Consider the following 115,343-nt stretch of genomic DNA (forward strand, 5'->3'; position numbering starts at 1 on the left):
GTTAATAGTTACTTTGAACATTTTATTAACAGTCATGGAGAAATTATTCTAAATAATGAATATTTAGCTAAGTCTTATGAAGAAGAGTTTGGGATAATTCCAGATCATATTCAAAAAGGATTAGAGCGTTCTAAAGACAAAACATTTCTTTTTACTTTAGAAAACCAATATGACTCTTGGAAACTAATTGTTATTAAAAATTTTTCAAAGTCTCAACAAAGACAGTGGGACAGAGAAGAATTTTCGAATGCATCGAAAAATATATAGCATTAATTTAAAGCACTCCTTCCGGGGTGCTTTTTCTTTTGTCTAAAAATGAATGGGGGGAAGTAGAATGACAGAGTTTGAAAAAAGGCAGTTAGAAATTAAGGAACATCTTAAAGCAATTAAGGAAGGTCATAAAAAGATAGAGGAATTGCTGGAAAAGATGGAAGCATTACATAACAAGATTGAAACAAAGGAAACTAAGGTTAATTCTACAACAGAATTCATCGGAAGTAGTGAATGATTAATGCCATCTAAACCAATGAAACCATGTTCCTATCCTCGCTGTCCTAACCTAACAGAAGGAGCATACTGTGAACAACACACTAGAGTTAAGGTAGAAGCTAAGGCTGAATCAGATAAAGAGTATGATAAGAAGAAAAGAGATCTACGTTCAACGGCTTTCTATAAGAGTAAAGCTTGGAAAGAGTTAAGGGAGTATGTATATAGAAAACAATATGGATTGTGTCAGAGGTGTTTAAAAAGGAATGAATTTGTTAGGGGAGATATAGTACATCACATAATTGAAATTAAAGATGACTGGGATAAAAGGTTAGATGAAGATAATTTGGAAGTCCTTTGCCATAAATGTCACAACAGAATACACAATCAAAAGAAAAGAAAAACACATTGAGGCAACCCCCGCCTTCCAATTTCTAGGAAAGGACATCAGAGACCGCGCGGGGCAACTCAGCGTGAACAAAATTCCCTTTATTTTGTAAAAGGGGTAATAAAGGAGGTGAGAGTAATGGGAAGAAAAGCCAAACCGATTGAGTTGATGTTAATACAAGGTAGTAAACATCTGACTAAAAAAGAGATTGAAGAGCGAAAACAAGCAGAAGCAAAATTAAAACCGAACGCAAACAAGGTTAAGCCCCCGGCATGGTTGGACGATGTGGCAAAGAAAGAGTTTAAACGGATTGCAAAGGAGTTACAAGAAATTGATCTTATAACAAATGTAGACGTAAATGCACTTGCTGCTTATTGTGATGCTTATTCTGACTACATCAAGTGTACGCAAATCATTCAAGAAGAGGGCATGATGGTTGAGTACACAAATAAAGCGGCTGAAACTAACAAAGTCCCTCATCCTCTTCTCACCAAGAAAAAGCAGTTACATGAACAAATGAAAAGTCTCGCTACTGAATTCGGTTTAACTCCATCATCCAGAGCAAAGATTGCTTTGCCTAAAAAAGAGGAAAAAGAGCCGACACCGGAAGAAAGATTGTTTGGTGATGTGTAGTGTTAAAACAATGGCTCATTGATTACTCACACGATGTCTTAAACGGTGAAATCATTGCTTGTCAAAAACATAAATGGGCGTGTGAGCGGTTTTTACGTGACATTAAACGAGAGGGAACAGAGGAATTTCCCTACACCTTCAACGAAGAAAAGGCTCTAAAATTCCTCAAATGGATGACACTTTTTAAGCACACAAAAGGTAAACTAGCTGGGCAGAATATTGAACCTGCTCCTATACAGGTATTTGTGTTCGGTAACATTTATGGTTGGGAGCACGAAGAAACAGGGTTAAGGCGTTTTAAAAAGGCATATTGGCAAGTAGCTCGTAAAAACGCAAAGTCTCAATCCCTAGCGTGTGTCGGCTCTTATGAAGCGTTTGCTTTTGGGGAAAACATGAGTGAGGTTTATATTGGAGCGACTAAAACAGAGCAGTCTAAAATTGTTTGGAATGAAATAAAGGCTCAAGTACAAGGATGCGACTTTCTTAAAGGTAAATACAAGATTGCATACGGGAAGATTGAACACGTTAAGAGTGGTTCTTATATTACCGCCCTTTCTAAAGATGCAGGGAAAACAGGTGACGGTTTAAACGTCCAAACGGGCATTATTGATGAATATCACGCTCATAAAACATCAGAAATTTATGATGTGTTAGTGTCCGGTATGGGAGCTAGACCACAACCTTTAATGATGATCATTACAACGGCGGGATTTGAACTTCAAAATCCTTGTTATTCAGTTGAATATGATTATGTATCAAAAATTTTAGACCCTAACAATCCCATTGAGAATGAAGAATACTTTGTCATGGTAAACGAATTAGACAAAGATGATGACATTAAAGATGAACGAAATTGGGAAAAAGCAAATCCTATCCTATGTTCATACGAAGAAGGACGGGCTTATTTACGAGGGGAATTAAAAGCAGCCTTAGACGTTCCTGAAAAAATGCGGAACTTCCTTACAAAGAACATGAATATATGGGTAAACATGCGCGAGGGTGGTTACATGGATATGTCCAAATGGGATGACTGTAAAGCAACTAAAAAAAGACCAATGCCAGACTTGCGAAATAAAGTTTGTTATTTGGGAATTGACTTATCTAAAAAGATCGACTTAACCTCTGTAAGCTTTGTTTTCCCATTAAATGAAGGGTTTGCGATTAAACACCATTCCTTTATGCCGGAAGATACATTTAGAGAAAGAATGAATACAGACAAAGTACCTTATGATTTGTGGGTTAAACAAGGATATATTACTTTAACACCTGGTTCTGTCGTAGATTATAGCTTTATTGAGTCCTATATTCGAAAACAGGAAAAGGAAAATAATTGGACTATTAAAGAAATCGATTATGACCCTTATAATGCAACTCAATTTGCTCAATCTATGGAACAAGAAGGTTATCTTATGGTTGAGATTCGACAGGGAATACGGACACTTGGAGAGCCTACAAAAGACTTCCGAGAAATGGTGTACAAAGGAAAAATTTTTCATGATGGTGATCCAGTGCTAACTTGGGCTGTTGGAAATGTCGTAACAAAAATGGACGCACAGGAAAATATAATGCTGGATAAATCCAAATCTACTGACCGTATTGACCCATTAGCTGCAACAATCAATGCATTTACAAGAGCGAGATTGGATGAATATCTAAATGTTGATTTAAGTAATCACATTTTAAACGATGACTTCTCATTATAGGTGATATTAATGAAAAACTTTTTTTATCTTCTAAAGTTGTTTTTGGAGGATTTTTTTATTGTTTCAGGCTTGTTTTTACTAGTTTATACGACTTACTTGATTAATGTTTTTGCTGGAAACTACTTTTTAGGATTAATTTTAGTAGGTTTGGGAGTGATATTAGCGAAAAGGAGGTGATAGACATTGCTATTTAAGAGCCTGTTAAACAGCGTTCAAACATGGGAGCAACCTTTATTTGACGCTTTTGTTACTCCTACAATGAGCGGTGAGACCATTACAAATGATAATGCTCTGACAATCGGGGCTGTTTATGCTTGTGTCAATATTAAAGCCAATGCTATAGCGAAGTTGCCTTTACAAGTGTTCAAGAAAACAAAATCCGGGAGAGAAAGGGAAAACACACATCAGGTAGCTTATCTTTTGGAAAAAAGACCCAATCCTTATATGACACCTTTCGTATTTAAACACACAATTACCGTTCATCGCAATTTATGGGGAAAGGCATATATTCGTATGGTTATGAAAGGTGGGAATGTCTCTGAGTTAGTTCTGTTAGATCCATCAAAGACAATCGAAGCAGAAGATGATAAAGGAGATAAATGGTTTATTTACCGTGATAAAGGCAAGGAAGAAAAGTTTCATCATACGGAAATTATTTATCTTCCGTATGGTCCCGGCGGTAAATCACCAATTGAGGTAGCAAGGGAAACGGCTGGCACAATGAAAGCGGCGCAAAAGTTTTTAGGAACATTTTATAAAAATGGCACTACCACACGCGGGATTATTAAAGTACTCGGACAATTAAATGGTGAAGCCAAGAAGAAACTACGTGCATCGTGGGCAGAAGTTAACTCTGGTTTAGACAACGCTCATTCTATTGCGGTTTTGGATTCTGGAATGGAATGGATGGATATTTCTATGCCTCTGAAAGATGCTGAATTTATTGCTTCGCAAAAATTTAATATTGCTGAAATAGCACGGATTTTTAATGTGCCGTTGCACATGCTCAATGAGTTAGATCGTTCTACATTCTCAAATATCGAACATCAATCTATGGAGTTCATTCAGAATACTATTCAACCTGAATTGGTTGCTTGGGAAGAAGAAATGAACTACAAATTATTTACCACTAACGAGCAAAAACGTTTCTACGTAAAGTTTAACCTTACCTCTGCATTACGGGGAGATAGTCAAAGCCGAGCTCAATATTACAAGGAAATGCTCTCTTCTGGCGTTTACAATATCAATGAAGTTCGAGCATTGGAAGAAATGGATGCTATAGAAGGCGGCGATAAACATCGAGTAGATCTTAACCATATTTCTATAGATATTGCTGATGAATATCAATTAGCAAAGGCAGGAGCAACCTCGAAAGGAGGTGAGAATGGTGAAGAATAAGTTTCTAGAGATTAAAAACCAAACGGACAATTCAGCTGATCTTTATTTTTATGGTGATATTGTAAGTAGTTGGTTGGGAGCGTGGGATGATACAGATCAATACCCGGAAGCTATTAGGGATTTTCTTAAAGGAGTAGAAGGGAAAAACTTAAACATTTATATAAATAGCGGAGGCGGTAGTGTTTTTGCTGGTATGGCTATATACAACATGCTGAAAAGACATCAAGGCTTCAAAACTGTTTATGTAGATGGTTTAGCTGCTTCTATTTCATCTGTCATTGCTTTAGCAGGTGATAGAGTCATAGTACCTTCTAACGCTTTCTTGATGATTCATAAACCTTGGAGTTGGTCTTCAGGAAACGCAAACGATTTTAGAAAGTTAGCAAATGATCTTGATGCTATTGAGGAAGGAATTATGAATGTTTATGCCGAGAATATAAAAGAAGGTGTAGATATTGAAGTGATTCGCCAAATGGTACAAGAAGAAACTTGGCTAAATGGTTTAGAAGCTGAAAAATACTTTAACATAGAGGTTACAGAACCTAATGAAGCTGTTGCTTGCGTTAGTGATTATTTTAAAAATTATCAGCGCATTCCTGATGTATTTAAGCAACACCCTAAAAATGAACATAAAGCAGATAAAACACAAACCCAAATAAATCAATTATTAATGGAGCTGGAATTAATCTAAGCTCTATTTTATTTTTAAAGGAGGATTTAATTTATGAACAAAAAAATGCGAGATTTATTAGAACAAATTAACAACAAAAAAGCTGCTGCTAAAGAGTTATTAAATGCTAAAAAATTGGATGAAGCCAAAGCTTTAACAGATGAAATTAAAGATCTTCAGAAAGAGTTTGATATTGAAGCTGCTCTTTATGAAGAAGAAAAAGAAAATGTAAAGAATGTTTTAAATGTAAAAGAAGACAAAGCAGATGCAATTAAAGCGTTTTATAAAGCTTTACGAGGAGAAAGGCTTACTGATGTTGAGAATGCCCTTTTAACTGGTGGCACTCAAGGGGAAAACCTTATTATTCCACAAGATATTCAAACACGAATTAATGAATTGCGTAGAGAGTACAAATCTGCTCGTGATTTAGTAAATTACTATCCAACGAATACACTAACTGGTTCTTTTGTATTTGAAGATTCATCAACTATAACTGAATTAACCAACTTTACTGATGGAGCAGATGTTCCAACATCAAATGACCCTAAATTCAACAATGTGCCTTATAGTGTAAAAGATTATGGTGCTTTATTGCCTGTTTCTAATAAACTCTTACAAAATGAAAATGGTGGTTTAGTTGATTATTTAGGACGTTGGTTTAACCGTAAAGCAATTCGCACTGAAAATAGCAAAATTTTTGCAGCTTTAAAATCTAATAAAACTGCAAAAGCATTAGCGGATTGGAAAGCACTTAAAAAGTCTTTGAATAAAGACCTTGACCCTGCTTTGCTCGTTGATGCAGTAATTGTCACCAACCAAGATGGATTTGATTTTATCGACTCTGCACTCGATGATCAAGGTCGCCCAGTATTACAACCAAATCCAACTAATCCAACTCAAAAGTTGTTCATGGGTATTCCAGTGCATGTATTCTCTAATGCTGAACTTCCGACAACTGGAACAACTACAAAGAAAGCACCTATTTTCTATGGCCGCCTTCAAGACGGTGTTACTTTCGTAGACCGCAACCTTTATCAGTTTGATGCTTCAGAACATGCCGGATTCAATAAAAATCAAACAGTGATCCGTGTTATTGAGCAGTTTGATGTCATTCAAGCTGACAAAGATGCTTATGTATACGGTGAATTTGATGTAACTTCTGCATAATAGGGGTGATTCCTCATGCTAGAGGAAGTTAAGCAATATTTACGTATTGACGGGAGTGAGGAAGATAGTTTCCTCACTTCTCTGATTTTAGCAGCAAAAGAGTACATAAAAAATACAACAGGAATTAGAGTTGATGAAACAAACGACTTACACAAATTAGCGGTAAACCTGATGGTTGCTCATTCATACGAGAATCGTTTGCCGATTGGTCAAGGAGATACTCTTGCATTTAGTTTGGAATCCATCTTATTACAAATGAGGTACTGCTATGAATCCGGGACTGTTTAACAAACGAATCTCGATCCAACGGTTTACCGAGGGTGTAAATGAAAATGGTTTCCCAATTCAAGAATGGCAAGATGTGAAATCAGTTTGGGCAATGATTAAAACTCCGAATGATAAAACTTCTTCTCTTGAATTTTATGAAGCGGCAACTACTCACGCGAAAAATACCTTATCTTTCGTTATTAGGTACACAAACACAATAGGTATAGATACGGATATGAGAATTCTTTACAAAGAGAAATCCTTTGAAATTCTATCTATTATTAATGATAATGAACGAAATAAAACCCTTACCATTATTGGAAGGGAGGTAGTTTAATGCAGTTAGAAGGCATGGAGCAATTATTAAGACAAATTGAAAGGTTGGGTCAGAAAGTCGATACTCAAATCGAAGAAAAAGCCTTAAAAGAAGGTGCAGAGTTTTTAAAGGATAAGATTAAAGAAAATGTTCCCGTAAGAACAGGAAATCTCAAAGAAAATATTGTTGTTTCTGATGTGAAAAACGGTTCTATTGATATAGGAGTTGATCAACAAGGAGATGCCTTTTATGGACATTTTCTCGAATTTGGTACGAGCAAAATGTCTGCTAAACCTTTTATGGGTCCTGCTTTTGAATCTAACAAACAAACAGTTCAGGAAAAAATGTCAGAGGTAATTAAGAGGGAGTTAGGGTTATGAGTCTAAATGCTTTAATAATCAATATTTTAAAACCTTTGGCTCCTGTTTCCTTCCAAACCTATACAGGAACTGCATCAACTTATATCACTTTCTTTGAGTTCAATCAAAACTCTGCTTTAAATGCTGATGATGAAGAAATAAATACTCTTCATTCTATTCAAGTTGATATATGGAGTAAAGGAGATTACACAACTCTAGTTCAACAAGTAAAAGACAGTTTAAAAACAGTGGGATTCAGACGAACGTTTGAAACCGATTTATATGAGCCGGACACCAAAATTTATCACAAGGTGCTCCGGTTTAATTTTGTTCAATAATAGGAGGTAAAACAAATGGCTGTACAAGTAGGTTTAAGTGATCTTTATTATGCGATTTTAACGAAAGATGATTCAACTGGTGTTGCTTACCAATCCCCAGTAAAGATTGCAGGTGCGATTAATGCAAAAATTTCACCAAAAGTGGATACACAGACTCTTTATGCGGATGATGGACCATCTGAAACAGTGACTAGTTTAGGAGAAATCGAAGTAGAATTTGAAGCGAAAGATATCCCTCTTTCTGTTCAAGCTTCCTTGTTAGGACACACAATATCAAATGGTATTCTAGTTAAAAGTGTAAGTGATACTGCACCATATGTTGCTTTAGGGTTTAAAAGTAAAAAAAGCAATGGTAAATATCGTTTTGTTTGGATATTTAAAGGAAGATTTGAAACACCAGAGCAAGAATACAAAACATCTGAAGATAAACCAAGTTTCCAAACACCAAAATTGAAGGGAACGTTTGTGAAGCGCGACAATGATGGGCGTTGGCAGATCATCGGTGATGAAGACGAGGCAGGTTTCACAGCCGGAAGTACATGGTTCAATGCCGTCGTGAACGTTTCTTCTGATACAACACCGCCGACACTCTCTAGCACAACACCTGCGAACAATGCAACCAGTGTGGCAGTATCTACAACGGTTCAATTGGTATTTAGTGAGGCTATCTCCCCTGATTCAGTTAATACTTCCAACATCATGGTTATTAAGGACAGTGATGGTTCAGTTGTTTCTGGTACTCTTTCACAAAGTGCTGACAAAACAACGATTACGTTTACACCAAGCGCGAACCTTTCTGCTTCAACTGTCTATCGGATTATTGCAACAACAGGTGTACGCGACCTTGCTGGCAATAGTTTAGCTCAGGCTCAAGTAAGAAAGTTTACAACAGCATAATAAACAGAAATTACATAGTAGCTTAATAATCTTGGGGCGGTCTTATGACTGCCCTTTTTATATGGAGGGGTACTTATGCAAATTAAATTAGTAATTGAAGGAAAAGAAAAATCATTTACAACTCCTTTTATCAAAGGTCGTATGTTAAGAAGGGCTTTAGAAATAAATAAAAAAATGGATTTAAACAACTTAGACGAAGAAGGGTTGGACACATTAATCAGATTTGTGTGTGAGGTCTTCAATAACGAATTTTCTGTTGATGATTTTTACGATGGTATTGAAATTAGTGAAATGATTCCAACTATTAAAAATGTCATAGAGGAAGTCGTTGGAAAGGCAAATGGTGACTCAAACCCAAAAAACCTGTAGAAGACCCATACACAATGATTAAGAAGCTTTATAGAAATCTCTTAAAAGAAGGATGGACACTCAATGAAATTGATGAGATGGACATCCATTTTTATTTTGAACTGATGGAAGAAGAAACCGAAACGAAAGTGGGCTTTATTGATCAGGTGTTATAGGAGGTGAGAATATGACAGAAGTTGGGGCTCTTCGAATAAACCTTTCGTTAAATGCGGCGAATTTTACGCAGGGAATGCAAGAAATAAACCGGAAATTAAAAGGACTTCAATCCGAATTTAGAGCATCAGTAGCCGGTAATAAAGATTTTCAAAGTTCCTTAGAAGGTATGAGAACGAAATCTCAATACTTATCAAATGTATTAAACCTTCAAAGTCAGCGTGTTGAACAATTAAGACGGCAATATGAGCAGATGAAAACTACTAAGGGCGAAGATGCCAAGGAAACAGAGAACCTTCTTATTCGCTATAATCGTGCATTAGCTACAATGCGGGAAACCGAACATGAGTTAAGGGAATTGAATGCACAGCTTGAACGACAATCCAGTATTACTGGAAGAATACAAGCTTCTATGTCGCGACTAGGAAATAGTATGCAGGATGTTGGCGGTCGTATGCAATCGGTTGGTCAAGAAATTGCTATGTCATTCGGCACAGTATCAACAGCAATCGGTGGAGCTCTTGGTTTTGCTGTCAAAAAATCGATGGATTTTGAGGCTCAATTGAGCAGTATAAAGGCAGTTTCTGGAGCAACCGGAGAGCAAATGGAACAATTGAAAAATCTCGCTATTGAGATGGGTTCGAAAACGAAATACAGCGGTTTAGAAGCGGCACAGGGAATTGAAGAACTCATCAAGGCAGGTGTCTCATTAGAAGATATTATTAATGGTGGTCTAGAAGGGGCGTTATCTCTTGCGACTGCAGGGGAATTAGACTTGGCACAAGCGGCTGAAATCGCTTCTACTGCTCTTAATGCATTTAAAGATGACGCTTTAACAATAAATGATGCTGCCAATATTCTTGCAGGTGGGGCTAACGCTTCAGCAACAAGTGTAGGTGAATTACAATTTGGATTGTCTCAAGTTTCAGCCGTAGCGTCAGGAATTGGATTGAGTTTTAAAGATACGGCTACAGCATTATCGTTGTTTGCTAATAACGGTCTTAAAGGCTCGGATGCTGGTACGTCATTAAAAACGATGTTATCAAATTTAATTCCGAAATCTGAAGCCGCAAATGAGACAATGATGGATTTAGGTATTGTCACCAGAGACGGCGCTAATGCATTCTTTGACGCTCAAGGAAATGTTCGTTCAATGGCGGAAATTGCAGGTGTTTTACATGAATCGCTAAAAGGATTAAACGCTGAGCAACGCCAACAAGCGTTATATACAATGTTTGGTTCTGATGCTATTCGCGCAGCAAACATTTTGTACAAAGAAGGCGCTGTCGGAATCAATAAAATGTACTCAGAGATGAGCAAAGTTACTGCGGTTGATGTCGCCAATGAAAAAATGAACAACCTAAAAGGACGAATTGAAGAGTTAAAAGGAGCGTTTGAGACAGCACAGATAACAATCGGAAATGCCCTTGTTCCAGCAGTGGATTTACTTGTTCAAGGGTTACAGAAAGTTATGAATTGGTTCAATAATTTATCTCCTGGAATGCAGTCGTTTATTGCCATTAGTGCAGCAGTTACAGCAGTAATTACAGGGTTAGTTGCGACGTTTGGTGTTGTACTCGCCGTGATTGGTGGGGCGGCAAGTGGAATTGGAGCTCTCACAACTGCATTTAGTGCAGTATCCGGAGCAATTGCATCGGCAGGAGGAATAGCAGGAGTTTTCAGTACCGCAATTGCAGCTATTACAGGACCAATTGGTATTGCTGTTGCTGCCATAGTGGGACTTGGTGTTACGTTTGGAGTGTTGTATTCGAAAAACGAAGCGTTTAGAAATGGTGTCCAACAAGTTTGGCAACATATAAAGAACATTTTTTCAACAACACTATCTGCAATAGGCTCTGTTGTTCGCTCAACCATGTCTACAGTAACTTCCTTCTTCTCTAGCAAACTTCAACAAATTCGTCAATTTTGGCAGCAAAACGGAGCACAAATTCAAAAAGTCATGTCTGTGGTTATGACATTTATTTCCGCGATCGTTCAGACCAAGATGGCTCTTATCCAAGCAGGGTTTACGGCTGCATGGAACGTTATTAAGGGCGTAACATCAGCAGTTTGGAACACGATAAAAGGTGTTATTTCCGGTGGTATCAACATCATTCTCGGTCTGATTAAAACGTTTGTTTCGATTTTGACAGGCGATTGGCGCGGTGCATGGGAAGGTGCGAAACAAACCGTAAAAGGCGCAATTCAAACAATAGGTTCAATGGCTAACGGGATGGTTGATATTGGTCGAAACATTATTTCCGGTCTGACTAGAGGTCTTTCGTCAGCAGCAAAGGGTTTGTATGAAAAAGCACAGGATATCGCTAATACTGTTTCTAAAACGATTAAAAACACTCTTAAAATAAAATCCCCTTCTCGCGTCATGATTGAAATGGGGAAATTTATTGGTCAGGGTTTATCAAAAGGTATGGAATCTTCAATTATTGATATCGAAAGTATTTCGCAGAAAATGGCAAATGCAACGATTCCAGACATCAAATCTTTTACAGTTCCTAATTCTTCACATAATAAAATGACAAAGGATAAACAAATAATACTTAACTTTGAACGTATGTTTGAAGGAGCAAATTTTCACGTGAGAGATGACTATGATATTCATAGAATAGCAGAGGAAATGGGAAATGTGTTTTCAAATAGTATGAGGACAGCGGGGGTGAGGATTTGAGTATATACATAGACACATTAGAAGGTGTTCGTTACGATTTAAATCAATATGGACTAAAACCTCTTAAATTTGAAATCGACTCCCTCTCCTCACGTACAGAATCGGAAGTGATTGATGGTAGAGACGGACACATTGATATAGAAACCACCTTTGAAGGACGTTCCTTGCGAGCGTCTTTTTTATTAGAAGCCAAAAATATTATAGATTTTTCTTTCTTAAGAGATAAAGTATTTAGACTTTTCGATGGAAAAACTTATTTCTATATTCTCGAAAGTCGTCAACCATCAAAAAGATGGAAAGTAAGAACTGTATCCAAATTCACACTGGATAGAATCAATCCTAGAACAGCGACTTTTGAAATCTCGTTCCTCTCGCCGTCTCCATATGCGGAATCCATCGGTAGCACATTGTATCCTTATTATTTAGATGGTTATTTACAAGTATCTACTCATGAAAATGTTCAGTACATCTTCCAAGAAAATGTTTTTTCTGTATGGAATGATGGTGATGTCGCTGTTGATCCAAGAGAATATCCTTTAAGAATCGAATTTAAAGGAGCTTCAAACAATTTAACCATTCGTAATCTAACCACAAACGATGAATGGCAATACAATGGTACAACTAATTCAAATGACATTATTACTTTAGACGGCATCCGTTCTTTTAAGAACGGATTTTCTATTTTCGGAAAAACGAATCGAAAGCTTATCACATTGAATCAGGGTTGGAATGATTTTGAAATTGTTGGAGCTTTAGATCCTTACGAAATTTCATTTGATTTCCGTTTCTACTATATTTAGGAGGTGGTGTTGTTTGGAAACACAAAATAAGCAAACGATAAACATTGATTTAAAACAACCGACTATGATTCCTTTACCGCAGTTCATCCAGCAGGACACGAATGTACTTGAATTTCTTGTGAAAGATAATGGAGCTAATGCTGATTTAAGTAATATTGGGAGAATTGTAGTTAACTATAAACGTCCTGATGATAAGGTTATTTCTCGATTATTAACTGCTGAGGGGAATAAGGTTTTATACGAAATCGGGCAAGAAGAAATGGAAGTGTCCGGCTATGGGGAATTGGAATTGCAGTTCTTTAGTCAGGATAATCTATATAGAATTTCCACCAAACGGTTTAAGGTATATTTATCTGAATCAATCGGAACAGATACAATTTATGAAGATAATGAAAATCTAACTCTTCTTCAAGAATTGTTTATTGAAGTGGAAGAATTGGTGGATGGTACAAACGAAGCGACCAATTTTGCTATGGAACAAGGGAACTACGCTCAAACGCAAGGAGACTATGCTCAAGAAAAAGCAGAACTTGCTGCAACAGAAGCAAGTAATCTTTCACAATTGAAAAGTGATACTATAGACGCCACGCAAGCGGCAAATGAAGCAGCAACAAGTGCTAATAATGCAGCTAATAACGCAAATACTGCAACAACTAACGCTAATAATGCAGCTACAAATGCAAATAACGCTGCTACGAGTGCAAATAATGCCGCAACAGCAGCCAATAATGCAGCCTCAAACGCAACCACACAAGCCACATACGCACAACAACAAGGCGACTACGCTAAAGCACAGGGGGATTACGCAAAACAAGTCGGTAATGAAAACAAGATTAATCGATTAAACCCAGTTAATACATTCGATGATATCGCAACAACATATCCAAATCCGAATTTAGGAGATACAGTACAGACATTAGATAACGGAAAGTTTTATCGGTGGGATGGAACACAGTGGAAGTTTGTAGAACAATGGACATCAAGTGCAATCAGTACATTATCAACTGAATTGTCTAATGCAAAAAATGATACTGTAAATAGTGTAGTTTATCAAACATTACAAGAACGTTTAAATGATACTTCAAATAAAATTGGAATTTTAAACAATGAATTATCCAAGCAGAATAAACAATCCGCCACCATCGGTCAAGGACTCAACATCATCAACGCATCACAAAACAGTCCGTTAGACATCCGAATCGAAGGGCGCACACTCGTCAACGTATCACAAAACGTGCTTGATCCAGCAAAGTATTATGTCCTTTCCGACAAAAAATCAAAAATCAAATTCAGCGATGGTACAACATACGCAGGTGTTGCAAAATTTCAAGGAAAAGCTGAAAAGCCAATTTTGATTCGTGTATCGAATTTTGAAAATAAAGTGTCGGGAAGTACGGTAGAGAATCCGCATTTGTTTCATGGTAGAGCTGGTTCTTCATTAGGTTCACCTAGTGATATAGGGAATACATCGATTTGGTCAGAACGTTCACAATCACAATACAATGACATTTCCAAACAAAATGGAATATCTGCATCAGATTCAAATAATATAAATGGTTATATTCGTCAACACCTTTTCTCCTTCAACCTCATCGAAGCCATCGAGCGCAACGTAGGGAAAATTCCTGCTCCAGATACGGCGGGGAAAGTGGCGTGGTTGAAGAATAACATCAACGCACTCACAATTCGCTGGCACGGATACGGCACTAGCCCGACAGGCAACAAAGCGAGCCTTGCGGTGTATAACAACACGACATCAGCGTGGGTGGATACGGTCAATCACACAAATGGCAGCGTGACACAATTGACATTCACAATTAGTGGTGCATCAATTACTGACCGTATTGGTTCAAACGGTTTCGTCCACTTCTTAGCCTATGCCGACCCATCAGACGGTACAACAGCGTCAACTATCTATACAGATTACGTTGAACTCGAAATCGAACTTGCACAAAATGCGCAACTATGGAATCCACGTTTCCCACTATACGAAGTCGATGCGACAACGGAATATCCGAACATCCTAACAACGTGGGATGAAAACGAAGTAATGCGCCGTTATCCGATGGTTGAGTCGGTTCAACACGTTCAAAATCCGTATGTGATTGCGGAAGGCGAGAACTTGTTACCGCCGTTTACGGAGTGGAATTTACATGCGAATGCGGTTGTAAGAGAGCCGTATAAGTTGGAGTTGAATGCGACAGGGGCATGGCAGTCTAGCTTTGTCGATATAAAGGTCAAACCTTCAACCGCATACTACTTCACTATGAGTCATAATGCGTTATTTGAAATTGATGAATTTGATGCATATGGAAATATAGTTGTAAATCGAAATGTTTCAAGTGCTCAAACATTATCTTTCACAACCAACGCAGCTACTACTCGTTTGAGGGTAATCGCTAATAACAATACATCTGGCACATTTACCTTCACGAACCCGATGCTCACACTCGGATCAACAGCAAAACCATTTACCCCACGCAATCCAAGCTATTTGTTTGCCGAAGTCAAACTCGGTCAAATAGGCGATAAAAAAGATATTTTATTCAGAGAGAATGGTGATTGGAAGGTATTGAAGTGGATTGAGAAAGATGTACAACTTACAGGCTCGTTGTCATGGATGTTTAATGAGGATCGTGTAGGATGTAAAATTATTCAGTATTGGGTAAGTGGAACGTTCAATCCGTTTAGTTGGAATGATAGTTATCCAATCATTGTCACTAAATATAACGGCGCAATAGTTTCTCGATCTGCGATTATTAATCAAGCAGACCAATTTACAGTAGGTTCAAAAGATTCAGGGGATTTATATATTGCCATCTCCGACACCGACAGTGGTTGGGGCGAACACTACAAACCATCTGCCCAAGAAGTTCAAGCGTATTTCAACGGATGGAAAGCAAATGGATATACAACAGGAACAGCCGTTACAAACGAATTGACAGGACAACTTGCTCCAAGTGGAACATACACATTCGCTCAAAGCGGGGCATATCGAAATATAGTCGTTGAAAAATCAACGGACAACTCAACATGGTCGCCATCCGTTGAAAATACCGATTTCAAGATTGGTATTTCGGGAACAAAAGCCGTATTGACGAATTTAAGCACATCACCGTTGTATTTCCGTATCAGTTACAACTATGGTGTCACAGTGAACAGCTGGGCATCGTTAGTTGACGGAAGTGCACCTTCAACGAATACACTTGCGTACGTGTCAGCGAATATGGCTCCGGGATTTACGCCATATAAGTTATCGTATGTGTTAGCGACACCGCAAACGGTTGTTGTAACTGATAAGGTCGAAGGCGATTTGGTCGTGAATGGGGCTACGCAGATTTTAGTTGATAATGCGATTATTAGACGTGAAAAAGTTACATTCAACACATCTACAAAACAAGGAACGACATCTAAAAAATCAGCAAAAATATTAGGAGTATATAAAGAAATGACTCCTGAACCATTTACTACATATTCAAGTAATGGTCAGACGTTGCCTCAATTAATTAATACGGTTGATACAACAAAAGATTATTATGTAACTTATGTTTTATTAGATAAATATAATTTCACAACAAATGTATTAAGTATAATCGCAACTTACAATTCGAGTCTTAAATCAGTCGTTGATGATATGGTTGCAAAAGTATCAGATAATGCAACACAAATTTCCATTAATACAAAATATATTATAGACATTTTAGCTCGCCTTAAGGCTGGTGGTCTATAATGTATAGAATATATAAAATTACAAATTTGGTTAATGGAAAAATGTACATAGGATTGACTAAGCAGTCATTAGAAGAAAGATTTTCTCAGCACTGTTGTAGTAAAAACTATAACAGTGCTATTTATTTAGCTATTAAAAAATATGGAAAAAATAATTTCATTATTGAAGAATTGACAACATGTGTAACTTTTGAAGATGCAAGTATTTTAGAAAGATTAGCTATAAGATATTATAATACATTATCCCCTAACGGATACAATATCCATACAGGTGGATTAGGTGGTAAATTATCAGAAGAAATTAAACAAAAAATATCACAAAAAGCAAAAGAAAGAATGTCTAAAAAAGAAAATAATCCAATGTACGGTAGAAAACATTCAGAAGAAACAATAAGAAAAATTAGTGAAGCAAAAAGAGGAAAGAAACTTACTGAAGAACATAAAAGAAAATTATCAGAGAGTTTAAAAGGTGAGAAAAGTTATTGGTATGGTAAGAAAGGTGAAGAAATGCCTTTTGGTAATAGAGGTGGATGGAATAAGGGTATTCTAATGAAAAAAGAAGCAAAACTAAAAAGAAAAGTGACGAAGTTTCACCAAGCAATTGATGATATCTTTGTAAGCGTCAAATAATCCCCACCTAAAAAATAGATGGGGATTTCGTTATGATTTAGGTATTCTTTTTAAACACTCGACAAACTAAGGGGATGGTTGATGACCAAGGCATTAATTGATCCAAGGCATCTTTATCTTTGGTATCCATGTTTGGTAATTTCTCAAAGAGATAAGTGAGATAGGTAAATGGATTTAAGTTATTCTCTTTAGCTGTCTCAATCAAACTGTATATTGTCGCACTGGCCCTAGCGCCTCGGGTGGTATTGGCAAACAGCCAATTTTTCCGGCCAATGACAAATGGCTTGATCGAACGTTCGCTGCGGTTATTATCGATTTCTAAACGGCCATCTTTTAAAAAGCCCACTAATTTATCCCATTGGTTCAGGCAATATTGGATTGCTTGGCCTAGGGCGCTTTTTGGGAGAACTTTTGGTTGTTGAGTTTTAAGCCATGCTGAAAAAGCCTCCAGCACTGGCTGGCTGCGTTCCAAACGACTTTGATAGCGTTCTTCAGGGGTTGAATCCTTTAAGTCACGCTCTATCGCAAAAAGTCGGTTACAAAAATCGAGCCCTTCCTTGGCAGCTACCGGAGCTGGTTGCTTTGAAGCCGGCAGAGCCTTTAAGGCCTCATCAAACTTGCGCCTTGCATGCGCCCAACAACCGACCAGGGTTACATGAGGAAGCCCTTGATAACCCGAGTAGCCGTCCACATGAAGGTAGCCCTTGAAACCATTCAGAAACTTGCGAGGATGTTCCTTTCCCCGTGTCTGTTGGTAATCATAAAGAGTAATCGGCGGACCTTCTCTTCCTGTGCGATAAAGCCACATATACGAAGTGGATGTGGCCTTTCGGCCCGGTTCATGGAGCACCTGTAAAGTGGTTTCATCCGCATGGAGAATATCCTGTTTGAGTAAATGATCCTTCATCCGATCATAAATTAAACGCAGCCACTGATCTGCGCCATAGATCATCCAGTTCGCCATTGTCTGCCGGGATAAAGTAAACCCAAGTCGTTCAAACTGCTTTTCTTGTCGATAAAGAGGCAGCCCTTCCACATATTTTTGGCACATCACATACGCCATGCTTGAAGGGGAAGCTAAGCTGCCCGGATAGACAGGCTCCGGCATAGACGCTGTCACAATTGGGGTATTGATCTCCTCATGTTCACAACGGCGGCAGGCGTAGACATAACGGACATGCTTTACCACTTTTACTTCAGCCGGAATGACTTTGATTTCTTGACGCACTTCCGTGCTCATTTCATGTAAAGATCCACCGCAACACGAACAAACCTGCTCTTCTGCGGAAAGACGGTATTCAACCGTTTCCGTAGGCAGGTCTTCCAGCATCGATTCACGTTGACCACGTTTTTTACGACGACGGTAGGTAATGGTTTCAGAAGCAGGCTCCTCTAAAACGGAGGCTGCTTCTACCTCTGCTTCATTAAAGAGCGAAAGCTCTAATTGATCGGCATGTGTTTTTTCACTTGAAGAGCCAAATCGTCTTTTTTGGCTGAGGCGAAACTGCTCCTCATACCATTTCAGTTTCGCAGTAAGTTCAGCCACTTGCTTTTCAAGAGATTCACAACGCTTTTGAAAATATTCAGTTGGTTGGGTGAGTGTTTTCGTTGTCTTTTTCATACTTTATCTATTCGACAAATGATGATTCATTCCTTTTAAAAATGAGTGTGCAAATAAAAAATTTTAAAGAATATGTTTTTTAGATAACTGTCCTTGCGGTGACTTCAGGATGAGCCTGGCGCTGTTCAAGCGGAAGCCCATCAAGCAACCAACGAAGCTGGCGGCGGCTTATTTTTAGCGGTGCATCACTTTCTTCCGTTGGCCATTGAAATTTTCCTTGTTCTAAACGTCTATAATAGAGCCAGAAGCCGTTGTGCTCCCAATGAAGGATTTTCAGTTTATCCCGATTGCGATTGCAAAAGACAAAGTAGCTAGGCGAAAAGGGATCTAAATCGAAACCCTCTTTCACCAACGCAGCCAGGCCATCAATGGATTTGCGCAAGTCTGTGCTCCCTCGAGCGAGATAAACATTCGTGATCATGGTTTCGTTTAACATAGCGACCTCAACGTCCTTACGACATCCGCAAGGAAAGATGGGTCGAAGCCTGGTTTCACCTCTATGGATGCTTGCCCTATAGTAATCTGTATGGTGTTTTTTGATTCGCTATATTGTTCATCCATTGTGACTGAAACCCATTTAGATGACGGTGTTGAGATCCGATTCGTGTTTTCAATTTTTCTAAGCCAATATTTTAATTGATGAAGTTTCACATTATTGTCTGCACACCATTTGGATTGGGTCTGTCCACTATTCCTAAAATCGGCGATCCGAAGTTCCCATTCTTTTCGCAATTCTGCTTTTGACATCAAAAAACCTCCTCAAATATTGATTTGAGGAGATTATCTCAAAGTGTCATCTAGGTTAATAGGTGGGAACTATTTTACGGTTACTATTATAGTGGCATTAAAAGTACAGTCTCTTCAACTTTTCCAGCTAGTAAAGATATGACTCTTGAGGAGCATTCCTGTAATGAAGAAATTTGAGGTTTGAAACAAAAAGAGCCCTCTTGGTATAGTACAGGGTGTCAATACATTGACCCCGAATTAATAAGTTGCCAAGGAGGACTCAATAATGAATTATACTCAAAATCGAAAAATCTCGCAAATCACACCATCAACATTAATAATCGGCATTGATATTGCCAAAGACAAACACGTGGCACGGGCACAAGACGATCGAGGAATTGAATTTGGAAAACGCTTGATCTTTGAAAATCGCATACATGGTTTCCAAATGCTTTTAGATTGGGTGAATCGACACCAAAAAGAAAATGATAAGAACCATGTGATTTTTGGGGTTGAACCAACCGGGCCTTACTGGTTAAATCTCGCTTATTTTCTTACCGCAAAGGGCTATGACTTTGTGCTAGTCAATCCGATGCATGTAAAGAAAAGCAAAGAGCTTGATGACAACTCTCCAACAAAAAACGATACAAAAGACGCCAGAGTGATTGCACAGCTGATTAAAGACGGCCGATACTCCGTACCAAATCTCTTAGACGGCATTTACGCGGAACTAAGAGAAGGCGTCAAAATAAGAGATCAGCTCACTCAACAGCTTGCCATCACAGAAGGACGTATTCAAAATTTGATTCAACGTTATTTTCCGGAGTTTTTCGATGTTTTCGGGGATTGGGAAGGAAAAGCAGCTCTTTGCACGCTAAAACTGTTTCCATTTCCTTCTCAAATTAAAGAAATGACACCTGAAGAGATTCTCTCAAAGTGGAAGCCATTTGTACAACGAGGAGTTGGAATGAAGCGAGCAACGAAACTAGTGGAAACGGCCAAAAAGAGCATTGGAATTCAAATCGGGATTCAGTTTGCCAAACGTGAAATGGAATATCTGATTGACCAATATGAGCTTTATCAAACGCAGTTGGAAGAGTTGGATCAGGAGCTAGAAGCTCTTGTAGAAACGATCCCAGGTGCTAAGCAAATGATGAATATTTCTGGGTTAGGTGTTACAACAGTCGCTCTATTCTTCGCTGAAGTGGGTGATCTCACAAAGTACAGTCACCCTCAGCAATTAGTTAATCTGGCAGGCCTTTCATTACGTGAGCATAGTTCTGGAAAATTTAAAGGACAAACCAGAATAACGAAACGGGGACGAAGCAGGCTGCGTAAAGCTCTGTACCTAGCGATTCGGCCACTCGTTGCCCATAATCCAACTTTTAAAGCTTTACATCAATACTATACAAAACGATCTGAAAGGCCTTTAAAAAAGCAACAGTCTCTCATCGCTTTGTGTTGTAAGCTATTACGTGTCTTATTTGTCATTGGTCAAAAACAGTGTGAATTTGATGGTTCAAAATTATTGCAAGGCTTGCCTCAAATTACATTACAAGTTGCTTAAACCGATTTATTAACCAATTTGTTAATCAAATTACTATCGAATACTTCAAGTATTTCTAAAGACAAACACCAATAGTGCCGAGTCGGAGTTTATTTTTACCATACGGGCTTATGACCCAGCTGAGGAGCTTATCCGACCTCCACCTCATGGATACGCAGGACGAAGGAATGTATGGATCCCAATCCGGTGATACATGGGAGGGTTAGCGACCGTGAGATGAGTGGAGATTTTGCGCACGGTCATAACTGTTATTACCAAACAATACCAGTTTGGTTGGTAGAATGGCCCCCCATCTGTAAGAAATTTAAATAAATTCAATTTATAACCATGATTTTCGGTGGATCAACTATTAGGTGTTAATGAAATTTAGAGAAAACGTGAGTATTCGGGAGAATTTTAAAGTATATAGAGGGAGGCAAAAAATAGGGTTGTTGAGTTAATGGCGAAAGCATTTAGAGAATTGTATTATGAATTAAAAATGGAGGAACAAAAAGAATCAGAATGACGTATTATCAATATTTCAATAATTGTCTTCTTTTAGGTAAAAGTATGATGTAATGTAAGAACATTTTGTTCCCTTACAGTTATTTCATCAACTGTTTTCTGTTCTCCTGTTGATGAAATGGTAAACGACTTATTTATAAATTCCTCTCTATCAACTTCAGGCGGCAATGATAGCATTTCGAATAATATTGATGTCTGGACGATAGCATTTTTCCATAAAAAATAACGCCGACCATGCGACATTGTTTTTTCGATTACCTTCGACTATAATAAAACCGTAAAGGACAAACGGAATCCATTACGGAGATTGAGCGAAATCTGATTGACTGTATTGATTTGACGCTGATTGAACGGATTGATTGAGCGAAATTTTAGCCCACGGTCTTCAAAACCGCTTGAGAGGCGCGTGTCGTCTCTGGTGGGTTCGATTCCCACGCAGTCCCGCCAAACTACTGATAAAATAACATGATTTTTCCGCACAGTGATTATTTCACTCGTGCGGTTTTTTCGTTTATTTTTGTTTATGAAAATTAATCAGTTTGTCCATTACAAATAATCCCCCTAAGCATAACTTATTAATACGACTTTCCTACCTTTATGTAGAAAGGAGGTGATGGCTTTGGCATTACAACTTATGAAACTTCAAGTGACGGCTTCGACTACAACTAATGTTGATCCTGAATCTTCAAAATTTTTTCATGTAACAGGAGCTGAAACAGCTGCTGGAACTACATTAACAATTGATGCCGCTAGTTTTTTCTTGGATGATGGTACACCAGCTACTTCTCTTCCTCCATTAGCAACGGATAACAGTTACTTCACTGTGACCATAAACGGTGTTTTACAAATGGATGGACTTTCAACGTATACACCTGGAGCTACTACTGTTGGATCACTTGCTATCGCTGTACCAGCAGGTGGAGACTCAATACTAGCGGGTACACCTATTGTATTAGAAGTAGTCAGCTTCACTCCGAGCGCTTCTACAACTGTCGAAACATAGTTTTTCAAAAAAGCAGGAAAGGTTTTAATAAACCTCCCTGCTTTTCCTGACCCATAAATAGGTTTAATGGATTAATAAAGGATTCATTGTAACTAGGATTGAAAAATGGTGACAAATTGAAGAATAACTGGCACACCTTTCTTTGGAACATCCTCTGATTTTAGAACAAGGAGGCCTTCTTGTACATGGTAAAGGATAGGAGGTTGTAGCATAGCATTAATAAATAAGTTTATATAAGATACATCGTTAGGATTAAGAATCTCTACGTTTCCATATTCTGTTAACCCATCGCGATTGGTATAAATCCTTTTGCTACCATCAGAGATCGCAACGTACTGCAAAGTGTCTGTCTTTAAAATTTGCGGTCTCGTTGGATTTTCCTTGCTTGGAAAAATGTCCGAACACCCTCTTGGTGGGCTTGGAGGAGAACAAACCCTATGAAAATTGACGAATTTCTTTCTCATAATTAATTTTTCCTCCCTCCTTTTTATCAGATAACGACACAAAATCTTTTATACTTTATACATACTTCTTTTACAGACGTGTAAAAATTGATTAGAAAATAAGAACGAAATATTATCACTTAACACTTATCCTCATTATGAAAGCATTCAATTTAACTAAATGCTTTTAGAATAATTGCTGTATTATTAGTAAATTCAAATCTATAAGATTTGTACTGCTAAATAATTTAGTTTTTAGCACATTTTACTCCCATTTTTTTGAAATTTATTAGGCGTGACCATGCCCTTTTGCCTTCTTTCTTTATATATAACAAGTGGAAAGAAGTTGGGGCAGCAAAACAAGTGTTGATTAACAATCTAATAAATTTTTAAAAGTATGCCCCAAAAAAGAAAGGGGCATTTTTTATGCGGTCGGGGAGAATTGAAGATTTCAAAGATCTATCGCAGTTTCGTGATTTGAAGGATTTCAACAATCATTTTGAACAGTGGATGACAGATTTGAAGGATCAGTTTACGAAAAGTGAAACGATCGCACTAAAGAGGCTTGTCCGTTTTTCTGCAAAGATTCCCGGGGTTTGCAACGCGAAGATTCAAACGATCGTATCTGCTACCCATCAACATTCTGAAATGGGCGGCATTAGCCGTTCCACTTTTGAACGGATGTTAAGAAAAGCGAAAAAGTTTGGCCTAATTCATATTATTCATACTCATTCTCAAAATGGCAGACAAGGTCACAGTGTTTATGTCTTTCAAAAATACCCGACAAAGCAAGAAACAGAATCTATTTTTAATGAAGCAGCAGAAGCAGAATCAATTGAAGTACCAAATAAGAAACCATCAAAGAATAAAACTATCAATCTAAAAAATAAACGTACAATGGCGTTAAACTCTTCATTTGTCAGCAATAAAATCCCATCTGCATTTACGAACCTTGTGAAATGCTTCTACGATGATGCTAAGACGATCGAGGAATTTTACAAAGTGGTTCATGTAAGCACTCGATGCCTTTCTTATTACACAAAAGAAGACAAGCTTAAATTGGCAGTAAGAGCGTTCAAGCAGCTCGTTCGGAACATGAAACTTAAAAAGACAAGGATCAAAAACGTCTTCGGTTATTATTGGGGGATTTGCAACAAAATGTTGGATGAGGAGTATTTTCAAATTCTAAAAGAGGGCTTCAATCGCTATGGATCACGTTCAGGGGAAGTTTATGAGCCATTATTCTGAAAAATGAGCCTTTATCTGAATATATGAGTCGTCGTTTCGATATATGAGCTCTCATTCCGATATATGAGCCGTCATTTCGAAAAATAAGGTTTAAATACTATGAAAATTTTTTCTCTAAATTTAAAAAAATCGAAAATATTTTAGTGATATTTCAAATTTAATCAACTAATTTATCTTTTTTTTTATCGCTTTAAAATTGACATAAATAAAACAATGTAAAATAATAACATATAAAGGGGTGTTTATGATGAAAGGTTCATTTGAAAATTGGTTTCAAAAAGATACAATTGGCCAAGCAACGCCATTAGCGATCGAACATATAGGCGGAAAACGCGAATCTGGCAATCAAAAGGATGTCCTTTTGTTAGGGATAGACTATCAAAATGATTTTTTAGAAAATGGCAGCCTTCCCGTTCCGAATTCCTTTTCAGATGTAACGAATTTTGCACGGTTCATTTACGAAAACGCTGATGCGATTGATGATATTTATATGAGCTTAGATACACATGCCACGAATCAAATTTTCCATCCGACATGGTGGGTTAATTCCGAAGGAGAACATCCGAAACCTTATACAATCATCACAAGTAAAGATGTGGAAGATGGCATTTGGAAACCAGTTTTTTATGAAAAAGAAAGCATTCAGTATTTGAAGGATTTAGAATTATCTGGTAAAAAACAATTAATGATCTGGCCGTTTCATTGTCTGCAAGGTTCATTTGGAGCATCAATAGAACCCCAGCTATCAAATGTGTTATTGGCTTATTCTTTATACAAAGGACGGAACGTCCGATATGTAACAAAAGGTCTTAATCCAATCAGTGAAATGTATGGTATTATCAAACCGGAATGCTCCAGAGAAGATTCAACGAATGAACAGTTCATTCAAGATTTATCCGAATATAAACGGATTATTATTGGTGGAGAAGCTAAATCCCATTGCGTGTTGGAGTCGGTTAAACAAATTGTTGAAAGTTTTGAATCGATCAATCATAAAGATTATACTTTATACTTATTAGAAGACTGCACTACTTCTATCCCTGGGTTTGAAGAAGAGACCGATAAAGAATTTCGGCAATTAGCTGAAAAGTACCCGATTGTTTTGACGGATTCTTCCTTAAGACTTTAAACTAAAAAATTGTCCTCATCAAAACCATACTTGACATTTATAAAAAATAATGGTAAATTTAAGTCAGCCTTTGCAATGTCTAGATTTTTGCAATAAGCTTATTCAATGTTTTAAACGATTGGATGAGTAATGTAAGTAAAGCTATACGTTGTAAACAGGTTAATATTAACACATGGCTTTTTCGAAAGCCAATAGGAGGATTTTTTTTAATGAAAAACGGTAAAGTAAAATGGTTTAACTCTGAAAAAGGTTTCGGATTCATCGAAGCAGAAGATGGAAACGACGTATTCGTACATTACTCTGCAATCCAATCTGAAGGTTTTAAAACATTAGAAGAAGGCCAAGAAGTTACATTCGAAGTAGTTGAAGGTGCTCGCGGGCCTCAAGCTTCAAACGTAGTAAAAAGATAATGAATACGGACTTTAACAGCTCAGCCATTATTGGCTGGGCTGTTTTAATTTTTGTTAAGGAAATTATAAATTTCATCTTTGTGAATAACTTTGAAATGAGTTTGTCGTAATCTGGCTCCACAAGGAACGCTTCGGAAGCGATTCTTCGCACGAAGAAAAGCGTTAGCTTTTCGAGGAGCGCCCAGCCCCTCGAGGTCACAAGCCAAATCACTCCAGAGTCTATCGACTCTTGTGTGATTCGTCTTGTGCTTGTCGGGGCTAAACGGGGCGCTTGCGCCTTTTGTTCTTTGCAGCCAAATGTTCGTCAAAAGGCCGGTTTGAGGTAGATGTTTCCATTTTTGTTTGCTATAATAAAGGGAACAAATGTTCTTTTTGCTGATTTTGCTAACGTTTTTTGTTCCTTCGTTTTGCTATAATAATAACATTGAGATTGAGAGGTGGAAGTTGTGAAATTTATACATACAGCAGACTGGCATTTAGGAAAGTTAGTGCATGGGATATATATGACAGAAGACCAGCGGGAGGTGCTCCGCCAGTTTGTGGAGCTTGTTGAAGAGGAAAAACCGGATGCAGTTGTGATTGCAGGAGATCTTTATGACCGCTCTGTTCCTCCCACAAGCGCAGTAGAGCTATTAGATGAAATATTGTTCAAAATAAATGTTGAATTAAAAACACCGATTGTGGCTGTTGCGGGCAATCATGACAGTGCTGAAAGGCTGTCTTTTGGAAGCTCCTGGTACAGGCAAAGCCAATTTTACTTGACAGGCAAACTAACGAATGATTTTCAGCCGGTACATATTAACGGCGTTAATTTCTATCTTGCTCCTTATGCTGAGCCCGGTATTGTACGCCAGCTCTTTGAAGATGATACGATTCATTCCCACCATGATGCCATGAGAGCATTGATCGGCAAAATGGAAGAGACGCTTAATCCAAATGAACCAAATGTTTTTGTGGGACATGCTTTTGTGTTGGGAGGAAAAACGTCTGATTCGGAACGAGCATTATCGGTAGGGGGTTCAGGCTGTGTCGGGGCTGAACTGTTTGAACCTTTTTCATATACGGCTCTCGGCCATCTTCATAGTCCGGATGCGCTTCAACACGAGAAAATAAAATATTCCGGGTCGCTTCTTAAATATTCTTTTTCCGAAGCCAACCAAAAAAAATCTGTATCCATCATTGAAATGAAGGAAAACGGATCCTTTACAATCCGGTACAAATCACTCAAACCAAAGAAAGATTTGAGGGAAATCGAAGGCTATATGGAAGAGCTGCTTGACCCGGCTTTCTACGAAAAACAATCGTGCGATGATTATTTAAAAGTCACCTTGCTTGATGAAGGGCCTATCATCGATCCAATCAATAAACTGCGCCAGGTCTATCCGAACGTTCTGCACCTTGAAAAAAAACTGGAGTTAACAGACGCGAAAATAAAAAAATCGTTTAATTCAATCAGAGAAGAGAAAAAATCAGAACTTGATTTGTTTGAACAATTTTATCACGAGATGACCACCTCAGAGTTTACGCCGGACAAAAAAGAAATTATGGCAGACGTCATCGAAAAAGTTCTGAAAGAGGAGGGTGTGCGATGAGGCCTTTAAAGCTGACAATGCAAGCGTTCGGCCCTTATGCCGGAAGGGAAATGATTGATTTTACATTATTAGGAAACAGGACGATGTTTGTTATTTCAGGTAAAACCGGTTCGGGAAAAACGACCATCTTTGATGGAATCAGTTATGCCATATACGGGAAAGCGAGCGGTGAAGATCGGAACGGCCCTGAACTCAGGAGCCAGTTTGCCAAAGATGATGTGTTAACAGAAGTTTCGCTCGAATTTTCCTTAAGGCAAAAGACATACCACATTATACGTTCACCCCAGCAGGAAAAACGTAAGGAACGGGGTGATGGGTATACTACTATTGGAGCAAAAGCCGAATTATACGTTTACAATGAAAAAGGGGAAAAACATCTGATTGCTTCAAATATCCGTGAAGTTGATGAAAAAATAAAAGAGATCATGCAGATAGACTCAAACCAGTTCCGGCAAATTGTCATGATCCCTCAAGGAGAATTCCGGAAGCTGCTCACATCTGACAGCAAAGAAAAAGAAGTGATTCTTCAACGATTGTTCCATACGGAAATTTATAAAAGAATTGAAGAAAAATTGAAAGAAGAAGCACTTGAGCTGAAAAACAAAGCGGAAGACCATATCTTGCAGCGAGAACGCGTTCTTCGATCGATTCATGCAGTTAACAGTCAGGAGTTAAAAGAGTATGTCGAAGCTGACAGTGTGAATGACAAACTCATAATCCCATTATTGACTGATGAGATTAAAATGATGGATAAAAGCCTTGAGCGTTTGTCAAAAGAAGGAAACGAAAAACAAGCCGAACGTGACAAGCTTCAGCAGAAATTGTATGAGGCTCAAACGATTGCGAAACAGCTTCAATCGTTAGAGGATTTAAAGGCACGAATGAACGAATTGGAGTCTCAAAGAGAGCTGTTTGAAAAAAAAGAGCAGGAAATAACGCTTGCCTTGAAAGCAGCTTTGCTTTCCCAACAGGAGCAGCTTTGCCACAGATTAAAAAACGATTTGGATCAACTCGTACAAGAAATGGAGAAGATCCATTTGAATGTGCAATCAACCGAGAAAGAGCTAACAGATAAAGAAGCAGAGCTTCAAACGGAAAAAGAACGTGAACAAGATCGTCAAGAAGCTGCCGCTCTCGTAAATCGCCTGCAAAATATTGAAAAAGATGTCCGCTCGTTCTCCGTCATTGAGAAGGAAGCAAATAAATTGCATTTTCTTTTAGATCAGGCAAAAAAGGATAAGCAGACAGCAGAAAACCTTCTATTAAAGATAGAAGAACAGATTAAAAATCTGAATCTACAAAAACAAGAATATGAAAAAAATCAGCTTTTTTATATCGAAAATGAAAGAATGCTTGAAAAGCTGGAGGCCACTTGGAACCGGCTGAATAAGTATGAACAGCTGGCAAAACGTTATAAAAAATCAGTTGCATTATTGAAGGAAAAAAATGCGGCGTATGAACATGCAAATGCCCGGTATCAAGATGCAAAAGCCTTGACAGAGTATTTAGAGGAAAAATGGCTTCAGGGACAGGCGGCAGTGCTCGCCGGACAACTTGCGCCCGGGAAAGCTTGTCCGGTTTGCGGATCGGAACACCATCCGAACCCGGCAATATTCTCTCAAGACGAGATACCTGAAGAAAAAGATTTAAAGGCAGCAAAACAGCAGGTTCTTCTGCTTGAAAAAGAAAGATCAACAGCTGAGTCAGCCTTGTTTGAAATAAAATCACAAGTTCAATCATTAGAACACTCTGTTCAAGAACAACTTTCGGAAATTATACTTGAAATCCCGGACTTTCAAAGTGAAGAGCTGGAAGCAGTAAAAGTTTCATTCGAATCGGAAAGAAAAAAGCTGACTGAAAGCCAGCTGCGTCTAAAAGAGCAACAGCATAAGCTTGTACTAATCATCGCTGAATTGGAGCAATGTGAAGAAAAAAAGGCAAAGATTCAAACGGAGATTCAACGGCTTTCATCAAAGGTTCATGAGCTGACCATTCAATTCACTGAAAAGAAAACGAATCTCGCAAGACTGTTGGAAAGCATTCCTGAACATCTTCGATCAGAAGAGAAATTTGAAACAGAGCTAAAGCGTGCATTGAACCGGAGAGACGAACTGCAAAAAAGGCTGGACCAAGTACAACAGCAATTCCAAAATGCGAAGGAAAAGTATGCAACCGAAAACGCCCGTTTTGAAACAGTGAAAAAGCAAGTGGCTGAAACAGAGAAAAAATTGGCGGCTGAAAGAGAGTCTTTTAAAAACAGCATGATTGGACAAGGGTTTGCTACTTATAAGGAGTATAGCGAGGCGAAAAAAGCAGAAACCGAAATTAAGAAACTGGAGCTTGAAGTTCGAAAATACTGGGAAGAGTACCGGTCTGTCAACGATCGCTACCTTGAACAGTCAGAAATGTTAAAGGACGTAAAAGAACCGGACTTAGACGGTTTATCGAACGAATTGAATCTATTAAACGACCAAATAAAAGAATTACAGGAACGATATACGAATCTCTTAATGAAAAAGCGGGATAACGAAGAAATATTGAAAAAAGTTTTACATATCAATGAGGAAATAAAGGCTCTTGAAGAACGGTATAAAATCATTGGACACTTATATGATATTTCACGGGGACAAAATACGTACCGGATTACATTTGAAAGGTATGTATTGGCGGCCTTCTTAGACGATATTTTAAGAGAAGCAAATATTCGCCTGGCCAAAATGACAAGCGGCCGCTATCAGCTACTAAGGAAATCGGATCGTTCAAAAGGAAATGTTCAAAGCGGACTTGAACTTCTTGTCTTTGACCAATATACAGGCCGAGAACGACATGTAAAAACACTTTCCGGCGGAGAGAGTTTTAAGGCAGCCCTTTCGCTTGCACTTGGTCTCGCTGATGTTGTTCAAAATTATGCCGGCGGAGTTTCAATAGAAACAATGTTTATTGATGAAGGATTTGGAACGCTTGACCCTGAATCTTTAGATCAGGCAATAGAAGCCTTGATCGATATCCAGAACAGCGGCCGGCTTGTTGGAATCATTTCTCACGTACCCGAGCTGAAAGAACGGATCGATGCGAGACTGGAAGTCATTGCAACCCAAAGCGGAAGCACAACCGAATTTCAGTTTGTCAATTAAGTTAGGATACAAGGGCACGCAAATATTACAGATCAAGCGTGCTCTGTTTTTCTATTCCGAATTTTGATGTTGAATATAGGAGTGATAAAATGTGTAAAAACATTGCTCTTTCCTGGAGCGGCGGAAAAGATGGATGTATGGCGTTAGACAAGCTTGTTAAGCAAGGCTATAAAATTTCTTGTTTTGTTACGACGGTTCCGAAAGAAATGGGGAGGACGTTTGGTCACGGGGAAAAAAGGGAATTGATTACGCTCCAAGGGGAAGCATTGGATGTCCCTGTTCATTTTATCGAATGCACCTTTGAAAGTTATACCGAAAGATTCATAGAATCTTTAAAAATGCTTAAAACGAAGTACAATTTAGAAGGCATTGCATTTGGTGATCTTTATTTGGATGAACACCGCGAGTGGGGAGAAAAGACAGCACACTCAAGCGGTTTAGAAGCGATCTATCCGTTGTGGATGAAACAATCGGAAGCTCTAGCTGCATTAGAAGCATTTGTACAATCAGGCTATAAAGCAAAAGTGATAAGAGTGCGGAAAGATATGCTGGAAGATTCATGGCTCGGAAGAGAGGTAAATGGCCGGTTTCTTCATGACATCGTGAAGAAGAATGTTTGCCCGATGGGGGAAGCGGGTGAATATCATACGTTTGTTTATGATGGTCCATTATTTAAGAAAATAATCAAAGTAAACGATGGAGAAGTCATTTCTTACGACCATTCGAGCAGGCTTGAATTAGAAGATGGAGTCTTAATAAATAAAAATTGAATATAAGCATAGTCTTTTATTAAGCGGGGTCTGTATTATGAGCGGACTTTGTGTAAAAAGGGGAGAAATCGTAAATGAAATGGCTGTTTTCATTTCTTGCATTGCTTGGGGGAATCGCAATCGGTTTACAGGCTGTTATTAATGGCGGACTCGGGAAAAAAGTCGGTGCAGTTGAAGGGGCTTTTATTTCGTTTGCAATCGGAACCCTCGCATTATTTTTTGTCGTGATTTTTTTCGGAAAAGGTAATATCTCTGCCGTCTCCAATGTTCCAAAATGGCAGCTGGTTGGCGGTTTACTCGGGGCTTTATATGTGTTTATCATGGTTCTTGTTGTTCCAAAAATAGGCGTGACGAAAGCTTCAATTACTGTCATAGCAGGACAGCTGCTGATTGGTGCGGTTATTGACCATTTCGGTTTGTTAGGCGGAATTCAAGTGCCGCTAGATTTTAGAAAGATACTCGCTATTTCCATGCTTTTCGGATCTTTATTGTTATTTCATTATAAATAATATTTACTTATAATGTAAGGGAATTTACCATCTAGGGGGACAAGAATGAATATAAAAAAAGTTGGGATTGATGCCGGCGGTTCTTTAGTGAAAATCACTTATGAAGAAAGCGGTGTCTTTCATTACAAAAAATATCCGATTAGCGAGCTTGCATCTGCTCTTGAATGGCTGAAAATAGTTGCACCAAATGCAAAAGTGGCTTTGACAGGGGGAAAAGCCTCAATTATGAAAGATCAATTTTTTTCTGAAGGTAAGATTGTTCCCGAATTCGAATCTACTTGTGCGGGAGCCATGTTTTTATTAAATGAGGCTGGAATCGATACTGATAATAAAATAATTATTGTAAATATCGGAACGGGAACTTCATGGTTTGTCGCAGATAAAAATAATTACACTCGCATTTTTGGGAGTGGAATCGGCGGCGGAACGTTGATGGGACTTGGTGCTTTGCTCACAGGCGAAACGGATTTTTCCAAATTGGTTGAATTAGCATCTAATGGAAATAAAGGAAATGTTGATATGTTAGTTAAAGACATCTATTATCCGCAGGAACCCCCAATTGACGGGAACTTGACTGCCAGTAATTTTGCCAAGGGTGTAGTCAATCAAAATAGTTCAAAAGAAGACAAGGCAGCTGCTGTCATTAACATGATTGGGGAAACCCTTGTTTTATTGAGCATGCAGGCAGTATCAGCCCATGGTGCGGATCGTCTTGTTTATATCGGCAGCACGCTTGCAGGGAATGAACCACTAAAACAATGTCTTTCTTCTTATAAAAAGATGGTGGGAATTGAACATGTGTTTTTAGATCATGGAGAATATGCCGGTGCGCTCGGTGCGCTCTTGCTTTTGTAAATATTTTTGTTCGAGCGGCGAAGTGAATGCTATAATAGTGTGTAATGAACATGATGAAATTCTTAAAATGGCGATCTTTTCGAGATCGTCTTATTTTTTCAGAAAACGTTCATGAGTTTTAAACTCCCAACCCTAACATGGACATAGCTTTCATTTTAAGACAAAACCAACAAAATAAGGCGGTGGAGCGAAGCCAAGCTCTAAATATTACAAAGCGAAACAAGTATCTTGCTAAAGATAAGTACCCATTTCTATCTTTGTTAGCGTAGCTCCGCCCCTTTTCCACAGCAAAAAATAAAGAAGGTGGCGCCATTGAACAAAAGGTTTTTTACAATTGGAATGGCAGGGCATATCGACCATGGCAAAACTTCACTCACGAAAGCTCTTACAAATGTTGACACAGACCGTCTGAAAGAGGAAAAAGAGCGGCAAATCTCTATTGAACTTGGTTTTGCACCTTTATACGATGATGGAGAAATTCAAATATCCGTTATCGATGTTCCCGGACACGAGCGGTTCATCCGCCAAATGATCGCCGGAGTTGCCGGAATTGATCTAGTTGTTCTTGTTGTGGCAGCTGATGAAGGAGTCATGCCGCAAACGCGGGAGCATTTGGATATACTTGGTTTTCTCGGAATCAAGAGCGGGATTGTTGCGATCACAAAAATTGACCGGGTTGAGGAAGAGTTTATTGACCTTGTCAAAGATGATATTTTAGAGGAGTTAAAAGGGACGGTTTTTGAAAACTCTCCGTTCGTATTGGTTGACAGCCTGTCGAAAAAAGGGATTGATGAGCTGAAAGGTTTGATTATACATACGTTAAAAGAGCAGGAAACAAGGGATGCAAAAGGACCTTTCCGCCTTCCTATTGACCAGGTTTTTACCGTAAAAGGCCAGGGAACGGTTGTAAGGGGTACGGTTTATGAAGGCACTGTTGAAGAAGGACAGCCTTTAATGATTCTGCCAAAAAGAATTGAAGTTCGCGCCCGCCAGATTCAAGTGCATCACCAGCCTGCTGAAAGAGCATTTGCAGGGCAGCGTGCGGCCATTAACCTTTCCGGGGTCTCAAAGGAAGATTTAGAACGGGGAGATGTTCTTGTATCATCTGAGCATTTCACCGTGACAAAAACGATCGATGTGGCGATTCGAATTGTTGAAAATCTTGAATATGAAGTGAAGCAAAGAATGCCGATCAAATGCCATATCGGTACGGCCGAAGTGATGGGACGAATCGTTTTCTTTGACCGGAACGAACTAAAGGAGGAAAACGGCGAAATTCTTTGTCAACTCCGGCTTGATGAAGAGATTGTTGCGAAACGGGGCGACCGATTTATTTTAAGGCGGCCGAGCCCGCAGGAAACAATCGGCGGAGGCTGGGTCATTGATCCAAACGGGAAAAAATATCGGTTTGGACTGAAAACAATTGAAGAGCTTGAAAAGAAGAAGGAAGGAACTCCTAAAGAACGAGTAATAAGAGCTTTAACCGATGCAACAAGTGCCGTGTTCCAGGAGCTTGCGAAGAAGACTTCCCTTGATGAAGAAACGCTAATACATGTACTGGAAGATGAAGCATTTGTTCTTTATAACGGAAAAGAATATACGTTAGCGTCAATTGTGAATGCAATTGAAGAAGAAGTTTACGGCCGTTTGAAAGAATTTCACGCGGCGTCTCCGATGAAGCAAGGGATAAATAAAGCTGAATTGCTGCAAATGCTGCAAAAAACTTTCCCTCGTACATTAATTGAGCATGTGCTGGAAAGGGGAGTTGAGAAAGGTATGTTTGGCCGCCGCGAGCAATTTGTATTTCTTGGAGAGTTCGTTCCGCATATACCTGAAAACTGGCAAAAGCGGGTAGAGAATATGCTTGAGGAATTGAAAACAGATGGCTTTAAGGTCCGTTATTTAACGGATTATATTGCGGGCGCCGGCATTCCGGACAGCCTAATTGACGACTTGAAAAAGCATTTAGAAAAACAGGGATTTATCGTACCGCTAAATGATCAGTATTATTGGCATAGCGATCATTTCAATGAAGCAGTAAAAAGGCTTAAAGAACACACCGGAACAGAATTTGAAATAGGCGATGCGAAAGAAGTATTAAACTTATCGCGCAAATATATGATCCCATTCCTTGAGCGCCTCGACGCATTCGGACACACAAAACGAGTCGAGAACAAACGAATTTGGCAATAAAAAAGGGGTCTGGCCCTCAATCGTTTAACGCGTTAAAGCGATGCGGGCCAGACCCTCAATGCGTTAAAGCAGTAAAGCGGCGTGGGACTGACCCTTTGATGCACTTTCCTTGACTTTCATTTTCTGTTGAAACTATAATGGTTACATCGAGAAGGGAAATGAGTGGTAATTAGTTGCTTTTATTTTTTTCAAATGGTTGTAACTGATTATGTTACATCTAAACCCTCTTGAGAAAATTGTTTGAAAGGAAGGATCGTATATGTCAATTGTTGTGACTGGAACTACAGGCATTTTAGGAGGTCTTGTTATTGAACACCTTCTTAAAAAAGTGCCTGCAAAAGAAATTATTGCAAGCGTTCGAAATGTGGAGAAAGCTGCAAATCTTGCCGATCTTGGCGTGGAAGTTCGTCATGGGGATTATATGGATATGGAGTCTATGAAGAAATCGTTTGAAGGAGCTTCAAAGGTGCTCTTTATCTCAAGCCCGGATACTGATAATACTCTTCGTGTCCGCCAGCATGCGAATGTCGTTCAAGCTGCAAGAGATGCGGGGGTAAAACATATTGCCTATACGGGTTATGCGTTTGGTGAACAATCTCAAGTGCCTCTTGCATTCGTCCATATGGCTACGGAATATGCAATTCGTACAACGAATATTCCTTATACTTTCCTTCGTAATTCTCTTTATATGGAAGTCTTTGTAAATCCTGGACTCAATGCAGCAATAGAAAGTGGAGAATTAGTTACAAATGCAGGAAATGGAAAACTTAATGCTGTGACTCGCAATGATCTTGCTTTGGCTGCTGCAACAGTTCTTACTGAGGAAGGTCATGAAAACAAAAGCTACAATCTTGTAAACCCGCAGCCTTGGAGCTTCGATGAGCTTGCACAAATCATCACTGAAGTAACAGGTAAGAATGTTGTGCATCGATCTGTTTCATATAATGAAATGAAGGAATACCTTGTAAAGGCCGGACTCCCGGAACCTGTCGCTGAGCTTTCTGCAGGTATTTATCAAGGAGTAGCAGAAGGTGAGACAGCAAAAACATCCGATGATCTAACAAATCTAATTGGAACCCCGACTTCGCTTAAAGAAGTTGTAAAACAAACGTTACAAGGATAAAATAACAATATTGTGTAAGAGAGGCTGACTTAAATGTAAAGGGCCAACCCCCTTCAATCGAGTCAGCCCCTTTTATGAGAGGAACTTCAGCACTAAAATTTATGTAAAGTTCGTTATCATTCAGAAAGAAGGAATTATGCTATGAAATTAAGTATTCTAGATCAATCCCCAATTTCTTCCGGAACAACAGCCGCAAAAGCATTGCAAGAATCAATGAAACTAGCGCAGATTGGAGAAAAATTAGGATATACTCGTTATTGGATTGCGGAGCACCATGATCTCCCCGGACTTGCCTGTTCTGCCCCTGAAGTCATGTTAGGATACATTGGGGCCAACACAGAAAAAATTCGTATTGGAGCTGGAGCTGTTTTACTTCCGCATTATAAACCTTATAAAATTGCCGAAACTTTTAATATGCTTGCAACCTTATTTCCGGATCGCATTGATTTAGGGATTGGAAGAGCTCCGGGAGGAACTGCTGAAGCAACGATGGCTCTTTCAGATTACTTTTTGGAACAAGTTCGGAACATGCCTGAATCTTTCAATGATCTCCTCCATTTTTTACAAAACGATTTTCCTTCCGATCATGTGTTCTCAAAAATTTCTGCTTCCCCGGTACCCGAGATCTCGCCTGAACCTTGGATTCTCGGAACGAGTGAAAAAAGTGCGATTCTTGCAGCGGAAACCGGAACTGCATATGCATTCGGACACTTTATGAGTGATAAAGAAGGACCGAGCATTATGAAAAACTATCTGAAAAATTTTAAAACCAATGGCAGGTTGCAACAGCCTAAATCAATTGTCGCTGTATCCGCGATTTGTTCCGAAACAACAGAAAGAGCAGAGGAACTTGCCTTAAGTAATCTTTTGTGGGAAATACAACTTGAAAAAGGAACAGGAAAAAAAGGGGTACCTTCAGTGGAAGAAGCAAAACAGTATTCATATAATAGCGATGAAAAAAAGAAGATCAAAAATATGAGAAACAAAATGGTGATTGGAAATCCGCGCGAAGTGAAGCAACAGCTTATTGAATTACAAACGTTATATGAAGCAGACGAAATTATGATTATTACCATTACACATAGTTATGAAGATCGTATTCAATCTTATAAACTGATTGCAAATGAAGTTTTATCTGAACAAGTTTAATGTAAGTTGGTGATGATCGGAAGAGCTCTGCTGATCACTCAACATCCACAAGAAATTCATATTGTTTACCAGTTTAAGCTGGTTAATGAGTAGTTATTGTTTGGATATGAGCCTTTATTCAGTGAAATGAGCCTTTAATATGAAATATGAAATATGAGCCTTTGTTCTAATTATGAGCCCTTATTCGAATAAATAAGCCTTCATCCCGATAGATATATGAGTCTTCAGAAAAAATTCCACATATTTTTATGTGAGCATTTTGCATATTTTTTGGCCCTAGAGCTATAAGGATTTCAAGGCAATAAAAAAGGACTTCACCCCTAAAATGAAGAATTTTTTGAAGTGACTAAACCACAAAAATTCAAAAGGGTGAAGTCATTTTGTTACGCCCTTATGCCAAACAGTATTAAACACTTAATTTCCTCTCATGATACTTCCGCTATCAACTTAGTTATCCCCAATCATATATAGCATTTCGCTATGTTTTTGTATTAATTAAATGCAAAAATCCACTAATGCCTTAGACAACTGTAACCGTCAAGTAGTTTTGAACACTTTTTGCTCGTTAATTTTGAACACTTTGTTTCTCAAAAATGGTAGTTCGATGCTTCATTCTGTAACTGTCATTTTCATTTAGCTGAATGACCTCTACTCGATGAAGCAAACGATCCAAAATAGCCATCATGATCCCTTGGTCTCCCATCAATTCACTCCATTCTTCTGGTCCTTTGTTAGAGGTTAGAATAATGGAGCTACGTTCGTATAGATGGTTTACTAGATGAAAGAACAAATTTGCTTCCCTTTGATCGATAGCCATGTACATTAAATCATCAATAATGACTAAATCTGATTCTCTTATTCTTTTAAGCTGGATTTGCGACTTCCTTATATACTCTTCCGTTTTTAATTGGTGTACAAGCTCTCCCATAGTTGAAAAAGCAACCTTATAACCCTTATGAATGGCTTCTATCCCTAATCCAATTCCAATATGAGTTTTACCCGCCCCTTGAGGGCCTAATAGAATCAGATTGTATTGTTGCTCTAGCCAATTGAGTTCTCTTAATTGGTTTAATTGACGCTTACTAAGAGATTTCTGCTCTTCGATATAAAATTCATCTAATGTCTTTTGATAAGGGAACTGTGCCCATTTCAATCTCTTTTCCACATTCTTTTCTTCTCTTCGTTTTAACTCATACATTAGGAGCTCCTGTAGAAACTCTTGATAGGTCCACGACATTTTTTCTGCATTACGAAGTAACGCGGGCAGTTCATTAGCCGTTTCCGTCATCCGAAGATGGCGGAAATACTCTTGAAGGATCTGTACTGTTTTCGTCATGATGAAGCACCCCCTAATATCTTGATATAATCATCCATTTCCCTAGTTGCTGCTGTGGCTTTTATTGCCGGGTTGATATTTTTAGGTTCTTGAATTGAATTTGGTTTCGAAGTTTTTGTTTCTTTTAATCGAGTAAAATGTTGGGCAATATCCCGAAGATCATTGGCACTCCATAACTGATCTTTGATACAAACAGCTAGGGCCTCATCTATATCTTGTCGATATTGGGTGATGGCACATTGAATGACTTGTAGTTGGTCCCGAATGTATCTTGGATAACGGATTCCAACCTCATGGATAAACTGCTCTGCTTTTTCTTGATCCTTAAACTGCCGAATTACGGTTTCTTTGTATGCATGAATTCCTTTTGAGCGATCTCTTGTATGTTGACGGTTCTTTATCAATTCTCCTTTTCCGTGGCATAGTGGGTGTCTGGCTAAGACTTCTCCATGTGGTTCTCTTCTTATGATGAGCTCTTCCTCTTGGGTTTCTACATACACCGTATTGTCTCCCCTTGGGCGATAAGTCCCTAATGGAAGAGAATAACGATTGGATTTATATTTTATAACGTTGTCCTTATGAACTGTTCTTGGTATACTTGATACAAGAGTGTTCTCAAAAGAGAGCAGGGAAGAGACTGGTTTTAAGTGTTGCTTTTCGAGGGCGTGCACTTCTACCGGTCTTTTTTTCGTTGTATGATGTACATTGAAATTGGAAAAACACACTTAGCCACCGCTATTGGTATTGCAGCAGCCAAAAAGCGAACTAGTACTTATTTTATCAAGTGCAATGAATTGATCTTACAATTGAAGAAAGCAAAAATGGAAAATAGATTAGAAAACCGATTGAAGCACTATGGCAAATACAAGTTATTAATCATTGACGAAATCGGTTATCTTCCAATCGACAAAGAAGATGCTAAGTTGTTCTTTCAGTTGATCGTTTTACGGTATGAGAAAAAGAGTACCATCCTCACAACAAACGCCAATTTTAAAGTATGGGATGAGGTATTCCAAGATTCCAAATTAGCAAATGCCATATTAGATCGTGTATTGCATCACGCAACGGTCGTCAATATAATTGGCGATTCCTATCGAATTAAAAATCATTTAGAAAAAGAAAATGAGTAAAAATGTACATCCTTAAACAGTCAAAAGTGTACATGTTTAAGTTGACATTTACACTCTGAATATACTATTAATGCATGAAATATAAAAAATAAATGGAGGGAACAAAATGAGTTCATATCGATATGATGAGTATGATGAGTATGATGAGAATGTAAATGTAAATAAAATTAAAAATAAGAATGATAATGATAATGAAAATGATACTGAGTTGAAGAATAAGAACTATGCTAGTATCAATCACAGTGGAAACATCAAAAATCATATTAATCTTTCTCAAAAAGTTAAACAAGATGCAGAAAATGAAGCTGAAAACGAAGCAAAAGCAAAAAATGACTTAGAAATAGAAGATGATTATTAAAATATGAAAACTGCTACTAAAATGTGATAGTACTTATCTCAATTTAGTAGCAGTCTATTCTTAAAGTGGGGATATATGATGGAAAAATTAAACAATAGTCGCCCTTCTGAAAATCTAAGAAATTTGTCTTCACCGGATAAAATTTCTTCAGTTGAGATTCAGTCGAATCAATCACAAGTCGCTCATAGTGGTAATTCGGATGTTAATGTCCACGTAAATATTCAAGTTGATGTAACTCCGATTGCATTTGCCGTTCTATATTCATTATTAGCCACAAAACAACTATCAAATGAGGAATTTGAATTAGCTCTTAAGAAATTAGAAAAGTTTAAATCCTGATAAGAAATCTTATCCTATAAAAGTAATGAAAATATCATGATTGGGACATACCTGAAAAATACAGAGAAATGATCTTAGTCGACACTATATAAACATCATGTAATGTAAAAAAACAAGGAAAGACCGCAGAGCATCGCGGTCTTTCCTTTTCTTAATTCCATGCCTACTCGAGATTGGCATGTCTTCCATACATTGTTTTTGTATCCAAGCCCTTTTTCTCCATGAACCTTAAAATGACTGCATCATAGAACAGTAATAAGGTTTGCTCGAAAAGGGAACCCATTGGTTGAATTGTTTCTCTGGCTTCTGATTTATCTTTAGGCGAACCTGGCATTTTAATAACGATATCTGCTAATTGCCCAATAGTTGATTCTGGGTTAATCGTTACAGCCGCGATGGTACCGCCAATGCTTTTTGCTTTTTGCGCCATGGAAACAAGGCTTTTTGTTTCTCCTGAGCCGGATCCAATAATTAAAATGTCCTCTTTTTCATAGTTAGGAGTTACGGTTTCGCCAACGACATAGGCATCAATTCCCATGTGCATCATACGCATTGCAAAGGATTTTGCCATAAAACCGGATCTTCCCGCACCGGCAACGAATACTTTCTTTGATTGAAGAATTCCGTTTACCAGTGCTTCGGCTTGTTCATCGGCGATTTGGTTAACCGAACTGTTTAATTCTTTTACGATCTCGGCTAAAAATTCAGTTGTCAGCATGCTGATTACAACCCTTGTTTTACTAATTTATTGATTTTTTCAGCTGCTGCTTTTTTATCTGGTTGGTTAGCAATACCGCCGCCGACAATAACAAGATCCGGTTCTGCTTTGATAACTTCAGGTAATGTTTCTAATTTGATTCCGCCAGCAATAGCAGTTTTTGCATTTTTCACGACAGCTTTAATTCTCTTAAGATCATCTAAAGGATTTTTACCTACTGCTTGAAGATCGTATCCAGCGTGTACGCAGATGTAGTCTACGCCCATTTCATCCACTTGTTTTGCACGCTCTTCTAAATTTTTAACAGCGATCATGTCAACAAGGATTTTTTTGCCAAGTTTTTTCGCTTCTTCTACAGCACCTTTAATAGATACATCTTCAGCTGCTGCAAGAATTGTTACGATATCAGCGCCATGCTCAGCTGCTTTAGCAACTTCATATGCTGCAGCATCCATAGTTTTCATGTCAGCTAAAACTTGTAAATGAGGGAATGCGTCTTTAACTGCTTTTACAGCTTGAAGACCCCAAATTTTAATAACCGGAGTTCCGATTTCTACGATATCGACATACTCCTGTACCTCACTTACTACTTGCTTTGCTTCTTCGATGTTTACTAAATCAAGAGCTAATTGTAGTTCCATACATTATGCACTCCTTTTCAAAATTTTTAGTTTTATTTTGTTACACTTATGTAACTTAATTTGTACAGGCGGCTGTATTTTATTCCTTCTTTTGCCTGTACACTGTTAATATACTATCTATCAGTTTTTTTTAAAAGTACGCACTTTATTAACACATAGTATAAAAAGTATACTATTAAGAAAAATTACTATGGAAAATGTAAACAAAACATGCAAAAATAGAAATGATCATCCATCTCTTTCCATAGACATTTTAAGGTATATTATTTATACTATATATAAAATTGTAACTATAAGATTAATAAGTGCGTACTTACATATAAAAAATATACATATTATACTAATATTTGCCGCAACAAATGTTAATGTGGAGGTATGAAAAGTGGATTCGATGACCTTTGTCTTGTTTGGCGCGACAGGGGATTTAGCTAAAAGGAAAATCTATCCTGCTTTGTATAATTTATTTCTGGATCAAAAAATGCCTCAATCATTTTCCGTCATTGGCCTAGGGCGAAGAGATTGGTCGAATGATGAATTTCAGAAGCGCATAGAGCAATCAATAAGGACATTTTCCAGACGCAGCATCATTGATTCATCCAAAATGGAAAAGTTTTTGAGTGCATTTCGTTTCTTCCGATTAGATGTAAATAATTCTGACGGGTTTAAAGATTTGTTAGAGCTCGTTAAACAACGTGAGGAAGAATTGAATATCCCGGAAAATCGAATGTTTTACCTTTCTGTTGCTCCAGAATTTATCGGTGTGATTGCCTCGAACATCAAAAAAAGTGGATTAGGCGCCACAAAAGGGTGGAAGCGTCTAGTTATCGAAAAACCGTTCGGTAATGATTTAAAATCTGCCCAAGAATTAAACGAAACATTAAGAAAAGTTTTTGAAGAAGATGAAATTTATCGGATTGACCATTATCTCGGTAAACCGATGGTGCAAAACTTGGAAGCCTTGGAATTTGCCAATCCTGTGCTTCAAGCAATATGGAACAACCAATACATTGCCAATGTACAAATTACGGCTAGTGAGACGGTCGGAGTTGAAGAAAGAGCGGGTTATTATGACCATGCAGGTGCAATTCGCGATATGTTTCAAAATCATATGCTGCAATTATTGATGATGACAGCCATGAAAATGCCTGAACAAATCAGCTCAAGAGACATTCGTAATGAAAAGATAAGAGTCATGGAATTTCTTCGGCCATTGCTGAAAGAAGATGTCGCGAAACATATCGTTCGCGGTCAATACGGCCCTGGGGAAATCAATGGTGAACCAGTTGTTGGATACAGAGAAGAGCCTGGAGTTGATGCTTTTTCAACGACCGATACTTTTGTAGCTGCCCGATTATGGATTGATGTTCCTTTTTGGAGCGGGGTGCCATTCTATATCCGTACGGGAAAAAGAATGAGGGAAAAGTGTACAAAAATTGTGATTGAATTTAAAAATCCAATGAAGGATTTATATATTAATGATAATATGAAAACGGTTCCAAATCTTTTGGTTATCGAGATCAATCCGAACGAAAAAGTTTCTTTCCAATTAAATAGTAAGAATCCTTTAGATGGAAAGATCGAGCCTGTTCAGGTCGACTTCTCGGCCAGAAGGAAAGATGCCCCCGAAGCCTATGAGATTTTACTATACGATGCTTTGCGCGGCGACTCAACATACTTTGCCCACTGGAAAGAAGTTGAATTATCTTGGAAGTGGGTTCAGCCAATTTTAGAAGCATTCGAAGAAAATATCGTTCCTCTCCATCACTATCCATCAGGTTCGATGGGACCGGAGGCTTCTCATAAATTATTGGAAGAGGACGGATTTATTTGGTGGTAGAAAAAATTCATTAATAAATGATCCTCGTTTTTTGATCGAGGATCATTTTTATTAAAAATAATAATATTATGTAAACTAAAGGGAAGTGGGTCATGAAACGAATTTGATACTGAGTAAATAAAGTTTAGTTGAGCATAAATGTTTATATTCAGTCTTTGCTAGAAAAGGAAAAATAATTTTGCGAATTTTAAAAAAACAAAAAGCGGATTATATGCACTGAACTGCTTTTTTCCGTTATAATTTAAATAAAACATGATGATGTCCGCTATTAGTGCCTGATCAATATTGGATAATTTTTTCAATCAAAAATAATTCTCTTTGTAAGTAACTTTTGTTGACAATATTAACTGTAAACAATAAAATTACAATTACTTTCTAAAAGTGACACAGATTTTTTTTACATTTTCATAGTTTGCTATTTTGGTTTGATGTACGGTGCTATGAACTTTCTGCGATGTCATAAAATAATATATAGTAAGGGACGGTGAAAAGTAATGTTGATGATGCCTGGCAACAATCGATTGGAAAGCGGAGATTGGGTCAAGGGGAAAACGAGAAACGGTGAACTGATTCGCGGTTATATTGAAAGTGTAGATTATTTACAAGGGATAGTAAAAGTACATGTGATTGAATCTGATAATAAAAAAACAATTGGAAAAACGGTCGGTGTGTTAATCAATTGGGTTGAAAAGCTTCCAGTTTCAACTGAAATAAATGAGGAACAAATTTTACAATTAATTGACCTGGCGTTATTAACAAAAGACGAGCAGTGGTTTCATGATTTATCCACAAAATTAAACTCACATGGAAAAGTTTCCAAGGAGAACGCAAAAAAAAATAATGATTACCCAATCAGTAATACCAGAATTGGGAAATTTGACGCAAAAGGCTGCTAAACGAATAGCAGCCTTTTGCAGTATTTTTTAGAAACTTTCAAACCGAGGCTTTTAAAACTTTTCTTATAGCTTTACAATGATTCTTCCTCGTGCTTGTCCTTTTAAGATCGTAGGTAAGTTTTCAGGCAATTCTTCGAGCGTAATTTCTTTTTGAATGTGATCTTCTAGAGCAGCCGGTTTTAAGTCGGAAGACAACCGATTCCAAAGCTCTTTTCGGATATCCATCGGGCAATATACAGAATCAATTCCGAGCAAATTGACGCCGCGAAGAATAAATGGAAACACAGTCGTCGGTACGTCTGATCCGCCTGTTAATCCACTTACAGCAACAGATCCGCCGTACTGTATTTTACTTAAAACAGAAGCAAGCTGTTCTCCTCCTACAGGATCAATCGCAGCAGCCCATAGCTGTTTATCTAAAGGTCTAATTTTTCCGCTATACACGTCTTCCCGGGAGAGAATTTCTTTAGCACCGAGCTTATGTAAAAAATCATGCTCTGAAGCTTTTCCGGTGCTTGCAACGACATCGTATCCTCGATTTGCAAGCATGGATACAGCTAAACTTCCGACTCCACCGGTAGCTCCTGTGACAAGAACCTTACCTTTATCAGGTGTTAATCCATTATCTTCGAGTCTCTGAATGGAAAGGGCTGCTGTAAATCCAGCCGTTCCAAATACCATTGCTTCTTTCAATGTCAAGCCTTTTGGTAAAGGTACAATCCAATCTCCTGGAATGCGGGCATATTCACTGTAGCCCCCAAAATGGGACACACCGATTTCATAACTTGTTGCAATGACTTCATCGCCTTCCTTGAAACGAGGATCTTTTGAAGACACTACGACCCCTGCTAAATCAATACCGGGTACAAAAGGATAAGACTTTACAATTTTTCCATTCGGAATACTTGCTAAACCATCTTTGTAGTTGATGCCTGAATATGAAACTTTGATTAAAACATCGGCATCCGGCAAGTCATTTAAAGAAATCGTTTTGATGCCAACCGAAAAATCATCTTCTGTTTTATTTACCATCAGTGCTTTAAATGATTCGGTCATGTAAATAACTCCTTTTCTTTTTTAGCAGAATTGGAAAGCATGTACTTTGAAAACGGAATATGTAATCCGCTTTCAGTTACATTTTACTACATTTTCAAAAATACTGCTTATGAATAGTAGTTTTATTTTCTGGAGGCAGACTATTTGTGATTGTGAATTAATCGTGATATGATTCACATGATCAATAACCATTAAGGGAGATGTTCATATGGTAAATGAGGTCATTTTGAATGATTTTACATTCAAAGTAACTGACTATAAAGAAGAAATTGAGAAAAATAAAAATACTGGTAACGATTTAAGAAAAGTTAGCTTTGATTTTAAAGTCAAAGGTGGAAATGAATACCACGAAGTTACTAAGTTTTTATATGAGAATACATTCGATGTAAAAATTCCTGAAAAAAAATTAGAATTTAGAGGAACCATCAACAAATATTTTACCTCCCGCGGAGATTTTTCTGATGAAAATTCTGTTGCCGACTTTAAATTAGAATTAATTGAGGTTGACTCAGAAAAGTAGAAGGCTAATTTAAAAAAAGTCACTCGCCAAATAGGGGTGACTTTTTTTATAAATTCCAAACTGCTTAAACGAATCGATTTTCACGAACTTGCCTTTGGAAATACGGAAGTTGTCAGAATCCTAAAAGGCTTGAATTCCTTAAGAGTGAGCGAATTCTTTCACTGCTTCCTCAGGAATAAATCCGGTCGAACGATTTGTTTCTTTCCCGTTTTTTATTAAAACCAGAGTCGGGATGCTTAGTATTCCAAACCTGCTTGCAAGTTCCGGAGCTTGATCCACATCCACATAATAGAAATCTACATCAGTTTCCTGTTCAGCAACCATAGAGACCACCGGCCTCAATCTACGGCAAGCTGGTCACCAATCCGCCCCAAATTCAAGAATGACAGGCTTCGATGCATTTTGAACTAATTCATCATAATCGGCGACGCTAATCGCTTTCACCACATGAATCACCTCTTTTTGTTTTCATTTGGAAGAAACGATGGAACCTTTGAGAAATATTGTTTCCTTTCGGGAAACTTGTTGAGATTCCAAAGGATCTTCCTTTTTATTTTTGATCAAGTTGTCAGCTACCCATACAATCATTTCGCCAAATGGCGACAAAATTCATCGCATAGAAGCAAGATTTTTTATTTTTTTTAAAATCATGGAATAATAATGAAGAAACTATTTGAATAGGAGAAGTATGTCATGAAGTGTAAAATTAATCGAAACGCAGCAAAAGTTTTAAAACAGATGTTGAGCAGCGAAGAAGCGGAAGGGAAAATGATTCGTGTATACGTAACAGTAAACCACGGGGATCACGCTCATTACGATATAAAACTTGATACCCCTACTGAACACGATGAAATCGTGAAAACAGACAAAGACATTGATATTCTGTTAGATAAACGGGAAGATTTTCTAGATGGCGTTTGGATTCAATATTTTTATGTGCCTGAAGAAGGATTTGTCATCACCAATCCATCAAAAGAAAGACACGTCCACAGCCACTAAGGATATCTTTATTTGGAATGTAAGACAAAAAACATGCTTACGTGAAATAGAGCGAAATCCTTTTCTATCAAGGGTTTCGCTCTTTTCCTTTTCATAAATTTGTAAAAATCTTTGCTTAAGAATATGAAAATATTGTGAATTGGATTGTCATGATCGAAAAATGGGAGTATATTTTTTGTATAGAAAGATAGTGAAAAACTTCACAAAGTTTGATATCTTTCTTTCATACATGGGCGACTTGATTTCGCTAAAAATTTTTATTGTAATTTGTGAAATGTTTCACAAATAAATTGGGAGGGGAAAGCTACTATGATGGAAAAACTATTTGAACCTATAAAGATTGGGGAGTTGGAAGTAAAAAATAGGCTGGTAGTGCCTGCAATGGTTATGAACTATTGTAATACAGACGGAACAGCTACAGAAAGGTATATAGCGTACCATGAAGCAAGAGCTAAAGGCGGCTGGGGATTAATTATTACTGAAGCTACTGCAATCGATGAGCATGGTAAAGGATTTCACAACATGGCAGGACTGTGGTCTGACGATCAAATCGAAAGTCATTCAAAGTTGACAGAAAGAATCCATCAACATGGAGGGAAAATCGCTGTTCAACTATATCATGCCGGCAGACAAACCGGGAGCCATATAACAGGTGTGCAGCCAATAGCGCCTTCTCCAATAAAAGATCCTACAATCGATGAAATTCCGCATGAGTTGACGAAAGCAGAAATTAAGGAATTTATTGAAAAGTATGGCGATGCAGCGTTAAGAGCGAAAAAAGCAGGTTATGATGCGGTAGAAATCCATGGAGGCCACGGTTATTTAATCAATCAGTTTTTATCGCCGTTTTCCAATAAAAGAACAGATGAATACGGCGGAACAATCCTAAATAGAACGCGTTTTGCAGTAGAAATTGTTGAAAATGTACGAAAAAAGGTAGGAAAAGATTTTCCGATCTTATTTAGAATATCGATTGAAGAATTTGTTGAGGGCGGTCTTACAATCGAAGATACAAAAGTGATTGCAAGAATACTCGAACAAGATGGAGTTGATGCCATACATTGTTCCGCCGGTGTATATAAGACCATGCAGTATGTGATTCAGCCGGCGGCAGTTCCACATGCATTTTTGGTCGACTCTGCAGCAGAAATCAAGAAGGTCGTCTCTATTCCGGTTATAGCAGTTGGAAGAATTAATGATCCATTTATTGCTGAATCGGTACTTTTATCAGAAAAAGCAGATTTAATAGCCATGGGTAGAGCATCTTTAGCCGATCCTGAATTTCCGAATAAAGTAAAAGAAGGAAAGCTTGATGATATCATACAATGCATAGGCTGTGTGCAAGGCTGTATCGGCAGAATTATCAAAGGATTGGATGTAAGATGTTTAGTCAATCCTTTAACAGGAAAAGAACATGAATTTGCGGTAGAACCGGCGAAAGAAAAGAAAAAGGTATTTGTGGCAGGAGGCGGCATCGCCGGAATGCAATCTGCAATCATCGCTGCTAGACGCGGCCACGAGGTACACTTATATGAAAAAGATGACAAATTAGGCGGACAGTGGTTATTAGCAGCCGTTCCTCCAAGCAAAGCGGAGTTAAATACATTTACTATCTGGCAAAAAAATCAGCTTGATAAATGGGGAGTACATGTCCATCTGAATTCAGAATTAAATGAAAACATTGTAGAAAATGAACGACCAGATGCTGTCATTCTTGCTACAGGCGCGAAACCGTTTATACCAAATATCCCTGGAGTGAACTTACCAGAAGTGGTGATTGCTCAGGATGTACTGGCAGGCAAAAAGAATGTAGGGAAATCAGTCGTTGTTGTAGGAGGCGGATTGGTAGGTGCAGAGACAGCAGCGCACCTGGCAAATCACGGAAAGAAAGTTGTTATTATTGAAATGCAAAAAGAAATCGTAAAAGACGGTGAACCGGCAGTTAAACATTTCCTTCTTAAAGATTTAAAAGAACACAATGTGGAAATTATTACATCTGCCACAGTAAAAGAAATCAAGCAAGGATCCATCATCATTGAAAAAAATAATTCCATGAGAGAAATTTGTGAAATTAACAACGTTGTAATTGCTGTAGGTTCAAAATCCGAAAATGCACTGAAAGATAAACTCGAAGGTAAGGTAGATAACATCATTACCGTAGGCGACGCAATTAAAGTTAGAAAAGCACTCGAAGCTGTGGAAGAGGGTTACGAAGCTGGACTGGCAGTATAAAGAATTCATAAAATAACTTCTCTTTTATTAAGAAGTATCATTTTCACACCTTCTCTTAAAAAATAAATACAATAAAACTGACAGCGGGGAACTCAGTGTTCACTCCCCAAGTTCCATATTAGAAGGGTCAGACTCCCTCCCATCAATGACAATATATAGAATGATTCTATTAAAATTTTTCTATATGTTGTATTAGGGGGGATCTGACTGTTTTTTTATTTTCCAGTCAAATGGATCATGATGATTACACATCACTTTCTCCCCACTGAACATAAGAGGACAGTGCTTCAAGAATCCGTTCACATTTCCCATCATCAAACTTTGCTATTCGTTCATTCGAATTCCGACACAGATGACATTATGTTAGAGAATATTCTTAACGAAGCGATATAGCGAAAAAGTTCACAAACTCAAAATCGTTTTTCTATCGTTGGCTGACTTCTTTAAGGCAAAAATATTTTTCATTTTTTTGAACTATCTTAAAATAATAAAAACAGAGATAATTATAGAAAATAGTGGGAACTTGGGAAGAAGCAATATATAATATTAATTGTGATTATAATTAAAAATCTTTTCATTATGAAAAATATGAAAAGTATTTTTTTATTAAACTTGTTATTTTATAAAAATATTAATTTCAAAGGGTGGGAGAATGAACATGAAAGCAGCTTTATGGCATAATGCAAAAGATATTCGTGTCGAAAATATCGAGGAACCTGCAGTTGGAAAAGACGAAGTGAAAATTAAAGTCTCTTTTTGCGGAATTTGCGGTTCGGATTTACATGAATATTTAGCAGGACCGATTTTTATTCCGGTTAACGAACCTCATCCGCTATCTAAAGATAAAGCTCCTATTGTAATGGGTCACGAATTTGCCGGTGAGGTTGTAGAAGTGGGTGAAGCTGTCACCGATGTGAAAGTAGGGGATCGTGTAACTGTGGAACCTATTTATAGCTGCGGTAAATGTGCGTCTTGTCAAAAAGGTCATTACAACGTATGTGAACATTTAGGGTTTGTTGGATTATCTGGAGGTTACGGCGGATTTGCTGAATACAGCGTTGTACCATCTAAAATGGTCCATAAAATCCCGGATCATATGACATTTGAACAAGCAGCTTTGGTGGAACCAACCGCTGTTGCGGTTCATGCTGTGCGTCAAAGCGGATTACAAATTGGAGATTCTGTAGCTGTATTTGGAACAGGTCCTATCGGATTATTGGTGATTCAAGCAGCTAAAGCTGCAGGGGCAAGTAAAATCTTTGCTGTTGAAGTTTCTCCGGAACGTCAAGAAATTGCAAAACGTGTCGGTGCAAACATTGTGGTCAATCCAATGGAAGTCGATGCTGTTCAAACGATTAAAGAACATACAAATGGCCTTGGCGTTGATGTGGCATTTGAGGTAGCCGGAATTGAACCTACCATTAATGCGGCTGTTCAAGCTACTCGTTCAGAAGGTAACGTGGTCAACGTAAGTATTTGGGAAAAACCAGCTAACATTCATTTGAATAACTTTATTTTAACTGAACGCAGGATGACTAGCATCATTGGTTATCGAAATATTTTCCCACAAGTTATTCAACTTATCGCAAACGGTCAAATCCAAGCATCAGAATTAGTTGCAAAGCGAATAGCATTAGATGATATCGTTTCAGAGGGATTTGAAGCTTTAACACAAAGCAAGAGCCAAATTAAAATATTGGTAAATCCGTCTCTTTAAAAACTTTTTATGAAGATCACTTTTTTAGTAAAATATCATAGCATAACAGAAGCTGTACTGCAATAAGTGATATTAATAGAAATGATTAGTTTCTGTCACCGCCGAATTTTTGTCGAATCGGGGGAGACAGAAACTTTTTTTTGCTTATGTATTAAGAGGATAATAAAGATAATAATATGAATGGTCTAGAACCAAAGGAAATGTTTACATTAAGAGTCCGTTTTTTAGTCATGAAAACAGACAAAAAACCACAAAAATTTTAAAAAAGTAAAAATTACAAGTCGATGAAACATGAAGTCATTTTCTGTAAAAAAGGCAGAAAAGACTAAAAATTTGTTTGAGGAGCATTCCTGTAATGAAGAAATTTGAGGTTTGAAACAAAAAGAGCCCTCTTGGTATAGTACAGGGTGTCAATGCATTGACCCCGAATTAATAAGTTACCAAGGAGGACTCAATAATGAATTATACTCAAAATCGAAAAATCTCGCAAATCACACCATCAACATTAATAATCGGCATTGATATTGCCAAAGACAAACACGTGGCACGGGCACAAGACGATCGAGGAATTGAATTTGGAAAACGCTTGATCTTTGAAAATCGCATACATGGTTTCCAAATGCTTTTAGATTGGGTGAATCGACACCAAAAAGAAAATGATAAGAACCATGTGATTTTTGGGGTTGAACCAACCGGGCCCTACTGGTTAAATCTCGCTTATTTCCTTACCGCAAAGGGCTATGACTTTGTGCTAGTCAATCCGATGCATGTAAAGAAAAGCAAAGAGCTTGATGACAACTCTCCAACAAAAAACGATACAAAAGACGCCAGAGTGATTGCACAGCTGATTAAAGACGGCCGATACTCCGTACCAAATCTCTTAGACGGCATTTACGCGGAACTAAGAGAAGGCGTCAAAATAAGAGATCAGCTCACTCAACAGCTTGCCATCACAGAAGGACGTATTCAAAATTTGATTCAACGTTATTTTCCGGAGTTTTTCGATGTTTTCGGGGATTGGGAAGGAAAAGCAGCTCTTTGCACGCTAAAACTGTTTCCATTTCCTTCTCAAATTAAAGAAATGACACCTGAAGAGATTCTCTCAAAGTGGAAGCCATTTGTACAACGAGGAGTTGGAATGAAGCGAGCAACGAAACTAGTGGAAACGGCCAAAAAGAGCATTGGAATTCAAATCGGGATTCAGTTTGCCAAACGTGAAATGGAATATCTGATTGACCAATATGAGCTTTATCAAACGCAGTTGGAAGAGTTGGATCAGGAGCTAGAAGCTCTTGTAGAAACGATCCCAGGTGCTAAGCAAATGATGAATATTTCTGGGTTAGGTGTTACAACAGTCGCTCTATTCTTCGCTGAAGTGGGTGATCTCACAAAGTACAGTCACCCTCAGCAATTAGTTAATCTGGCAGGCCTTTCATTACGTGAGCATAGTTCTGGAAAATTTAAAGGACAAACCAGAATAACGAAACGGGGACGAAGCAGGCTGCGTAAAGCTCTGTACCTAGCGATTCGGCCACTCGTTGCCCATAATCCAACTTTTAAAGCTTTACATCAATACTATACAAAACGATCTGAAAGGCCTTTAAAAAAGCAACAGTCTCTCATCGCTTTGTGTTGTAAGCTATTACGTGTCTTATTTGTCATTGGTCAAAAACAGTGTGAATTTGATGGTTCAAAATTATTGCAAGGCTTGCCTCAAATTACATTACAAGTTGCTTAAACCGATTTATTAACCAATTTGTTAATCAAATTACTATCGAATACTTCAAGTATTTCTAAAGACAAACACCAATAGTGCCGAGTCGGAGTTTATTTTTACCATACGGGCTTATGACCCAGCTGAGGAGCTTATCCGACCTCCACCTCATGGATACGCAGGACGAAGGAATGTATGGATCCCAATCCGGTGATACATGGGAGGGTTAGCGACCGTGAGATGAGTGGAGATTTTGCGCACGGTCATAACTGTTATTACCAAACAATACCAGTTTGGTTGGTAGGATGGCCCCCCATCTGTAAGAAATTTAAATAAATTCAATTTATAACCATGATTTTCGGTGGATCAACTATTAGGTGTTAATGAAATTTAGAGAAAACGTGAGTATTCGGGAGAATTTTAAAGTATATAGAGGGAGGTACCAAAATGAAGGCTGTTACATTTCTAGGACCAAAAAAATAGAAGTAATGGAAAAACCAAAACCGAAAATTGAAAATGAGACGGATGTAATTGTAAGAGTTACAAAAACAACTATTTGCGGTACGGATTTGCATATTCTTGCTGGACATGTTCCTACTGTAGAAGAAGGTCGTATTTTAGGCCATGAAGGTGTAGGGGTTGTTGAAGAAGTTGGTTCAGGTGTAAAAAATTTCAAGAAAGGTGACAATGTACTGATTTCTTGTATTACCTCCTGCGGAAAATGCGAAAATTGCAAACAAGGGTTGTATGCTCATTGTGAAGATGGGGGTTGGATATTAGGACACTTAATTGATGGAACCCAAACAGAATATGTAAGAATTCCATACGCAGACAACAGTCTTTTCCATATTCCGGAAGGCGCAGATGAAGAGGCTCTCGTTATGCTTAGTGATATTCTTCCAACAGGTTTTGAAATTGGCGTATTAAACGGAAAGGTTCAGCCAGGGCAAACAGTTGCAATTATAGGTGGGTCCCGTAGGCATGGCAGCACTATTAACCGCTCAATTTTATTCACCTGCGGAGTTAATAATGGTTGATTTAGACAATAACCGGTTAGAAGTTGCGGAAAAATTTGGTGCAACGAAAGTGGTTAACAGTGGCGACGGCAATCCTGTTGAAAAAATTATGGAATTAACCGGCGGAAAAGGTGTAGACGTCGCGATAGAAGCGGTCGGACTTCCTGTAACTTTCGATATTTGCCAAGAAATTTTAAAACCGGGTGGCCGTATAGCCAATGTTGGTGTCCATGGGCAAAGTGTCGATCTTCATATAGAAAAATTATGGACATTAAACATTCCATTGACAACCGGTCTTGTTAGCACGACCTCTACACCAATGTTATTAAAAACTGTTCAGTCAAAAAAATTGCAGCCGGAACAATTAATTACTCATCGCTTTCCTTTTTCAGATATAATGAAGGCTTATGATGTTTTTAGAAATGCAGCAAAAGAAAAAGCCATAAAAGTCATTATTTCCAACGACTAAGTTTATTTATTTTAAAAAATCGATCTGTTCTTAACCTATAGAACCTGTTTCATTATTCATAATAATGATTCGGGTTCTTTTTCTTTTTAAAATTTGCTTCATAAAATAGAGAAATGAAAAATAACTTGTTAGTTTTATCATGAATTTAGACTCTTAACCATAATAATGTAGTAAAAATGATTGGTCCATTTTCCAATCCTATTTTAACTATAAAGACCGTCCACAAAAAATGATTACATCGTGTCTTGATTTCAAAATCAAGGGGGGCATTTACATGGTGAAAAAAAACCATTCACTACAATCTTTGAAAGATCCGGATGAAAGATTTATCTGGCATTCCATGAAGCCTTATAATCCTGATGCCACCATTGTAGTCACAAAGGCAGAAGGATCTTGGATCACGACAATCGACGGGAAGCGGTATTTAGATGCAATGGCAGGACTTTGGTGCGTGAATGTCGGCTACGGGCGAAAAGAACTTGCAGATGCAGCATATGAGCAATTAAAAGAAATGGCATATTATCCCCTCACCCAAAGCCATGTCCCGGCAATTCAGCTCGCGGAAAAACTGAACGAACTTTTAGAAGACGAATATGTCATATTCTTTTCCAACAGCGGCTCTGAAGCAAATGAAACAGCATTTAAAATAGCCCGCCAATACCATCAGCAAAAGGGAGATCATAATCGCTATAAAATTGTTTCGAGGTACCGTGCCTATCATGGCAATTCAATGGGAGCTCTCGCTGCAACCGGGCAGGCCCAGCGAAAATATAAGTATGAGCCGCTGGCATTTGGATTTGTCCATGTAGCTCCGCCTGACAGTTACCGGGATGAGATAAATGTCAGCGATCCAAGCCAGCTGTCATCTGTCAAGGAAATTGACAGAGTGATGACATGGGAACTGAGTGAAACGATTGCTGCGATGATCATGGAACCAATTATAACGGGAGGAGGAATTCTTGTACCGCCGGAAGGCTATATGAAAGCTGCAAAAGAGGTTTGTGAGAAACATGGAGCTCTGTTGATTGTTGACGAAGTGATTTGTGGTTTCGGCCGTACAGGAAAGCCGTTCGGTTTTATGAATTATGGTGTAAAACCTGATATCATCACAATGGCGAAAGGAATCACAAGCGCCTATTTGCCGCTTTCGGCAACAGCTGTGAAAAAAGAAATTTACGATGCCTTCAAGGGTGACGACGAATACGAATTCTTCCGCCATGTGAACACGTTTGGGGGCAGCCCCGCTGCATGCGCTCTTGCCATCAAAAACATTCAAATATTGGAAGAGGAAAAGTTGTTTGATCGATCCGGGGATTTGGGTGAAAAGGTTCTAACTGAACTTCAAAATCTGCTCCGGGATCATCCTCACGTCGGTGACGTACGCGGAAAAGGACTATTAATCGGGATCGAACTTGTAAAAGATAAACAAACGAAAGAACCGCTGAATACGAGCAAAGTAAATGAAGTAATTGATCTTTGTAAACAGGAAGGCCTGTTAATTGGCAAAAATGGAATGACTGTTGCCGGATATAATAATGTCCTGACGCTTTCCCCGCCATTAAATATTCCGGAAGCTGACTTAGATTTTCTTATAAAAGTCTTGGTTGCTTCGCTTGAAAAAATAAAATAAGTTGATCTTCCCGCAGTTGCTCTTGCATAACGCGGGTTTTTTGAGTTTGTTAAAACAGTATAGATTTGTTCATATTGGTGATTCCGTGAAAATTAGAATGAATTCCGTCAAATTTTTTCATAATTCCACGTAAAAACTAACTAATTCCGGTCGTTCATTGTTTTATTGTAGCAATCTTTTTTGGAAAATGTACTTTCCCTACATAAATGAATTTTTATCTTCGAATAATAGTAGCGTATTCAAAAATTTTATTTTCAATACATGATCCAAAATAACCGATTTTGGAAGGGGTGTCTCTTGTGCTCACCAATAAGCAGCTATCTGGCTTCCGACAAATGCTGCAGGAACAGAAGCAAGATTTAAAGCGGTACCGGGAAAATGATCATTTTGGTTTAACTAGAGGGCATGATCATGAATCAATGGGAGAGCTGTCAAGTTACGATAATCATCCAGCAGACGATGGTACGGAATTATTTGAAAGAGAAAAAGACATAGCCTTAAATGAACATTATCAACTTGAATTAAAAAACATCGAAAAGGCGTTACATGCAATTGAAAAAGGAACATATGGAAAATGTGAAGTTTGCGGAAAAGACATTCCGGTTGAGCGGCTGGAAGCTTTGCCGACAACAACTTATTGTAAAGAACACAGTCCGGATCAGGTTGTATCGCGTCAAAGACCGATTGAAGAAGGAGTTTTAATGCCTCCGTTTGGTAAATTTGATTTGGACGAACAAGATGAGTCTGTAGTTTATGATGCTGAGGATTCATGGCAGGAGGTAGCAGAGTGGGGAACGTCTGAAACTCCGTCAGACTATATCGAACCGGCGGATCATTATAACGATGTAAACATTGAATCATATGAAAATATTGGGTATGTTGAGGACTATGAGAATTTTATCGGTACCGATATACAAGGAAAAAACATTACCGTTTATCCGAATCCCCAACATGAAAGGTACGAAGAAGAATTAGATGAAGAAGGAATTATGACATCGTTCGGAGACTTGCCGGCGTATGAGCATGACCCTTATGTTGAAAAAGATAAATAAGAAAAAAAGCCGCAATGGAGACCAATTTAATCCATTGCGGCTTTTTTTAGCACTTTAAAGCGATGAGGGCCAGGCCCGCACTGCGTTAACGCTTTAAAGTAATGAGGGCCAGACCCCAAACATTTTAAAAAATCAGTGTTTTGACTGGAAATATTTCATGACTACTTGCATATTGTATACGACAACAACCCACCACCTACGCTAGCGTTTAGAGGTGGGGGCTTGTAACTACCCGGAAGTGCAAACGCCGCAAGGCTCCTTCCTTAGCTTGGTGTTACTTTAGGCAGGTTGACAGCTACCCAACTACACAAGTCATGCTTGTGCAGTCACTTCAGCAATGTACTCAATTCCTTTTCGCTGAAGATTCATAGCACCTATAAGGTCATCATTTGATGTGTATCCGCATGTTTTGCAACAGAATATATGCTTTTTCTTGTTACGGTTCGCCTTCACGGCATGTCCGCACTTCGGGCATGTCTGAGAAGTGAAGCATGGGTCAACTGCAATTACCTTGGACCCGACGATACAAGCTTTGTATTCTATCATTTGTCTCAGCTGAAAGAATGCCCAAGAAACGGTTTCATAGCGGTCTTTGACTCTTCACGTTCGGTTGTATGACGAACACCTGTCAAGTCTTCTACAACAAACAGGGTATTTGCTCCATATCGGCGGGCAAGTGCCTTACTAACGGAGTGGTTCACGTCCGTCATCCAACGGTTTTCTTTTTGTCCGATTCGCTTCAATTTCCGGCGAGCGGAAGCCGTACCCAATCGTTGCAATTGCTTGCGCATGTGCTTGTACTTGGAACGCTTGTCCTTGATGGGTCTTCCGTTGAAGAACAAGGATTTTCCGTCAGAGTCATAACTGACCGCGACAAAATTAATACCCATATCGACGCCAACTACTTGACTGACAGTATGTTCGGATACTTCTGGAAATTCCTTCGTCATTGGGATATGCAAAAAGAACTTGCCGTACTTTTTGACAAGTTTCGCTGTACCAAAAGTCCAAGAACCATCAACATATTGTTCCATACCTTTCGTTTCAAATGGCATTTTCACCCTGCCATTAACCGTGTTGATCGAAAACAGTCCTTTAGTTAGAGAATAGTCGCGATTCCAAACAAGGTCATATTCAGGTTTCTTAAATCGTATTGTACCCCAATCATGGCCATTCGTTTTCGCTGATTTGTAACGAGCGATCACGGTTTTCATTACGGACTGCGCCATTTGAGATCGTAAAGAAAAGTCAAAACGTAACGTTTTATAGGTCATCTTATATAACTTAGCCTAAACAAGCTCTTTTGTTTCAAAAATAATTTGAGATACGAAATTACAACCGTTACGGTAAGCTTTCAAAGTTTCCTGCAACAATCCGATTTGCTCAAGGATCGGGTTGATCTTAACTTTTGCTGTAATTGTCAAATGCATCATGATCACCTCACTTTCATTAAAAAGATAATCATATCATAGTATCTAGTGGATTAAACTAACTTAAAGAAAGAAGGGAAAAGAAGCGAATGTCGGATGCTTGAGGCGGCAGAAACCGCCCCGCATCCGAAGCACATTCCTCCCAGCCCAATTGAGGACTGGGTCTCCTGCTGATTAGATGAAATAAAGTAGAAATGGGGGATTAAGATGACAAGGACGGAAAAATTTCATCAACATCCGAAATCATTTTTTTGGAAAGGAATGGCTCTGTTTGTCATTTTCAGTGTTGCGATCGTCACCGCTCTTTACTTTTTTTCGCAAAGCCTAATTAAAGTTGAAGCTCCGAAAAAAGATTACGGACGAAAAGTGATCATCCAGCTTCCGAACGGAAAAGAAGTGTTAACATATGAGAACTTAATTGTGAAAGAAGATGGGAAAATTTTTTATAAAGGTGAAAACAACAAAATAGACTTAACAGGCGGAAACATTGTGTATGAAGATTGGAAATAGAATAATAGAATAATAGAAAGAGCCTTCAGAAATTATTTTAATACTTTTGCAAAGAGCATTGTCTTTTAATCGGACATGCTATTTTTTTCTTTTATTTAAGATGATTCATCACCACATTTTGTGATTTAACCAATAAAAATGAAAACACTCACAGATTCCTGGCAATAATGTTAGCGCCTACTTAACATAACAGGAGGTTCTGTAAGTGTTTTTTGTATCACTAGATTTGCCAGAATTTGAAGTTGTTAAACAAGTATTTCTTGAAGATTGCAATCTGTTACATGTTGAGAAAAATACGATGGAAGAACGTTGTACTTTTTGCGGCTTTTTTACCAGTAATGTCCACGACTGGCGGACAAGAAAAGTTCGTGATCTATCTATATTAGGCAAACCCCTTTTCTTATTTGTCAGAGTGAACAGATACCGTTGTCACAACTGTAATGAGGTATTTTCCCAAACATTTGAATCGATTAGCCCTAAAAAACATCAGACCAATCGATACAGAGAATATCTGTATCAAATGTGCAATGGATCCACTATTCAAGAAGTAAGTCGAAAGGAAAAAGTTCCTTATACGACAGTAGAAAGAATTTTTTATTCCATCGCTAAAGAAAAAGAAATGGAGCATTTAGAACATCTTGATAGTGCTTTAGAAAACAATGAACTAGTCCTTAGCCTTGATGAAGTCGCTGTTCGAAAGGGTCACCGATATGAAACCGTTCTAATGGATGCCCAATCCGGCAGTGTTCTTGGTATGGAACATCAACGTAGTTATGATTCTACTCTAACCTTACTCTCCAAGGAGATCCTGGCTAATAAGTGTGTTCAAACCGTTGTCATGGATATGTGGGATCCCTTTCATAAAGCTGTTAAATCCGTATTTCCAGAGGCCTGTATCGTCATTGATAAGTATCATGTAGTGCAAAAAGTTACCCAAGCACTTGATCAAGTAAGGAAGAATATTCCTGGCCTGAAAAAAGAACGGTTTAAGCTCTTGAAAGGTTCTGAAAAGCTAACGGCTAATGAAAAACAACAATTAGACGAAATGCTCGAAGAGCACCTAGAGTTGTCATATGCCTATTTTCTAAAAGAGCTATTTAGAGAAGTTTACCAAGCACCGGACTTTGATACAGCTGATTCACTCTTGGAAGAATGGATCCAACTTGCATGGAGCAGCCCATTTCCGTCATTCCATCAAGTAGCCAAGACCTTAGAAAATTGGAAAGCACAAATTTTGCAATACTTTCTTACACCCTTTACAAATGGCCGGATTGAAGGCACAAACAATAAAATCAAGAATATCAAAAGACGTGCATTTGGTTTTAGGAATTTAGACAGATTTAGACTCCGTGTATTTTTAGAATGTACAGGTAAAACTTATAAAAATCAGGCTGCCTGACCTTGTCCTTCATCAGCTTTCCACAGTGTAGTTGGTAGAAAGGAAGCCGTCAAGGAAAGCACTTGACAGCTTCCTTTCTACCAACTAAGTGGTCACTAAGCTGATGAAGGGGCTACTCTAGATTGAGTACCAATCTAGCTAACTTATTTCAGGAATTGTGTGGACATCACAGAATATGGTGAAGAGACTTTAAGATTAACCCTTCATCTCCCATCTTCCTAGCAAATAAGGTGATATCATTATGCCAACACCATGCTATTCGGTAATTGTTTCACCTAGTTCAATCGATTTCTGAATATTTTTCAAATACCTGCTCCACACATTGAATCTCCTCTTTATCCATAGCATCTGTTAAGCATATTGGATGTAAATTCCGTCTCCTGCATGACCAAACGTACATATTTTCATATTTGGATAGAAATAAGTTTATGAAGTTTTTGAATGGTGTAATTTTTCGCACTATTTGGTGTACTTTTCTTACACCGTTTGGTATACTTTCGTAAAAAGGAGGAGGGAAAAATATGCCAAAGCAAAAAGTGATATAAGCCGTAAGAAGAACTTAGAGGACAGGGGAAGAAATAGGAAGAGACCATATAAAACCCCTATAAATGGCTTTATGATTATATACATAACTGCAATCATTCAGCTTAAAGACTCTCTATGGAATAAAATAATGCAAGTAGTAAAATCCATACTTGCATACATGAATACATTCACGAATATCTTAATTATAATCACACAAGGACTTTCGGACAACAGCAAGGGTTCTAAGTAAAACGTTATATAGAAACCTTAAAAACACTTGAAAATGCTCAAATCGTTACAAGATGGAGCAATAATGACATCCTGTTAAGAATTCAAAAGAACAATATTTGGTTTCTAGCTTTAGAGATTTTGATGATTATTCAGTACTAATGAATCAGACTAATATTTACATGTTCAGATTGTCAAAATTAAAAGGTAAAAGGGAGGTTATACATTTGAAACAAATAGGCCGAGCTATCATAGCTATAATTTGTTTGTCTGTTCTTACATTGTATTTGACGGGTTGTAGTTCTCGAGATGTAGATAATTCACCTAAAATAAATGAGTTTATTGTAATTACATCCCTTAAAGAAATCAAAAAAAATCAATATGAAGTAGAGTATGAGTTAAAGAAGGATCTAGAAAAAGGAAGTGGTCAAACAACTCAAAATCTATACTTTAATGATGGTAAAACAAATGTTCCTTTAGTAAGTGAAAAAAAAGGAAAACAAAAAATAACAATTAAAGGAAAAGGTATTAAGTTAATTTATAATGCTTCCAATAGATATATCGAAGAAATAAAGTTAAACTAAAAAAAGGTGATGGAAAATCCAATGATTAAATATATTCATTTGTTAGGACAACTAATAATGGCTTTTTCAATTTTATTTATTGTTTTAAAAATGGGGTCAATTTATATAGCAATAGCGTTATTTTGCTTAGGTACAATTTTATATATATTTGGAAAAAATAGAAAAAAATAATTGCCTCTGAATATACGTAATTTTCAAAAAAGGAGGAATATTTTATTGAAAAAATCATCGGTATTTATTATGTCTTTTTCTTTAATTTTATCAGCTTTATTTTTAAGTGATGAATCGAAGGTTTCAGCTAAAACATCAAAAGGGGGATATGTTAAATCTACTTATTACGCTTCTGGAGGTAGAGTTAATATTGAATATCATGATCTTTATTTAAGAGTTGCTGATGCAAGAAAATATGCTGCAAAATCTGAAGTTTCTATAGCAGAAGGTGCTGCATGGTTTGGAGCTACTTTTATTCGAGCTGCTAGTCCTTATATTGCTACAATCGGTTTTTATAAAGCTACAGAGGCTGCTGTATTTGCAAGTAATATTAGAAAGTATACCGATAAAAATAAACATGTACATGTTACTCTATATAATGATAAGTTTTATGGAATCAGTGGAAGAATTGTAACTCAATGGAATGGGCAAAAAGAAAGTATAAAACCTTTTAAAGTACCAGTACCTAAATATCAAAAAGTAGTGAAAAAAATTTATAAATAAAGATTTCAGCCCCGTTGCCCGCCTAATCTTCAATAGGAGGTCATTTTTTTTCAACAATACATCATCTCTCCATTTTCCTATCATTTTTTCTTTGAAGAAATTCCTCAACCCTTCTAAAATCGAATTTTCCATGAATGTATTGATTATTTCATATTTTAGCAATGGTACGATCACCTAAAAGTTGTGAAGATTCTTTCAGGACGTGATCTTCTTGAAAGGGAGACTTTGTCGCTCTCCAAGACCATTATTTATTAAAAGCAGAGTTTTAATGAAAAATAGTTATTTTTACTCACTCAAAAAAGGAAAATAGGTATTTTATCGCTTATCTTAACTTGTCTGTAATATAAATTTAATAGTTCATAATTCCTTAAACCTAAATTTTAATATTTTGCAATAAAGTAATTGGACAATTATTCATTTTTAGGATTAATCTTACATGTAAAATAAAAACAAATAATCCATTTATTTAAAAATAGACTTATTTTTTCCTAACGCTCCAAGTTTTGTGTCTTCCATGATAGTGGTTTTCTTACTAACATAAGGAAGGGAAAGAAAGATAAGGAGTGTTTTACTTTGAGAAAACAACTGTTGACGGTTGCAACAGCTGCCGGTTTCCTGTTTGCATCTTTTAACGGAACTGCTAGCGCACATGAAAAAATACATTCTGTCCAAAACGGTGAATCGCTTTGGAAAATTTCAAAAAAATATAACGTCACAGTGAATGATCTTCAAAAATGGAACCATCTTTCCGGTTCATCAATCTATCCAGGTCAAAAGCTGACTTTATTGGCTCCGCATAGCCATTCAATCGGAACTGCATCAAAAAGCAGCACGGTTTCCTATACGGTAAAATCCGGGGAAAGCTTATGGACAATTGCCAGAAAATTCGGGATGACTGTTAGTGTGCTAAAAAGATTAAACAGTTTAAGCCGTGATACCATCTATCCAGGTCAAAAACTGGTGGTAAAAGGAAGTGCAGTTGATTCAGTTTCAGATTCAAAAGTTAACTCTCTGATTACAGAAGCAAAAAAATATATCGGTGTTCCATATGCATGGGGAGGCAGCACACCTTCCGGCTTTGACTGCAGCGGTTACTTATATTATGTATATAAAAAAATTGGCATTTCAATTCCGAGAACAGTTGCGTCTATTTGGGATGCAACCAAAAAAGTATCATCTCCAAGAGTTGGAGATATCGTATTCTTCCAAACTAGTAATAATGGACCTTCTCATGCCGGAATCTACCTCGGAAACAATAAGTTTATTCATTGTGGTTCTTCAACAGGAGTAACCATAAGCGATATGAATTCATCATATTGGAAACCGCGTTATATTGGCGCGAAAACAGCATTTTAAGAGAAAGAAGGCTTTGATTAACGAAGCCTTCTTTTTTATAGCTATTTTCGACAAATAAGTTCTTTAACTCCCGTGTACAGAAGGGCAAAAGAGAATACGATCATTGCAACAACGCCTACGATATCAAAAAATGGTGTTAGTCCTGAGAGAAAAGATGTTGCAGGAAGATTTAATAATGTGTAACCGGCTAAAATGCTGGCCAAATATATCCAAACAATTCCATTCATTTTGTGATCCCTCCTTTTACAACAGTTTATGTTCATAAAAGAGTAGTGGTTTGGTTAAAAGCCTAAATTAATGTAAGGGCTTACAATTATTTTTTGTTGTTTGATAAGGAAAAATATGTTAGATTGAATTCAATTAACTAAAAGCTTTGCTTTTAGAGCAGTCAAAAGCTTGCTTTTAATTTTGAAATAGTGTAATTGCCGAGATCCGGCATCAAAAGATCTTACTACTAATTTACGAGGAGGAATGACATGGGTACGTGCAATATTGACCATAGCCATGAAGATGTTAGAAAAAAATATGAAGTGCAATCTGAATTTCTTCCGAGCGGAATTAATGATTTATTAGGAGCATTTTTCGAAAAAGAACAAACCCAAGATATTCTTAACGAAGTGTTCCATTTGCTGAAAAAATACGACTTAGCAGATGAAAAGGAAAAAGCGGAGCGTAACCGCAGGCTGGAACTCATCTTAAAAAACGTCTGATTACTACTTACCTTAAGGAAGAATCGCACATACTCATCAAGAATGAGTGTTTTTTTAAATAACGCAATTTAGCATATTTTAACGCTTTAAAGCATCGCGGGCCTGACCCTCAGTACTGTAAAGTGTTAAAGCAACATGATAACTGTTCCCCACTACGGTCACTCTCTATAGAATAGTAATTTTAAAAGTTCTGAAATTATGATTTTTGTTGTAAAATTACTCTAAATAAAACGAAAATTTCCTGATTGTGATAGGGGGATGAGTGTGGATAATTTTTCGAGAGAAGATCGAAAACGAATTTTTGAACATGAACTATCCTTGCTTAAAGAGGGGGAGTATATTTCAATTGACCAGTTTGACGCCGTATCGAAAGCTCATCAACAGTATTATTCAGATTTGCTGTTACGGGAACAACAGCTCGAGAAGGAAGTTTTGGAGCGAGAAGAAGATTTGCCAAAGACAAATCAAATCTTTCAAGAAAAGCCTGTGCCGGTAAAAAGAAAGCTCTCACCGGAAGAAATACGGGAAAGAAACATAACCTGGTCATTAAACCTTGGTGTTCTCTTGCTCTTAATTGGGGGATTATTTGTAGCAACCAGTAATTGGGAGACGATGGAAAATTGGATGAAAAGCGGGTTGATTGCTCTTGTTTCTGCCCTTTTTTATGCAATTGCTTATGTTTCCAATCGTTTCTTGAAAATCCAAAAGACCGCTTTTGCTTTCATTGTACTCGGAAGTTTGTTTTTACCAATTTTCATTTTATCTTTAGGTTGGTTTGAACTCCTCGGATCTTATTTATCGTTTTATGGAGAAGGCCGTCACGTTTTAGGAACGCTTGGGGCATTCGCGCTGCTGCCTGTTTATTTCCTGCTTGCGCAAACAATGAAATCACGCCTTTTTGTCTGGTTCACTTTCATAACAGCGACGATTGGAACAGGATTTTTTTTAGCGGCATTGAATCTTCCTGTAGATGCTTTTTATTTAGGTATCATGCTGTTTAATGCTCTTTTAATATTTGTATTCCACAAATTGAAGAAATCAGATTTTTTTACATTGTTTACGAAGGAATTTGTTGTTTTTTCACAGGTGAATCTTATCTTATCCACCTTATTCATGCTTTTATTTTTTCATCAGCCGCTTTTTTATGGATTTAATCTTATTTTAACGGCAACCGTTTATTTATCCATGGTTTATGTAACAGGGAAAAAAGAGTTTCATTTTGTTTTTACGGCAATGATTGTATATGGGTTATATCAGGTTATTGAACATAGTATTCTTGTTTCTTTCGATGCAATCTTTTACGCTTTAGCCGGAATTGCATTTCTCGCTGTTCCAAAATTTCTCGATGACAAATTTCCATGGGAAAAAGTGTTCCAGATGACAAGTGCTGTTGTTTCGGGCCTTGCATTTCTATTTATCAGTTTCGAAGGTATTCTTTTAAGGATGAATAAACCTTCATTTGTATTAATGATAGCCTATCTCATCATTGCCGGTAATTTTCTGTACTTGGCGAACGTTAATAAGAACAAATTATTTAACTATTTAAGCCCGTTTTTCCTTTTAGCTGCTTTTTATGAAGCAGTGTTAATACTTGATATCATTTTTCACTTCGATACGTTTATTTTGCCTATTTTCTTCATAGGGTTTCTTCTGTTTATTATTTTTGGAACATTCATAAAAATACCTCCGCTTGACGTGATTAAGGAAAGCTCAAGGGATGTAGGGCTTGCCGTTATGTCATTAGCGATTGTGGTATCCATCGGTATTTTTTACTGGTTGGAGTTAGGGATCATGCTTCTAGCATTATCCTTCATCGCTTATATTGTATTAAAAATAGAACAGCGGAAGGATTTTTTGGAAGCTTCACCATGGGTTTTGCCGTTGTCAATCGGATTTGCTTTTACAGCATTTGGTGAAGAACTTCGATTGCACTTGGATTATTACCAAAATAACCTGGGCGTTTCAACGAATTTCGTCCTTGGAAGCATGATTGCTTTGGTTAGCAGCATGATTTGGAAGAAGCTTTCACAGCAAGATCTCGTACGAAATTCATTTTATGTTTCACAAGGTCTGTATACGGTCGCAATTATTTCCGCTTTAATATTGCATGTCAATGATTTGTGGGCAAGGCCGCTGATTCTTTTCGCGGGAATAGTGATGTATTTTGCCTTGTTCAAGAAAATTGGAGATAAATTGTTGACCTATTTGGTTAGCTCGTTATCTTTAATCTGGTATTTTTCAATTGTTTATGCACTTCATTTAAAAATAACATTTACACCGCTGATGTATTCTTTATTCCTTACTGCAGGTGCCATTTTCTTATTTGCAGTTGCCGTATCGCTTCGAAAAAAAGAACCGGAGCTTGCCGCCGGGTATGCAGTCACAGGCCACAGTTATTTGCCGATTGCCTTAATCATTTCCTTTATCTTATATAGGGAAGAGGCCATGTGGAGCTTTATTGCTGCGCTTATGATTTATGCTGTTAGTGCAACAGCTGCCGGCAAAGAGTGGAAAAAGAAAGTATTTTTATATGGGGCCTTTACTTCTTTATTTTTCACGATATCAATATGGGTTGACAATCATTATGATGGAAATGACGGACATGTTGCATATTTCATAACAAGCATCCTGATCGGATTGTTTTGGATCATTGCAAAAAATGAATATAAAAAGAGATCGGTTTATTTTCTAATTCCATTTTCATTAATTGGAATTACTGCCTTCATCACGGTCTATCCATATGAATGGAAATTATTTATCGCTACACTTTTTTATGCAGCATTCGTTTTAGTATTTCTTCATTTATCGAAATGGGATCAAATTGCCTTTTTGCCGATATTGCTGGTATATTTTGGAACTGTTCAGTATTTGGCATTAACGACTTTAGAAAGCATGTACGAAGTTCTTATTTTACTTGGAATAGGGCTTCTTCTTCTTTTCTCAGGTTCATATTTTTATAAAAAATTATTTGAAGAAAAAGAAGGGCAAAAAATTATTCGGTTTGACAGTTATACATTAACTGCTTTCCTATATTTTTGTTCAGCCTATTACTTTTCAACCGATCACGCATTTGTCAAATTATTACCTGGGCTTTTAATTTCCGGTGCTCTCTGGCTGCAGCGAAACCGGGTTCCCAAGGATTGGTCTTTTATTCCTGCCTTTCTCGCAGGTGCCTATTTATTGCAGCCATATTATTCGGCAGTGGACGAATTCAATGTTCCGGAGTTATGGGAGCGTGAAGTCATTGTATTGCCATGGATAGCCGTAGTTATTTATCTTCGCAGATGCTTACAGGAGAAATACAAAAAATACACAAATTATGCTCAATGGGGAGTCTTGATTCTCGTCTCAATCCTGCTCGTTCAAGACGGCCTGGCAAGTTCAACGGTATATGACGCATTAATATTAGGTTCGTTATCACTCGTCTCTATTCTTGCCGGCATGTTTTTAAAAGTGAAATCGTATTTCTTTGTTGGATCGGGAGTATTGCTTTTGAATGTCCTATTGCAAACCCGGCCATACTGGGGAAACCTGCCGTGGTGGGCATACTTGTTGATTGCCGGTTCCATACTTATCTCAGCTGCCAGCTATAATGAATGGCATAAACAGAAAAAAGAAAAAGGCGAAAGAACTTTTTTAACTGGCATTAAAGAAAAAATAATCAGCACGTTAAAACGGTGGGAATAACCCCTTTAAAGGAAACAAGTGAGTACTCATTCTTTACTCAAATTAGCCGTAAATTCTACTAAATGCGATTTAAGAATACGCAAATGCGCCCGGAGATAAAACCTGTCCCTTCAAATGTGGAGGGACAGGTTTTTTTTTTCATTCTCAGCCTCTATTTAATGGGTGATGCTGCATATTGAGTTTTTCTCCTGTCGCACCTCCACTTTAACGCGGTACAGCATTGAGGGCAGACCCCCAAAAAAAGAGCAGGTTGAATGGGTAATACCCATTTCATAATCTTTATACCTTCATATGATATTAAATCGAGGAATGGAGAGTTATATTTAAATATCACATCGAGGTGCATGACATGAAGCTTATTCTGTTATCAGGGGGTTCGGGGAAACGATTATGGCCGCTTTCCAATGAATCCAGATCAAAACAGTTTCTAAAGATATTGCCACATTCAGACAATGACTTTGAATCGATGGTTCAGAGAATTTGGCGGCAATTAGAAGTCAATCAATTAGTAGACGATGCATATATTTCGACTAGTAAAGCACAAGCGGATATCATTCAAAGTCAATTGGGAACCGAAGTACCGCTTATCATTGAGCCAGAGCGAAGAGATACTTTTCCGGCAATCGCATTAGCCTCAACGTATTTATATTCAACCATTGGCGTTCATCTAGACGAAGTTATCACCGTAATGCCTGTCGATCCATTTGTGGAAAATCAGTTTTTTAATAAGCTCAAAGATTTAGAGAAAGTTATTGGACAATCTGATGCGGATATTGCATTAATTGGAGTCAATCCGACTTATCCTTCAACCAAGTATGGTTATATCCCTCAGTTTCAACGGATTTCTTCATTTCTTCCCATGACATAAACAATCGAACAATATCTTCTTCTATAAGTTGACTTCCCATTTGAACTTCAATAATTTCAAGATCTTTTAGCGCTTTAATTTCCTGCAATCCTCACTCAATGAACCGCTTCCAATAACATTGTTTTCCATTTCTTCTGTTAATGTATTCCAAGTCCCCAAGTCTTTCCAATAACCGTTGTACGGAATAACTGCAATCTGGTCAGCCTTTTCAACAATTTCATAGTCAAAGCTAATTTTTGGAAACGTTTCGTAGTGCTTAATGACCTCATCAAACTGAGTAGGCAGCCCTCTTTTTTCAAGTTGCTTTATCATATAGCCCAGTTTAAAAGCAAAAACGGAATTTAAGATGTATATAAAACAACCAGGAGCACTGCAAAGGATGCACCTGGTTGTTTTGGGTAAAAAAATTTTATTAAAAACTGCATATGCACTCATAAAAGTCTTCAATTCAATATACTTCTTTTTTAGTTACTATATAACAGAATATGCCGTATATGAATGAAGTAGACATTTCACAATTTTAGAAAGGGAAACATAAAATATAATGCTTCTTTTTTATTGTTTAAAATGTCTAATCCAAATAAGCTAAATTTTTCATATTAATATGAAAGAAGGCTCGTTTATGCGCATTTTATATTTATCGGTACATGAAGTATTGGAATATGATGAGTTGAAAATATTTACTGAATTAGGACATGAATGTTTCTCGCATGGAGCCTATTGCCGTCCGCATTTAGGCAGTTCGTTGCGCCCTCCAATCTCCGAAATGCCCTATGATCCGCGTTTCGCGGATTTAGTTGATCGCTTTCCAAAAAATAATCTTCCTCCTGAAATGATTGAAGACAAGGATGTCATTATTATTATTCATACACCTTCATTGGTCATTGATAATTGGGAAAAGATTAAGCATAAACGAGTGATTTGGAGGTCAATCGGCCAATCGGTTCCTAAAGAGTATGATGGATGGGTCGGCATTTAGGTGAATAATTTCAGCTTTATGAAGAATTCTATCTAAGATGGCAGTGGTAATCGCTGGATCACCTAATAATTCCCCCCATTCCTTTGGCGCTTTATTAGATGTTAGTATAATAGACGACTTATTATATAAATCGTTAATTAGGTGGAAGAATAAGTTAGCTTCATGTTGGTCCATGGCCATAAACATAAGATCATCTATAATAATCAAATCTGCACTTCGGATTCTTTTTATTTTTGTTTGAGATTTACGTGAAATTTCTTCTGTTTTCAATGTATGTATCAGCTCTCCCATTGTAATAAACATCACTTTATAGCCTTGATTTATAGCTACAAATCCTAAACCCACCGCCAAGTGGGTCTTTCCGACACCTGGCGGTCCAAGGAAAATGATGTTATACAATTGTTCAATCCATGTTAATTCCTTAAGTTGATTCAATTGCTTCCTGCTTAATGATTGTTGCTCCTCTAAATTAAATTCATCTATTGTTCTTTGAAACGGAAAATTTGCCCACTTTAGTCGCTTTTCTAACTGCTTTTCTTCCCTTCTTTTTTGCTCGTATTCTAAAATGCAATTAAGAAAAGTGAGATATGAGGAATCGTTCGTTTCGGCTTCTTTAACTAAAGTTGGCAAATAATGAGCCGTTTCCTTCAAACGAAGAGCTTTTAAAAGCTCTTGTGATTTTGATAATGAGTTCATTTTTGCCCCTCCAATACAGATATGTATTTATTCACATCACGTTTTTGCGTATTGATTTGGTTGATTTGATTTTTACGTTCCACAACTGGTATTACCACTTGTTCCTTATCCTTACTGCTGCTGTTTATTTGTTTTTGTTGTTGAAGGTACTGAGCCATATCGGTAAAGTCGGTTCCTGTATAAAGCTTTTTATTAATGCATTCCTCCAAAGCTTTATCCACTACGGACTGCTCGATTAATCGGATTTGCTTCAAAATAATTTGTAATTGATCCCGAATATAACGAGGTTTCTTTATTCGAATTTCTTGTAAATAGGATTTGGCAAGTTCAGAATTTGTGAAATAACGTGAGACCGTTTCAATATAAGCATCAATACCTTTTGTTCGGTCTCGTGTATGCTGACGATCTTGGATTAATTGTCCTTTGCCAGGGAATATTTTATGTTTAGCGATCAAAGGACCGTCTGCTTTTTCATAAATAAACAAGTATCCATCAGATTCAGTTATATAAACTTCTTTTTGTTTGTTATATGTTCCAATATAAATGTCAACACAAATATGTACACTTTTGCTTGTTTAAGGATGTACAAAATCACTCGTTTTCTTTCGCCAAATGATCCTTTAAACGATAAGAATCTCCAATGATAGAGACAACGGTTGCGTGATGTAAAATGCGGTCTAAAATCGCATTGGCCAGCTTGGGTTCTTGAAAGATTTCATCCCATGCTTTAAAATTCACATTCGTTGTAAGAATCGTACTACGCTTCTCATAACGCATATCGATGAGTTGGAAGAAAAGCTTTGCGTCCTCGGCATCAATCGGTAAATAACCGATCTCATCAATAATTAATAGTTTATATTTTGTATAGTGTTTTAATCTGCTCTCTAACCGATTTTCTAAACGTGCTTTCTTCAGATTTTGAATTAAATCATGGCACTTAATGAAATAAGTGCTTGTACGTTTCTTCGCTGCCTCAATCCCAATGGAAGTGGCTAAATGTGTTTTTCCTACGCCACTTGGCCCTAGAAAAACTATGTTTTCATTTGCTTCGATAAATCGAAGCGTTAAAAAATCTAAAATTTGTTTTTGATTTATTGACGGTTGAAAACTAAAATCAAAATCCTTTATTTCTTTCAAATGCGGAAAAGCCGCAACCTTCACCATCGATTGAATCATATTTTGTTCACGTACATCAATTTCGTAATTCGTCAGTTTCACTAGCGTATCTACCAGTGACAATTGATGGTTAACGCTGAAGTCTAAGACTTCATTTAAATGCAAGGACATTTGCTTGAGCTTCAAATAATCTAAGTTTTGTATGAGTTGTTGATAGTTTGTTGTTGGATTCATTATTTATACACTTCCCCAATCGCTGCTAAATTCCGTTTTGCTAGATCATCAATATCCGGATAATTTGGCATGGAAACGCCCAAGGCTTCTTGATAATGTGCTTCCTGATAATTTAATTTCTTGTTACTTATAGGGTGTTGCGCAATCAGTTCCGTGTTATAATAAATCCATAATTGATTATCATACACTTGTAAGCCTACTTTCTTTCCTTGGTACTGTGCTGGTACCGAGTATTGGTTTGATTTGTAGAAAATCATGTTGGATGCATTGACTTTTACAAGCGTATGTTTGATCCGATAGGAATCTCTTACTTTCTCAGCTGGTAACTGGAGTAGGTGATTCCTTTCTTTTTTGAATTCTATCGCAGGAATTTTTCCAGTTCCTTGGTGGACCTCATGGTTCACCCGATGAGATAAGTCTTGCACAAATTGATGTAATTCTTCCAAGGTCAACTGACCTTGATAAGCATGAATTTCATCTAATATTTTCATTGTGGTTTCGACTTTTCCTTTTGTCCGTGGACGTCCAGCAATGCATGGCTTCACCTCAAAACCAAAATCCTTAGCGAATTGTGCAAACTTGTCATTTACTCTTCCTGGGGAATGTTCTGTTCTTGCCTCATCCATAATGGTTTTCATATTATCCGTGATGATTTCAGCTGGCACCCCTCCAAGAGCTTCGAATGTTTCTGTTAAGAAGGAAAACAGGACATTTTGTGACTTAGAAATACTCATTAGGAAGGTTCTGAAACGTGAATGAGATAGAATCAGTACTGCAACATTGATTTCAACGTTCTGACCATCCTTTGTTTCAAAAGGAATACTCTCTTTCCAATCCAATTGTGCTTGTTTTCCTATAGGCGTTTCAAAACGTGCTGTGCCTTTAGGAGAAGGAATTCGTTTATCCTCTTCAAAGTAAGCATTAAATTCGGGCGTTTTCGCAATATACGCTCGGAACGTCGATGCTGCACAATCCAGTCCATGATTATCCTTTAAATACTGCCATAGCACACGACGATAATAAAACTTCTGCTTAGCATCTTCCGAAAGTAGTGCCGCAATGATTTCATAGTATTCATCAATTTTGGAAGGCTTCTTTCGTGTACGTTTAGGAATAAATCCATTTAAATATTTATCAATGGTTCTACGATCTACACCTAGATCTCTAGCTAATTGACTTTTATTAATTTTCATCTTCAAATGCTCCATTAGTTGTTTTAATTTTGGTAAGTCTTCAAGACTCTTAATCTCAAAATCAGTTTCCACATTTATCGATATGTACATACTAACCACCTCATGATTAGTATGAAATCTAAAGTCAATTTTGTACATTATTATTCCAGCATTTGTGTACATATTTAAATTATCATTTCTAGTTCCAAGAGGGACTGAATAACGATTTGATTGATATCGTATAGTGTTGTCTTTACGAACAGCCCTTGTTATACTAGAGTAAGGATTTAAGTTAGATAATTTGTTGAGGACTGGTCTTAAGTATTGCTTTTCTTTCTGAAATACTTCGACTGGTCTTTTTTTCGTTGTATTGTGTATTTTATAATTACCAGTGCGGTTCAGCCATTCCCAGCCAGCCTCATTCCATTCATCAATATTTGTGAATTCCCGATGTTTAGCAAAGTTATGTTTGATATATCCTACAACGTTTTCAATTTTCCCTTTGCTTTCCGGATCAGCTTTACGGCATACTCTCAATTTTAATTTTCTTTCTTGTCGATAGGATTCAAACTCCTTTGTTAATATGAGATCTCCACCATTTTCACTAACAAGTATTAATGAATCCTGGTCATAAACAATTTCACGAGGGATGCCCCCAAACCATTGAAATGCATTTTCGTGACAACGTATGACATCACGAGTAGTAAAAGGTCGATCTAACCATTCCATATATTTATATCGTGAATGGGAAAGTACAAACGCTATAAAATATAGTTTTACTTTTTTCTTCCCTCGCGTATATTGATGAGTCTCCCCAAAATCAACTTGTACTTGTTCTCCCATTTCTACTTCTGGAACAGCTTCATAGGATCTGGGGAGTGTTTCCTTTGGAATTCCGTAATTAATCCTCAGTTCACGAACATAGGACCTAACGGTACCTTCGGAAACTTCCAAACTTGAATATCTTTCCTTTAACCAATCTTCCACTTGGGCAGCTGACATGTCAGGATGCTCTTTAAGCCAATGGCTTTTATATGGATCTAACTTTTTAGATCTTGTATTAGTAGAGTCAATCCATTCAACCATCTCCTTAGGGTTTTGATTAAGATACCGGTACAGTGTGGGCCTAGAGATTCCTAACTTCTTAGCCACTTTAGCCTTACTGAATCCCAATTCCAATAATTGTCGTATCTCCACATACACTTCAAACTTGTCCACCTTTCAAATCCTCCATCACCGTTAATATCTCGACAATAAAAATACTAACAGCGATAGAAAACTAATTTAATAGTTTGAACATGAAATGTGTAAAATTTTATTTATCGGAAACTGTCAATTATATTTTATCGGTTACATATTCAGCCATTTGATTCTTATCCATTTCCTTCAGAAGTGAAATCATTTAAGTTTTTGTACACTTTGGCATTTGATTTCCGCAAGGGACTCGATTTGCTTATTCCAAGTTATTGTGAAGAATTTTCAAATGCCGAAGATGTCAGCCTCATTGTAAAAATTTACATTCCGGGCGGGATTAGTCAAGAAAGTATTTCTAAATTGGTATCTTCCTATATACCGGACAAAGAAAATAATCCCCATATCCATTTCATCCTTGAAAAAACGTCTCGAAAAGATCTTTTGTCTTTATATTCTAGCTGCACCTGTTATGTTTCTACTGAAAGGGCCTACGGATGGGGAATGCCGCAGATGGAGATGATGGCGATGGGAAAACCGGTCATTTCCGTTAATTGGGGAGGGGGTACGGAATTTATGAACGACAAGAACGCTTTTCTTATCGAACCCGAACCGGAATTGGAATGGGTGAACTCCGAATTGCAGCGGGCGAGGCCGGTTCACTATTTTGGACATAAATGGGCAAAAGTATCGAAACAAAATGTTATGAATACTATGCGGGAAGCGTTTGAAAACCATCAAAAAAGAGAGGAAATAGCTTTGCAGGCAAAATTTGATATAGCCAATAAATTCTCTGCACAAATGATTGCTGAACAAATAAAGGCAAGATTATTTGATTAATAGGAAGAGTTGCTCTTGCTTAAAGAGATTTTTAGATCGAAAAAGACTGGGAGGGCATCATGAAAAAAGCACTTATAACAGGTATCACCGGTCAAGATGGCTCATATTTGGCGGAACTCCTTCTTGCAAAAGGCTATAAAGTTTATGGATTAAGAAGGAGAACGTCCACCCAAAATTATGAAAATATTAACCATCTATTAAATGAAATTGAATTTATTTCGGGTGACTTGTCCGACTTGCTTCATTGATACAAGCCGTCAAACTTTCTTTTCCGGATGAAGTTTATAACCTCGGTGCACAATCATTTGTAGCCGATTCATGGTCGCAGCCTGTTTTTACAGGAGAAGTCACGGGCCTTGGTGCATTGAATATGTTGGAAGCCATAAGGCAAGTAAAACCGGATGCTCGATTTTACCAGGCTTCAAGCTCAGAAATGTTTGGAAAGGTTGTTGAAATCCCTCAAAATGAAAAGACACCGTTTTATCCGCGAAGCCCTTATGGAGTTGCGAAAGTATTCGCGCATTGGATTACAGTTAATTATCGTGAGAGCTTCGATTTATTTGCATGTTCGGGAATATTGTTCAACCATGAATCACCGCGAAGAGGTATCCAATTTGTCACACGTAAAATAACGGATGCTGTTGCAAAAATTAAATGCGGTCTCCAAAAAGAACTTCGGCTAGGCAATCTTGATGCAAAAAGGGATTGGGGCTTTGCAGGGGACTATGTCAAAGCGATGTGGCTAATGCTTCAGCAGAAAGAGCCGGATGATTATGTCGTAGCAACAGGTGAGACCCATACGGTTCGCCATTTTGTTGAACTTGCCTTTAATTATGTCGGATTGAATTGGGAAGATTATGTCATTCAAGATCCGAAATTTATGAGACCGGCAGAAGTGGATTTGCTTTTAGGCGATCCGAAAAAGGCAAAAGAAAAATTAGGCTGGGAGCCGGAAGTTTCTTTTGAAAACTTAATAAAAATGATGGTTGAACATGATCTGAAAAAGTATAGAGGAATCAAATGAAGGCACTCATTACAGGGATAACCGGATTTGTCGGAAAACATCTTGAATACTTTTTGAAGGATAAAGCCGAGGTATATGGTACGTCAAGGAAAAGCAGGAGCGAGAACCATATTTATCGATTAAATTTATTGTCCGAGATCGAAATCTTTCAATTGATTAAAAAAATAAAACCTACACATATTTTTCATCTGGCCGGATTAAGCAATGTAAAAGACTCATGGGAACATAAAGCGGATTTCATTCAGGCAAATGTGATCGGAACCGTTCATCTATTAGAAGCAGTGAGAAAAGCAGATGACCACATCAAGGTAATGACGGTAGGATCTTCAGAAGAGTATGGAATCGTTCCTGAAGGAGCAGGCAAAGTTCGAGAAGAAGCTCCATTGAATCCTATAAGTCCATATGGATTAAGCAAATGTGCAATAAGTATGCTTGTGAAATTGTATTATAAATCGTATGGATTGAACGTAACACATGCCAGACCATTTAATCATATCGGCCCCGGACAGAGGTTGGGATTCGTATCAACCGACTTTGCGCATCAAATAGCCTTGATCAATAAAGGGATCGTTGAAGAAAATAAAATTAATATAGGGAATTTACAAACTGTAAGGGATTTTACAGATGTAAGGGATATCGTTGAAGCATATTACGAAATCGGGCGTTATGGCAAAGCGGGGGAAGTTTATAATGAGTGTACCGGCCAAGGAGTTGCGATTCAAAATCTATTAGAGATTCTTTTATCTTTTTCAAACAAAAAAATTGAACCGATCGTTGATCCGAATAGAATGAGAGCTGCAGAAATCCAGAGATTGGTAGGAGATCCTGAGAAATTGTTCAAGTTAACGGGATGGAAACCGAAACGAAATCTTAAGGATACATTAAGAGACATTTACATTGATCGGTTAAATAAACTGTGAAAAGAAGGTTCTGTAAAAAAGACTCCATTTTGTCCTGACTGTTTTTCATCTTAGAATAGAAAAAAACTATAGTGGAGAAGAATTTCTCCACTCTGATTTTTATAAAAAATTAATTTTTATTATTTATAGTAATACTTTACTAATTCATCCATCCTCTGATAGATTTGTTGTCCGATCGTATGTTTGGAAAATCGGGGGAATAAATCTTTCCTTGCTTTTTTACCCTTTTGCTTTGCTTCTTCTGGATGATTGTACACATGCCTCATCAAGTTTTTGAGATGATCCACACTTGGCTCAGCCCATTGATGGCCGTGAAAATGAGCCGGCATATTGTTTGGATCAACGGGAATTAACCCCTCTATATGAATGAAATAGCTGTTGTCTTCGTTCATATATGCTTGTTGGCCGCTCCATTTTGTACCGATGGTCGGCAGCTCCATGGCCATAGCTTCCATATACGGGCGGCCCCACCCTTCGCCCCGTGAAGGCAATACAAAACAATCAACTGCCGCATATAATCCAATCATTTCCTCTTGGGACAAAGTTTCTTGTATGATATGAACATGCGGTAATTTTGTTAAGCCAAGCTTTTTCGTTAAATCTTTTATTTTCAAATATGGATTTGTATTCGGTTCATTAATTTTTGACACCTTCAATATGAGGGCCACATCTTCATCTTCATTAAATTCCTCAAAATATGCCCGAAGCAGGATTTCCCATCCTTTTCGAATACTCCAATCAAATACGGACAAAAATTTAAAAGAGGCTGATTCTTTTAACGGGTATGGGGGCACATTGTGCGGATCATATTTGTTCTCATCTAATGGTGAAGGGATGATTTTTATTCGTTCAAGATTGACACCTGCCGAAGCAAACGTTTCTCGATTAAATTCAGATGGAACCCAAACTTCAGTCATTTCATTCAAAATGTCTACCCATGACGCAGGCAAAGAATCTGTTTCAAACATCGTTCTCGCGATCGAAATCGGCGCAATCGGAAACGAAAAGAAACTCGCGGGCGCCGCTTGATAATGAATCAAAGGTGATTGGATTTGTTGTTTCTGCAACGCTGACAAATACGTTTTCATGTCAGAAGGATACAAGTCAGGCGGCGGCACACGATCCATGGGGTGTATTTTCACCTGCAAAGGATATGGCCGGATTCCGTCCAAGAAATGTTTTTGTTCTTCGGCATAACCTGATGAATTGAATAACGGACTTTGCCACAAAATCTCGTAATTCGTACTTTGTATCCGTTTCTTCGTACGATCGATGCGTTCATCTATTTGTTTGAGGGCTTCTGCTGCAGCCGTATGATCACTTCCGAATTCAAGGGCCTTTCTATACGCTTTTTCAGCATGGAAGTCATTGCCCATGTCCAAATAACAGTTACCTAACTCATGAAATAATTCCGGCAATGATTTCGTTGAGCCTTTTATACACTTCTTAAGATAGAATATTTCATGAGAACGTAATGAAGGATTGATTGCTGCTGCTTTTTTAAATGCATCAAAGCCCGCTTGAAAATTTTGATTTTGAAAATAACAAATTCCGAGAAAACTCCAAACATCCGCTTGAAGGCTTTCAGACTCAGCGTCCATTACATTCGTAATAAAAAGAAGATGATGGATTGCGTTTGTATAATCGTTCATCTTCATATAAACAAGCGCTGTATTATAGCGAGTTTCCAAGGAATCCGGATATTCTGAAAGAATGTCAAGAAAGAGTTTGATTGCATCTTCGCATCGATTTGCGTGATAAAGCTGCTTACCGAAAAGCAAGCGAATATAAAAATCTCCTTTATATTTCAACCACTCTCACCTCTGGTTGAGATTTACTTTTTTCTATTCGTACAAGAAGGAAAGTATAAGGGGAGACTATTAGTCCCCCCCTCATATAAAAAATATTAAAATAATATTTCTTAAGGCAGCGGAGTGATCGCGATCAAATCAAGAATGTTTTCAAACTTGAATTGAAGCAGCATTTCTTTTTTGATAACGTCACGAAGAGTTCTTTGAACATTCGCATCAAGAGTGAGGAGATCGGATAACGAAACATCTGCTGGAGTAAAGGTGGTTCCTGTTGTTGGTAATGTTCCTAGAACGAATTGAAGCTTCTCTGCTTCAGCATTGATGATATGAGCTAAAGCCAGTTCCTCAAGGGCAATAGAAGCTAAAAGCAACGGAATAGTCTGCTCAGTCGTAACCGAAATGAGAGGGGTAATATTAGGAATATTAGCTTGGGACATCATTTTCACCTCTTTTATTAGTTTCAGTTGTAATATATTAGGCCGGGCTTCATAATGACTTACCTATTTTTCAATCTGAAGCACTTATTATACTTTTTCTTAAGATTTTGTTATGAATTAATAGATAATACACTAGTAATTAATGTTTCATTATCACAATCTTCCGGTAAGTCTCCAAAGATGTCGGGATGTTCTGCCGTCAACTTACGGAGAGCATCTACAGGGGAAACGAATGTTTGTGACAGGCTTGCAGCTTGTGCATAGGCTTTCGCAGCTTCCTCAATTTGCCCCAGCTTTTCGAGGCAGCACCCTTTATAGTACATCACTTGAAAGCTGCCTACTCCTTTTAAGGTTAGATGCTGTAAATTCTCTTCTCCCAATTCAAGGCAGTGTTCAAACACCTCCAAAGCTTCTTTGAACGAATCCTTGACATATAAAATCAAGCCTTTGTAAAAATGCAAATCTACATAATCCGGATAGAGGGAAACCGCTCTGTCGATACCGGGCCATGCTCCGTCAATGCTGCCAGAGCTGATTAATATCGAATACTTTAATCGATACAGCAGGGAAGGCGGTGTTTTTAACTGCTTCAGAAAACCCATTATGGCACGATTAACATAATCGAAGGCCTTGCTATATTTGTGTTTTGCAATTTAAAAATCCAGCGTTTTGCAAGATTTTTTTCCAGCACCTTGCTCTTCATTTTATAGGTTCATATAGGAATTTTTTAATCGATAACTTGGTCCGGTAAATGTAAGTAAATAACTGTGATGTACGAGTCTGTCAATTATTGCAGTTGTCATTCTCTCATCATGAAAAATACTGTTCCATTTGCTAAATTCAAGATTTGTTGTAATGATAATACTTCTCCTCTCATAACACGAGGCAACCACCTGGAAAAGAAGCTGCGCTCCTTCCCGGCTAACTGGAATATAGCCCCATTCATCACAAATTAAGAGATCCGCCTTTTCTAGCTGACTGATTGTTTTATGCAAGGTACCTGCCTGTTTTGATTCGATTAATTCATTCACCAATGCTGCAGTTCGATAAAACTTTACGACTTTTCCTTGATTACACGCTTCCACTCCAAGAGCCGTCGCCAGATGAGTTTTGCCCGTTCCAACACCTCCATACATTATTAGATTTTCTTTTCTATCAATGAATGCTGCCGTTCTTAATTCGTCTACCGAAAGCTTTGCAGGCAGTTCTATTCCTCCGAATTCATATCCTTCAAATGTCTTAAAGGTATCAAAGTTGGCCTGTTTTAATAACCGGTTTTTTCTAGTGATTTTTCGATGCTTTACCTCCAATGCAAGGAGCTCTGCCAGAAACTCTTCATGAGTTTCTGCTTGTATGCTCGAATAATGTTCTGCTATTCGGTTTCCGAGTTTCAGTTCTTTACAGTATGCTTCTATTTGGCTTCTCATTTGACACCACCGCCTAAAAGTTGATCATAACTGGTCCAATTTGCTTCAAAAACCTCTTCTTGTTTTAAATGTTCCGGAATCTGAATTTCTGGTAAATCCTCTAATTTCCCAGTTATTCGATACCAGGTGGTCAAAATGCTGTCTGTATCTGTTTGCCCCAGTTTTATACTCTCGACCAATGCCTGTGTTGCAGTTTCAATATCTCCTTCTTCCTTAATGATTTGGGACAGGAGCCGTAAGGCTTCTTTCTTTTTGCTTGTATATGATAAATAATCTTGCCATGGGTCCGGCAATTCGCGAAAAAACGGCATCTGTTCAAAAGATTTAGGTCTTCTGGCCATCAAATCCAAATAAGGTATCCATTTCATGGATTCTAAGTTCTCTCCGTACAACCTTTGGTGTTCGACCACCATATGGTATTCATCATCTAATACGATAATTGTTTCGTATGTAATTTTTAACCACACTTCCTGGGATGCGAGGGAAGGTGAGGTAGAATACCGGTTTTTTTCAAAGCGAACCTTGCCATATTTATCTGCTCTTGCTTTTATCAACCTGTGAACATCAAATGATGTTTTAGGTAATTCCCAAATGGGTTTCTTGTCTTCCTCAAACAATGTTGCGATTTGCTTTTCTTTTCGGTAATGTGGTCGTTTCATATCCTCCTCACAGCGAATAAGTAAGGATTGATTAAAGGCGTTCATATCTTTAATGATTGGGATGGGAACCAGGAAATTACGTCGATGATAGCCCACTTTATTTTCGACATGCCCCTTTTCGTGGCCGCTGTTAGGATTACAGAAAATAGGCTGAAAGTTATAATGGAGGGCAAATTTCTCGAACTGCGGTACTAGCTTGCGTTCCCCATTTTTGTAAATACTAATGACAGCTGCCGATAAATTATCAAACCAAATCTTTTTTGGAACGCCCCCAATATATTCAAATATCTGTTTTAACCCCTGAAGAAGACATTCTTGATTTTGGGCTGGCATCGCTTGCATAAAGCCAGCATTACTGTAAGGAAATGATAAATTTAAATAGTAACCTTCTTTTTCAACTCCTGCTGACTCGTCTTGATAAGTATAGCTCCCAAAGTCTACTTGCGCTGTTCCAGGAGAATGTTCAAGTGGCAAGTATCCTTCATTAGCGTCATAAAGCTCTTTCTTTTTTGTGGATACATAATATTGAACGGTCCGGTATGAAACATTAAAGTCATCCCCAAACATGGCTTTTAGGCGATGAAAAACACGGGCTCCAGTATGGCGTTGTTTCTTTGGAGCTTTCATGTCCTCTTGAAGCCACTGATCGATAAGAGGTTTATAAGGATCTAATTTTGATCCTTTAATTTTTTTCCGTTCCGAAGGAAGGGAATTATCATCCTCTTTATAGGCATATTTCTTAACAGTTTTAAAATCATGATTAGTCTCTCTGGCTATGGCTCGTAAAGAGAGCCCTTTATATTGATGCAAATACTTGATATGATGTTGTTGAATCATTGAAAGCATCCTTTCTTCCTCCTCTAACTGACATTTCACGCCAATTAGAAGGTTAGTAGAGAAGAGGGGTGCTGGCAATGATTTTTTTTTCTTACTGCAGGATTTTTATTTTGCAATTTGCGCCATTTCTATTTTGCAATAAACAGCTATATTGCTTTACACGATAATATTCACTTGCAATATGGTATTCGATCCATGGACTGTAATCTTTTTGTTCAAGCTCTTTTTCTAACATGCTGATATTTCGTTCAAACGTAAGCGTCAAATAATCCCCACCTAAAAAATAGATGGGGATTTCGTTATGATTTAGGTATTCTTTTTAAACACTCGACAAACTAAGGGGATGGTTGATGACCAAGGCATTAATTGATCCAAGGCATCTTTATCTTTGGTATCCATGTTTGGTAATTTCTCAAAGAGATAAGTGAGATAGGTAAATGGATTTAAGTTATTCTCTTTAGCTGTCTCAATCAAACTGTATATTGTCGCACTGGCCCTAGCGCCTCGGGTGGTATTGGCAAACAGCCAATTTTTCCGGCCAATGACAAATGGCTTGATCGAACGTTCGCTGCGGTTATTATCGATTTCTAAACGGCCATCTTTTAAAAAGCCCACTAATTTATCCCATTGGTTCAGGCAATATTGGATTGCTTGGCCTAGGGCGCTTTTTGGGAGAACTTTTGGTTGTTGAGTTTTAAGCCATGCTGAAAAAGCCTCCAGCACTGGCTGGCTGCGTTCCAAACGACTTTGATAGCGTTCTTCAGGGGTTGAATCCTTTAAGTCACGCTCTATCGCAAAAAGTCGGTTACAAAAATCGAGCCCTTCCTTGGCAGCTACCGGAGCTGGTTGCTTTGAAGCCGGCAGAGCCTTTAAGGCCTCATCAAACTTGCGCCTTGCATGCGCCCAACAACCGACCAGGGTTACATGAGGAAGCCCTTGATAACCCGAGTAGCCGTCCACATGAAGGTAGCCCTTGAAACCATTCAGAAACTTGCGAGGATGTTCCTTTCCCCGTGTCTGTTGGTAATCATAAAGAGTAATCGGCGGACCTTCTCTTCCTGTGCGATAAAGCCACATATACGAAGTGGATGTGGCCTTTCGGCCCGGTTCATGGAGCACCTGTAAAGTGGTTTCATCCGCATGGAGAATATCCTGTTTGAGTAAATGATCCTTCATCCGATCATAAATTAAACGCAGCCACTGATCTGCGCCATAGATCATCCAGTTCGCCATTGTCTGCCGGGATAAAGTAAACCCAAGTCGTTCAAACTGCTTTTCTTGTCGATAAAGAGGCAGCCCTTCCACATATTTTTGGCACATCACATACGCCATGCTTGAAGGGGAAGCTAAGCTGCCCGGATAGACAGGCTCCGGCATAGACGCTGTCACAATTGGGGTATTGATCTCCTCATGTTCACAACGGCGGCAGGCGTAGACATAACGGACATGCTTTACCACTTTTACTTCAGCCGGAATGACTTTGATTTCTTGACGCACTTCCGTGCTCATTTCATGTAAAGATCCACCGCAACACGAACAAACCTGCTCTTCTGCGGAAAGACGGTATTCAACCGTTTCCGTAGGCAGGTCTTCCAGCATCGATTCACGTTGACCACGTTTTTTACGACGACGGTAGGTAATGGTTTCAGAAGCAGGCTCCTCTAAAACGGAGGCTGCTTCTACCTCTGCTTCATTAAAGAGCGAAAGCTCTAATTGATCGGCATGTGTTTTTTCACTTGAAGAGCCAAATCGTCTTTTTTGGCTGAGGCGAAACTGCTCCTCATACCATTTCAGTTTCGCAGTAAGTTCAGCCACTTGCTTTTCAAGAGATTCACAACGCTTTTGAAAATATTCAGTTGGTTGGGTGAGTGTTTTCGTTGTCTTTTTCATACTTTATCTATTCGACAAATGATGATTCATTCCTTTTAAAAATGAGTGTGCAAATAAAAAATTTTAAAGAATATGTTTTTTAGATAACTGTCCTTGCGGTGACTTCAGGATGAGCCTGGCGCTGTTCAAGCGGAAGCCCATCAAGCAACCAACGAAGCTGGCGGCGGCTTATTTTTAGCGGTGCATCACTTTCTTCCGTTGGCCATTGAAATTTTCCTTGTTCTAAACGTCTATAATAGAGCCAGAAGCCGTTGTGCTCCCAATGAAGGATTTTCAGTTTATCCCGATTGCGATTGCAAAAGACAAAGTAGCTAGGCGAAAAGGGATCTAAATCGAAACCCTCTTTCACCAACGCAGCCAGGCCATCAATGGATTTGCGCAAGTCTGTGCTCCCTCGAGCGAGATAAACATTCGTGATCATGGTTTCGTTTAACATAGCGACCTCAACGTCCTTACGACATCCGCAAGGAAAGATGGGTCGAAGCCTGGTTTCACCTCTATGGATGCTTGCCCTATAGTAATCTGTATGGTGTTTTTTGATTCGCTATATTGTTCATCCATTGTGACTGAAACCCATTTAGATGACGGTGTTGAGATCCGATTCGTGTTTTCAATTTTTCTAAGCCAATATTTTAATTGATGAAGTTTCACATTATTGTCTGCACACCATTTGGATTGGGTCTGTCCACTATTCCTAAAATCGGCGATCCGAAGTTCCCATTCTTTTCGCAATTCTGCTTTTGACATCAAAAAACCTCCTCAAATATTGATTTGAGGAGATTATCTCAAAGTGTCATCTAGGTTAATAGGTGGGAACTATTTTACGGTTACGTTTCGGTTCGCCCTCGTCGCACTCTATATGAGTGCGTGGATTGAAATTTTTTTCTCCCGGTTGTCATTATGAAAGACATATACGTCGCACTCTATATGAGTGCGTGGATTGAAATAGCGCTTTCCGATGATTTGGAAAGAGCACAAACTGTCGCACTCTATATGAGTGCGTGGATTGAAATATTCGCTTCCGGATAAATGGAATCTAACAGGAACGTCGCACTCTATATGAGTGCGTGGATTGAAATCTTGCTCTGTCGCCAAAAATTACAACTGCACTCGGGTCGCACTCTATATGAGTGCGTGGATTGAAATGGTTATGATACCAATCGTATGTTACCTGGAGTTGTCGCACTCTATATGAGTGCGTGGATTGAAATTTTTATTCGGGCGTGAAAACGCTCTTGCTCAATCGTCGCACTCTATATGAGTGCGTGGATTGAAATTATCTCAAATCGATATAATTTAAAATTATCTCTAGTCGCACTCTATATGAGTGCGTGGATTGAAATTGTCTAATGGATGAGGTCGCTCCGTATTTAAACGTCGCACTCTATATGAGTGCGTGGATTGAAATCTTCGATGGATTAATTCCACAGTAAAAAAATAAGTCGCACTCTATATGAGTGCGTGGATTGAAATGTTTCCTGCGCCATTTTGTGCGACTGCTGCGTTTGTCGCACTCTATATGAGTGCGTGGATTGAAATCTGTGGGATGAATCCGAGCTGCAAGAAATAGTCCGTCGCACTCTATATGTGTGCGTGGATTGAAATCCCGTCTACTTGAAAAAGGTATCACTGAAACCAAGTCGCACTCTATATGAGTGCGTGGATTGAAATATCTTTCTCCCATTCTACAAAACTACCTTCCGCAGTCGCACTCTATATGAGTGCGTGGATTGAAATATCTACAAAAGCTAGTGAAGTATTGGGGAATGGGATGTCGCACTCTATATGAGTGCGTGGATTGAAATTCAACATTTTATTTTCACAACGCCAGAAATCACTAGCGTTGCACAAAAAACATAAGAAAAAGTCAAGAGTATAAAATTGGGATTATTTTAAATAATATCCCAAAAAATGTATGGTTTGAATATTCTGATTTTATATTTCTGAGTATTTAAGAAAAAAAGGATAAGGGGACCTATTTGAAGGTAGTCCTTATCCAGATTTTTACAAATAAATAGGGTCATATGTTAAATCATCTAAATGCTGTACATCTCCTTTTTCAAACTGTGCTAGGGTTTCAATGAAAATTTGTTCATGGTTAAGTGGCCTTCGTCCATATGATGATCGATCAGGTGTTTTAAATAGTTCTTTTATAAATTCGAAGAAGCTTTTTGACCAATATTCTTCTATAAATTCAAACATCTCAAGGAGCGTTCCCTGATAACTTACTTTTTTCTTCATCAATAAAGTTAAACAAAAAGTAATCATGGCTATGTAAATTTGGTTGAAAACAGCATTCGCGCTCTTTCCATAACATCTTTTAATGATTAAATGCTGCTTCATCCACTTGAAGAAAAGTTCAATTTGCCAGCGATTACGGTAAAGTTCACTAATTTCTTGTGCACTCATTTTTGCATCATTGATGATGATAGATAGGGTATTTCCTTGACTATCTTTCGTTTCTATCAGTCTAACGGGATATTTCATCCTTCCCAGTTTTACTATTGCTTCCCGAGAAATGTTTGACGACGGGTCAACGGGAAGTTCTTCAATGACATGGATGACAGTGTTTTCCTTGATACGAGTACAAAATCGAATATTATGACGGCAGTACTCATCGAACTTTTTAAAATCAAAGTAACCCCGGTCAAACACATGGAGCGCATCCTTATCGATTATCATTAAACCATCTAACTGTGTGACATCTGCTGGTCTAGCAGGAGTAATCATGATTTTGTCTGGGAAAGTTTCCCCTTCATGAAATACTACTCGAGTATGGATTTTAACTCCAGCTTTTGTATTTCGAAAATCAGCCCATCGATACTGGCTAAGGCATAAGGAGATGGTTGTTGAATCAATAAGATGGATTTTTCCTAGTAAATCATCGCCCTTTTCTTTTCCGAATTCCCGATAGATTTGTTCAACCAAGTGATGCAAAATAACTTCAAAAATCTCCGGGGGTAGATCGGAGAGTTTGCGAGAAAGTTGAGATTTACTAATACTTTTTAAGCCAAGTTCTTTCTGTAATTTCTTTTTGTTTTTCACCTTGAAACTGATTTTTTTTAGGCTATCAAGCTGCTTCAATTGGGCATATATAAAAAGTTTCGTAAATGTTAGGCTATCCAGCTTTTTCACATATTTATCAAGCTTCATCTGATCAATCATTTTTAAAAAAACTTTTTCATCCATTGGTTGGATGTATTCCTTAAATACTGTTTTTATGGTATTCTTGTCCATAGAGGTCTCCTTATAATTGGGATTTGGACAGGACTACCTACCTTCCACCTAATTATAAGGTTTTTTTATGCACTTTTGAACAAAAAATACCATTAATTACAAATTATTCAATAAAAATTTTATGGGAAAAGCCTTGACAAATTAAATTTTATTTAATGCAACGCTAGTGGCCAGAAATGAAGTCGCACTCTATATGAGTGCGTGGATTGAAATTTGTGGTTTCCCTTGCTGATAGCCTTCTACATCAAAGTCGCACTCTATATGAGTGCGTGGATTGAAATCGTATGAATGGTTCGTGATGAATTGCGACTTAGGTCGCACTCTATATGAGTGCGTGGATTGAAATACCACTAACAAAAGTACCATTATCCCTGTAACCCGTCGCACTCTATATGAGTGCGTGGATTGAAATTCTTTATCTAATCGTTTTGACAATGTTTCTTGCGTCGCACTCTATATGAGTGCGTGGATTGAAATCGAATTGCTGACCAATTTTACAAATTAGCCATAAGTCGCACTCTATATGTATAATGGACCCATAAAACTAGACACGAAATGAGGAGATGTTAAAGTAGGTTTATGAAAAGAAAACGATATACACCAGAGTTTAAATCCCAGATCGTGTGAATCGGCTACACTTAACTGGACAAAAAAATTAAGGTCAAGAAGACTAACCACCAAATCTGGGTATACTGCTAATCAAGCATAAGAGATCCCATACCAGCAACTTTACTAGGAGAGGCGGGTATGCTAGCCTGTTTGGCAAGCCAGATGTTTTCATCATCTGGTTTCCTGGCTGGGAAAGCATGCCCGTAGAGGCTCCTTGTCAAGTTGCGGTGTTTACCCTCTAAATCTGGAAGTCTACTTCATCTCATTCAGTTAATGGAGGTACGCCGATATGACGAGAGCTAGAAGAACATTTACTCCCGAATTTAAAGCTCAAATGGTCAAACTATATGAAAGTGGTAAGCCTAGAAAAGACATTATAAGTGAATACAATTTAACGCCTTCGGCATTAGACAAATGGGTGAAACAGAGCCAAACATCTGGTTCATTTAAAGAGAAGGACAACCGAACACCTGAAAAAGAAGAACTGATCAAGCTTCGTAAAGAAAATCAGCGTTTACTGATGGAGAATGATATTTTAAAGCAAGCTGCGCTGATATTAGGACGAAAGTAAATGTGATTAAAAATAATCGTCACAAATACTCGATATCAGCAATGTGCGACGTCCTACAACTCCCAAGAAGTACCTATTATTATGAAGCAAAAGAGCAATCTAAATCAGATGATGAACTTACTGTTACCATAATCGATATTTTTCATAAAAGCCGCCAGAACTATGGCACTCGTAAGATAAAACATGAGTTGAAAAAGCTCGATAAAATTGTATCTAGAAGACGTATTGGCCGAATCATGAAAGAAAATGGGCTAGTATCAAAATATACAGTTGCCCAGTTTAAGCCACATGTGGATAAATGTAATGAATCTAAAGTTGAAAATGTGTTGAATCGAGAATTTGATCAACAAAAGGAATTAACGGTTTTAGTCAGTGATTTAACATACGTAAGGGTCCAAAATAATTGGCATTACATATGTTTATTTGTTGATCTTTACAATCGAGAAATTGTTGGACATAGTGCCGATCCTAATAAAGATGCTGGACTAGTCTACAAAGCACTATCAACGATTAAAACTGATTTAAGACAAATTCAATTATTTCACACAGACCGAGGAAACGAGTTTAAAAACAAGACAATCGATGAAGCTTTAGAAACATTCGAGATTAATCGGTCGTTAAGCATGAAAGGTTGCCCATATGATAACGCAGTAGCCGAAGCCACATTTAAAATTATCAAGACAGAATTTGTAAAAGGAAAATATTTTGAAAGTTTAGAACAGTTAAAGTTGGAATTAGACGATTATGTTCATTGGTTTAATCATATAAGAATTCACGGATCACTGGGGTATTTAAGCCCAATTGAATACAAAATAGAACACCTTAAAAAAATTGTCTAGTCTAGTGTTGACATACCAGTGCTAGAGGTCCTAAAAGAAGAAAAAACTATGAGTGAAATTGCTTCCTCTCATGGAATCCATGTGAATCAGATCCGGCAATGGAGGAATGCATTTCTTGAACAAATGCCCCAGTTGTTTGCGAAAGAAAATAAGAAAGTAGATCAAATGAAGGCTGACTATGAACAACAAATTGAAAACCTTTATGCCGAAGTCGGTCGTTTAACCACGCAATTGTCGTGGCTTAAAAAAAATCTGGCCTTAAGGAGTAGGGCAGAACGTATTGACATGATTGATTGGGACGATGCAGAACTCCCTATTGCCACCCAGGCTTAATTGCTCGGACTCAATCGGTCCAGCTTGTATTATAAGCCTGTGGAGCTATCTCCTGAAGAAGTGTTCATCAAGCACCGAATTGATGAAATTTACACCAAGTATCCGTTTTTTGGCTCCCGGCGGATCACGGCCGTTCTGAATGAAAACGGGTTACACATTAACCGAAAGGCCGTTCAGCGCCATATGAGGGAGATGGGGATTGCCGGGATTTCACCTGGCCCCAACCTTAGTAAGCACAACCTGGAACACCGGATTTATCCCTATCTTCTTAGAGATCTCGACATCACTCACCCCAACCAGGTATGGGGGATTGATATCACTTACATCCGGCTTCAACGCGGTTGGATGTATCTCGTCGCCATTATTGACTGGTATTCCCGTTACGTCGTTAGTTGGGAGCTGGATCAGACGCTGGAAATCGATTTTGTCCTTGAAGCCGTCAAACGGGCGCTGTCGCACGCTCAACCTGAGATTATAAACAGTGATCAGGGTAGCCGCTTCACCAGCCCGAAATATACCGAGCTAGTACTGGATAAGAAAGTTCAAATCAGTATGGACGGCAAAGGTCGGGCTCTTGACAATATTATTACCGAGCGATTGTGGCGGACGATTAAATATGAAGAGGTCTACTTGAAGGAATACGAGAGTCCAAGAGAAGCAAGAAAAGAGATCAATAACTATCTCCATTTCTATAACCATGAACGCCCTCATCAATCATTAGGCTATAAACCACCTGCCTCTGTTTATGGCCTGTGAGTGATTCATCCTTTATAGAGGATCCTTCTCACGGGAGAACCTGTCAAGGATTCGGCAGAGCCCTCGCTTCGCTCGCCCTTGACAGAACCTCCCCTGAGAAGGAAAAATAAATGCAGGATGAATCACTCCAAAAAAATGTGTACTCCCACTTTATTGGCCTCAATGAGCACCCCAAGCTCTAGAATGCAGATATCCTTTTTGGTTTCTGCCCCACCTTAAAAAAATAAAATTAGTGTCTTGATGATGGGGTCCACCATAATGGTGCGTGGATTGAAATAACTCATGCATTATTCAAACGAGCCAATGAAGAAAGTCGCACTCTATATGAGTGCGTGGAACAAGCTACATTGCAAAAGGTCGCTGAAAAGCCATTTGAATGGGAAGACATTCAAATGCCTCCGGGATTTGTTTATTGCAAAATAAAAGTGCAGAGATGTGCAGAGAATTTGTATTGTACCAACTTTACATGGAGAGGTGGGCGTGATAGCCTTGATAGGCTAGCCAGCCCTTGATGTGGCTGGATTTCTGGCTGGATAGTCACGCCCATAGAGGCTCCATGTCAAGTTGCAATTCTCTGCACCCCCTGTTGCAAATCTATGTATTTTTCGATTGAAAAAACACCGGGATTAAACAGAGAATAACTGTTACAGGGTGAATTTATAGAAAAACAGGAGAATCTAATCTTTTATGGTGGGGTTAGAGCTGGAAAAACTTTTCTCTCAACCTTGATAGCATTAAATACCATCCAAAAACAAGGGAAAAGAGTGAAATTTATTACAGCTGCAGCCCTGGTAAATACCTTATTAGAAACAAATGAAAAGGGATTATTGGGGCGATTTTTTAAACAAATTGAAAAACTAGACTTATTGATAATAGATGAACTGGGGATATATTCCTCTGCGTGTTATGAAACCAAAAGTTTGATTGTGACCACCAACCTACAATTCGGGCAGTGGAATCACGTGTTTGGCGATCCAACCTTGACAGAAGCAGTTATTGATCGGTTTATCCACCATTCATATTTATTGATTTTTAACGGTGATAGCCGTCGGTTAAGAGATTCAATCTTACACAGTAAATAAAACGGGAGTGGCAAGTGGTGCAATTTTAATTGCCATTTGATACATTTTTTACTTGCAAAAAAACCATATATGACTCCCCAAGCGATAGAAGACCAAATTCGGCAAATTGCATAGGTCATCTCATAGCTGGCTGTGCACTCACTTTATATGGAGTGGCGGGCATGATAGCCTAGTGTGGCGATGCCGATGTTTGCGGCATCTGGCTTCTCGGCAGGAAACACATTCCCGCAGAGGCTCAATGTCAAGCGACATGGCCCAACTTACATTTAATCGGGCATGGCTGGAGAAATAATAAACTTTTTTGTGTCCGGAAATTTGACCTAGATCCAATATTGACAATACGAACATTTGTTCTTATAATATATTTAAAATAAATAAATGTGGGAGGACTTTTGTATGGAGGAGATGGAAAGAAAAAAAATAAAAAGAACGTTAGAGATAGACGAAATCATAAAACTTTATCTTGAAGGTAGTAGTACCACTGAAATCGCAAAGCTTTCTAATGTATCTCCAAGATATATTAGAATGATTTTATCTGATTACAAAATTGGAAAAAGATCATTTGGGAATTGGAAGCGTCGGTATAAGTTAAATGAAGATTATTTCAAGACTTGGTCAAAAAATATGGCTTACATCCTAGGTTTTTTTATTGCGGACGGTTTTATCTCCAATGATCTTCAAACGATCGGATTCGCTCAAAAAGAAAAATATATTTTAGAACAAATCAGGAACGAATTGGGGTCTAATCAACCAATTTTTCAAAATAAGCAAACCGGCGTTTATATGCTAAATCTTAATAGCAAAATTATGAAAAAGGATTTGATGGAAATAGATGGAAATACATGGTATTACACCAAATAAGTCATTAGATGTAAAATTTCCTTATGTTCCAGAAATTTATTTAAATCATTTTATAAGAGGCTATTTTGACGGTGATGGAAATATTTATTCCCGCGGTTATTTAGTTAGTTTTGTTGGGGGTTCTCTGGATTTTATGATTGCATTGGAGAATCATCTTAAAAAAAAAGATATGAAGTTTATTTAACTAAAAAAGAAAAACATATTCGTTTATATATTAGTGGACGAAAAACTATTAAGGAATTTTACAACTGGATTTATCATGATAATGGGTTATATTTGAAACGCAAATTTGAAGCTTTTCCTGATAAAAACTTAGACTTAGAAACATTACAAGATGCGAAATTAAAAAGAACAAAACATGCTGTTTCACAAAGAAAAAAAGTCTTTATTGATGAATACAAAAAAAGCCTTTGCATTCATAAAGCTTGTGAAACTGCTGGAATTAAATTAGGAACTTATTATAGATGGTTGAGACAAGACAAAAAATTTAGCGAACGATTTTATCAGATAGAGAAAAAGTAGTTAGGTATGCAAAAACTACTTATATATTTTTTAAATTCTAGTAGACATAATATATATTCTCGGAAGTTAAATCATGAAAAACAATTCTAGTCTCATATCGAAAGTATACTAGATAAATTGAGACAAAACGAAAAATTTTTTTAATAAATGGTTCTTAACTCTTTATTCTTTACTTTGAATTCCCTTATTCTAATAAATTTTCAAAGCTCAATTCGAAACATATTCGTTGCTGAATTAGCCAGTGCCAACAATTTATCGTGTTTAATTGCGTAATGTTTATCTGTCAGACCTTTCCTTTGTTTTATAATGCGCATCTCTTTAAGTTTACATAATATTATTATGATAGCTATTCTTTGTTGATACAAACTTCTAATGTTGTGTTTTTGGTTGTGTACTTTTAGTTTAAGATTATCATTCTTATATATGCTTATATATGCAATTTTTAGAAAAAATAAAAAGCCGTCTCACAAAAAGACGACAATTCTTAATTAAGATCCCTTTTAAGTTGATCTATCCAAAAACTTAATTCATCATATTCTTGTTTCGTTTCAGTTTGTTTTAATAAATACTCAATATCTAAAACTTCAAAGTTTTTAGCTAATAACCTAAATCCCCAAATACTGTCCTCTTCGGATTTCCAGTGAACTGCAGCTCTCAATCTATCAAGAATAATATCTTCTATTGAAATTAAATAAACATAATTTTCATCATCTATATAAACTTTAGCAACTTTTTCATAACTGCCAACTAAATCATTAGACGGTATTTCAACAGCAATTTCAATATCTTGATGATAAAAATGCCTTCCTTCTTTTTTAAATCCCAAAGAAAAAAGGACATCTTCAATTATATGATATCCATCTGAAACAAAGTCAATGTCTCTTGTAGCGTATTCGCTTTGGGTGTAAATTTCAACAGATAAACCTCCAACAATAATTGGTTTTATTTTATATTGATCTAATAATCGAGTAATAATGGATGCCGTTAGAAGCATTGCTTCATATTTAGGTTTTTCCTTAATTTGATTAATTTTTTCTTTTGCGACAAGAATATCCATTAATATATGCACCTATTTTTTAGAAAACATTGATAAGATCTTTGCTTCAATTGGATCTTTTGGTCTTACTCTGCCTTTATTAAGGTTTTTTTTCTTTATTTTAGATGTGAAATTATCAATCGTTTGCTTTCTTGCTGAAGAATTCCTTTTAACTCTTGTTTCAATTTCTCCTAAAGTTAGAGTGGTCATTTTGTCTTCACCCTTTTTTCTTTTTTTCATGCGTACACTCCTCAATTTTTTGAACAGTATACGCATTTGTTTTTCTTATTATACCACAGAAAAATTCTAATGTGGAAGATTTTAGTATGATCATTCTATTTAATCATTTTTATCACATAATATAAAAATTCATTCTAAGCGTGACATCGGCCTATTTTCGCTGCTTTTTATTGGTTTCATAAACTTTAGAGTTAACTAATTTCCATTTTCCGTTTTCATATATCCAGATTGATTCCGCAAATGCGATTCCATCTGCACTATAAGCACCACTAATCCTTTGAACGCCTAATAATCCATATTTATTATCTTTCACGATTACCGGCTTTAATGTGCTATATGGAAATATCATTAGTTCCGTCGGTTCATTAAGTTTTCCGTTTACATATAATCCAAGCCTGTCATAATCAGCTTTCCTGTCTTTGAGATCAAATGTATACTTTTGGCCAGTCTCATCAATAACTAATGATGCCTGATAATTTTCCTCAAACTGGCTTGTCATGACTAAAGGTTCAGGAACAGTTAAGTCCGTTAAGTTAAAATCTTTTAGAGTATATAAATAATAATTGGATAAACCGCCGCTTCCTCCGGTTGGGATTGAGATAAATAGATCTTTCACTTGATCATGGTTAAAGTCTTCATATTTTACCTGCGGTTCATATCCGCCTTCTAATTTCACTTTATATTTCTTTCCATTCGAAGCATCGATTTCAAGAAAAATTTCTTTTAAAAAATTTGCCCCTTCTTCAAATAGAATGCCAATGATTGTAACTTTGTCTTTCTTCCCATCGCCTGTCACATCCACCTTATCTTGTGAAACGGTGATACTCTTTTTTGATTCACTTACTGCGTAGGCGCCCGTAATGGCAGAAAGAGATATTAAAAAGAAAGCGGAAAACGCAAACAGTAATTCTTTTTTCATGTTGATCGCTCCTTTTTGGAATCATACGGTTATCATTCCTCTTTCTGCCAAAAACATGCAGGATTAAACTCAAAATTTTTGATCACCGAAACAAAAAACGGGGTTGACTCAAAAGCAATAGGTCAGACCCCTCCAATAAAACAAATATTGTTATTGTTGGAGAACGTCAGATCCTTTTGAGTCAGCCCCGTTGTTATTTCAGTAAAATTATTGTGAATTTTTATCAGAAGTTTCTTCCTGCAAAGTCATTGTCTCGGCTTTCCAAAGAACTTTCGCATTTCCGGTTTCCGTCACATCAAAAAGGAAAGTTCCATTTGAATAACGGTCACTGTTTCGTAAAGTTGAAATATTTATGTTTTCAAGATGACCTTTTTCCGTTTGCACGATAATATTGTCATCATTTTTGACGATTTCTGCACCGATTACTCGGTGAGGGTTTGATTTTAACTCTCGAAGCATAACTACCCCACGTTTTGCACGTGATCCCGGTTCAAATTCGGTCAATTTCATTTTCTTGACTGCGCCTCGCTGAGTTGCAATGACGACTTCTTCCTCTAATGGCTGTTCGATTACTTTTCCGGCGGCAACGAAATCGCTTTCTTTTAAATTGATTCCTTTCACACCGGCTGCCCGTACACCGACTATATTGACTTCTTCCTCATGAAAGCGCAGGGCATACCCAAAATGGGTCGCTAAGAAAATTTCTTTACTGCCGTCTGTTAAATGAACATCAATGACATGGTCATCTTCTTTTAAATTTATGGCTACCAGCGGTCTTGAATAACGCTGGGCTTTGTAATGCTTTAATTCCGTTTTCTTAACCATCCCGTTTTTCGTTACAAATAACAGATAAGAATCCGATTCAAAATCTTTAATAGGAATTGCCCGGATAATTTCTTCATCCCGATCAATTTGGATGAGATTTGCAATATGCTGCCCAAGGTCTTTCCAGCGAATATCAGGAAGTTCATGTACAGGACAATACAAATAGTTGCCTTTATTCGTAAACATGAGCAGAACGTCAGTTGTATTCATGAATAACTGGGCAAGTAGACGGTCAGAATCTTTCATAGCCAGGTCTTGGCCATTCGACGCTGCATAGGAACGCTGGCTTGTCCGTTTTACATAGCCTTCCTTTGTTACGGTTACGATAACATCCTCATTGGCAACGAGGACATCTAAATTAATTTTGATTTCTTCAATTTTTTCCTCGATTTTTGTGCGGCGTTCATCTTTGAAACGCTTTTTCACTTCTTTTAATTCTTTTTTAATGACGGAAGAAAGTTTTTTATCACTTTCAAGGATTGCTGTTAACTCTTCAATTTTCTTTGCCAATTCTTCTGCTTCTTTTTTCAATGCTGTAATATCCGTATTTGTTAACCGATAGAGCTGCAAGGAAACGATCGCTTCAGCCTGAGGCTCCGTAAATTCAAATTTTGCTATTAGGTTATCTTTGGCATCGCGTTTATCTTTTGATGCACGGATAACGGCGATTACCTCATCGAGGATGGATAATGCCTTCATTAAACCTTCGACAATATGCTGCCGTTCCTTTGCTTTTTGCAAATCATATTTTGATCTCCGCGTTACAACTTCTTTTTGATGCTCAATGTATGCATCAAGGAGCTCCCGAATTCCCATAAGCTTCGGCCTTTTTTTATGTATGGCAACCATATTGAAATTATATGGAATTTGCAAATCGCTGTTTTTATAAAGGTAATTCAGAACGCCTTCTGCATCGGCATCTTTTTTCAGTTCAATCACAATCCGCAAGCCTGTCCGATCCGTTTCATCCCGAACTTCCGCTATTCCTTCAACTTTTCGATCTATGCGGAATTCATCGATCTTTTTTACAAGATTGGCTTTATTCACATCATAAGGAATTTCGGTAATCACAATTTGCTGTCTTCCACCGCGGATATTTTCAATTTCCGCTTTGCCGCGGACAATGATTTTCCCTTTCCCGGTTTCATATGCTTTTTGGATTCCTTCAACACCTTGAATAATTCCGCCTGTCGGAAAATCAGGACCTTTAATAACCGTCATCAAGTCCTGGACGGTACAATCAGGATTTTCCATTCTCATAATAACCCCGTCAATCACTTCTTCCAGGTGGTGAGGCGGAATATCGGTCGCATAACCGGCGGAAATTCCTGTAGAGCCATTGACTAAAAGATTCGGAAACATCGCCGGAAGAACGGTCGGTTCCTTTGATGTATCATCAAAATTTGGGATAAAGTCAACCGTTTGTTTGTCAATATCCTTTAAAAGTTCAGCAGAAATGGCTGACAGCCTTGCCTCTGTATAACGCATGGCAGCCGGCGGATCGCCGTCAATGCTTCCATTGTTTCCATGCATTTCAATCAAGAGATTCCGAAGCTTCCACTCCTGGCTCATACGAACCATCGCATCATAAACAGATGTATCACCGTGGGGATGATAATTTCCGATTACGTTCCCAACGGTTTTGGCTGATTTCCGAAACCCTTTATCGTGCGTATTTCCGTCAACGTGCATCGCATACAGGATGCGCCGCTGAACAGGTTTTAAACCGTCTCTTGCATCCGGAAGGGCCCGTTCTTGAATAATGTATTTGCTGTATCGCCCAAATCGGTCACCTAGCACATCTTCAAGTGGCAAGTCACGAAATTTTTCAACCGTACTCATTATTCAGCAACCTCCTCTGCCACTGAAATATTCTCGTTTTCTAAAATGTTCTCATCATCATCAAGGCCGAAAGCAACGTTGTTTTCAATCCATTTTCTCCGTGGTTCAACTTTGTCGCCCATTAAGGTCGTGACCCTGCGTTCTGCACGCGCAGCATCGTCGATCCGGACACGTATTAGCGTACGTGTTTCCGGATTCATTGTTGTTTCCCACAGCTGGTCGGCATTCATTTCTCCTAAACCTTTATAGCGCTGAATCATATAGCCTTTCCCGACTTTTTTGATTGCGTCTTTTAGTTCTTCATCACTCCATGCATATTCGATCACTTCTTTTTTTCCGGTTCCTTTGCTCACTTTATATAATGGCGGGAGGGCAATGAACACCTTGCCGGCTTCAACAAGCGGCTTCATATACCGGTAGAAGAAAGTAAGGAGAAGCACTTGGATATGGGCACCATCTGTATCTGCGTCAGTCATGATCACGATTTTATCATAATTTACATCTTCAAGATTAAAATCGGCTCCTACACCTGCTCCGATCGCATGAATGATTGTATTAATTTCTTCATTTTTGAAGATATCTTGAAGTTTTGCTTTTTCCGTATTAATAACCTTACCCCTTAGCGGAAGGACAGCCTGAAAACGGCGGTCCCGCCCTTGCTTGGCAGATCCACCCGCGGAATCGCCCTCAACAAGATACAATTCATTTTTTTGCGGATTCCTTGATTGCGCCGGGGTTAGTTTACCGGAAAGCATCGCTTCGGAGCGCTTGCGTTTTTTTCCGCTCCGTGCTTCTTCCCTAGCTTTTCGTGCAGCCTCTCTTGCTTGATAAGCTTTAATTGCTTTTTTAATTAACAGAGAACTGATATCCGGATTTTCTTCAAGGAAATAGGAAAGATGTTCGGAAACTACCGCATCAACAGCAGAGCGTGCTTCACTCGTTCCCAGCTTTCCTTTTGTTTGCCCTTCAAACTGCAAAAGATTTTCCGGTATCCGAACGGAAATGATTGCAGACAATCCCTCGCGAATATCAGCTCCATCAAGGTTTTTGTCTTTTTCTTTTAACAAACCAACTTTGCGTGCATACTCATTGAAAACACGTGTCATGGCAGTTTTTGAACCTGCTTCATGGGTTCCTCCATCTTTTGTACGAACATTGTTAACGAATGAAAGCACATTTTCAGAGTAGCCGTCATTAAATTGAAAAGCAAATTCTACTTCAATCCCATTTTGTTCCCCTTCAAAACTGACAACAGGATGAAGGACATCTTTTTCTTCATTCAAGTATTCAACAAATGCCTTAATCCCGGTCTCATAGTGGAACACATCCAGAAAACCATTTCGTTCATCTATGATTTCGATCTTTAAACCCTTCAATAAGAAAGCAGATTCGCGCAGCCGCTCGCACAAGGTTTCATAGTTGAATGTTGTCGTAGAAAAAATATTGGGATCCGGCTTAAAGTGGATAGTCGTTCCCGTCTGGTTTGTTTTTCCGATTTTCTCCAAAGTGGTGACAGGTTTACCGCCATTTTCAAATCGCTGTTTGTAGACAAAACCGTCTCTTTTTATAGTCACTTCAAGCCATTCAGACAAGGCATTTACAACAGATGCACCGACACCGTGCAGCCCGCCGCTCGTCTTGTATCCGCCCTGACCAAATTTACCGCCCGCATGAAGAACAGTTAATATTACTTCTGGGGTAGGCTTGCCCAGTTTATGCATCCCGGTCGGCATACCCCTCCCCTTATCAACAACACTGATCGAGTTATCTTTATGTATTTTCACGATGATATGATCGCCATAACCGGCAAGTGCTTCATCGACTGCATTATCCACGATTTCATATACTAAGTGATGAAGACCGCGGGCATCTGTGCTTCCAATGTACATACCCGGCCTTTTTCGAACAGCCTCTAAGCCTTCCAGTACTTGTATGGCATCATCGTTGTAATCAAAAGCATGCTGATTTCTTGACACGTACATACCCCTTTCACTTCTTGCAAACACATTCAATGAATCTCAGTTATCGAATATCTGAAAATGTATTCGGTTTCACAATAACATTTTCCTTTTAAATCATTGAAATATTTATTATAGGAACATGTGTTCTCATTCCTATTTTATCATATATTCCCGAAACGTCTATGCTTTATTGTATCGTTTTATTTCAATTTGGCAAATCGTTCTTTGGAAATGCGGGAGTGATCGTTTAGCCCCGAAACAAAAAAAGGGCAAGACCCTTATGAGTCAGCCCCTTGCTTTGTGATTATTTTGTCAACGCATGCTCTACTTTGATGCAGCGATCCATGATAACTGTATATCCCTTTTCTTTTAAAAATTTGTATGCCTCTTCATTTACCACGCCTAACTGTGCCCAGAACACATCTGCGTCAATTTCAGTAAATTCCTTTGCAATTTCCGGCAAATATTCAGGACGCCGAAAAACGTCAACAATATCAACATGTCCCTCGATATCTTTTAAAGAAGGTACGGCTTTGATACCGAACACTTCATCTATATTCGGATTGACCGGTATGATTTCATAACCGGCATTTTTCATCGCTTCTGCAACCATATAAGATGTTCGTTCAGGATTATCGCTTAATCCCACTACTGCTATTCGTTTTGCTTTTTTCAAAATATCCCTTATTTCTTCTCTGCTTGGATTTTCAATCTGCATAATTATGACTCCTTTTCTTCTGCTTCCGTAAAAGGGAAGGCGTTTACATTTACAATTCTATTCTAACCAACTTTCATTTTTTCATCTAAAAAAATGCTTTGCAGATTCTTTCGAGAAGGTCTAATTTTGAAATGGGAAAGAAGCGATTTTTAGTATTTACTTTTTTGTAACATTGGTCTGTTGATTAATATTTAATGCTGACCATGCTTTCTCATTAGCAAAAAATCTGGACCAGCTTGCTACTCCGGCCAATTGATATTTTCTGGCTAGTTCTGATCGCTTTTTTAGAGAAAGTTCATCTTCGAGCCAAATTTTATACGTTGCGTTTTCTTTTACTGAATAATATTCCGCATAATTTTGACCTGTGGATGGATCATATTTTGGCTGCACTTTATTCGCATCAAGCCATTCTTTCACTTTATCCATTGATAAAGCTTTGGAGGTAAGCTTTGTCATGCCGTTATCAAGGTGCTGTTCTTTCCAGAGTCTTGTATATAATGGCACTCCAAGGATTAATTTTTCGTTTGGAACAATCTCCAATAACTTCTTAAGATTTTCCTCTACCCACGGAAGGCTTGCAACACTACCTGCTTCAGTAGAAGTTGCCCAATGCTCATCATATGCCATTACGATTAAATAGTCGACAAGATCTGCCAGTTTGTCTCTTTCATAAAAGGCAGACCAGTTTCCGCCGGCGATAAACGTAATATCCATTGAAACGATTAATCCTGCTTCATGAAAAAATGGAACTGCTTCCCTGACAAATTGAGTTACAAGTGGTCCGTCTTCTTCATATACATTTTCTATATCAAGATTGATTCCGTCTAATTGATACATTTTGCTGTAATGAAGAAGCTGACGAATGATGTTTTGCCTTGTTTCATAGTCTTTAAAAGCTGCTTTTGTAAGGTTTGGATCAAAGGCATTTGAAAATAGTCCCCACACTTGATATTTTCGTTTTTTTGCCCATTTGACGTAATCAAGAGAGCCGAGATTCTTTACTGATCCGGTTTCAGAAGCAAGCTCAAACCAAGTTGGAGAGACGACATTTACGCCGGGCATAGGCGGAATTCGATTTGTGTCAGGATTTTTTTCATAAACAGCTTCCCATGTTAATTGAACAGGACCATTTATTTTTGGCAATACTGCTTCTTTTTGTTCCCTCTTTATAGTGATTGTGAATGTTTCTTTTTCCTTGACTAAGTCTTTACGAATATAGCCCGCTTCTCCTGTTTCTTTCCGAACAAAATAGTAGTCTTCTTTTTCTTGTTCGATAAAGACAGGTTCATTCAATTTTGTCTCAGCAGTATACGGGCTTTGGAGATTTGGTTCCGTTCTGAGGCGGAGTTTTTCAGTATGTACATCTTCGTTTGTGATGGTTCCTTTTTTTATTGTTTCTCCATCCTTTTGGATCCAAATCGCCCCGCTTTCATTGAGAATCCGGTATTGCAGCGGATAGAAAGGCAAAATCGTATCAAGCGACAAATAATGTTCTCCTTTATTCGTTTTAATTGGAGACAAATTGAGTTTGACAGGCTTTTGATTGATAAAATACGTCAAAGATTCAGAGGGCATTTGAACGACTTTATCCGCTGTTGTGATGATCACTGAGTTTGATTTTTCATCATACGCAATCGATTCATCTATCTTTTTTAATAGGGAAAGCGGTATATAAATGCTGTTTTTTTCGATCAAAGCATTCCCGGCCTGTTTTCCTTCAAAAATAATCGGATTCTTTCCGATGAAATATTCTTCTTTGACCGGTGAAGCAAAAGGATAAAAGATTAGTAGAATGCTTGAAACAATCAGAAAGAATGCCAGAAATAATCCTGCCAAAATCCATTTCTTCGGAACTGTTTTTTGTCTTTCATATTCAACTCTAGCCAAATTCAACTCCTCCCTACTTCTATCCTAAAGAATCTCTATGGAAATGAAAAGGAATTATTTCAAGAATTTATTTCCTTCGCGTTAACACTTTAACTGGGTGAGGGTCTGGCCCCCGCTGCATTACCGCGTTAACACTTTAACGCAGAGCGGGCCTGGCCCGCACCGCTTTAACGCGTTAACGCAGAGCGGGTCTGGCCTCTATAATTAATGGTTTTTCTGGAGCCATGTCCGTGATACAATAGAAACACTATTAGACAAAGTTGAAGGAGAAGTATTCATGGCAGTTTATGGACTCATTGTTATTCTCGCTTATTTGCTAGGATCCATTCCTTCAGGATTGATTGTTGGAAAGGTTTTTTACGGAGTCGATATTCGGGAGCATGGGAGCGGAAATCTCGGGGGAACGAACACATTTCGCACACTGGGGGTTAAAGCGGGACTTGCAGTTACTCTTGCAGATATTTTAAAAGGCACATTAGCAGCATCCCTGCCTTATTTTTTTGATTCAGACTTTCATGCGCTGGCTGCTGGTGTATTTGCCGTAATTGGCCATATGTATCCTGTTTTTGCAGGCTTTAGAGGCGGGAAAGCAGTTGCTACGTCCGGCGGGGTTCTCTTATGTTATGCACCAATTATGTTTTTAATCGTTTTAGCGGCCTTTTTCATCAGCTTATTCACTACAAAATACGTTTCCCTTTCTTCTATGTTAGCAGCCGTTACAGCGATCATTTATTCTTTCATAGACGGGGACATTCCCCTCATCATTGTTGTGTTGATTATATCTTCATTTGTCATTTACCGCCACCGGGCAAATATTAAACGAATATTGAACAAAACCGAACCAAAAGTAAAATTGTTTTCAAAAAGGGATTGATTAATGAACTGCACCTCCCCAATGTTAGTTGTGTCTAACAATGGGGTGCAGTTCATAATACGGTCCTTTTTTCTTTTTTCGCCCTTTTTTGAATGTTCAAAAAATATTTTTCGATAATTATTGATAATAAATGGTTTTTATTGCTAAAATATATAAAAAAAGTCACATTTCCATCTTAATCTATATTTTTTTATCAAATTTTGTTTTCAAAATGACATATCTATTAATAACTCAAAATATAAATAAAGCAGGTTCTTGCAATTAATGTGAGTATGAACATACCATTAACTGCAAAATCGAAAGATATTTTAAGACAAGGATGGTTTGGTATGACATTAAATAATAACCTGTTGAAAAATTTGCCGTTTCCGTATTTTGTAATCGACCGGAACTTCAAGATTCTTTTTCAGTCAAACAAAGCCCTTGAAGAATTTTCTTATGAAAAAAATTTTCTTGCACTTGCCGACGAACCCTCACGAAAGAAATTAAACGATTTCTTATTTGACACCAATGACTCTCCTTACTTAAACATTTGTATGTTAAAGAAAAATTTGAAAGCATTTTCAGTACGCGTATATAAATTACGATCAGGCGAAGAATTCCATTTATTTTGCTTTCCTTTTGAACTAGACTCAGACGATCGATTACAAGTTGACCCTTTATGCCCAAAAAATGAAAATGAAAAGAATATTCATGTAATAAAAGAAGTTCTTCCAAATAACGATAATTTGGCGTCGATTGGAAAGCTAGCTGCCGGGATCGTGCATGAAATCAGAAATCCGCTTACAGCTGTAAAAGGATTTATCCAGCTGCTAAAACCTTATTTAACGGAAATAGGCAAAGAATATTACGCTGATGTTGCCCTTGAGGAAATTAACCGAACAAATGAAATTATTTTTGAATTCTTAAATAATGCGAAACCAAACGAACGAATGAAACGGCCTGCACATTTAAATAAGATTATCAAGGATGTAGTCATTTTATATAAGAGTGAAGCCATCTTAAGAAATATTAAAATTACAGTCGAATACGATGAGAAGGATACTGTGCTGCAATTGGAAGAAAAGCAATTAAAGCATATCTTAACAAATATCTTGAATAATGCGATCGAAGCACTCAATGACCGAGAAGATGGCGTGCAAGGTTTCATTCATATTGCAGCAAAATCATTTGAAGACCATGCAGTTATTGCTATTGAAGATAATGGGTGTGGAATGAGTAAGGAAACACAGGAACGCTTGTTTCTCCCTTTTTATTCAACAAAAGAAAATGGAACCGGGATAGGAATGCCTTTGTGTAAAAAAATTATTGAGGAAAACGGAGGGCACATCGAAATCTCCAGTACCGTAAATACAGGAACTACCATTAAAGTCCTTCTGCCGGTTTTTCAGGAGGCTAAATTGACGTCAATTGTTTAAATAGTAAACGATATTTAGGCGTACCAAATCAAAATATGCCACTAAACACTCTATTTGAAGAGGTGAAACCACGAAGTTGCTGTTCGGTATACGGAGGTTTAATTTAGCATGACATAGAAATTGATATCTTTCGAATAGACTGCTTAACCCACGATGACTCCAATAGGAGTTGTCGAGGGTTTTTTGTTAATCGGACTGCGTTGACATTTTTTACAGTACTATGCTAATAATACAAGAAAAGCCCAATGCTTACTGCAAACACTGATTTTAATCCTCTATGCAGTTGTTCGTTTCTAGTTTAGTCTTTTTATTTAAGTCTCCAAAAAGCTTCGAACACGAATGCCTCCTATTGTTTTTCCTGCACATATGAATGCACTGCCGGAATGGCTTCGATCAAATCGCTGGCTAGAACGTCCCATTGCGAATGGCCGCGCTCGACAAGCCAATCCGCTGCTTGGCCATGCACCCAGACGGCATTGCTGATCGCGGCTTGAGCTGAATCGTGCTGCAACAAAAATGCGGCAATCATCCCCGTCAGCACATCTCCGCTTCCGCCTTTCGCCAACGCTGGATTTCCGGTTGTATTGACATAGTGTGAACCGTCCGGCGTGGTGACGATTGTATACGGTCCTTTTAAAACGACATAGATGCCGTACGCTGTCGCCAGTTTCTTTGCAAGGCCGAACCGATCTTGTTCGACATCGCGAATCGACATATGAAGCATGCGCGCCATTTCTCCGGAATGCGGGGTAACCACTGTTGCCGCTTTTCGTTCACGGATCAATTCAGCATAATCGTCCCAGAAAAAGAGCGCGTCGGCATCGATTACAAGCGGCACAGGCTGCTTCAATAAAGTCCGGACAAGCTGCCGTGTACCATCCGTTCTTCCCATTCCTGGGCCAACCGCGATCGCATCGATATCTAGAGAAGACACATCCATGACGCCGGAAAACGCCCCATCCTTCGCTGGACACGGATAGTACATTGCTTCCGGAACACGGTTGGCGACAACGGAATAAATGTCATCCGGCACCGCCATCGTTAATAATCCCGCTCCGCTTCGCAGCGCCGCTTTGGCCGTAAATGTTACCGCTCCTGTCATCTGCCGCGAACCGCCAATCACTAAAAGTTTTCCGTGCGTTCCTTTATGAGATGACCGTTTTCTTTTTGGCATTGTCCGCACGACATCGTCCTCTTTCCATACAAAACGTGGCACGGCATTCCGCTTGACGGCAAGCGGAGGAATGCCGATATCAACAAGAAGAAGTTCACCGTAATAGTCTGCTGTCGGGAACGTATACGCCCCTAGTTTCGGACATTGAATCGTAATTGTGGCATCGGCGCAAACGGCGGTTTCGACCTCTCCTCCGTCCGACGGCGTTCCGCTCGGAATATCGATCGCATAGACAGCAGCGTTCGAACGGTTGACAAGCTTAATGATCTCTTTATACGGCGGCCGTACCTCCCCTTTGATTCCAATACCAAGCAAGGCGTCAATGATGACATCATATTGTAAAATATGTGCGGCAAACACTTGTTCATTTCCCTCATATGGTTTCCAGTCATATCCGGAACGTTCATACACCTCAAGTGCCGTTTTCGCTGCTCCTTTCACCTTTTCTTTTGGCGGAACAAGCCATACATCCACATCATAGCCATAGCTTTTAAACATTCTTGCGATAACCAATCCGTCGCCGCCGTTGTTGCCTTTCCCGGCTAGCACCGCTACCCGCGCCGAACGGGGAATGTGTTCACGCAGCTTATGAAACAGTGCCTGCCCGGCGTTTTCCATCAATGAATCGGCGCTGATGCCGATTTGTTCAGTCGTGTCGCGGTCGATTTCGTACATTTCTGCGGCTGTAACAATATACATCATCATCACCTCATCGACTAAATATGTATTTGTCCGGTTTCATTAATTTGTTCTCCTCGAAAAGAGAAAACACCTGTAGAAAATTTTTTCATTTATGCTGGAACAAAAACAGTAATAATCGAGCAGGCAAAAAAGCGATTGCCGTTTTTTGGCAACCGCTTTTTTATAATACAAGTAAAATTCCTCATAACATACTATTTACACTAAACATATTCGACAAAGAAGTAAGATGCTGAACCTCGGAAAAGTTTCTTACACCCTCATCAATTGAAAACGACCTGTTCCAAATAGACCTTTTACATAATCAAGTTTCGTATGGTCAAAATAGACGAAATCCTTCTCATGAATCAGAATCCGAACTCCATCAAACTCGTAAATTTTGTCACTGGTTAATGGCTGCTCTTCCAGAGACAGCTTCAGCTGAGGCCCTCCTCAGCCAATGCCCATTGTGAGCCGGACATATAGTTCTTCTTGATCGTGCTGTTTTTCTTTTTGAATGATTTCTGAAAGAACCTTAAGTGCAGAGCCAGAAATTTCAAACATCATATCACCTCAAGTACTTTTATCTGTTTACCCATTTAAAATGACATACCGTTAATAATAAAAGAATGTCGACAAAATTAGTGTATAGATTATAAGGTAATACTTAACATATAAGATTGCAAGTTTGAAAGAAACTATAATAAATACAGAACTTATTTAACCTCACCCATGTACATTTGGTTTATCCAAATCAGTAAAAACATAACAATTCATTGTAAAATACAGTCTAAAAAAGTAAAGTATTGTCTTTATTTCGTTTTCGATTATAGTGTTTTTATAGTTAATATTTTGTTTGCGAGATTGCAAGTATAAGGAGATTTTAATATGAAAAGGAAAAAATTCCTTGTTTATGGGTGGATGTTAAGTGCTGTCCTCCTGCTTTCATCGATTTTGCTTCTAATCAATATGTATTTTCAAGAAAAAGAACAGGAAAAGGCAATTAAAGTACATTATGTTGCAAAAATGCAGGCAACAAGAACAAGTATCCCTGTTGAAAAAACACTTGATGAAAAAATATTTGTTGAAAAAGCCACACTCGCAGCAATAGGCGATATTTTGATTCATGATTGGCTGTATGAAGATGCAAAAACGAAAAACGGTTATGATTTTAAGCCGATGTTAAAAGAAGTAAAACCCCTTCTATTAAAACCTGATCTTCTCCTTGCAAACCAAGAAACAGTGTTGGGAGGAACAAAACTCGGTCTTTCTAGTTATCCGTTGTTTAACAGTCCACAAGAAGTTGGAGATGCATTCATTGATGCAGGAGTAGATATTGTGTCCACTGCAAATAACCATTCATTAGATAAAGGAGAAAAAGGTATTTTTGCTGCGATTGATTACTATCACAAGGCCAACCTTCCCTATGTAGGAAGTTTTAAGGACAAGAAAGATCAGCAAACATTGCGCATTTTAAATGCAAACGGCATTCGGGTTGCTTACCTGTCTTTTACATATGGAACAAATGGCATCCAAATTCCGCCAGGTAAAGAATACCTAGTTAATTTAATTGACCGTTTAAAAATGAAAAATGAAATTCAGAGAGCAAAACAGGAAGCAGATATTGTCGTTATAAGCATCCACTGGGGAAATGAGTATCAGCGCTTTCCAAGTGAAAAACAAAAGCAGCTGGCACGGTTTCTCTCTAATGAGGGGGCCGATATCATCTTTGGACATCACCCGCATGTACTGCAACCGATGGACTGGATTAAGGCTAATGACGGTCGAAAGACACTTGTTGTATATTCTCTTGGGAATTTTTTATCAGGACAAATGTGGGATTATAAGGATATCGGGGGGATTGCTACTGTCGAAGTAACAAAACATGTCAGCCCTTCAGGAACCAAAATAGAATTGTCCAATCCTCAATTTATCCCTACCTTTGTCAAAAATTCACATCTTAGAAATTATCAAGTTGTACCATTGCAGACAATCGGAACAGCAAAATACAATGAAATTATGGAACATATGACCCAATGGCTCCGTTAACAATACGGAGCTATTTTTTCCTGAGGACATTGTATATAAATTTAAGATCTGATAATCATTTTTTGACGATTTTAAAAATGTTTTCAGTTTATTCGCGCCACTTCATTTTTTTCTTTTATAATAATATTAATTTTCTCATAGGAAGGATGATCATGTTGAAGATACAAATCAGTGATGAGGCAGCTGCATGGTACAAGGATGAAATGCTACTAAAAGAAGGAGATTTTGTAAGGTTTTTTACCCGATATGGCGGATGCAGCACCGTTCAGCAAGGTTTTTCTTTAGGCGTGTCAAACGAGGAGCCGAACGACATTGGTGCTGAAACAAAAAAAGATGGAATCACTTTTTATATAGAAGAAAAAGACTTGTGGTACTTTGACGAGAATGATCTTCTGATCGAATTTAATCCTAAAATCGGAGAACCTGAGTTTCATTATTCTAAGTAATAAAAAGGGTATAACTCCTGCTAACAGTTGAAATATTATATTGAAGGGGGCCTAATTCTGCCCCTTTTCTTACCATATATGATCATGCAGACCCTCTTTTTTAAGAATCTCAACTTGTTTTTCTCCAAGCAAATCGAAATGAGAGTAGCCGTCTTTTCTTTTATGAATCCATTCCGGTTTCAACTTGTATTTTTCTCCCCATTTTTTTAATTTTTCAATGTCATTGCAGCCCACTTTCGTCACTGTTTTGCAGCCGGGAAAACGGTCATCCAGCCAATAATGTGTTAGAAACGCAATCTTTCCGCTTTCAATCTCGTCTTTCCAGCGGCGAAGCTCTTCTTTTGTAATTCCAAATGCCAACCCAAGTCACCCTTCGTATTTATTTATCCCTTTTTTTCGCGTTTTCATATGCATTGTGCCAATCAGGAAGCATCTTCTTGATTGCAATCGGACAGAAAGAATCCTTTTTCACACACACATGCTTTGAAAAGCCGGTTGCAGCCAAATCTCCTGAACCGTTATAAATTTCGTATCCATATGTAACGCGAAATCCATCATATTCTTCAATCCATGTTTTCACTATAGCTTTTTCACCGTAACGGACAGCCTTTTTATAAGAGGCTTGGATGTCAATGACAGGTGCGAGGATGCCTTCTTTTTCCATTTCTGCATATTTAAATCCAAGATCCTCGATAAGTTTTGTTCGGCCAATCTCCATCCAAATCAAATAATTCGCATGATAGACTACACCCATTTGATCGGTTTCAGCATAACGGACATCAAATTCTGTTGTTGATACAAGCATGTCTATTCCCCGTTTCGTACTTATTTCCAACTTTATCTTAACACATTTATTTTTTATTCTCTAAAAAAAATAACCTTGCCAATGGCAAGGTCGAATATGTCTGGTTATTGGTTATCGTTATGCTGGGCACGATATTCATCCTTTATTTCAGCACGCATTCCCTCGATAGATTCACGGCGCCGTTCATTCTTTGCTTCAATTTGCGCCCGCTCTTCCTCATTTGAAAACTCTAATGTAGCTTCTGCGTCTTCCATATTTTCAATCGTATGAAAAATCATTGATTGAAGCTTTTCGACGTTATCACTTCGGTCATCCGGTTTCGGTTTGTTGTTTGCCATTACAATTCCTCCTTATCAATTGGATCGTACATCTTATAGTTTGTTTCAAAAACAAAAAAAATTTTCGAGGAAAAAAGCGGTTTTTTTAAAACAAATAAATAAACCCGCCAAACGGGGGTATTTTTGGCAGGTTTTTTACATGAAATTAAGTATTATTCTCCTTTTGTCTGAATCACTTGTGCATGCTGGCCGGATTTGTCCTGCATTTGCTTTCCTTTATTGCCTCCAAATCCGCGCGGCTGAGTACCAATATGGTTTGGTACAAAATGCTTTCTGCTTCCTTTAGGATTACTCATTTTATCCCTCCTCCTTTTTAAGTATGTGCCTTAAAAGGAGGATTCATAATTGGAAAAGGATGTGATTATTCTGCTTTTCCAAGCATTTTTTGTTCAAGCCGTTCTTCAATTTTTTCTAACGCATCACGGTCATTCAATAATTGTTGTTTATTTTCAGAGACTAGCTCTTTAAATGTACGTTTCCTTGGCTTTCTCATCACGATCACCTTCCTTTACTCTTATTTTAACAGTTATTATGCCCTTAAACGATCTAAATTATTACAACTTTTTGAAAATTTGTTCGTTTTATTTTTTTAAACACCAAAGTCCCCTTTCCAAAAAAGAGCAAAAAAAAGCATAGCTGCTACAACTAAGCTCAAAAAAGGATATCGTTTATTGTTTTCAACCTTTTCTGGCGATTGCAAAATGACTTACAAACACTAATAAAAAGGAGCTTAATGGTATTAAAGTCAATATTCTCAATAATGTTTCCTGTGTAATTTCTTTTCCTTCAATAACAAGAGTAAAGTGAACAGGAACAAAAAGGATTAAAAATAGCAGTCCGCTTGTCAAAATTACTTTTGAAGCCCTCACAGAATGTCTGCTGAATAATGAATACAAAATAAATGGGGCCGAACATAAGAGAGCAAGGTACAAGTAATTTAAGTCCGTTAGTCCTCCGTCCATTAAATAATTACCTGACAATAGGCGCAATATAATAGACGTTCCATACACAAGTAAAAAAATACATGCAATACTTGACATTACTAAGAAACCTCTAGAACGATTCATCATTTTAACCTCCCTTTCATTCCAATTTATACATATTATAATTAATTAATATTATTAAATCTTGGATTTATGTGAATATTTTGTGAATTAAAAAAGATAAAAAAAGCACAGCATTTGCTGTGCTAATAAGTGAATTTGATTTTGTTTGCACTTCTTAAGCGAAACCAAAATTGTTTCATGATTCTGTCTTATAAATCTTCGGTATATTGTTTCATTTTGTCAATGGTCATTGAGCCTAAATATTTGCTTCGGATAATCCCTTTTTCATCGATAAAAAATGTAGTAGGAATGGTTAAGATTTGATACATCTTGTTCACTGAATCATCTTCATCCAATAGGATCGGAAAAGTCACACCCATCTCTTTTGCAAACTGTTGAACATCATATTGCGGGTCGATATTCACTGCCAGGATGACAATATCCTCTTTTTTTTCCCGATAAAATTGCTCCATCTCAGGCATTTCCTCTTTACAAGGAGGGCACCACGTTGCCCAAAAATTTAACATGACTTTCTTGCCTTCAAATTGTGATAATTTTACCGTTTCACCGGTTAATGTTTTTAATTCAAAGTCAGGTGCTTTCACTCCCGTTTGCAAGCCCGGTAGATTTTCTGGCTGTCTTGGTGTGTCTTCTTTTTCCATTGCTTGGACGAGTGCAACAGTTAGCATTGCGAACAAGGCCACTGCAGCAAATACCTTCTTAATCATGATGGCTGCACCTCCTTTAGGTCCATCCTTTTGCGTCAAATATATTTTACCCGAGTAAACAGCTTGTTGAACATCTAAAATATGACAAATTGACAACCGCGGGAGGGCATTTTTGAAATTTAGGAAAATAGCTTTGGCAGTTCTTCTTTATAATTGCCTTTGATAATCCCTTTTTCTGTAATGATGGCAGTGACGAGTTCATGAGGTGTGACATCAAATGCAGGATTGAATACTTTTACTCCATCAGGTGCTGTTTGCTTTCCAAAACCGTGTGTAATTTCTTCCTTCCCCCGCTCTTCAATCGGAATGTCTGCTCCTGTAGCCGTCTCCATATCAATGGTCGACGTTGGTGCAGCTACATAGAAAGGAATGTTATGTGCTTTTGCTAACAGAGCGACACCATATGTACCGATTTTATTTGCCACATCTCCATTTGCAGCAACCCTGTCGCAGCCGACAATAACTGCCTGTACCCAGCCTTTTTGCATGACCATTGCTGCCATGCTGTCTGTAATGAGTGTGACATCAATTCCTGCCTGCATGAGCTCCCATGTTGTCAAGCGGGCCCCTTGTAATAATGGGCGGGTCTCATCAGCGAAAACTTTGATATTCCACCCTTTTTCCTTCGCAAGGTAGATCGGTGCAAGTGCCGTTCCATATTTGGCGGTTGCAATTCCGCCTGCGTTACAATGGGTCAATACGCCCATTCCATCTTGAAAAAGCGTCAGGGCTTGTTCGCCAATGGACCGGCAAACTTCTTCATCTTCGCGGCGAATGAAATGGGCCTCTTCTTCAAGTGCCTGTTTAATCTCTCGTACAGGCCTGTGGCTTTCCAATTTTGCCCGCTCATCCATTCTTTTTAAAGCCCAAAATAAATTGACCGCTGTCGGCCTTGATGTGGCCAAATAATCTGCTTTTTCTTTAAAGTCTTTGTAAAATGCTTCAAAATTTTCTTCCGGGGAATTTTTAATTCCAAGCAATAGGCCGTATGCAGCAGCGATCCCGATCGCCGGTGCCCCGCGCACCTTTAATTGCTTGATTGCATCCCAAGTATCTTTAATATCATGAATTTCTAAAAATTCCGTTACCGTTGGAAGTTTTGTTTGATCTAATATTTTTAATACTCCATTTTCATAAGTAACGGATTTAATGAAATTTTCTGCCATTTCAATTTTCTCCTCTGTCCATTTTCAGATGTTTTAAAATTATTTTACCATAAAAATCGAGCAGGAGGGGGCGGCTAACTTCCGATCTCTCATACTACCATACGTACCTTTCACTGCTTTTAAGGTGCTTAAGGCTTAAGGTTGTCATTCTATTCGCTGTGATGAATATTACTTCTTATAATTGATACATTAACAATTAAGATGAAAAATGATCCAATTAATTCAACCAACCACCACAAAAATAACGAAAAGGCAGATGATTGCCATCTGCCTCCATAATTTTTCAAACGATTTACGAATAGCCATTTGTTATAATTTTTCTGGATGGAAAAGCACCTTACCGAAAAATCCGTTTTTGTTAATCATTTTTTCAAAAATTTCCGGCCCTACTGCAAGAGAAACACGATGAGTTATGAATGGTTTTACTTTTATTTGTCCCTTGTCCATGTATTGAATGGTTGTACTCCACTCTTTACCCGGAAATGGAGCTGAGATCGCATTCCAAGATCCTAGTACAGTTAATTCATTTCTTACAATTTTTTCGAAATAAAATCGTTCGATCTTTACGTCCGAGTATGGGATCCCCAAAAATAAGACTTGCCCTCCTTTATTTGCCAGCGCAAAAACTTGAGCAGATGTAACAGGAGAACCTGCCGACTCAATAACTAAATCAACCCCATTTCCATCCGTTAATTCCATTAACTGTTCATAAGCCGTTTTTTCTACTGAATGAATAACAGCATCCGCACCGACTTCTTTTGCAAATTTTAATTTCCTATGATCGATGTCGATTGCATACACTTTTCTCGCACCGAAAATTTTAGCCCATTGAACAGCTAATAAGCCAATACTGCCACCGCCCATTACAGCAACATCTGCGCCAGGCTGTATAGCAGTTTGGTAAAACCCATGTGCTACTACAGCGGAGGGTTCTATACATGCAGCAGTATCAAAATCAATCGTGTCTGGTATAGGGATTACATGTTCTTCAGGGAGCTTTACATACTCGGCGAATGCTCCGGGATGCCTGGCTCCAATGACTGTTAATTTCTCGCATTGCGAAAGGAAGCCTTTTTTACAACTAACACACTTGCCACAATAAAGTGTCGGACATCCTGCCACACGATCTCCGATTTTTACACTACTGACGTCCGATCCGATAGCAACTACTTCGCCGCTGAACTCATGCCCCCACACCATTCCTTCAATATAAGGGCCTATCTTCGCATATCTTGATAAGTCAGAGCCGCAAATACCTGCGGCTTTAACTTTTATAATCACTTCATCATTTTTCTCAATAACCGGTTCCTCTGCTTCTTCGTATCTTAAATCTCTTTTTCCATACAGCTTTAATGCCTTCATCACATTTTGCATCCTTTCAGTTTAACGCTTATGACCTCCTGTAGCCTCAACAGAAACATTTGATTGGTGAGATTGTTTTTTATGCTTAAAGTAGGAGGCCAGTGCGAAACCTACAACAATCGTATTAATCGGCAGCTGATATTGAACATATAAATCCCCCAACATTCTCCCGTAAGGTCCAAGTGCAAAATCAAGAATCTTTTCAATCATAATTGCCGCCACCGTCCTTTCTCATTTAATTCCCGGACAGGTATAAAAATGATCATTCCTTCGGCTTTCATACACTCCATCTGGAATTCAAAGACACTGCGATCGTATCCATTAATCGATGGGCGTTAACAACACTTTGATAGCCTCTCCACTCTTAATTGCCTTGTACGCTTCATCCCACTGGGCAATATTAAATTGATGAGTCACAAGCGCTTTTGCATTTACTCTCTTTTCATTCATTAAGGCTAATACTGGTTCCCAGTCACTCGGTTTTTGACTTCTAGATCCGACCATCGTAATTTCTTTTTGAATAATTTTTTCCGAATCGATAAGAATCTCCGGTTTTGCAAAAATACCTACCTGTACAAATTGCCCTTTCTTTTTCAATAATTCCAGCCCCATATTCACTGCTGAAACTGCCCCTGTGCACTCAAGAACAACATCAGCACCATACCCATCTGTCAAGCTTTTGACAATACTGTTTATGTCTTCTTCTTGAATATTAACCGCATAATCAATTCCCAATTCTTTCGCCTTTTCTAGACGAAGTTTATCAGTAGACAATCCAGTAATAATAACGGTCGCTCCATACGCTTTTACTACTTGGGCAGTCAAAAGCCCAATTGGTCCAGGACCTAAAACAACAACAACATCTCCTTCTTTAATTGCTGCTTTCGCAACCGCATGATACGCACATGCCAGCGGCTCAGTCATTGCAGCAGATACATAGTCTACATGTTCAGGAAGCTTATGAATGCTTTCTTTCCTGGCGATTACATATTTCGCAAAGCTTCCATTTTGCTGTGTTCCTAATCCTTTTCTGCTGCTGCATAAATTGTAATCTCCTGATCGGCAGTAAATGCATGTTCCGCAAATGTAAAAAGTCGTTTCTGACGTTACTCTGTCTCCCGGTTGAAATTCTGTTACATTTTCACCTACTTC

Annotated in this window: 106 protein-coding genes, 9 pseudogenes and 2 CRISPR repeat arrays (2 of these 117 only partly in view); of the genes and pseudogenes, 67 read left to right on the plus strand and 48 right to left on the minus strand. The window is 38.0% G+C overall.

Annotated features, from left to right (window positions below):
• The 19 genes from C0966_RS04540 to C0966_RS04630 form a co-directional block, all read left to right on the plus strand.
• A protein-coding gene (locus C0966_RS04540) for a hypothetical protein (protein WP_274854014.1) crosses the window boundary here: on the plus strand, positions 1–267 show its 3' portion. Its footprint begins 225 nt before the window's first position; only the last 267 of its 492 coding nucleotides appear in the window; the start codon falls outside the window, past its left edge; it ends in the stop codon at positions 265–267.
• 67 nt (positions 268–334) lie between these two features.
• Positions 335–508: a hypothetical protein gene (locus tag C0966_RS04545; RefSeq protein ID WP_274854015.1), complete on the plus strand. Its 174-nt coding sequence runs from the start codon at positions 335–337 to the stop codon at positions 506–508.
• 3 nt (positions 509–511) lie between these two features.
• Complete coding sequence (locus C0966_RS04550) at positions 512–898, plus strand: HNH endonuclease (RefSeq protein WP_274854016.1); 387 nt, start codon at positions 512–514, stop codon at positions 896–898.
• Between the two features lie 114 nt (positions 899–1,012).
• Positions 1,013–1,507, plus strand: a complete 495-nt coding sequence (locus tag C0966_RS04555) for a phage terminase small subunit P27 family (RefSeq protein ID WP_274854017.1) — start codon at positions 1,013–1,015, stop codon at positions 1,505–1,507.
• Positions 1,507–3,210 carry a terminase large subunit gene (locus C0966_RS04560; protein ID WP_274854018.1) on the plus strand — a complete coding sequence of 568 codons (1,704 nt, stop codon included), beginning with the start codon at positions 1,507–1,509 and terminating at the stop codon, positions 3,208–3,210. Before C0966_RS04555 ends, C0966_RS04560 begins: the two co-directional genes overlap by 1 nt.
• Before the next feature lie 183 nt (positions 3,211–3,393).
• A complete protein-coding gene (locus tag C0966_RS04565) occupies positions 3,394–4,608 on the plus strand; it encodes a phage portal protein (protein WP_274854019.1) in 1,215 nt (404 codons plus the stop codon).
• Positions 4,595–5,299: a head maturation protease, ClpP-related gene (locus C0966_RS04570; RefSeq protein ID WP_274854020.1), complete on the plus strand. Its 705-nt coding sequence runs from the start codon at positions 4,595–4,597 to the stop codon at positions 5,297–5,299. Before C0966_RS04565 ends, C0966_RS04570 begins: the two co-directional genes overlap by 14 nt.
• Before the next feature lie 33 nt (positions 5,300–5,332).
• Entirely contained in the window at positions 5,333–6,445 is a 1,113-nt protein-coding gene (locus C0966_RS04575) for a phage major capsid protein (RefSeq protein WP_274854021.1), read from the plus strand.
• 15 nt (positions 6,446–6,460) lie between these two features.
• Entirely contained in the window at positions 6,461–6,733 is a 273-nt protein-coding gene (locus C0966_RS04580) for a head-tail connector protein (RefSeq protein WP_274854022.1), read from the plus strand.
• Positions 6,714–7,049 (plus strand): phage head closure protein, encoded by a 336-nt coding sequence (locus C0966_RS04585; RefSeq protein ID WP_274854023.1) that lies wholly within the window; start codon positions 6,714–6,716, stop codon positions 7,047–7,049. The genes C0966_RS04580 and C0966_RS04585 overlap by 20 nt, the downstream gene beginning before the upstream one ends.
• Positions 7,049–7,408 carry an HK97-gp10 family putative phage morphogenesis protein gene (locus C0966_RS04590; RefSeq protein ID WP_274854024.1) on the plus strand — a complete coding sequence of 120 codons (360 nt, stop codon included), beginning with the start codon at positions 7,049–7,051 and terminating at the stop codon, positions 7,406–7,408. The genes C0966_RS04585 and C0966_RS04590 overlap by 1 nt, the downstream gene beginning before the upstream one ends.
• On the plus strand, positions 7,405–7,725 hold the full coding sequence (gene gp17, locus C0966_RS04595) for a tail completion protein gp17 (RefSeq protein WP_274854025.1): 321 nt from the start codon (positions 7,405–7,407) through the stop codon (positions 7,723–7,725). The genes C0966_RS04590 and gp17 overlap by 4 nt, the downstream gene beginning before the upstream one ends.
• 15 nt (positions 7,726–7,740) lie before the next feature.
• Positions 7,741–8,622, plus strand: a complete 882-nt coding sequence (locus tag C0966_RS04600; protein WP_274854026.1) for a major tail protein — start codon at positions 7,741–7,743, stop codon at positions 8,620–8,622.
• A gap of 75 nt (positions 8,623–8,697) precedes the next feature.
• Positions 8,698–8,991, plus strand: coding sequence for a phage tail assembly chaperone G (gpG, locus tag C0966_RS04605; protein WP_274854027.1), 294 nt, complete (start codon positions 8,698–8,700; stop codon positions 8,989–8,991).
• A gap of 14 nt (positions 8,992–9,005) precedes the next feature.
• Entirely contained in the window at positions 9,006–9,146 is a 141-nt protein-coding gene (locus C0966_RS04610; protein WP_274854028.1) for a hypothetical protein, read from the plus strand.
• 11 nt (positions 9,147–9,157) lie between these two features.
• On the plus strand, positions 9,158–11,830 hold the full coding sequence (locus tag C0966_RS04615; RefSeq protein ID WP_274854029.1) for a phage tail tape measure protein: 2,673 nt from the start codon (positions 9,158–9,160) through the stop codon (positions 11,828–11,830).
• Positions 11,827–12,630: a phage tail family protein gene (locus tag C0966_RS04620; protein WP_274854030.1), complete on the plus strand. Its 804-nt coding sequence runs from the start codon at positions 11,827–11,829 to the stop codon at positions 12,628–12,630. Before C0966_RS04615 ends, C0966_RS04620 begins: the two co-directional genes overlap by 4 nt.
• Positions 12,631–12,643: 13 nt before the next feature.
• Complete coding sequence (locus tag C0966_RS04625) at positions 12,644–16,360, plus strand: hypothetical protein (RefSeq protein ID WP_274854031.1); 3,717 nt, start codon at positions 12,644–12,646, stop codon at positions 16,358–16,360.
• Complete coding sequence (locus tag C0966_RS04630; RefSeq protein WP_274854032.1) at positions 16,360–16,989, plus strand: NUMOD3 domain-containing DNA-binding protein; 630 nt, start codon at positions 16,360–16,362, stop codon at positions 16,987–16,989. The genes C0966_RS04625 and C0966_RS04630 overlap by 1 nt, the downstream gene beginning before the upstream one ends.
• Before the next feature lie 37 nt (positions 16,990–17,026).
• On the opposite strand, the gene tnpC (C0966_RS04635) is transcribed toward C0966_RS04630, so the two are convergent.
• The 3 genes from tnpC (C0966_RS04635) to tnpA (C0966_RS04645) form a co-directional block, all read right to left on the minus strand.
• On the minus strand, positions 17,027–18,610 hold the full coding sequence (tnpC, locus tag C0966_RS04635) for an IS66 family transposase (protein ID WP_274854033.1): 1,584 nt from the start codon (positions 18,608–18,610) through the stop codon (positions 17,027–17,029).
• A 79-nt stretch (positions 18,611–18,689) separates the two neighbouring features.
• Positions 18,690–19,046, minus strand: a complete 357-nt coding sequence (gene tnpB, locus C0966_RS04640; protein WP_274854034.1) for an IS66 family insertion sequence element accessory protein TnpB — start codon at positions 19,044–19,046, stop codon at positions 18,690–18,692.
• Complete coding sequence (gene tnpA, locus C0966_RS04645; RefSeq protein ID WP_274854035.1) at positions 19,040–19,357, minus strand: IS66 family insertion sequence element accessory protein TnpA; 318 nt, start codon at positions 19,355–19,357, stop codon at positions 19,040–19,042. Before tnpA (C0966_RS04645) ends, tnpB (C0966_RS04640) begins: the two co-directional genes overlap by 7 nt.
• Before the next feature lie 265 nt (positions 19,358–19,622).
• Between tnpA (C0966_RS04645) and C0966_RS04650 the strand changes: the two genes are divergently transcribed.
• Positions 19,623–20,903: an IS110 family transposase gene (locus C0966_RS04650; protein WP_274854009.1), complete on the plus strand. Its 1,281-nt coding sequence runs from the start codon at positions 19,623–19,625 to the stop codon at positions 20,901–20,903.
• A 537-nt stretch (positions 20,904–21,440) separates the two neighbouring features.
• Here C0966_RS04650 and C0966_RS04655 read toward each other — a convergent pair.
• On the minus strand, positions 21,441–21,650 hold the full coding sequence (locus C0966_RS04655) for a hypothetical protein (RefSeq protein ID WP_274854036.1): 210 nt from the start codon (positions 21,648–21,650) through the stop codon (positions 21,441–21,443).
• Between the two features lie 376 nt (positions 21,651–22,026).
• Here C0966_RS04655 and C0966_RS04660 point away from each other — a divergent pair, with 376 nt between their 5' ends.
• On the plus strand, positions 22,027–22,410 hold the full coding sequence (locus tag C0966_RS04660; RefSeq protein WP_274854037.1) for a DUF4183 domain-containing protein: 384 nt from the start codon (positions 22,027–22,029) through the stop codon (positions 22,408–22,410).
• 92 nt (positions 22,411–22,502) lie between these two features.
• Here C0966_RS04660 and C0966_RS04665 read toward each other — a convergent pair whose 3' ends face one another.
• Positions 22,503–22,874, minus strand: a complete 372-nt coding sequence (locus C0966_RS04665; RefSeq protein ID WP_274854038.1) for a DUF4183 domain-containing protein — start codon at positions 22,872–22,874, stop codon at positions 22,503–22,505.
• 405 nt (positions 22,875–23,279) lie between these two features.
• On the opposite strand from C0966_RS04665, the gene C0966_RS04670 reads away from it, so the two are divergent.
• From C0966_RS04670 to C0966_RS04720, 11 genes are all read left to right on the plus strand, one after another.
• The gene (locus C0966_RS04670) at positions 23,280–24,101 is read left to right on the plus strand and encodes a hypothetical protein (RefSeq protein WP_274854039.1); all 822 of its coding nucleotides are present in this window, start codon (positions 23,280–23,282) and stop codon (positions 24,099–24,101) included.
• Between the two features lie 247 nt (positions 24,102–24,348).
• Entirely contained in the window at positions 24,349–25,230 is an 882-nt protein-coding gene (locus tag C0966_RS04675; protein ID WP_274854040.1) for a hypothetical protein, read from the plus strand.
• 209 nt (positions 25,231–25,439) lie between these two features.
• The gene (locus C0966_RS04680; protein WP_248893658.1) at positions 25,440–25,640 is read left to right on the plus strand and encodes a cold-shock protein; all 201 of its coding nucleotides are present in this window, start codon (positions 25,440–25,442) and stop codon (positions 25,638–25,640) included.
• A 446-nt stretch (positions 25,641–26,086) separates the two neighbouring features.
• Positions 26,087–27,232, plus strand: coding sequence for an exonuclease SbcCD subunit D (locus C0966_RS04685; RefSeq protein WP_274854041.1), 1,146 nt, complete (start codon positions 26,087–26,089; stop codon positions 27,230–27,232).
• Positions 27,229–30,366, plus strand: coding sequence for an AAA family ATPase (locus C0966_RS04690; protein WP_274854042.1), 3,138 nt, complete (start codon positions 27,229–27,231; stop codon positions 30,364–30,366). The genes C0966_RS04685 and C0966_RS04690 overlap by 4 nt, the downstream gene beginning before the upstream one ends.
• An 89-nt stretch (positions 30,367–30,455) precedes the next feature.
• The gene (locus C0966_RS04695) at positions 30,456–31,136 is read left to right on the plus strand and encodes a diphthine--ammonia ligase (protein ID WP_274854043.1); all 681 of its coding nucleotides are present in this window, start codon (positions 30,456–30,458) and stop codon (positions 31,134–31,136) included.
• A gap of 74 nt (positions 31,137–31,210) precedes the next feature.
• Positions 31,211–31,645 carry a DMT family transporter gene (locus tag C0966_RS04700; protein ID WP_274854044.1) on the plus strand — a complete coding sequence of 145 codons (435 nt, stop codon included), beginning with the start codon at positions 31,211–31,213 and terminating at the stop codon, positions 31,643–31,645.
• A 45-nt stretch (positions 31,646–31,690) separates the two neighbouring features.
• On the plus strand, positions 31,691–32,500 hold the full coding sequence (gene coaW / locus C0966_RS04705; protein ID WP_274854045.1) for a type II pantothenate kinase: 810 nt from the start codon (positions 31,691–31,693) through the stop codon (positions 32,498–32,500).
• A 312-nt stretch (positions 32,501–32,812) separates the two neighbouring features.
• Positions 32,813–34,693 carry a selenocysteine-specific translation elongation factor gene (gene selB, locus C0966_RS04710; RefSeq protein WP_274854046.1) on the plus strand — a complete coding sequence of 627 codons (1,881 nt, stop codon included), beginning with the start codon at positions 32,813–32,815 and terminating at the stop codon, positions 34,691–34,693.
• A 259-nt stretch (positions 34,694–34,952) separates the two neighbouring features.
• Positions 34,953–35,816 (plus strand): SDR family oxidoreductase, encoded by an 864-nt coding sequence (locus tag C0966_RS04715; RefSeq protein WP_274854047.1) that lies wholly within the window; start codon positions 34,953–34,955, stop codon positions 35,814–35,816.
• A gap of 141 nt (positions 35,817–35,957) precedes the next feature.
• Positions 35,958–36,965 (plus strand): LLM class flavin-dependent oxidoreductase, encoded by a 1,008-nt coding sequence (locus tag C0966_RS04720; RefSeq protein WP_274854048.1) that lies wholly within the window; start codon positions 35,958–35,960, stop codon positions 36,963–36,965.
• Between the two features lie 565 nt (positions 36,966–37,530).
• Here C0966_RS04720 and istB (C0966_RS04725) read toward each other — a convergent pair.
• Together istB (C0966_RS04725) and C0966_RS04730 are read right to left on the minus strand one after the other, a co-directional pair.
• Positions 37,531–38,301 carry an IS21-like element helper ATPase IstB gene (gene istB, locus C0966_RS04725; protein ID WP_274854049.1) on the minus strand — a complete coding sequence of 257 codons (771 nt, stop codon included), beginning with the start codon at positions 38,299–38,301 and terminating at the stop codon, positions 37,531–37,533.
• A complete protein-coding gene (locus C0966_RS04730; RefSeq protein WP_425535914.1) occupies positions 38,298–39,026 on the minus strand; it encodes a Mu transposase domain-containing protein in 729 nt (242 codons plus the stop codon). The genes istB (C0966_RS04725) and C0966_RS04730 overlap by 4 nt, the downstream gene beginning before the upstream one ends.
• Here C0966_RS04730 and C0966_RS04735 point away from each other — a divergent pair.
• From C0966_RS04735 to C0966_RS04745, 3 genes and pseudogenes are all read left to right on the plus strand, one after another.
• Positions 39,012–39,431 (plus strand): annotated as a pseudogene (locus C0966_RS04735) (ATP-binding protein); the annotation flags it as partial. The gene C0966_RS04730 and the pseudogene C0966_RS04735 overlap by 15 nt on opposite strands.
• Before the next feature lie 106 nt (positions 39,432–39,537).
• The gene (locus tag C0966_RS04740) at positions 39,538–39,789 is read left to right on the plus strand and encodes a hypothetical protein (protein ID WP_274854050.1); all 252 of its coding nucleotides are present in this window, start codon (positions 39,538–39,540) and stop codon (positions 39,787–39,789) included.
• A 78-nt stretch (positions 39,790–39,867) separates the two neighbouring features.
• Positions 39,868–40,128 carry a hypothetical protein gene (locus tag C0966_RS04745; protein WP_274854051.1) on the plus strand — a complete coding sequence of 87 codons (261 nt, stop codon included), beginning with the start codon at positions 39,868–39,870 and terminating at the stop codon, positions 40,126–40,128.
• Between the two features lie 163 nt (positions 40,129–40,291).
• On the opposite strand, the gene hxlB is transcribed toward C0966_RS04745, so the two are convergent.
• Together hxlB and hxlA are read right to left on the minus strand one after the other, a co-directional pair.
• On the minus strand, positions 40,292–40,846 hold the full coding sequence (gene hxlB, locus C0966_RS04750) for a 6-phospho-3-hexuloisomerase (protein WP_274854052.1): 555 nt from the start codon (positions 40,844–40,846) through the stop codon (positions 40,292–40,294).
• Between the two features lie 5 nt (positions 40,847–40,851).
• Positions 40,852–41,487, minus strand: a complete 636-nt coding sequence (gene hxlA, locus C0966_RS04755; protein ID WP_274854053.1) for a 3-hexulose-6-phosphate synthase — start codon at positions 41,485–41,487, stop codon at positions 40,852–40,854.
• Positions 41,488–41,869: 382 nt separating this feature from the next.
• Here hxlA and zwf point away from each other — a divergent pair, with 382 nt between their 5' ends.
• Both zwf and C0966_RS04765 read left to right on the plus strand, forming a co-directional pair.
• The gene (zwf, locus tag C0966_RS04760) at positions 41,870–43,324 is read left to right on the plus strand and encodes a glucose-6-phosphate dehydrogenase (RefSeq protein ID WP_274854054.1); all 1,455 of its coding nucleotides are present in this window, start codon (positions 41,870–41,872) and stop codon (positions 43,322–43,324) included.
• Positions 43,325–43,818: 494 nt separating this feature from the next.
• Positions 43,819–44,220: an IDEAL domain-containing protein gene (locus C0966_RS04765; protein ID WP_425535915.1), complete on the plus strand. Its 402-nt coding sequence runs from the start codon at positions 43,819–43,821 to the stop codon at positions 44,218–44,220.
• Positions 44,221–44,283: 63 nt separating this feature from the next.
• Here the strand turns inward: C0966_RS04765 and C0966_RS04770 are convergent, their stop codons facing one another.
• Positions 44,284–45,276: an NADPH:quinone oxidoreductase family protein gene (locus tag C0966_RS04770; RefSeq protein WP_274854055.1), complete on the minus strand. Its 993-nt coding sequence runs from the start codon at positions 45,274–45,276 to the stop codon at positions 44,284–44,286.
• Positions 45,277–45,484: 208 nt separating this feature from the next.
• Between C0966_RS04770 and C0966_RS04775 the strand changes: the two genes are divergently transcribed.
• Positions 45,485–45,796, plus strand: a complete 312-nt coding sequence (locus C0966_RS04775; RefSeq protein ID WP_274854056.1) for a DUF3219 family protein — start codon at positions 45,485–45,487, stop codon at positions 45,794–45,796.
• A 138-nt stretch (positions 45,797–45,934) separates the two neighbouring features.
• Here the strand turns inward: C0966_RS04775 and C0966_RS04780 are convergent, their stop codons facing one another.
• The gene (locus C0966_RS04780; protein WP_274854057.1) at positions 45,935–46,138 is read right to left on the minus strand and encodes a thioredoxin family protein; all 204 of its coding nucleotides are present in this window, start codon (positions 46,136–46,138) and stop codon (positions 45,935–45,937) included.
• 351 nt (positions 46,139–46,489) lie between these two features.
• On the opposite strand from C0966_RS04780, the gene C0966_RS04785 reads away from it, so the two are divergent.
• The 7 genes and pseudogenes from C0966_RS04785 (at position 46,490) to C0966_RS04815 (ending at position 56,625) form a co-directional block, all read left to right on the plus strand.
• On the plus strand, positions 46,490–46,795 hold the full coding sequence (locus C0966_RS04785) for an iron-sulfur cluster assembly accessory protein (protein ID WP_274854058.1): 306 nt from the start codon (positions 46,490–46,492) through the stop codon (positions 46,793–46,795).
• Positions 46,796–47,104: 309 nt separating this feature from the next.
• Positions 47,105–49,027, plus strand: coding sequence for an FAD-dependent oxidoreductase (locus C0966_RS04790; RefSeq protein ID WP_274854059.1), 1,923 nt, complete (start codon positions 47,105–47,107; stop codon positions 49,025–49,027).
• 658 nt (positions 49,028–49,685) lie between these two features.
• Positions 49,686–50,744 carry a 2,3-butanediol dehydrogenase gene (locus tag C0966_RS04795; RefSeq protein WP_274854060.1) on the plus strand — a complete coding sequence of 353 codons (1,059 nt, stop codon included), beginning with the start codon at positions 49,686–49,688 and terminating at the stop codon, positions 50,742–50,744.
• 457 nt (positions 50,745–51,201) lie between these two features.
• Positions 51,202–52,482 carry an IS110 family transposase gene (locus tag C0966_RS04800; RefSeq protein WP_274854009.1) on the plus strand — a complete coding sequence of 427 codons (1,281 nt, stop codon included), beginning with the start codon at positions 51,202–51,204 and terminating at the stop codon, positions 52,480–52,482.
• 423 nt (positions 52,483–52,905) lie between these two features.
• Positions 52,906–53,943: pseudogene (locus tag C0966_RS04805) on the plus strand (zinc-dependent alcohol dehydrogenase family protein).
• Positions 53,944–54,217: 274 nt separating this feature from the next.
• Positions 54,218–55,573, plus strand: coding sequence for an aspartate aminotransferase family protein (locus tag C0966_RS04810; RefSeq protein WP_274854061.1), 1,356 nt, complete (start codon positions 54,218–54,220; stop codon positions 55,571–55,573).
• A 299-nt stretch (positions 55,574–55,872) separates the two neighbouring features.
• The gene (locus C0966_RS04815) at positions 55,873–56,625 is read left to right on the plus strand and encodes a yteA family sporulation protein (RefSeq protein ID WP_274854062.1); all 753 of its coding nucleotides are present in this window, start codon (positions 55,873–55,875) and stop codon (positions 56,623–56,625) included.
• A 312-nt stretch (positions 56,626–56,937) separates the two neighbouring features.
• Here C0966_RS04815 and C0966_RS04820 read toward each other — a convergent pair.
• Positions 56,938–58,055: pseudogene (locus tag C0966_RS04820) on the minus strand (RNA-guided endonuclease InsQ/TnpB family protein).
• 207 nt (positions 58,056–58,262) lie between these two features.
• Between C0966_RS04820 and C0966_RS04825 the strand changes: the two are divergent.
• From C0966_RS04825 to C0966_RS04845, 5 genes are all read left to right on the plus strand, one after another.
• Positions 58,263–58,565 (plus strand): hypothetical protein, encoded by a 303-nt coding sequence (locus C0966_RS04825; protein WP_274854063.1) that lies wholly within the window; start codon positions 58,263–58,265, stop codon positions 58,563–58,565.
• A 205-nt stretch (positions 58,566–58,770) separates the two neighbouring features.
• Positions 58,771–59,964 carry an ISL3 family transposase gene (locus C0966_RS04830; RefSeq protein ID WP_274854064.1) on the plus strand — a complete coding sequence of 398 codons (1,194 nt, stop codon included), beginning with the start codon at positions 58,771–58,773 and terminating at the stop codon, positions 59,962–59,964.
• Positions 59,965–60,944: 980 nt separating this feature from the next.
• Positions 60,945–61,301 carry a hypothetical protein gene (locus tag C0966_RS04835; protein WP_274854065.1) on the plus strand — a complete coding sequence of 119 codons (357 nt, stop codon included), beginning with the start codon at positions 60,945–60,947 and terminating at the stop codon, positions 61,299–61,301.
• Between the two features lie 216 nt (positions 61,302–61,517).
• Positions 61,518–62,015 carry a hypothetical protein gene (locus C0966_RS04840; RefSeq protein ID WP_274854066.1) on the plus strand — a complete coding sequence of 166 codons (498 nt, stop codon included), beginning with the start codon at positions 61,518–61,520 and terminating at the stop codon, positions 62,013–62,015.
• A gap of 573 nt (positions 62,016–62,588) precedes the next feature.
• The gene (locus C0966_RS04845; RefSeq protein WP_274854067.1) at positions 62,589–63,371 is read left to right on the plus strand and encodes a C40 family peptidase; all 783 of its coding nucleotides are present in this window, start codon (positions 62,589–62,591) and stop codon (positions 63,369–63,371) included.
• 41 nt (positions 63,372–63,412) lie between these two features.
• On the opposite strand, the gene C0966_RS04850 is transcribed toward C0966_RS04845, so the two are convergent.
• Positions 63,413–63,598, minus strand: a complete 186-nt coding sequence (locus C0966_RS04850; protein ID WP_274854068.1) for a hypothetical protein — start codon at positions 63,596–63,598, stop codon at positions 63,413–63,415.
• A 249-nt stretch (positions 63,599–63,847) separates the two neighbouring features.
• On the opposite strand from C0966_RS04850, the gene C0966_RS04855 reads away from it, so the two are divergent.
• The 3 genes and pseudogenes from C0966_RS04855 to C0966_RS04865 all read left to right on the plus strand — a co-directional run.
• Positions 63,848–64,081 carry a hypothetical protein gene (locus tag C0966_RS04855; protein WP_274854069.1) on the plus strand — a complete coding sequence of 78 codons (234 nt, stop codon included), beginning with the start codon at positions 63,848–63,850 and terminating at the stop codon, positions 64,079–64,081.
• A gap of 258 nt (positions 64,082–64,339) precedes the next feature.
• Positions 64,340–67,768: a hypothetical protein gene (locus tag C0966_RS04860; protein WP_274854070.1), complete on the plus strand. Its 3,429-nt coding sequence runs from the start codon at positions 64,340–64,342 to the stop codon at positions 67,766–67,768.
• A 349-nt stretch (positions 67,769–68,117) separates the two neighbouring features.
• Positions 68,118–68,594: pseudogene (locus C0966_RS04865) on the plus strand (sugar phosphate nucleotidyltransferase); the annotation flags it as partial.
• 126 nt (positions 68,595–68,720) lie between these two features.
• On the opposite strand, the pseudogene C0966_RS18640 reads toward C0966_RS04865, so the two are convergent.
• Positions 68,721–68,972, minus strand: a pseudogene (locus tag C0966_RS18640) (sugar phosphate nucleotidyltransferase); the annotation flags it as partial.
• 286 nt (positions 68,973–69,258) lie between these two features.
• Between C0966_RS18640 and C0966_RS04875 the strand changes: the two are divergent.
• Positions 69,259–69,615, plus strand: a complete 357-nt coding sequence (locus C0966_RS04875) for a hypothetical protein (protein ID WP_274854071.1) — start codon at positions 69,259–69,261, stop codon at positions 69,613–69,615.
• Here the strand turns inward: C0966_RS04875 and istB (C0966_RS04880) are convergent.
• From istB (C0966_RS04880) to istA (C0966_RS04900), 5 genes and pseudogenes are all read right to left on the minus strand, one after another.
• A complete protein-coding gene (gene istB / locus C0966_RS04880) occupies positions 69,565–70,311 on the minus strand; it encodes an IS21-like element helper ATPase IstB (protein WP_274854072.1) in 747 nt (248 codons plus the stop codon). The two genes, C0966_RS04875 and istB (C0966_RS04880), sit on opposite strands and share 51 nt — an antisense overlap.
• On the minus strand, positions 70,308–70,766 hold the full coding sequence (locus C0966_RS04885) for a hypothetical protein (RefSeq protein WP_274854073.1): 459 nt from the start codon (positions 70,764–70,766) through the stop codon (positions 70,308–70,310). The genes istB (C0966_RS04880) and C0966_RS04885 overlap by 4 nt, the downstream gene beginning before the upstream one ends.
• A 136-nt stretch (positions 70,767–70,902) precedes the next feature.
• The gene (gene istB, locus C0966_RS04890; RefSeq protein ID WP_274854074.1) at positions 70,903–71,661 is read right to left on the minus strand and encodes an IS21-like element helper ATPase IstB; all 759 of its coding nucleotides are present in this window, start codon (positions 71,659–71,661) and stop codon (positions 70,903–70,905) included.
• Positions 71,661–72,944, minus strand: coding sequence for an IS21 family transposase (gene istA, locus C0966_RS04895; RefSeq protein WP_274855714.1), 1,284 nt, complete (start codon positions 72,942–72,944; stop codon positions 71,661–71,663). The genes istB (C0966_RS04890) and istA (C0966_RS04895) overlap by 1 nt, the downstream gene beginning before the upstream one ends.
• A 213-nt stretch (positions 72,945–73,157) precedes the next feature.
• Positions 73,158–74,051: pseudogene (istA, locus tag C0966_RS04900) on the minus strand (IS21 family transposase); the annotation flags it as partial.
• Positions 74,052–74,225: 174 nt separating this feature from the next.
• Here istA (C0966_RS04900) and C0966_RS04905 point away from each other — a divergent pair.
• The 3 genes and pseudogenes from C0966_RS04905 to C0966_RS04915 all read left to right on the plus strand — a co-directional run bounded on the left by C0966_RS04905 (position 74,226) and on the right by C0966_RS04915 (position 76,808).
• The gene (locus C0966_RS04905; RefSeq protein WP_274854075.1) at positions 74,226–74,864 is read left to right on the plus strand and encodes a glycosyltransferase; all 639 of its coding nucleotides are present in this window, start codon (positions 74,226–74,228) and stop codon (positions 74,862–74,864) included.
• A 59-nt stretch (positions 74,865–74,923) separates the two neighbouring features.
• Positions 74,924–75,888 (plus strand): annotated as a pseudogene (gene gmd, locus C0966_RS04910) (GDP-mannose 4,6-dehydratase).
• Complete coding sequence (locus C0966_RS04915; protein ID WP_274854076.1) at positions 75,885–76,808, plus strand: GDP-mannose 4,6-dehydratase; 924 nt, start codon at positions 75,885–75,887, stop codon at positions 76,806–76,808. Before gmd ends, C0966_RS04915 begins: the two are co-directional and overlap by 4 nt.
• 119 nt (positions 76,809–76,927) lie before the next feature.
• On the opposite strand, the gene C0966_RS04920 is transcribed toward C0966_RS04915, so the two are convergent.
• The 10 genes from C0966_RS04920 to C0966_RS04965 all read right to left on the minus strand — a co-directional run bounded on the left by C0966_RS04920 (position 76,928) and on the right by C0966_RS04965 (position 87,106).
• The gene (locus C0966_RS04920) at positions 76,928–78,619 is read right to left on the minus strand and encodes a glycosyltransferase (protein ID WP_274854077.1); all 1,692 of its coding nucleotides are present in this window, start codon (positions 78,617–78,619) and stop codon (positions 76,928–76,930) included.
• A 110-nt stretch (positions 78,620–78,729) separates the two neighbouring features.
• Positions 78,730–79,056, minus strand: coding sequence for a hypothetical protein (locus C0966_RS04925; RefSeq protein WP_274854078.1), 327 nt, complete (start codon positions 79,054–79,056; stop codon positions 78,730–78,732).
• Positions 79,057–79,166: 110 nt separating this feature from the next.
• Positions 79,167–79,658, minus strand: coding sequence for a tetratricopeptide repeat protein (locus tag C0966_RS04930; RefSeq protein WP_274854079.1), 492 nt, complete (start codon positions 79,656–79,658; stop codon positions 79,167–79,169).
• Positions 79,659–79,760: 102 nt separating this feature from the next.
• Positions 79,761–80,483 (minus strand): IS21-like element helper ATPase IstB, encoded by a 723-nt coding sequence (istB, locus tag C0966_RS04935; RefSeq protein ID WP_274854080.1) that lies wholly within the window; start codon positions 80,481–80,483, stop codon positions 79,761–79,763.
• The gene (gene istA, locus C0966_RS04940) at positions 80,480–81,988 is read right to left on the minus strand and encodes an IS21 family transposase (protein ID WP_274854081.1); all 1,509 of its coding nucleotides are present in this window, start codon (positions 81,986–81,988) and stop codon (positions 80,480–80,482) included. The genes istB (C0966_RS04935) and istA (C0966_RS04940) overlap by 4 nt, the downstream gene beginning before the upstream one ends.
• Positions 81,989–82,070: 82 nt before the next feature.
• The gene (locus tag C0966_RS04945; protein WP_274854082.1) at positions 82,071–82,244 is read right to left on the minus strand and encodes a hypothetical protein; all 174 of its coding nucleotides are present in this window, start codon (positions 82,242–82,244) and stop codon (positions 82,071–82,073) included.
• Positions 82,245–82,285: 41 nt separating this feature from the next.
• Positions 82,286–83,869: an IS66 family transposase gene (tnpC, locus tag C0966_RS04950; RefSeq protein WP_274854033.1), complete on the minus strand. Its 1,584-nt coding sequence runs from the start codon at positions 83,867–83,869 to the stop codon at positions 82,286–82,288.
• 79 nt (positions 83,870–83,948) lie between these two features.
• Entirely contained in the window at positions 83,949–84,305 is a 357-nt protein-coding gene (gene tnpB / locus C0966_RS04955; protein ID WP_274854034.1) for an IS66 family insertion sequence element accessory protein TnpB, read from the minus strand.
• Positions 84,299–84,616 carry an IS66 family insertion sequence element accessory protein TnpA gene (tnpA, locus tag C0966_RS04960; protein ID WP_274854035.1) on the minus strand — a complete coding sequence of 106 codons (318 nt, stop codon included), beginning with the start codon at positions 84,614–84,616 and terminating at the stop codon, positions 84,299–84,301. Before tnpA (C0966_RS04960) ends, tnpB (C0966_RS04955) begins: the two co-directional genes overlap by 7 nt.
• 100 nt (positions 84,617–84,716) lie before the next feature.
• Positions 84,717–85,674: a CRISPR direct-repeat array (repeat unit 32 nt; unit sequence GTCGCACTCTATATGAGTGCGTGGATTGAAAT).
• A 199-nt stretch (positions 85,675–85,873) separates the two neighbouring features.
• Positions 85,874–87,106 carry an IS4 family transposase gene (locus tag C0966_RS04965; protein ID WP_274853102.1) on the minus strand — a complete coding sequence of 411 codons (1,233 nt, stop codon included), beginning with the start codon at positions 87,104–87,106 and terminating at the stop codon, positions 85,874–85,876.
• A gap of 181 nt (positions 87,107–87,287) precedes the next feature.
• Positions 87,288–87,583: a CRISPR direct-repeat array (repeat unit 32 nt; unit sequence GTCGCACTCTATATGAGTGCGTGGATTGAAAT).
• A 421-nt stretch (positions 87,584–88,004) separates the two neighbouring features.
• Between C0966_RS04965 and C0966_RS04970 the strand changes: the two genes are divergently transcribed.
• The 6 genes and pseudogenes from C0966_RS04970 to C0966_RS18545 all read left to right on the plus strand — a co-directional run bounded on the left by C0966_RS04970 (position 88,005) and on the right by C0966_RS18545 (position 92,679).
• A protein-coding gene (locus C0966_RS04970; RefSeq protein WP_274854083.1) for an IS3 family transposase occupies positions 88,005–89,125 on the plus strand; the annotation gives its coding sequence in 2 pieces (ribosomal slippage) (positions 88,005–88,251 and positions 88,251–89,125; 1,122 coding nt in all).
• Between the two features lie 12 nt (positions 89,126–89,137).
• Positions 89,138–90,214: pseudogene (locus C0966_RS04975) on the plus strand (IS3 family transposase).
• A gap of 641 nt (positions 90,215–90,855) precedes the next feature.
• Positions 90,856–91,296: pseudogene (locus tag C0966_RS04980) on the plus strand (ATP-binding protein); the annotation flags it as partial.
• A gap of 396 nt (positions 91,297–91,692) precedes the next feature.
• Entirely contained in the window at positions 91,693–92,157 is a 465-nt protein-coding gene (locus tag C0966_RS18535) for an LAGLIDADG family homing endonuclease (protein ID WP_342456714.1), read from the plus strand.
• Positions 92,129–92,341, plus strand: a complete 213-nt coding sequence (locus C0966_RS18540) for a hypothetical protein (protein WP_342456715.1) — start codon at positions 92,129–92,131, stop codon at positions 92,339–92,341. The genes C0966_RS18535 and C0966_RS18540 overlap by 29 nt, the downstream gene beginning before the upstream one ends.
• A 92-nt stretch (positions 92,342–92,433) precedes the next feature.
• Entirely contained in the window at positions 92,434–92,679 is a 246-nt protein-coding gene (locus C0966_RS18545; protein ID WP_342456716.1) for a hypothetical protein, read from the plus strand.
• Positions 92,680–93,163: 484 nt separating this feature from the next.
• Here C0966_RS18545 and C0966_RS04990 read toward each other — a convergent pair whose 3' ends face one another.
• The 7 genes from C0966_RS04990 to C0966_RS05020 all read right to left on the minus strand — a co-directional run bounded on the left by C0966_RS04990 (position 93,164) and on the right by C0966_RS05020 (position 102,107).
• Positions 93,164–93,736, minus strand: coding sequence for a hypothetical protein (locus tag C0966_RS04990; RefSeq protein WP_274854084.1), 573 nt, complete (start codon positions 93,734–93,736; stop codon positions 93,164–93,166).
• A gap of 12 nt (positions 93,737–93,748) precedes the next feature.
• The gene (locus tag C0966_RS04995; protein ID WP_274854085.1) at positions 93,749–93,955 is read right to left on the minus strand and encodes a hypothetical protein; all 207 of its coding nucleotides are present in this window, start codon (positions 93,953–93,955) and stop codon (positions 93,749–93,751) included.
• Positions 93,956–94,106: 151 nt separating this feature from the next.
• Positions 94,107–94,874: a hypothetical protein gene (locus C0966_RS05000; RefSeq protein WP_274854086.1), complete on the minus strand. Its 768-nt coding sequence runs from the start codon at positions 94,872–94,874 to the stop codon at positions 94,107–94,109.
• A 207-nt stretch (positions 94,875–95,081) separates the two neighbouring features.
• Positions 95,082–97,541, minus strand: coding sequence for a DNA topoisomerase IV subunit A (gene parC, locus C0966_RS05005; protein WP_274854087.1), 2,460 nt, complete (start codon positions 97,539–97,541; stop codon positions 95,082–95,084).
• Positions 97,541–99,523 carry a DNA topoisomerase IV subunit B gene (parE, locus tag C0966_RS05010; protein ID WP_425535916.1) on the minus strand — a complete coding sequence of 661 codons (1,983 nt, stop codon included), beginning with the start codon at positions 99,521–99,523 and terminating at the stop codon, positions 97,541–97,543. The genes parC and parE overlap by 1 nt, the downstream gene beginning before the upstream one ends.
• Before the next feature lie 283 nt (positions 99,524–99,806).
• Positions 99,807–100,220, minus strand: a complete 414-nt coding sequence (locus tag C0966_RS05015) for a CoA-binding protein (RefSeq protein ID WP_274854089.1) — start codon at positions 100,218–100,220, stop codon at positions 99,807–99,809.
• 156 nt (positions 100,221–100,376) lie between these two features.
• Entirely contained in the window at positions 100,377–102,107 is a 1,731-nt protein-coding gene (locus C0966_RS05020) for a glycosyl hydrolase family 18 protein (RefSeq protein WP_274854090.1), read from the minus strand.
• A gap of 277 nt (positions 102,108–102,384) precedes the next feature.
• Here C0966_RS05020 and plsY point away from each other — a divergent pair, with 277 nt between their 5' ends.
• Together plsY and C0966_RS05030 are read left to right on the plus strand one after the other, a co-directional pair.
• Positions 102,385–102,981, plus strand: a complete 597-nt coding sequence (plsY, locus tag C0966_RS05025) for a glycerol-3-phosphate 1-O-acyltransferase PlsY (protein ID WP_274854091.1) — start codon at positions 102,385–102,387, stop codon at positions 102,979–102,981.
• A 329-nt stretch (positions 102,982–103,310) separates the two neighbouring features.
• Entirely contained in the window at positions 103,311–104,399 is a 1,089-nt protein-coding gene (locus C0966_RS05030) for an ATP-binding protein (RefSeq protein ID WP_274854092.1), read from the plus strand.
• Between the two features lie 346 nt (positions 104,400–104,745).
• On the opposite strand, the gene C0966_RS05035 is transcribed toward C0966_RS05030, so the two are convergent.
• Positions 104,746–106,272, minus strand: coding sequence for an NAD(P)H-hydrate dehydratase (locus tag C0966_RS05035; protein ID WP_425535934.1), 1,527 nt, complete (start codon positions 106,270–106,272; stop codon positions 104,746–104,748).
• Between the two features lie 867 nt (positions 106,273–107,139).
• Here C0966_RS05035 and C0966_RS05040 point away from each other — a divergent pair.
• Both C0966_RS05040 and C0966_RS05045 read left to right on the plus strand, forming a co-directional pair.
• A complete protein-coding gene (locus tag C0966_RS05040; protein WP_274854093.1) occupies positions 107,140–108,300 on the plus strand; it encodes a CapA family protein in 1,161 nt (386 codons plus the stop codon).
• Positions 108,301–108,455: 155 nt separating this feature from the next.
• On the plus strand, positions 108,456–108,746 hold the full coding sequence (locus tag C0966_RS05045) for a HesB/YadR/YfhF family protein (protein WP_274855716.1): 291 nt from the start codon (positions 108,456–108,458) through the stop codon (positions 108,744–108,746).
• A 69-nt stretch (positions 108,747–108,815) separates the two neighbouring features.
• On the opposite strand, the gene C0966_RS05050 is transcribed toward C0966_RS05045, so the two are convergent.
• From C0966_RS05050 to C0966_RS05100, 11 genes are all read right to left on the minus strand, one after another.
• Positions 108,816–109,106 (minus strand): hypothetical protein, encoded by a 291-nt coding sequence (locus C0966_RS05050; protein WP_274854094.1) that lies wholly within the window; start codon positions 109,104–109,106, stop codon positions 108,816–108,818.
• A gap of 19 nt (positions 109,107–109,125) precedes the next feature.
• Positions 109,126–109,551, minus strand: coding sequence for an acyl-CoA thioesterase (locus C0966_RS05055; protein WP_274854095.1), 426 nt, complete (start codon positions 109,549–109,551; stop codon positions 109,126–109,128).
• A gap of 104 nt (positions 109,552–109,655) precedes the next feature.
• Entirely contained in the window at positions 109,656–109,889 is a 234-nt protein-coding gene (tlp, locus tag C0966_RS05060) for a small acid-soluble spore protein Tlp (protein WP_274854096.1), read from the minus strand.
• A 152-nt stretch (positions 109,890–110,041) separates the two neighbouring features.
• Positions 110,042–110,185 carry an acid-soluble spore protein N gene (locus C0966_RS05065; protein WP_004433820.1) on the minus strand — a complete coding sequence of 48 codons (144 nt, stop codon included), beginning with the start codon at positions 110,183–110,185 and terminating at the stop codon, positions 110,042–110,044.
• A 65-nt stretch (positions 110,186–110,250) separates the two neighbouring features.
• Positions 110,251–110,382 (minus strand): FbpB family small basic protein, encoded by a 132-nt coding sequence (locus C0966_RS05070; RefSeq protein WP_004433816.1) that lies wholly within the window; start codon positions 110,380–110,382, stop codon positions 110,251–110,253.
• A gap of 184 nt (positions 110,383–110,566) precedes the next feature.
• Complete coding sequence (locus tag C0966_RS05075; RefSeq protein ID WP_274854097.1) at positions 110,567–110,956, minus strand: hypothetical protein; 390 nt, start codon at positions 110,954–110,956, stop codon at positions 110,567–110,569.
• Between the two features lie 188 nt (positions 110,957–111,144).
• Positions 111,145–111,663 carry a peroxiredoxin family protein gene (locus tag C0966_RS05080; protein ID WP_274854098.1) on the minus strand — a complete coding sequence of 173 codons (519 nt, stop codon included), beginning with the start codon at positions 111,661–111,663 and terminating at the stop codon, positions 111,145–111,147.
• A gap of 119 nt (positions 111,664–111,782) precedes the next feature.
• Positions 111,783–112,829, minus strand: coding sequence for an S-methyl-5-thioribose-1-phosphate isomerase (gene mtnA / locus C0966_RS05085; RefSeq protein ID WP_274854099.1), 1,047 nt, complete (start codon positions 112,827–112,829; stop codon positions 111,783–111,785).
• Positions 112,830–113,138: 309 nt separating this feature from the next.
• On the minus strand, positions 113,139–114,191 hold the full coding sequence (locus tag C0966_RS05090; protein ID WP_274854100.1) for a galactitol-1-phosphate 5-dehydrogenase: 1,053 nt from the start codon (positions 114,189–114,191) through the stop codon (positions 113,139–113,141).
• A gap of 21 nt (positions 114,192–114,212) precedes the next feature.
• Positions 114,213–114,401: a hypothetical protein gene (locus C0966_RS05095; protein ID WP_274854101.1), complete on the minus strand. Its 189-nt coding sequence runs from the start codon at positions 114,399–114,401 to the stop codon at positions 114,213–114,215.
• Positions 114,402–114,512: 111 nt separating this feature from the next.
• Positions 114,513–115,343: the 3' portion of a zinc-binding dehydrogenase gene (locus tag C0966_RS05100; protein WP_274854102.1), read on the minus strand. 201 nt of this gene lie beyond the right edge of the window; the window shows 831 of its 1,032 coding nt (coding positions 202–1,032); its start codon lies beyond the right edge, outside the window — the gene reads right to left on this strand; its stop codon occupies positions 114,513–114,515.

It is taken from the genome of Bacillus methanolicus (genome assembly GCF_028888695.1).
Classification (GTDB): Bacteria; Bacillota; Bacilli; order Bacillales; family Cytobacillaceae; genus Bacillus_Z; species Bacillus_Z methanolicus_B.

Bases quoted from the DNA above. Each gene is read 5' to 3' on its own strand.
- hxlB (WP_274854052.1), bottom strand. From the start codon at position 40,846: ATGCTGACAACTGAATTTTTAGCCGAGATCGTAAAAGAATTAAACAGT.
- C0966_RS04800 (WP_274854009.1), top strand. From the start codon at position 51,202: ATGAATTATACTCAAAATCGAAAAATCTCGCAAATCACACCATCAACA.
- C0966_RS04765 (WP_425535915.1), top strand. From the start codon at position 43,819: ATGTTGATGATGCCTGGCAACAATCGATTGGAAAGCGGAGATTGGGTC.
- C0966_RS04695 (WP_274854043.1), top strand. From the start codon at position 30,456: ATGTGTAAAAACATTGCTCTTTCCTGGAGCGGCGGAAAAGATGGATGT.
- C0966_RS04720 (WP_274854048.1), top strand. From the start codon at position 35,958: ATGAAATTAAGTATTCTAGATCAATCCCCAATTTCTTCCGGAACAACA.
- C0966_RS04670 (WP_274854039.1), top strand. From the start codon at position 23,280: ATGCGGTCGGGGAGAATTGAAGATTTCAAAGATCTATCGCAGTTTCGT.
- C0966_RS04770 (WP_274854055.1), bottom strand. From the start codon at position 45,276: ATGACCGAATCATTTAAAGCACTGATGGTAAATAAAACAGAAGATGAT.
- C0966_RS04690 (WP_274854042.1), top strand. From the start codon at position 27,229: ATGAGGCCTTTAAAGCTGACAATGCAAGCGTTCGGCCCTTATGCCGGA.
- C0966_RS04915 (WP_274854076.1), top strand. From the start codon at position 75,885: ATGAAGGCACTCATTACAGGGATAACCGGATTTGTCGGAAAACATCTT.
- C0966_RS04990 (WP_274854084.1), bottom strand. From the start codon at position 93,736: ATGGATATTCTTGTCGCAAAAGAAAAAATTAATCAAATTAAGGAAAAA.
- C0966_RS04995 (WP_274854085.1), bottom strand. From the start codon at position 93,955: ATGAAAAAAAGAAAAAAGGGTGAAGACAAAATGACCACTCTAACTTTA.
- istB (WP_274854074.1), bottom strand. From the start codon at position 71,661: ATGAATCCAACAACAAACTATCAACAACTCATACAAAACTTAGATTAT.
- C0966_RS05040 (WP_274854093.1), top strand. From the start codon at position 107,140: ATGAAAAGGAAAAAATTCCTTGTTTATGGGTGGATGTTAAGTGCTGTC.
- C0966_RS05075 (WP_274854097.1), bottom strand. From the start codon at position 110,956: ATGAATCGTTCTAGAGGTTTCTTAGTAATGTCAAGTATTGCATGTATT.
- C0966_RS04615 (WP_274854029.1), top strand. From the start codon at position 9,158: ATGACAGAAGTTGGGGCTCTTCGAATAAACCTTTCGTTAAATGCGGCG.
- parE (WP_425535916.1), bottom strand. From the start codon at position 99,523: ATGTACGTGTCAAGAAATCAGCATGCTTTTGATTACAACGATGATGCC.
- tlp (WP_274854096.1), bottom strand. From the start codon at position 109,889: ATGGCAAACAACAAACCGAAACCGGATGACCGAAGTGATAACGTCGAA.
- gpG (WP_274854027.1), top strand. From the start codon at position 8,698: ATGCAAATTAAATTAGTAATTGAAGGAAAAGAAAAATCATTTACAACT.
- C0966_RS05035 (WP_425535934.1), bottom strand. From the start codon at position 106,272: ATGTATATTGTTACAGCCGCAGAAATGTACGAAATCGACCGCGACACG.
- tnpA (WP_274854035.1), bottom strand. From the start codon at position 84,616: ATGTCAAAAGCAGAATTGCGAAAAGAATGGGAACTTCGGATCGCCGAT.
- C0966_RS05095 (WP_274854101.1), bottom strand. From the start codon at position 114,401: ATGATTGAAAAGATTCTTGATTTTGCACTTGGACCTTACGGGAGAATG.
- tnpB (WP_274854034.1), bottom strand. From the start codon at position 84,305: ATGTTAAACGAAACCATGATCACGAATGTTTATCTCGCTCGAGGGAGC.
- C0966_RS04785 (WP_274854058.1), top strand. From the start codon at position 46,490: ATGAAGTGTAAAATTAATCGAAACGCAGCAAAAGTTTTAAAACAGATG.
- C0966_RS04700 (WP_274854044.1), top strand. From the start codon at position 31,211: ATGAAATGGCTGTTTTCATTTCTTGCATTGCTTGGGGGAATCGCAATC.
- C0966_RS04965 (WP_274853102.1), bottom strand. From the start codon at position 87,106: ATGGACAAGAATACCATAAAAACAGTATTTAAGGAATACATCCAACCA.
- C0966_RS04600 (WP_274854026.1), top strand. From the start codon at position 7,741: ATGGCTGTACAAGTAGGTTTAAGTGATCTTTATTATGCGATTTTAACG.
- C0966_RS04875 (WP_274854071.1), top strand. From the start codon at position 69,259: ATGCGCATTTTATATTTATCGGTACATGAAGTATTGGAATATGATGAG.
- C0966_RS05030 (WP_274854092.1), top strand. From the start codon at position 103,311: ATGACATTAAATAATAACCTGTTGAAAAATTTGCCGTTTCCGTATTTT.
- C0966_RS04590 (WP_274854024.1), top strand. From the start codon at position 7,049: ATGCAGTTAGAAGGCATGGAGCAATTATTAAGACAAATTGAAAGGTTG.
- C0966_RS04575 (WP_274854021.1), top strand. From the start codon at position 5,333: ATGAACAAAAAAATGCGAGATTTATTAGAACAAATTAACAACAAAAAA.
- C0966_RS04650 (WP_274854009.1), top strand. From the start codon at position 19,623: ATGAATTATACTCAAAATCGAAAAATCTCGCAAATCACACCATCAACA.
- C0966_RS18540 (WP_342456715.1), top strand. From the start codon at position 92,129: ATGGAAATACATGGTATTACACCAAATAAGTCATTAGATGTAAAATTT.
- coaW (WP_274854045.1), top strand. From the start codon at position 31,691: ATGAATATAAAAAAAGTTGGGATTGATGCCGGCGGTTCTTTAGTGAAA.
- C0966_RS04790 (WP_274854059.1), top strand. From the start codon at position 47,105: ATGATGGAAAAACTATTTGAACCTATAAAGATTGGGGAGTTGGAAGTA.
- tnpA (WP_274854035.1), bottom strand. From the start codon at position 19,357: ATGTCAAAAGCAGAATTGCGAAAAGAATGGGAACTTCGGATCGCCGAT.
- C0966_RS04825 (WP_274854063.1), top strand. From the start codon at position 58,263: ATGACAAGGACGGAAAAATTTCATCAACATCCGAAATCATTTTTTTGG.
- C0966_RS05090 (WP_274854100.1), bottom strand. From the start codon at position 114,191: ATGAAGGCATTAAAGCTGTATGGAAAAAGAGATTTAAGATACGAAGAA.
- C0966_RS04775 (WP_274854056.1), top strand. From the start codon at position 45,485: ATGGTAAATGAGGTCATTTTGAATGATTTTACATTCAAAGTAACTGAC.
- C0966_RS04570 (WP_274854020.1), top strand. From the start codon at position 4,595: ATGGTGAAGAATAAGTTTCTAGAGATTAAAAACCAAACGGACAATTCA.
- istA (WP_274855714.1), bottom strand. From the start codon at position 72,944: ATGTACATATCGATAAATGTGGAAACTGATTTTGAGATTAAGAGTCTT.
- C0966_RS04810 (WP_274854061.1), top strand. From the start codon at position 54,218: ATGGTGAAAAAAAACCATTCACTACAATCTTTGAAAGATCCGGATGAA.
- C0966_RS05070 (WP_004433816.1), bottom strand. From the start codon at position 110,382: ATGAGAAAGCCAAGGAAACGTACATTTAAAGAGCTAGTCTCTGAAAAT.
- C0966_RS04610 (WP_274854028.1), top strand. From the start codon at position 9,006: ATGATTAAGAAGCTTTATAGAAATCTCTTAAAAGAAGGATGGACACTC.
- C0966_RS04740 (WP_274854050.1), top strand. From the start codon at position 39,538: ATGAGTTCATATCGATATGATGAGTATGATGAGTATGATGAGAATGTA.
- C0966_RS04655 (WP_274854036.1), bottom strand. From the start codon at position 21,650: ATGTCGCATGGTCGGCGTTATTTTTTATGGAAAAATGCTATCGTCCAG.
- C0966_RS04680 (WP_248893658.1), top strand. From the start codon at position 25,440: ATGAAAAACGGTAAAGTAAAATGGTTTAACTCTGAAAAAGGTTTCGGA.
- plsY (WP_274854091.1), top strand. From the start codon at position 102,385: ATGGCAGTTTATGGACTCATTGTTATTCTCGCTTATTTGCTAGGATCC.
- C0966_RS04925 (WP_274854078.1), bottom strand. From the start codon at position 79,056: ATGTCCCAAGCTAATATTCCTAATATTACCCCTCTCATTTCGGTTACG.
- mtnA (WP_274854099.1), bottom strand. From the start codon at position 112,829: ATGGCAGAAAATTTCATTAAATCCGTTACTTATGAAAATGGAGTATTA.
- istB (WP_274854049.1), bottom strand. From the start codon at position 38,301: ATGACGAAAACAGTACAGATCCTTCAAGAGTATTTCCGCCATCTTCGG.
- C0966_RS04550 (WP_274854016.1), top strand. From the start codon at position 512: ATGCCATCTAAACCAATGAAACCATGTTCCTATCCTCGCTGTCCTAAC.
- tnpB (WP_274854034.1), bottom strand. From the start codon at position 19,046: ATGTTAAACGAAACCATGATCACGAATGTTTATCTCGCTCGAGGGAGC.
- istA (WP_274854081.1), bottom strand. From the start codon at position 81,988: ATGCTTTCAATGATTCAACAACATCATATCAAGTATTTGCATCAATAT.
- C0966_RS04545 (WP_274854015.1), top strand. From the start codon at position 335: ATGACAGAGTTTGAAAAAAGGCAGTTAGAAATTAAGGAACATCTTAAA.
- C0966_RS05080 (WP_274854098.1), bottom strand. From the start codon at position 111,663: ATGATTAAGAAGGTATTTGCTGCAGTGGCCTTGTTCGCAATGCTAACT.
- C0966_RS05000 (WP_274854086.1), bottom strand. From the start codon at position 94,874: ATGAAAAAAGAATTACTGTTTGCGTTTTCCGCTTTCTTTTTAATATCT.
- gp17 (WP_274854025.1), top strand. From the start codon at position 7,405: ATGAGTCTAAATGCTTTAATAATCAATATTTTAAAACCTTTGGCTCCT.
- C0966_RS04555 (WP_274854017.1), top strand. From the start codon at position 1,013: ATGGGAAGAAAAGCCAAACCGATTGAGTTGATGTTAATACAAGGTAGT.
- C0966_RS04795 (WP_274854060.1), top strand. From the start codon at position 49,686: ATGAAAGCAGCTTTATGGCATAATGCAAAAGATATTCGTGTCGAAAAT.
- istB (WP_274854080.1), bottom strand. From the start codon at position 80,483: ATGAGAAGCCAAATAGAAGCATACTGTAAAGAACTGAAACTCGGAAAC.
- istB (WP_274854072.1), bottom strand. From the start codon at position 70,311: ATGAACTCATTATCAAAATCACAAGAGCTTTTAAAAGCTCTTCGTTTG.
- C0966_RS04850 (WP_274854068.1), bottom strand. From the start codon at position 63,598: ATGAATGGAATTGTTTGGATATATTTGGCCAGCATTTTAGCCGGTTAC.
- tnpC (WP_274854033.1), bottom strand. From the start codon at position 83,869: ATGAAAAAGACAACGAAAACACTCACCCAACCAACTGAATATTTTCAA.
- C0966_RS04580 (WP_274854022.1), top strand. From the start codon at position 6,461: ATGCTAGAGGAAGTTAAGCAATATTTACGTATTGACGGGAGTGAGGAA.
- C0966_RS04860 (WP_274854070.1), top strand. From the start codon at position 64,340: ATGAGTGTGGATAATTTTTCGAGAGAAGATCGAAAACGAATTTTTGAA.
- C0966_RS04585 (WP_274854023.1), top strand. From the start codon at position 6,714: ATGAATCCGGGACTGTTTAACAAACGAATCTCGATCCAACGGTTTACC.
- C0966_RS05055 (WP_274854095.1), bottom strand. From the start codon at position 109,551: ATGCTTGTATCAACAACAGAATTTGATGTCCGTTATGCTGAAACCGAT.
- C0966_RS04745 (WP_274854051.1), top strand. From the start codon at position 39,868: ATGGAAAAATTAAACAATAGTCGCCCTTCTGAAAATCTAAGAAATTTG.
- C0966_RS04675 (WP_274854040.1), top strand. From the start codon at position 24,349: ATGAAAGGTTCATTTGAAAATTGGTTTCAAAAAGATACAATTGGCCAA.
- tnpC (WP_274854033.1), bottom strand. From the start codon at position 18,610: ATGAAAAAGACAACGAAAACACTCACCCAACCAACTGAATATTTTCAA.
- C0966_RS05065 (WP_004433820.1), bottom strand. From the start codon at position 110,185: ATGAGTAATCCTAAAGGAAGCAGAAAGCATTTTGTACCAAACCATATT.
- hxlA (WP_274854053.1), bottom strand. From the start codon at position 41,487: ATGGAACTACAATTAGCTCTTGATTTAGTAAACATCGAAGAAGCAAAG.
- C0966_RS04715 (WP_274854047.1), top strand. From the start codon at position 34,953: ATGTCAATTGTTGTGACTGGAACTACAGGCATTTTAGGAGGTCTTGTT.
- parC (WP_274854087.1), bottom strand. From the start codon at position 97,541: ATGAGTACGGTTGAAAAATTTCGTGACTTGCCACTTGAAGATGTGCTA.
- C0966_RS18535 (WP_342456714.1), top strand. From the start codon at position 91,693: ATGGAGGAGATGGAAAGAAAAAAAATAAAAAGAACGTTAGAGATAGAC.
- C0966_RS05015 (WP_274854089.1), bottom strand. From the start codon at position 100,220: ATGCAGATTGAAAATCCAAGCAGAGAAGAAATAAGGGATATTTTGAAA.
- C0966_RS04930 (WP_274854079.1), bottom strand. From the start codon at position 79,658: ATGGGTTTTCTGAAGCAGTTAAAAACACCGCCTTCCCTGCTGTATCGA.
- C0966_RS04665 (WP_274854038.1), bottom strand. From the start codon at position 22,874: ATGAGAAAGAAATTCGTCAATTTTCATAGGGTTTGTTCTCCTCCAAGC.
- C0966_RS04630 (WP_274854032.1), top strand. From the start codon at position 16,360: ATGTATAGAATATATAAAATTACAAATTTGGTTAATGGAAAAATGTAC.
- C0966_RS04855 (WP_274854069.1), top strand. From the start codon at position 63,848: ATGGGTACGTGCAATATTGACCATAGCCATGAAGATGTTAGAAAAAAA.